Origin of the sequence: Brachybacterium paraconglomeratum, from assembly GCF_003994255.1 — a bacterium.
In the GTDB taxonomy this organism is placed as follows: Bacteria; Actinomycetota; Actinomycetes; order Actinomycetales; family Dermabacteraceae; genus Brachybacterium; species Brachybacterium conglomeratum.
Genome location: NZ_ML133859.1, coordinates 79,592 through 164,920, shown reverse-complemented (window position 1 = coordinate 164,920; position 85,329 = coordinate 79,592). Strand labels below are relative to the sequence as shown.

The 85,329-nt window shown below is 72.7% G+C and carries 77 protein-coding genes and 1 pseudogene; 55 read left to right on the top strand and 23 right to left on the bottom strand.

The annotated features are described in order from the left end of the window. The first annotated feature begins 284 nt into the window (after nucleotides 1-284). The 13 genes from DS079_RS13775 to DS079_RS13715 all read left to right on the top strand — a co-directional run bounded on the left by DS079_RS13775 (nucleotide 285) and on the right by DS079_RS13715 (nucleotide 15,187). A complete protein-coding gene (locus DS079_RS13775) occupies nucleotides 285-2,006 on the top strand; it encodes an LssY C-terminal domain-containing protein (RefSeq protein ID WP_126988423.1) in 1,722 nt (573 codons plus the stop codon). Nucleotides 2,007-2,134: 128 nt separating this feature from the next. After that, nucleotides 2,135-3,412: an APC family permease gene (locus tag DS079_RS13770; RefSeq protein WP_126988422.1), complete on the top strand. Its 1,278-nt coding sequence runs from the start codon at nucleotides 2,135-2,137 to the stop codon at nucleotides 3,410-3,412. Between the two features lie 61 nt (nucleotides 3,413-3,473). Then, nucleotides 3,474-3,887, top strand: a complete 414-nt coding sequence (locus tag DS079_RS13765; protein WP_126988421.1) for a universal stress protein — start codon at nucleotides 3,474-3,476, stop codon at nucleotides 3,885-3,887. A 263-nt stretch (nucleotides 3,888-4,150) separates the two neighbouring features. Next, nucleotides 4,151-6,202: a PhoX family protein gene (locus tag DS079_RS13760; protein ID WP_126988420.1), complete on the top strand. Its 2,052-nt coding sequence runs from the start codon at nucleotides 4,151-4,153 to the stop codon at nucleotides 6,200-6,202. Between the two features lie 458 nt (nucleotides 6,203-6,660). Next, nucleotides 6,661-9,723 carry a DUF4040 family protein gene (locus tag DS079_RS13755; RefSeq protein WP_126988419.1) on the top strand — a complete coding sequence of 1,021 codons (3,063 nt, stop codon included), beginning with the start codon at nucleotides 6,661-6,663 and terminating at the stop codon, nucleotides 9,721-9,723. After that, nucleotides 9,720-10,049: a sodium:proton antiporter gene (locus tag DS079_RS13750; protein ID WP_010552323.1), complete on the top strand. Its 330-nt coding sequence runs from the start codon at nucleotides 9,720-9,722 to the stop codon at nucleotides 10,047-10,049. The genes DS079_RS13755 and DS079_RS13750 overlap by 4 nt, the downstream gene beginning before the upstream one ends. Continuing rightward, a complete protein-coding gene (locus DS079_RS13745) occupies nucleotides 10,049-11,587 on the top strand; it encodes a proton-conducting transporter transmembrane domain-containing protein (protein WP_126988418.1) in 1,539 nt (512 codons plus the stop codon). Before DS079_RS13750 ends, DS079_RS13745 begins: the two co-directional genes overlap by 1 nt. Then, a complete protein-coding gene (locus DS079_RS13740) occupies nucleotides 11,587-12,105 on the top strand; it encodes a Na+/H+ antiporter subunit E (RefSeq protein ID WP_010552321.1) in 519 nt (172 codons plus the stop codon). Before DS079_RS13745 ends, DS079_RS13740 begins: the two co-directional genes overlap by 1 nt. Next, nucleotides 12,102-12,362: a monovalent cation/H+ antiporter complex subunit F gene (locus DS079_RS13735; protein ID WP_010552320.1), complete on the top strand. Its 261-nt coding sequence runs from the start codon at nucleotides 12,102-12,104 to the stop codon at nucleotides 12,360-12,362. Before DS079_RS13740 ends, DS079_RS13735 begins: the two co-directional genes overlap by 4 nt. Then, nucleotides 12,359-12,754, top strand: a complete 396-nt coding sequence (locus DS079_RS13730; RefSeq protein ID WP_010552319.1) for a cation:proton antiporter — start codon at nucleotides 12,359-12,361, stop codon at nucleotides 12,752-12,754. Before DS079_RS13735 ends, DS079_RS13730 begins: the two co-directional genes overlap by 4 nt. Before the next feature lie 101 nt (nucleotides 12,755-12,855). Continuing rightward, nucleotides 12,856-13,776 carry a hypothetical protein gene (locus DS079_RS13725; protein ID WP_126988417.1) on the top strand — a complete coding sequence of 307 codons (921 nt, stop codon included), beginning with the start codon at nucleotides 12,856-12,858 and terminating at the stop codon, nucleotides 13,774-13,776. Beyond that, nucleotides 13,773-14,120, top strand: coding sequence for a GntR family transcriptional regulator (locus DS079_RS13720; protein WP_126988416.1), 348 nt, complete (start codon nucleotides 13,773-13,775; stop codon nucleotides 14,118-14,120). The genes DS079_RS13725 and DS079_RS13720 overlap by 4 nt, the downstream gene beginning before the upstream one ends. An 89-nt stretch (nucleotides 14,121-14,209) precedes the next feature. Then, complete coding sequence (locus tag DS079_RS13715; RefSeq protein WP_126988415.1) at nucleotides 14,210-15,187, top strand: PhzF family phenazine biosynthesis protein; 978 nt, start codon at nucleotides 14,210-14,212, stop codon at nucleotides 15,185-15,187. Between the two features lie 53 nt (nucleotides 15,188-15,240). Here the strand turns inward: DS079_RS13715 and DS079_RS13710 are convergent, their stop codons facing one another. Continuing rightward, nucleotides 15,241-15,771 carry a VOC family protein gene (locus DS079_RS13710; RefSeq protein ID WP_206516173.1) on the bottom strand — a complete coding sequence of 177 codons (531 nt, stop codon included), beginning with the start codon at nucleotides 15,769-15,771 and terminating at the stop codon, nucleotides 15,241-15,243. An 84-nt stretch (nucleotides 15,772-15,855) separates the two neighbouring features. Here DS079_RS13710 and DS079_RS13705 point away from each other — a divergent pair, with 84 nt between their 5' ends. The 3 genes from DS079_RS13705 to DS079_RS13695 all read left to right on the top strand — a co-directional run bounded on the left by DS079_RS13705 (nucleotide 15,856) and on the right by DS079_RS13695 (nucleotide 20,993). Then, a complete protein-coding gene (locus DS079_RS13705) occupies nucleotides 15,856-18,117 on the top strand; it encodes a S9 family peptidase (protein ID WP_126988414.1) in 2,262 nt (753 codons plus the stop codon). Between the two features lie 324 nt (nucleotides 18,118-18,441). After that, the gene (locus tag DS079_RS13700) at nucleotides 18,442-18,900 is read left to right on the top strand and encodes a hypothetical protein (protein WP_126988413.1); all 459 of its coding nucleotides are present in this window, start codon (nucleotides 18,442-18,444) and stop codon (nucleotides 18,898-18,900) included. 212 nt (nucleotides 18,901-19,112) lie between these two features. Next, nucleotides 19,113-20,993 (top strand): serine hydrolase domain-containing protein, encoded by a 1,881-nt coding sequence (locus tag DS079_RS13695; RefSeq protein ID WP_126988412.1) that lies wholly within the window; start codon nucleotides 19,113-19,115, stop codon nucleotides 20,991-20,993. A 138-nt stretch (nucleotides 20,994-21,131) separates the two neighbouring features. On the opposite strand, the gene DS079_RS13690 is transcribed toward DS079_RS13695, so the two are convergent. Beyond that, nucleotides 21,132-21,629 carry a glutathione peroxidase gene (locus tag DS079_RS13690; RefSeq protein WP_126988411.1) on the bottom strand — a complete coding sequence of 166 codons (498 nt, stop codon included), beginning with the start codon at nucleotides 21,627-21,629 and terminating at the stop codon, nucleotides 21,132-21,134. Between the two features lie 189 nt (nucleotides 21,630-21,818). Here DS079_RS13690 and DS079_RS13685 point away from each other — a divergent pair, with 189 nt between their 5' ends. Then, nucleotides 21,819-23,519 (top strand): HNH endonuclease, encoded by a 1,701-nt coding sequence (locus DS079_RS13685; protein ID WP_126988410.1) that lies wholly within the window; start codon nucleotides 21,819-21,821, stop codon nucleotides 23,517-23,519. A gap of 76 nt (nucleotides 23,520-23,595) precedes the next feature. On the opposite strand, the gene DS079_RS13680 is transcribed toward DS079_RS13685, so the two are convergent. Then, entirely contained in the window at nucleotides 23,596-24,555 is a 960-nt protein-coding gene (locus DS079_RS13680) for an aminoglycoside phosphotransferase family protein (protein ID WP_126988409.1), read from the bottom strand. Nucleotides 24,556-24,875: 320 nt separating this feature from the next. On the opposite strand from DS079_RS13680, the gene DS079_RS13675 reads away from it, so the two are divergent. Both DS079_RS13675 and DS079_RS13670 read left to right on the top strand, forming a co-directional pair. Further along, on the top strand, nucleotides 24,876-25,613 hold the full coding sequence (locus DS079_RS13675; RefSeq protein ID WP_126988408.1) for a glutamine amidotransferase: 738 nt from the start codon (nucleotides 24,876-24,878) through the stop codon (nucleotides 25,611-25,613). Between the two features lie 177 nt (nucleotides 25,614-25,790). Further along, the gene (locus DS079_RS13670; protein ID WP_126988407.1) at nucleotides 25,791-26,675 is read left to right on the top strand and encodes a GH25 family lysozyme; all 885 of its coding nucleotides are present in this window, start codon (nucleotides 25,791-25,793) and stop codon (nucleotides 26,673-26,675) included. A 139-nt stretch (nucleotides 26,676-26,814) separates the two neighbouring features. On the opposite strand, the gene DS079_RS13665 is transcribed toward DS079_RS13670, so the two are convergent. Together DS079_RS13665 and DS079_RS13660 are read right to left on the bottom strand one after the other, a co-directional pair. Beyond that, the gene (locus tag DS079_RS13665) at nucleotides 26,815-27,279 is read right to left on the bottom strand and encodes an SRPBCC family protein (protein WP_126988406.1); all 465 of its coding nucleotides are present in this window, start codon (nucleotides 27,277-27,279) and stop codon (nucleotides 26,815-26,817) included. Between the two features lie 169 nt (nucleotides 27,280-27,448). Beyond that, nucleotides 27,449-28,198: a DsbA family protein gene (locus tag DS079_RS13660; protein WP_126988405.1), complete on the bottom strand. Its 750-nt coding sequence runs from the start codon at nucleotides 28,196-28,198 to the stop codon at nucleotides 27,449-27,451. A gap of 388 nt (nucleotides 28,199-28,586) precedes the next feature. Here DS079_RS13660 and DS079_RS13650 point away from each other — a divergent pair, with 388 nt between their 5' ends. Continuing rightward, nucleotides 28,587-29,351 (top strand): AAA family ATPase, encoded by a 765-nt coding sequence (locus tag DS079_RS13650; protein WP_126988404.1) that lies wholly within the window; start codon nucleotides 28,587-28,589, stop codon nucleotides 29,349-29,351. 84 nt (nucleotides 29,352-29,435) lie between these two features. On the opposite strand, the gene pdxH is transcribed toward DS079_RS13650, so the two are convergent. Continuing rightward, entirely contained in the window at nucleotides 29,436-30,125 is a 690-nt protein-coding gene (gene pdxH, locus DS079_RS13645; protein ID WP_126988403.1) for a pyridoxamine 5'-phosphate oxidase, read from the bottom strand. Nucleotides 30,126-30,233: 108 nt separating this feature from the next. Beyond that, complete coding sequence (locus DS079_RS17165; RefSeq protein ID WP_164736254.1) at nucleotides 30,234-30,569, bottom strand: hypothetical protein; 336 nt, start codon at nucleotides 30,567-30,569, stop codon at nucleotides 30,234-30,236. Between the two features lie 342 nt (nucleotides 30,570-30,911). On the opposite strand from DS079_RS17165, the pseudogene DS079_RS13635 reads away from it, so the two are divergent. Then, nucleotides 30,912-31,064: pseudogene (locus tag DS079_RS13635) on the top strand (mandelate racemase/muconate lactonizing enzyme family protein); the annotation flags it as partial. A gap of 140 nt (nucleotides 31,065-31,204) precedes the next feature. Here the strand turns inward: DS079_RS13635 and DS079_RS13630 are convergent. Continuing rightward, nucleotides 31,205-31,762 carry a GNAT family N-acetyltransferase gene (locus DS079_RS13630; protein WP_126988402.1) on the bottom strand — a complete coding sequence of 186 codons (558 nt, stop codon included), beginning with the start codon at nucleotides 31,760-31,762 and terminating at the stop codon, nucleotides 31,205-31,207. 151 nt (nucleotides 31,763-31,913) lie between these two features. On the opposite strand from DS079_RS13630, the gene DS079_RS13625 reads away from it, so the two are divergent. The 7 genes from DS079_RS13625 (at nucleotide 31,914) to DS079_RS13595 (ending at nucleotide 39,318) form a co-directional block, all read left to right on the top strand. Continuing rightward, the gene (locus tag DS079_RS13625; protein ID WP_126988401.1) at nucleotides 31,914-32,471 is read left to right on the top strand and encodes a DUF4242 domain-containing protein; all 558 of its coding nucleotides are present in this window, start codon (nucleotides 31,914-31,916) and stop codon (nucleotides 32,469-32,471) included. After that, nucleotides 32,471-33,709, top strand: a complete 1,239-nt coding sequence (locus DS079_RS17260) for an acyl-CoA dehydrogenase family protein (RefSeq protein WP_206516172.1) — start codon at nucleotides 32,471-32,473, stop codon at nucleotides 33,707-33,709. The genes DS079_RS13625 and DS079_RS17260 overlap by 1 nt, the downstream gene beginning before the upstream one ends. Then, nucleotides 33,706-34,419, top strand: coding sequence for an ABC transporter ATP-binding protein (locus DS079_RS13615; protein WP_126988400.1), 714 nt, complete (start codon nucleotides 33,706-33,708; stop codon nucleotides 34,417-34,419). The genes DS079_RS17260 and DS079_RS13615 overlap by 4 nt, the downstream gene beginning before the upstream one ends. Beyond that, nucleotides 34,416-35,654 (top strand): ABC transporter substrate-binding protein, encoded by a 1,239-nt coding sequence (locus tag DS079_RS13610; protein WP_164736259.1) that lies wholly within the window; start codon nucleotides 34,416-34,418, stop codon nucleotides 35,652-35,654. The genes DS079_RS13615 and DS079_RS13610 overlap by 4 nt, the downstream gene beginning before the upstream one ends. Continuing rightward, nucleotides 35,651-36,553 (top strand): ABC transporter permease, encoded by a 903-nt coding sequence (locus tag DS079_RS13605; RefSeq protein WP_126988399.1) that lies wholly within the window; start codon nucleotides 35,651-35,653, stop codon nucleotides 36,551-36,553. Before DS079_RS13610 ends, DS079_RS13605 begins: the two co-directional genes overlap by 4 nt. Before the next feature lie 183 nt (nucleotides 36,554-36,736). Further along, nucleotides 36,737-37,954, top strand: coding sequence for an acetyl-CoA C-acetyltransferase (locus DS079_RS13600; RefSeq protein ID WP_126988398.1), 1,218 nt, complete (start codon nucleotides 36,737-36,739; stop codon nucleotides 37,952-37,954). Continuing rightward, the gene (locus DS079_RS13595) at nucleotides 37,954-39,318 is read left to right on the top strand and encodes an acyl-CoA dehydrogenase family protein (protein ID WP_126988397.1); all 1,365 of its coding nucleotides are present in this window, start codon (nucleotides 37,954-37,956) and stop codon (nucleotides 39,316-39,318) included. Before DS079_RS13600 ends, DS079_RS13595 begins: the two co-directional genes overlap by 1 nt. A 218-nt stretch (nucleotides 39,319-39,536) precedes the next feature. Here DS079_RS13595 and DS079_RS13590 read toward each other — a convergent pair whose 3' ends face one another. The 5 genes from DS079_RS13590 to DS079_RS13570 form a co-directional block, all read right to left on the bottom strand. Next, on the bottom strand, nucleotides 39,537-40,274 hold the full coding sequence (locus DS079_RS13590) for an NYN domain-containing protein (RefSeq protein ID WP_126988396.1): 738 nt from the start codon (nucleotides 40,272-40,274) through the stop codon (nucleotides 39,537-39,539). Continuing rightward, nucleotides 40,274-43,378 carry a type I restriction endonuclease subunit R gene (locus DS079_RS13585; protein WP_126988395.1) on the bottom strand — a complete coding sequence of 1,035 codons (3,105 nt, stop codon included), beginning with the start codon at nucleotides 43,376-43,378 and terminating at the stop codon, nucleotides 40,274-40,276. Before DS079_RS13585 ends, DS079_RS13590 begins: the two co-directional genes overlap by 1 nt. Further along, nucleotides 43,375-44,649: a restriction endonuclease subunit S domain-containing protein gene (locus DS079_RS13580; protein ID WP_126988394.1), complete on the bottom strand. Its 1,275-nt coding sequence runs from the start codon at nucleotides 44,647-44,649 to the stop codon at nucleotides 43,375-43,377. Before DS079_RS13580 ends, DS079_RS13585 begins: the two co-directional genes overlap by 4 nt. Then, on the bottom strand, nucleotides 44,646-46,637 hold the full coding sequence (locus tag DS079_RS13575) for a type I restriction-modification system subunit M (protein ID WP_126988393.1): 1,992 nt from the start codon (nucleotides 46,635-46,637) through the stop codon (nucleotides 44,646-44,648). Before DS079_RS13575 ends, DS079_RS13580 begins: the two co-directional genes overlap by 4 nt. A gap of 346 nt (nucleotides 46,638-46,983) precedes the next feature. Continuing rightward, nucleotides 46,984-47,733 (bottom strand): CDP-alcohol phosphatidyltransferase family protein, encoded by a 750-nt coding sequence (locus DS079_RS13570; RefSeq protein WP_241237668.1) that lies wholly within the window; start codon nucleotides 47,731-47,733, stop codon nucleotides 46,984-46,986. Between the two features lie 170 nt (nucleotides 47,734-47,903). Here DS079_RS13570 and DS079_RS13565 point away from each other — a divergent pair, with 170 nt between their 5' ends. Next, nucleotides 47,904-48,830 (top strand): hypothetical protein, encoded by a 927-nt coding sequence (locus tag DS079_RS13565; protein WP_126988392.1) that lies wholly within the window; start codon nucleotides 47,904-47,906, stop codon nucleotides 48,828-48,830. A gap of 164 nt (nucleotides 48,831-48,994) precedes the next feature. Continuing rightward, nucleotides 48,995-49,378, top strand: a complete 384-nt coding sequence (locus DS079_RS13560; protein WP_010549161.1) for a hypothetical protein — start codon at nucleotides 48,995-48,997, stop codon at nucleotides 49,376-49,378. Between the two features lie 24 nt (nucleotides 49,379-49,402). On the opposite strand, the gene DS079_RS13555 is transcribed toward DS079_RS13560, so the two are convergent. The 4 genes from DS079_RS13555 to DS079_RS13540 form a co-directional block, all read right to left on the bottom strand. Then, nucleotides 49,403-50,887 (bottom strand): WXG100 family type VII secretion target, encoded by a 1,485-nt coding sequence (locus tag DS079_RS13555; protein ID WP_126988391.1) that lies wholly within the window; start codon nucleotides 50,885-50,887, stop codon nucleotides 49,403-49,405. Beyond that, nucleotides 50,884-51,660, bottom strand: coding sequence for a hypothetical protein (locus DS079_RS13550; protein ID WP_126988390.1), 777 nt, complete (start codon nucleotides 51,658-51,660; stop codon nucleotides 50,884-50,886). Before DS079_RS13550 ends, DS079_RS13555 begins: the two co-directional genes overlap by 4 nt. A 150-nt stretch (nucleotides 51,661-51,810) precedes the next feature. After that, entirely contained in the window at nucleotides 51,811-52,095 is a 285-nt protein-coding gene (locus tag DS079_RS13545) for an antibiotic biosynthesis monooxygenase family protein (RefSeq protein WP_126988389.1), read from the bottom strand. Between the two features lie 213 nt (nucleotides 52,096-52,308). Then, the gene (locus DS079_RS13540; protein ID WP_126988388.1) at nucleotides 52,309-53,217 is read right to left on the bottom strand and encodes an NAD(P)-dependent oxidoreductase; all 909 of its coding nucleotides are present in this window, start codon (nucleotides 53,215-53,217) and stop codon (nucleotides 52,309-52,311) included. A gap of 111 nt (nucleotides 53,218-53,328) precedes the next feature. Between DS079_RS13540 and DS079_RS13535 the strand changes: the two genes are divergently transcribed. The 9 genes from DS079_RS13535 to DS079_RS13495 all read left to right on the top strand — a co-directional run bounded on the left by DS079_RS13535 (nucleotide 53,329) and on the right by DS079_RS13495 (nucleotide 63,715). Beyond that, complete coding sequence (locus DS079_RS13535) at nucleotides 53,329-54,411, top strand: D-2-hydroxyacid dehydrogenase (RefSeq protein ID WP_126988387.1); 1,083 nt, start codon at nucleotides 53,329-53,331, stop codon at nucleotides 54,409-54,411. A gap of 19 nt (nucleotides 54,412-54,430) precedes the next feature. Beyond that, entirely contained in the window at nucleotides 54,431-55,189 is a 759-nt protein-coding gene (locus DS079_RS13530) for an IclR family transcriptional regulator (protein ID WP_126988386.1), read from the top strand. A 63-nt stretch (nucleotides 55,190-55,252) separates the two neighbouring features. After that, nucleotides 55,253-56,707 carry an MFS transporter gene (locus DS079_RS13525; protein WP_126988385.1) on the top strand — a complete coding sequence of 485 codons (1,455 nt, stop codon included), beginning with the start codon at nucleotides 55,253-55,255 and terminating at the stop codon, nucleotides 56,705-56,707. An 89-nt stretch (nucleotides 56,708-56,796) separates the two neighbouring features. Continuing rightward, a complete protein-coding gene (locus DS079_RS13520) occupies nucleotides 56,797-57,651 on the top strand; it encodes an SDR family oxidoreductase (protein WP_126988384.1) in 855 nt (284 codons plus the stop codon). Between the two features lie 98 nt (nucleotides 57,652-57,749). Next, nucleotides 57,750-58,811: a LacI family DNA-binding transcriptional regulator gene (locus DS079_RS13515; RefSeq protein ID WP_126988383.1), complete on the top strand. Its 1,062-nt coding sequence runs from the start codon at nucleotides 57,750-57,752 to the stop codon at nucleotides 58,809-58,811. Nucleotides 58,812-59,111: 300 nt separating this feature from the next. Further along, complete coding sequence (locus DS079_RS13510) at nucleotides 59,112-60,500, top strand: extracellular solute-binding protein (protein ID WP_126988382.1); 1,389 nt, start codon at nucleotides 59,112-59,114, stop codon at nucleotides 60,498-60,500. After that, nucleotides 60,497-61,378, top strand: a complete 882-nt coding sequence (locus DS079_RS13505) for a carbohydrate ABC transporter permease (RefSeq protein ID WP_053915932.1) — start codon at nucleotides 60,497-60,499, stop codon at nucleotides 61,376-61,378. The genes DS079_RS13510 and DS079_RS13505 overlap by 4 nt, the downstream gene beginning before the upstream one ends. A gap of 52 nt (nucleotides 61,379-61,430) precedes the next feature. Further along, nucleotides 61,431-62,252 (top strand): carbohydrate ABC transporter permease, encoded by an 822-nt coding sequence (locus DS079_RS13500; RefSeq protein ID WP_053915931.1) that lies wholly within the window; start codon nucleotides 61,431-61,433, stop codon nucleotides 62,250-62,252. A 47-nt stretch (nucleotides 62,253-62,299) separates the two neighbouring features. Further along, entirely contained in the window at nucleotides 62,300-63,715 is a 1,416-nt protein-coding gene (locus tag DS079_RS13495) for a glycoside hydrolase family 32 protein (RefSeq protein ID WP_126988381.1), read from the top strand. Between the two features lie 309 nt (nucleotides 63,716-64,024). Here the strand turns inward: DS079_RS13495 and DS079_RS13490 are convergent, their stop codons facing one another. From DS079_RS13490 to DS079_RS13480, 3 genes are all read right to left on the bottom strand, one after another. Continuing rightward, nucleotides 64,025-65,140 carry a PLP-dependent cysteine synthase family protein gene (locus DS079_RS13490; protein ID WP_126988380.1) on the bottom strand — a complete coding sequence of 372 codons (1,116 nt, stop codon included), beginning with the start codon at nucleotides 65,138-65,140 and terminating at the stop codon, nucleotides 64,025-64,027. Between the two features lie 116 nt (nucleotides 65,141-65,256). Then, nucleotides 65,257-65,649, bottom strand: coding sequence for a hypothetical protein (locus DS079_RS13485; RefSeq protein WP_126988379.1), 393 nt, complete (start codon nucleotides 65,647-65,649; stop codon nucleotides 65,257-65,259). 263 nt (nucleotides 65,650-65,912) lie between these two features. Further along, entirely contained in the window at nucleotides 65,913-66,644 is a 732-nt protein-coding gene (locus DS079_RS13480; RefSeq protein ID WP_164736258.1) for a GNAT family N-acetyltransferase, read from the bottom strand. 324 nt (nucleotides 66,645-66,968) lie between these two features. On the opposite strand from DS079_RS13480, the gene DS079_RS13475 reads away from it, so the two are divergent. Further along, nucleotides 66,969-67,958, top strand: coding sequence for a hypothetical protein (locus DS079_RS13475; protein WP_126988378.1), 990 nt, complete (start codon nucleotides 66,969-66,971; stop codon nucleotides 67,956-67,958). A 28-nt stretch (nucleotides 67,959-67,986) separates the two neighbouring features. Here DS079_RS13475 and DS079_RS13470 read toward each other — a convergent pair whose 3' ends face one another. After that, entirely contained in the window at nucleotides 67,987-68,952 is a 966-nt protein-coding gene (locus DS079_RS13470; protein WP_126988377.1) for an aldo/keto reductase, read from the bottom strand. Nucleotides 68,953-69,238: 286 nt separating this feature from the next. On the opposite strand from DS079_RS13470, the gene DS079_RS17160 reads away from it, so the two are divergent. The 5 genes from DS079_RS17160 (at nucleotide 69,239) to DS079_RS13450 (ending at nucleotide 74,606) form a co-directional block, all read left to right on the top strand. Continuing rightward, nucleotides 69,239-69,388, top strand: coding sequence for a hypothetical protein (locus tag DS079_RS17160; protein ID WP_156488549.1), 150 nt, complete (start codon nucleotides 69,239-69,241; stop codon nucleotides 69,386-69,388). 72 nt (nucleotides 69,389-69,460) lie between these two features. Then, nucleotides 69,461-70,462 carry a hypothetical protein gene (locus DS079_RS13465; protein ID WP_126988376.1) on the top strand — a complete coding sequence of 334 codons (1,002 nt, stop codon included), beginning with the start codon at nucleotides 69,461-69,463 and terminating at the stop codon, nucleotides 70,460-70,462. A 200-nt stretch (nucleotides 70,463-70,662) separates the two neighbouring features. Next, nucleotides 70,663-71,337 (top strand): hypothetical protein, encoded by a 675-nt coding sequence (locus DS079_RS13460; RefSeq protein WP_126988375.1) that lies wholly within the window; start codon nucleotides 70,663-70,665, stop codon nucleotides 71,335-71,337. A gap of 120 nt (nucleotides 71,338-71,457) precedes the next feature. Continuing rightward, nucleotides 71,458-73,659 (top strand): 3-hydroxyacyl-CoA dehydrogenase NAD-binding domain-containing protein, encoded by a 2,202-nt coding sequence (locus DS079_RS13455; protein WP_126988374.1) that lies wholly within the window; start codon nucleotides 71,458-71,460, stop codon nucleotides 73,657-73,659. A 41-nt stretch (nucleotides 73,660-73,700) separates the two neighbouring features. Beyond that, nucleotides 73,701-74,606, top strand: coding sequence for a hypothetical protein (locus DS079_RS13450; protein WP_164736257.1), 906 nt, complete (start codon nucleotides 73,701-73,703; stop codon nucleotides 74,604-74,606). Nucleotides 74,607-74,804: 198 nt separating this feature from the next. Here DS079_RS13450 and DS079_RS13445 read toward each other — a convergent pair whose 3' ends face one another. Both DS079_RS13445 and DS079_RS13440 read right to left on the bottom strand, forming a co-directional pair. Continuing rightward, a complete protein-coding gene (locus DS079_RS13445; protein WP_126988373.1) occupies nucleotides 74,805-76,055 on the bottom strand; it encodes an aminotransferase class I/II-fold pyridoxal phosphate-dependent enzyme in 1,251 nt (416 codons plus the stop codon). Between the two features lie 67 nt (nucleotides 76,056-76,122). Next, on the bottom strand, nucleotides 76,123-76,758 hold the full coding sequence (locus tag DS079_RS13440) for a GtrA family protein (protein ID WP_241237667.1): 636 nt from the start codon (nucleotides 76,756-76,758) through the stop codon (nucleotides 76,123-76,125). A gap of 271 nt (nucleotides 76,759-77,029) precedes the next feature. Between DS079_RS13440 and DS079_RS13435 the strand changes: the two genes are divergently transcribed. From DS079_RS13435 to DS079_RS13395, 10 genes are all read left to right on the top strand, one after another. Continuing rightward, complete coding sequence (locus DS079_RS13435; RefSeq protein WP_126988371.1) at nucleotides 77,030-77,830, top strand: hydroxymethylpyrimidine/phosphomethylpyrimidine kinase; 801 nt, start codon at nucleotides 77,030-77,032, stop codon at nucleotides 77,828-77,830. A 421-nt stretch (nucleotides 77,831-78,251) separates the two neighbouring features. Beyond that, complete coding sequence (locus DS079_RS13430; protein WP_271190703.1) at nucleotides 78,252-79,067, top strand: amino acid ABC transporter ATP-binding protein; 816 nt, start codon at nucleotides 78,252-78,254, stop codon at nucleotides 79,065-79,067. A gap of 97 nt (nucleotides 79,068-79,164) precedes the next feature. Then, nucleotides 79,165-79,635 carry a type 2 periplasmic-binding domain-containing protein gene (locus tag DS079_RS17495; RefSeq protein ID WP_241237666.1) on the top strand — a complete coding sequence of 157 codons (471 nt, stop codon included), beginning with the start codon at nucleotides 79,165-79,167 and terminating at the stop codon, nucleotides 79,633-79,635. After that, nucleotides 79,636-80,148, top strand: coding sequence for a transporter substrate-binding domain-containing protein (locus tag DS079_RS17490; protein ID WP_271190705.1), 513 nt, complete (start codon nucleotides 79,636-79,638; stop codon nucleotides 80,146-80,148). A 239-nt stretch (nucleotides 80,149-80,387) separates the two neighbouring features. Next, nucleotides 80,388-81,086, top strand: coding sequence for an amino acid ABC transporter permease (locus DS079_RS13420; RefSeq protein ID WP_126988370.1), 699 nt, complete (start codon nucleotides 80,388-80,390; stop codon nucleotides 81,084-81,086). After that, on the top strand, nucleotides 81,083-81,901 hold the full coding sequence (locus DS079_RS13415; RefSeq protein ID WP_010549190.1) for an amino acid ABC transporter permease: 819 nt from the start codon (nucleotides 81,083-81,085) through the stop codon (nucleotides 81,899-81,901). Before DS079_RS13420 ends, DS079_RS13415 begins: the two co-directional genes overlap by 4 nt. A 142-nt stretch (nucleotides 81,902-82,043) precedes the next feature. Beyond that, complete coding sequence (locus tag DS079_RS13410) at nucleotides 82,044-82,862, top strand: class II glutamine amidotransferase (protein ID WP_126988369.1); 819 nt, start codon at nucleotides 82,044-82,046, stop codon at nucleotides 82,860-82,862. 107 nt (nucleotides 82,863-82,969) lie between these two features. Further along, nucleotides 82,970-83,890, top strand: coding sequence for an ABC transporter ATP-binding protein (locus tag DS079_RS13405; protein WP_126988368.1), 921 nt, complete (start codon nucleotides 82,970-82,972; stop codon nucleotides 83,888-83,890). Continuing rightward, the gene (locus DS079_RS13400; protein ID WP_126988367.1) at nucleotides 83,887-84,537 is read left to right on the top strand and encodes an ABC transporter permease; all 651 of its coding nucleotides are present in this window, start codon (nucleotides 83,887-83,889) and stop codon (nucleotides 84,535-84,537) included. Before DS079_RS13405 ends, DS079_RS13400 begins: the two co-directional genes overlap by 4 nt. After that, nucleotides 84,534-85,205, top strand: coding sequence for an ABC transporter permease (locus DS079_RS13395; RefSeq protein WP_126988366.1), 672 nt, complete (start codon nucleotides 84,534-84,536; stop codon nucleotides 85,203-85,205). The genes DS079_RS13400 and DS079_RS13395 overlap by 4 nt, the downstream gene beginning before the upstream one ends. Nucleotides 85,206-85,329: the final 124 nt, after the last annotated feature.

Here is an 85,329-nt window from a genome sequence, read left to right as displayed (position 1 = left end):
GACGACGAACTCCGCACCGTTCAGGACATGCTCAACGCAAGACCCCGAGTCATCCTCGACGGCGCCACCCCCAGTGAGACACTCGACGAACTGATCACCACAGTCGCACTCACCGACTGAAGCGGCCGAGTTCATGGCGGTCCATACGCACCACTCGATGCGTAGTCGGACGTCCTGGGCCGCCCGGCCAGCCCGCGACCGGAGGCCGACGAACCGGCCCGCGGCCCTCCCAGCCCGTCCCTCTACGATGGCGGCATGACGTCGCCGAGCACGGGACGCCGGAGGTGACCCCGGCGCGGTCCGCCCGACTGGTGCCGCTGGGCCGTCCGGTGCCCGCGGAGCCGCCGGGCTACGACCACTCCCGCGGGCACACCCCGCGCGGCCGACGTTTCGAGCTCTACGCGCTGCTGGACAACCTCTTCATCGCCGCGGGCGTGGTCGTCGCGATCTGGCTCGCGCTGCTGTACCTGGTCGAGGGCTTCTCCCTGACGCCGGTGCGGCTGCTGTATCTGCTGGGCTTCTGGATCCTGCTCACCTACATCACGCTGCCGCGACTGCACCAGCTGATGACCTGGATCTACCTGCCGGACTACTTCTTCGGCCGCACCCGCACCACCGAGGGCGTGCTCTCGGACCCGATCAACATCGCCCTGGACGGCCCCGAGCGGGACCTCCACGTGGCGATGCGGCGGGCCGGCTGGGTGCTGGCGGAGGAGCGGACACTCTCCTCGGCCTGGTCGATGGTGCGCTCGACGCTGCTGCGACGCTCCTACCCGTCGGCCCCCGTCTCGGACCTGTACCTGATGGGGCGACGCCACGACTTCACCTATCAGCAGGAGGTCGGCGGCACCACGGACAAGCGCCATCACGTGCGCTTCTGGCGGATGCCGCCCGACTTCGTGCTGCCGGGCGGGTACCGCTCGGACTGGCTCGCGGCGGGCACCTACGATCGTGCCGTCGGCTTCTCCTTCTTCACCCTGCAGATCACCCACCGCATCGACGAGAACATCGACGTCGAGCGGGACTACCTCGTGGACACGGTCCGCTTCGCGGATCCGGAGGTGGAGGTCGAGGTCATCGAGGAGTTCTCCACCTCGTACCACGACCGCAACGGGCAGGGCGACCGGTTCCGCACCGACGGCGACCTGCCGGTCATCGACGTGACCGGCGCGGCCTCCCGCTCCGACGGGGCGAGCGCGATCATGCTGCCGCGTCATCGTCCCACCGGCAGCTCGGTGATGAAGTCCCGGGCCCGCGCGGCGACGCAGACGGCGCTGAGCGCGACCCGCTTCGGCGGGCGCCGCACCGAGGTGGCCGACGAGCTGACCGCGCAGTGGCACGGCACGGTCGGGGACTTCCACGAGGTGCTCGCCCGCGCCGCGGACCACCACCTCCCGCCGCCCTCGGTGATCTTCACCGGCTTCCTCGCGCTGCTGCAGGCGGCGATCGTGGCGATCCAGTGGTTCACGCTCGGCTCCGGTGTCGACCTCACCGAGCGCTTCCCCGACGCGTCGCTGATCCTGCCCGAGCAGGGCACGATCTGGGGCGCCACCGCGTTCGCCGTCGCGCTGCTGCTGCTCCAGATCGGGGTGCTGCGCCGCAGCCGCTGGGCTCGGATCGCGCTGATGGCGCTGTTCACGGCCGACGCCTTCGCCCGCCTGGCCGTGGCGACCTCGATGACCGGGGACGTCGCCCACTCGCTGCTGGTGGGCGCCGGCGCCTCCGCGCTCGGCGTGATGGCGATCAGCTCCGACGCCTCCCGCCAGTGGGTTCAGACCCTGCGCCTGGACCCCCGCGAGCGCACCGCGGAGGAGGACGACGACGGGGCGGTCGAGGGCGGGGAGGAGCGCGCGGCCGACGGCCGCGGCGACGGGACGATCGAGGGCGGGGGAGGGCCCGCGGCCGCCGGGTCCACGGACGGCACGGCCGACGACACGGACGACGACAGGGACGACGACCCCGGCCGGGGCGCCGAGGAGGGACGGGCGACGGCGCCGACGCTGTGAGGACGGTCACCGCGGAGTAGAGTGCGTGCACCGCCGTCCGGTCGACCGTTCCGCGTCGGGCGCCATGTCGCGCCCCGCACAGGCTCCGGCGACGGCTCCTGTCCCTGTCTTCCCCGGGAGGAATCCCCATGAGCGAGTCCCACGAGACCGCCCCGGCGAACGCCGGCGACCCCGGCTCCGTCGGCACCGATCACGGCGCTGACCAGCCCGAGCTCAAGAAGGCGATCACGCCCAAGCTCCTGCTGCTGTTCATCGTCGGCGACATCCTCGGCACCGGCGTCTACTCGCTGACCGGCAAGGTCGCCGGCGAGGTCGGCGGCGCCGGCTGGCTGCCGATCCTCATCGCCTTCGCCGTCGCGATGGTGTCGGCCCTGTCCTACGTCGAGATGGTCACGAAGTACCCGCAGGCCGCGGGCGCCGCCCTCTACGTCCACAAGGCCTTCGGCATCCACTTCCTGACCTTCATGGTCACCTTCGCGGTCCTCTCCTCCGGCATCACCTCGGCCTCCACCAGCGCGATCTTCCTCTCGGAGAACGTGCTGAAGGCCTTCGCGCTCGAGGAGCCGCTCGGCGACTCCGCCGGAGCCGTCGCCACCACCATCGCGCTGGTGTTCCTGGCCCTGGTGGCCCTGATCAACCTGCGCGGAGTCTCCGAGTCGGTCAAGGCGAACGTGGTCCTGACCTGCATCGAGCTGACCGGTCTGGCGCTCGTGATCGTCGTCGGCTTCTTCGCCGTCGGCCAGGGCGAGGCGGACCTCTCGCGCGTGGTCCTGTTCGAGACCCAGGACGACAAGAGCATCTTCATGGCCGTGATCGGCGCGACCGCGCTCGCGTTCTTCTCGATGGTCGGCTTCGAGGACTCGGTGAACATGGCCGAGGAGACCGTGGACCCGGTCAAGAACTTCCCCCGCGCCCTCATCGCGGGTCTGTCGGTCACGGGCGTGATCTACGTGCTGATCTCGATCCTCGCCGTCGCGGTGGTCCCGATCGGCCAGCTCACCGAGTCGACCACCCCGCTGCTCGAGGTGGTCAAGGAGGGCGCCCCGACGATCCCGATCGACACGATCTTCGCGTTCATCTCGATCTTCGCGGTCGCGAACACGGTGCTGATCAACATGATGATGGCCTCCCGCCTGCTCTACGGCATGGCGAAGCAGGGCGTGCTGCCGGGCTTCCTGCGCGGCGTGCTGCAGAAGCAGCGCACCCCGTGGGCCGGCATCGTCTTCTCCACCGTGCTGGCCTTCGCGCTGGTCTCGCCGATCGCGCAGCCGCGGGAGAACTACGTGATCGGCGGCGGGCTGCTCGTGGTCGGGCTCCTGCTGTACGTGATCACCTGGTTCTACAACAGCGCGGTGAGAGCCCGCCGCACCCGCTTCCGCCGCCCCGACGACCTCGGCAAGGACTGACCCCGCCGTCGGCCTGCCGTCCCGCCCCGTTCCCTGAGACCCGCACCCCGAGGGAGAACCCATGTCGAAGATCCTGCTGGCCTACGTCCCCAGCGCCACCAGCGAGGCCGCGTTCGACTTCGCGGTCGAGGAGGCCGAGCGCCGTGACGCCTCGCTGCTCGTGCTCGCCTCCGAGCGCGCCCCCGACCCGCGCAAGGCGCGCGGCGTCACCGACCAGCGCCCCCTCCAGGAGCGCCTGGAGGAGACCGGGCTCGGCTTCGAGCTGCGCACGGTCCCCAAGCGCGACGATCCGGCCGACGACATCCTCGACGCCGTCGAGCACGACGACGTCGACCTCGTGATCCTCGGCATCCGCAAGCGCACCCCGATCGGCAAGATCCTCCTGGGCTCGACCTCACAGCGGGTCGCGATCGAGTCGCCCGTGCCGGTGGTGATGGTCAAGCCCGAGGGCTTCGTCGCGCCGACGAGGTTCTGAGGAGACCCTGAGCGGGCCCGTCGGCCCTGCTCCTCGCCCGGGAGACGGCGGCGGTGCCCCGCGCGGCACCGCCGCTGTCGTGCGTCCGGGGCAGCCGCGCCGCGGCCGTCCGATTCCTCCGGGCTCGGTGGATTCCCTTCGCCCGGTGTTCATCTGCCCGTTCCCCGCATGCCGGGAGCGACTCACCTTCGTGACGCACCGTCATCTGGTCCTGCGCATCGTGATGCGCGGGGAGACGAGTACACCAGTGAAGGACGTCATCCATGGCTCTGATCGACCTGCCCCTGCTCATGAAGGACGCGGTGCGCGGCAAGCGCTCCGCGGTGACCTGCCAGCTCAAGTGCGCCAGCCAGTGCGCCTTCGGCCAATGCAACCACTCGGACAACCCGACCTTCCGCGACATCGCCTCCGGCGCGCTGTCCCGTCGTGCGGTGATCGGCGGCTCCACCGCGGCGCTCGCGATCGGCCTGGCCGGCACGCAGGGCGCGCTCGCCGATCCCGGGAACGGGAAGGGCAAGGGGCAGGGCAACGGCAAGGGCGGCGCCGGCCACCGTCCCCCGAACGGCACCAAGCTCACCTTCACGCCGATCGAGCCGGTCGACGCGGCCGTCGACGAGTTCACCGTGCCCCGGGGCTTCGCCTGGCACCCGATCATCCGCTGGGGCGACCCGCTGTTCGACGACGCGCCCGAGTTCGACTGGAACGCCCAGAGCGCCGAGGCGCAGAAGCGCCAGTTCGGCTACAACAACGACTACACCGAGATCCAGGAGATCCCGGGCACCGCCGGCAAGCGCGCGGTGATGTTCGTGAACCACGAGTACACCAACGAGAACATCATGCTGCCGGCCGACACCGACGCCGAGGAGGCGATCGAGATCGGCCGCGCCGCCCACGGCCTCACCGTCGTCGAGCTCGAGCGCAAGAACAAGAACTTCCCCTACCGGTACGTGCAGGGCGCGGAGCTGAACCGTCGCATCCTGCTGGACGACGAGTTCGCGCTGACCGGCCCCGCCGCCGGCTCCGACCTGGTCAGGACCGTCGAGGACCCCGAGGGCCGCACGGTCCTGGGCACCCTCGGCAACTGCGCCGGCGGCCTCACCCCGTGGGGCACCCTCGTCTCCGGTGAGGAGAACTTCCACGGCTACTTCCGCTCCGCCGGCACCTCCGACGCGGAGAAGCGATACGGCCTGCGCGATGCCGCCACCGCTCGGGGCTGGGAGAACGCCCACGACCGCTACGACGCCCGCAACGAGGGCTACGAGAACGAGGTCAACCGCTTCGGCTACATCGTCGAGGTCGACCCCTTCGACCCGACCTCCACCCCCCGCAAGCACACCTCGCTGGGCCGCTTCAAGCACGAGGGCGCGAACATCATCATCGCCGAGGACGGCCGCGCGGTCGCCTACTCCGGCGACGACGAGAAGTTCGACTACCTGTACAAGTTCGTCTCCCGCGACCGCTACGTCGAGGGCGATCGCGAGCACAACCTGACCCTGCTGGAGAACGGCGACCTCTACGTCGCGAGGTTCACCGGCAACTCGCCCGCCGCCGAGATCGACGGCTCCGGCGAGGTCCCCTCCGACGGCGCCTTCGACGGCACCGGCGAGTGGCTGCCGCTCGTGGTCGACGGCGAGTCCCAGGTCCCCGGCTTCACCGTCGAGGAGGTCCTCGTGCACACCCGCCTCGCGGCGGACGCCGTCGGCCCCACCAAGATGGACCGCTGCGAGGACGTCGAGCCCTCGCTGCACAGCCGCCGCGTGTACGTGGCCTGCACGAACAACTCCGATCGCGGCACCGCCGGCAAGGCCGCGGCCGACGAGGCCAACCCCCGCTCCCAGAACCGCGACGGCCACGTCGTGGAGATCGACGAGCAGGGCGACCAGACCTCCACCGCCTTCGCATGGAATCTGCTGCTGGTGGCCGGCGACCCCGCACAGGGCGATCAGACCTACTTCTCCGGCTTCCCGGTCGAGAAGGTCTCCCCGATCTCCTGCCCGGACAACCTCGCCTTCGACTCGGTGGGCAACCTCTGGATCTCCACCGACGGCGCCCCCTCCGGCATCGGCTACAACGACGGCCTGTTCCGCGTCACCCTGGAGGGCGAGGCCCGCGGCCGTGTCGAGCAGTTCCTCTCCGTCCCGATCGACGGCGAGACCTGCGGCCCGATCATCCGCGACGAGGACCGCTCGGCCTTCGTGTCCGTGCAGCACCCGGGCGAGGACGGCGAGTTCGGCGCCCAGCGCTCCTACTTCCCGGACTACGACGGCCAGGGCCCGAAGCCCACGGTCGTGCAGGTGCTGCCCCAGCGCGGCTGACCCCGTGCTGATCTGGCCCTGATCTCGCACTGATCTGCCGCTGATCCGGTGCTCCGCCGGGGCGGGGTCGGCGTCGCTGCGACGTCGGCCCCGCACCACGCCTGAACGGCCCCGCGCGCCCCGCGAGAACCCTCGCGTCGTGCGGGGCCCTCGTGGTGCCCGCGTGCGCTCGGGAACGGCGGCCGGCGGGGCCGCACCGGATCCGACGGCCCGCGCCCTGCCCGACAGCCCCGCGCCCGGCCCGTCGGCCGCCCTACCCCGCGGCCTCGCTGTGAGCCTGCTCACCGGATTCCGTCCTCGCCCGCGGCGCGCGGCCGGGGCGGAGACGAGTTTCTCTCGCACGCGCGCGCGAGGAGCCCGCCCGGCCGGAGAGGTGGCGGCGCGTTGGAGCCCTCAGTCCGCTTCGCTAGACTCCCCGCCATGACCCGCTGTGACGCCGCCGCCCACGCACGTCCGGGGTGCTGACGGTGTCAGTGCTGTGGACCCTGCTGCTCCTCGCCGCGACCGTCGCCGTCACCCCGGTGCTGGACCGGCTGATGGGCCGCGCGGCCTGCTGGGTTCTCGCCGCCCTCTACCTGGCCGCCGCCGCGGCGCTGCTGCCCGCCGCCGCCGCCGTGATGGCGGGCGGGGCCGGTGACCCGGCCACCACCTTCGCCGTCCCGTGGGCGCCGCAGTGGGGCGTGGAGCTCGCGCTGCGGGCCGACGGGATCGGCATCGTCTTCTCGATGATCGCGCTGGTGATCGGCGCGGTGGTGCTCGCCTACTCGGCGCGATACCTCCCAGTGGGCCGCAATCTCAGCTTCTCCCTGGTGATGGCGCTGTTCACCCTGTCGATGGTGACCCTGGTGCTCGCCGACGACCTGGTGCTGCTGTTCATCGCCTGGGAGCTCACCTCGATCGCGTCGTTCCTGCTGATCGCCCGCTCGGGCGCGGCTGGGCAGGCCGCCTCGATGCGCACCCTGCTGATCACCTTCCTGGGTGGCCTGGCCCTGCTCAGCGCCGTCACGCTGATGGTGCTGCGCCTGGGCACCACCTCCCTCAGCGAGGTGCTGGCCGACGGGATCTGGCAGCAGGACCCGGCGTTCACCACGCTGGTCGCCCTCCTGGTCGCGGTCGCGGCGTGCACGAAGTCCGCCCAGTTCCCGTTCCACGTGTGGCTGCCGGATGCGATGGCCGCGATCACGCCGGTCTCCGCCTACCTGCACGCCGCCGCCGTGGTGAAGGCCGGCATCTTCCTGCTGCTGCGCTTCAGCCCCGCCTTCCACGACGTGCCCGCCTGGAACGTGCTGCTGATCGTGGCGGGCCTGATCACCGCGTTCGTGGGTGGGTTCCTGGCCCTGCAGCAGGGCGATCTGAAGAAGCTGATGGCCTATTCGACGGTGAGCCAGCTGGGCCTGATCGTCGCCCTCATCGGCGTGGGCACCGAGTACGCGATCCTCGCCGCCGTGCTGCACACCATCGCGCACGCCCTGTTCAAGTCCGGGCTGTTCATGATGGTGGGCGTGGTGGACCACGCCGTGCACACCCGCGAGCTGCGGCGCATGCCGGCGCTGTGGCGCACGATGCCCGGCTCCTTCGCGGTGACCGTGCTGGGCTGCATGTCGATGGCGGGCCTGCCGCCGATGCTCGGCTTCGTCTCCAAGGAGTCGCTGCTCACCGGCGCGCTCGAGACCGGCGGCCCTGCCTGGGCTCCCTGGGCGGTGGCGCTCGGCATCGCCGGCGCCAGCGTGCTGACTTTCGCCTACTGCGCGAAGATCGTGCTGGGCGCCTTCGTGGACGGTCGTGACGAGGAGCTCCTGGCCCGCGTGGACGGGGAGCGGGCGCCGTCGGCCCCCGGCGCGCATGACGCCACCGGCGCGCTGGTGCGCGCCGAGGACGCCCACGCCCCCGGCCTGCTGTTCCTGGGCCCGGCCGCGCTGCCGATCCTGGTGGGCCTGCCGCTCGCGCTGGTGGTGGGGGTGCTGGACACCCCCGTCGGCCGCGCGATGGACGCCGCCCTGGGCGGCGAGTTCCACCCCCACCTGGCCTTCTGGCACGGGATCACCCCGGAGCTGGGCCTCACCGCCGCCATCATCGCGCTGGGCACCCTGATCGCGCTGGCGCGGGAGCGGGTGCTGCCCGCCCTGGAGGCGCGGCCCTTCCCCGTGGACGGCGCCCGCGTGCTCACGGCGGTGGACCGCCTTGCCGAGCGCGTCGCGGCGGTGCTGGTGCGCCCCATCGCCTCCGACGACCCGATGCGCCACCTGGGCGCGATCCTGCTGGCCTTCGCCGCGGTGGTGCTGGGCTCCCTCGCTGTGCTGTGGGGGGACCTCGCGCCGCTGCAGCAGGGCATGAACCGCGGCATCGACGTGATCCTGCTGGTGCTGGTCACCGTCGCCGTGATCGTGGTGTGCACGCGGCGGGACCGGCTGGGTGCGGCGGTGGCGCTCTCCGCGGTGGGCATCCTCGCCACCGTGCAGATCCTGGCGCTGGGCGCCCCGGACGTCGCCCTCACCCAGCTGCTGGTGGAGTCGCTGACGATCATCGTGATCATGCTGGTGCTGCAGCGGCTGCCGCAGCGCTTCGAGGCCCCGGAGCGGGACGGCGCCCCGCGCCGCTCCCGCCGGCTGGGCGCGCTGCTGGTCGCGGTCCCGGTGGGTCTGGCCGCCGGCGCCGGCGTGTTCGCGTTCATGGGCCGGCGCGGCCGCAGCGAGGTCGCCGAGTATTACATCGACAATGCCGAGGAGATCACCGGCGGCCACAACATCGTCAATGTGATCCTGGTGGAGTTCCGTGCGCTGGACACGCTCGGCGAGCTCTCCGTGCTGGGCATGGCGGGCGTGGCGATCGTGGCCGTGCTCTCCAGCGTGCGTCACATGTTCATCGACCCCGCCCGCGCCGACGAGCAGGTCGAGGCCCCGCACCTGCGCGAGGAGGGCACCTCCGCGCACCGGGCCATCTCCTCGGCCTGGGGCAACGCCGCCGCGCTGCAGCTGATGGTGCGCGTGGTGGGCCCGGTCCTCGCGCTGCTGTCGCTGATGCTGTTCCTGCGCGGCCACAACGCCCCCGGCGGCGGCTTCATCGCCGCCCTGGTGGGCTCCGCGATCGTGGCGCTGCTGTACCTGTCCACCTCGCGGGACCGCCAGATCGGCCCGCCGCGCCTGCCGCTGATGCTGATCGGCGGGGGCGTGCTGGTGGCGCTCGGCTCCGGCGTGCTGGGCTTCCTCCACGAGGGCTTCCTCGAGCCGCTGCACGGCTACCTGCTGGGCCAGCACGTCTCCACCTCGATGATCTTCGACCTGGGCGTGTACCTGGCGGTGCTGGGCCTGGTGATGGTGGCCGTGAACCTGCTGGGGGCCGGCGCCACCACGGGTGAGAAGTCCGGCGAGGGCACCCGTGAGCGCACCGACGAGGCGGTGGAGGGCGAGCTTCCCGGCCCGCTGGACACCACCCGCGGCGAGCCCGCGCGCCGCCGACGCGTCGGGGTGGGCACCGCGCACCTGACCGCCGGAACGAAGCCGAGGGAGGCCGGACGCCGATGATCCTCGCCCTGACCGTGGCCGTGCTCGTGACCGGCGGTGTGTACCTGCTGCTGCAGCGCAGCATGGTGCGCGCCGTGTTCGGGATGACCCTGATCAGCCACGCCGCGAACTTCGCCCTGCTGGCCACCGGCGTGCCCGGCTGGCGGGCCGAGCCGCTCACCGACCTCTCCTCCCGCGCCGAGATGGCCGATCCGCTGCCCCAGGCGTTCGTGCTCACCGCGATCGTGATCACGATGGCGGTCACGATCTTCATGCTCACCCTCGCGGTGATCGGCCGGGACGACGACATGACCGCCTATCCCGACACCGGGGAGACCCACGACTGATGATCCCCGCCGTGAACCCCGCCCTGCTGCCGCTGTTCGTGGTGGTGCCCCTGCTGGGCGCCGCCGCGCTGGTGGTGGTGCGTCGCCGCCCCGTGGAGGTCGCGGTGATGCTGGGCGCCCCGCTGCTGGTGGCGCTCGGCGCGCTGTGGCTGCTGGCCTTCCACCGCACCGTGCCTGTGCTCTCCCACGCCGTCGGCGGCTTCTCCGACGTGCTGGCGATCCCCTTCGTCTCCGACACCCTCAGCGCCGTGATGCTGCTGGTGACGGCGCTGTCCACGCTCGCCGCCAGCGTGTTCCTCGTGCTCACGGGGGAGGCGCGGTACCGTTTCGTGCCGCCGCTGGTGCTGCTGCTGAGCGCCGGCGTGAACGGCGCGCTGCTCACCGGCGACCTGTTCAACCTGTTCGTGTGGGTGGAGGTGATGCTGATGCCCTCCTACGCGCTGATCGCGCTGACGGGCACCTGGCGTCGCCTCGGCATCGGCCGACTGTTCGTGCTGGTCAACCTGCTCACCTCGACGGTGCTGCTGATCGGTGTGGGGTTCGTGTACGGCACCGCCGACACGGTGAACCTCGCCGCGCTGGCCGGTGCCGGCGGCGAGGACCAGGTCACCGCCGCGGCCCTGGTCGTCGTGCTGCTGGCCCTGGCCGTCAAGGGCGGCATGGTGCCGGTGCATTCCTGGCTTCCGCGCGCCTACCCCGCGACGTCGGCCGGGATCATGGCGCTGTTCTCCGCCCTGCACACCAAGGTGGCGCTGTACGCGATCTACCGCATCGTCGCGGTCGCCTTCGGCGACGAGCTCCCGTTCCTCACCGTGTTCGCGGTGCTGGTGCTGGCCACGATCCTGGTGGGAGCGTTCTCCACCGCCGCGGCCACCCGGGTGCGCACCGCGATGGGCCATCAGATGGTCACCGGCGTGGGCCACATCCTGCTGGGCCTGGTGCTGCTCACCCAGCTCTCGGTGACCGCGGGCATCCTCTACCTGGTCCACCACGTGATCTCGATGTCCTCCCTGCTGCTCACCACCGGCGCGCTCGAGCACACCTACGGCTCGGGCCGCCTGGACCGCCTCAGCGGCCTGGCCCGGCGTGAGCCGTGGGTGATGGCCGTGATGGCGCTGGGCATGTTCAGCCTGGTGGGCCTGCCGCCCACCTCCGGCCTGTGGGGCAAGGTGGGCCTGCTGCAGGCCTCCTCCCAGCAGATCACCGGCGGGGACGCCGTGCTGGGCTGGGCGGCGCTGTGTGCGGTGGTGGTCGCCTCCGTGGGCTCGCTGCTGGGCCTGCAGCGGGTGTGGCGCAGATTGGCCTGGGGTGAGGACATGATCACCTACCGGCCGGACGATCCGACCACGGGCCGCGGCGAGGAGCAGCCGCTGCCCGACGAGGTGCGGGTGCCGCGGCGGCTGCTGGCCCCGGGCGCGGCCATGATCGCGCTGTCGATGGCGCTGTTCGCGGGGATCGGCGTCGTGCTGCCCAGCATCGACGTGGCCGCCACGGACCTGCTGGATGTCGAGGCCTACGTCGAGGCGGTGATCGGCTGATGCGCGCCTGGTACACGTTCACCTACGTGCTGTGGATTCTCGGCGAGATCGTGAAGGGCTCCTTCGCGGTGGCCGCCGGGGTGTACAGCCCGCGCACCCGCAGCTCGCCCGCGATCGTGGAGTACCCGCTGCGGGCCACCACGGACCTGGAGATCATCGCGATGGCCTCCTCGATCACGATCACCCCGGGCACGCTGGTGGTGGGCACCGCCCACGGCACCCTCGAGGAGGGCCCGAGCCTGTTCGTGCACGTGCTGTTCGCCGCGTCGCGCGAGCAGGTGGTCGAGGACCTGCGCGAGATGGAGCAGCGCCTGCTGCGCGCCTCCCGCGGGCCGGGCGGGGCCGAGGCGGCGCTGCTCCCGCGCCGGTCGCGCAGTGCGGTCGACGAGCGCTTCGCGGACGGGCGCGCCGTGCGTCGGATCCGCGCCGCGGGCCACCGCACGGGTCCCGGCGGGCACGCCGGGCCGGGCGGGTCCTCGCACGAGCAGTCCCGCGAGCAGGAGGAGGACGAGCGATGACCATCATCCTGTGGACCGCCGTGGTGCTGCTGGGCGCCGCGATCCTGGTGGGCCTCTTCCGGGTGGCCACCGCCCCGGATCCGGCGAGCCGCGCCGTGGTGGGCGATCTGGTGTTCTTCTCCGGCATCGGGGTGCTGGTGCTGATCGGCCTGGTGAACTCCTCCGCCGCGGCGGTGGACGCCGCGCTGATCGCCTCCGTGCTGGGGATCCTCGCCACCGTGGCCCTGGCCCGCATCCTCACGAAGGGGCGCCGATGAACCCCGTGCTCGACCTCGCCCTCACCGTGCTGATCGGCGTGCTGCTGATCGGCGGCGCGTTCTGGATGCTCACCGCCGCGCTGTCGATGTTCCACGCCCGTGATTCGTTCAGCCGCATCAACGTGCTCTCCCCGGCCACCGGCCTGGGTCTGCCGATGATCGTGATCGGCGCCTTCCTGCAGCACACCCGCACCAGCGGCCTGGACCCCGTCGTGCTGGTGAAGACGCTGCTCACCGTGCTGGCGCTGATCATCGTCTCCTCCATCGCCTCGAACGTGCTGGCGCGCGCCGCCTACCTCTCCGGCTCGCCCGTGGACCCGCGCACCGCCCCGCAGGACCTCGCCCGGGCGCCGGGCGAGGGGGAGCAGGAGCCGCACAGCGAGGAGCGCTGAGCGAGCAGTCCGGGGACGGCAGCGGCGCGCGCGGCACCCCAGGTGTATCAAACGGCTGATACGGTGTGTGTCACTGCACTGGTACACCGCGGAGGTTTGGCATGACCTGGACGCTGTTGTGGATGCTGCTCTGGCGACACCTGGCCGGGATCGTGCTCGGTGCGCTCGCGTGGGCGGTGCGCCGTCGCGGGCTCCCTGCGCTGGAGGCAGGTCGTGCCATGACGGCGGCGGCGGCCGGCGGGGCCGTGGTGCTCCTGGCGGCCTGCTCCGTGCTCGGGGCGATGCCGCTGTGGGTCGAGGCGCCCCGGGAGGTCTGGTCAGCCGTCTTCGGGGCCCGCTACGCGCTGCCGCTGGTGCTCGGGCTGGCCGCCCTGATCGCGCTGGGCGCCGTCCGCCCGCACCGCGCGCCGTCCGCGGGGGCGACGCTCGCGCCCCGCACCTGGCGCTCCTTCCTCGAGGTCCGCTGGCTCTCCGCTCTCCTCCTCACCCTCGTGCTCGTTCTCGTGCTCACGCTCGCCGCAGGCACTGCCTCCCGGCCGGACGAGGACGGCGAGTACACCCGTTACGTGGTCCACGTCGGCTCGGGCACGCTCGGCACGGGCATCTACGGATGGCACCACTCCGCCCTCCCGCTGGTGCTGCTGATGCCGCTGGGTGCGGCCACCTGGTGGGCCCTGTCCAGGATCGCGCGCCCGCCGCTGGCCGAGGCGGAGCCCGCCGACACGGCGAAGCGTCGGCGGCGCAGCGCGAACGTGGCGCGGGTCGCGCTCGGGGCGCTGCTGCTGCACCTCGGCACGATCCTGACCTCGCTGGCGAACACCTCGCGGCTCTCCGGCACCTTCTCCGGCGGGGATCGTGGGCAGTTCTCGATCAGCACGCCGTTCGCCGCCCTCTCGGGCGCGCTCGACGTGCTCGGGGCGGTGGCCGCCTGCGCGGGCTGTGCGCTGTGGGTGTTCACGGCCCTGACCGCCGTGCCCGCGCCGTCCGTCTCCCGCTCGCGACGCAGCGCGGTCCCGTCGTGATCCTCGCCCTGAGCCCCGAGGGCGGGAGCCCCGCCCGGCAGATCCACGATCAGATCAGCGGCCTGATCACCACGGGCCGGCTGGGCCGGGGCGAGCGCCTGCCCTCGGTCCGTCAGCTCGCCGCCGACCTCGCCGTCGCCCCCGGCACCGTGGCGAAGGCCTACCACTCGCTGGAGGCGGACGGCCTCCTGGTGACCCGGGTGGGCTCGGGCACTCGGGTCAGCGACGACGCGGCCCCGGTCTCCTCGGCCGTCGCGCAGGCGGCGCGCCATCTGGCGACCGCCGCGCGCGACGAGGGCCTCTCGCTCGAAGACGTGCTGCGGGTGCTGCGCAGTTCGTGGTGAGGGAGACGCGCAGCCATGTCGTGCCGCCTCGGCAGGACAGGGCCCGTTCCGGCGGCGTGCAGAGGGTCGACCGGGGAAGGATGGGGCCCATGACCGTCGCGCCCGCCCCGCCTCGCCGCCGCCCGTTCCTCCAGCTCGACGTCTTCGCCGAGGCGCCCCAGCGCGGCAATCCCCTCGCCGTGGTGCTCGAGGCGGAGGACTTGGCCGACGAGGACATGCAGCGCATCGCGCAGTGGACGAACCTCTCCGAGACCACCTTCCTGCTGCCGCCCACCATGGCGGAGGCCGACTACCGGGTGCGGATCTGGACTCCCTCGGGCGAGCTGCCCTTCGCCGGCCACCCCACTCTCGGCACCGCCCGGGCCTGGCTGCACGCGGGCGGCGTCCCGTCGGGCGAGCGGATCGTGCAGGAGTGCGCGATCGGCCTGGTCGAGGTGCGGCGGAGCGAGGTGGGGCATGACGCGGGGCTGGACGACGTGCGGTGGCTCGACACGGCGGGGCCGTCCGACGTGCGGCGGAGCGAGGAGCCGGCGGGGGAGCGCCTCGCCTTCGCCGCCCCGCCGCTGCTTCGTGAGGGCCCGCTCGCCGAGGACGAGGTGGGCCGCATCGCCGCGGCCCTCGGCATCCCGCGCGCCGCCGTGCGCGGCCACACCTGGGCGGACAACGGCCCGGGCTGGCAGGTGCTCGAGCTCGAGGACGCCGAGCAGGTGCTCTCCCTCGAGCCCGACGTGGCCGCGCTCGGGAACCGGAAGGTCGGCGTGATCGGGCGCCGGGGGAGCGGGCAGCGGGACGCGCTGGGCGATGCGTCCCCCGATCCGGACGCCGCGCCGCTCTACGAGGTGCGGGCCTTCGCGCCCGTCGGCGTGGAGGACCCGGTCACCGGCAGCCTCAACGCCGGGATCGGCCAGTGGCTCGTCGCTCGCGGAGAGGCGCCCGAGCGCTGGACCGCCGCGCAGGGCACGGCGCTCGGCCGCGAGGGCCGGGTCCACCTCGAACAGGCGGGCGACGGGACGCTGTGGGTCGGTGGGTCGACGGTGCTCACCGTCGAGGGCACGATCCTGGCCTGAGCGCCTGAGCGCCTGAGCGCCTGAGCGCCTGAGCGCCTGAGCGCCCGACCCCGTCAGCTCTCCCCGGGAGCGACGAGCCCCTCCATCGCCCGGCAGATGCTCGCATGCACCTCGCTCTCGCCCTCCTCGGCCGCGACCTCCGGATCCCACTCGAGCTCCGGCGCGTCCTCGTCGGCCGGGCCGAACAGCCACCAGATGTTGTGCCACGGGTCCTGGAACCTCGCGATCGTCGAGCCGTAGAACGGCGAGACCTCGGTGATGACGCGAGCGCCCCGCTCCCGGGCGCGGCGCAGCACCTCCTCCGGGTCCTCGACGTTGACCTGCAGCATCGCGGGGGTGAAGGGCCAGTCCGGCTTCGAATCGACGACCATCAGGCAGGAGTCGCCGATCCGCGACTCGGAATGGATCAGGAGCCCGTCGGTGTCCACGGCATGCGCCTCGGGGGTCTCGACCGCGTCGAACACGGCGGCGAGGAAGGAGTGGAAGCCGCGGGCCCCGTCCGGGCCCTTCACGATCGCGAAGGAGTTGAGGCTGCCGTAGCCGCCGGTGAGGCGAGAGGTCGGGGTGAAGAGCGTGGTGTCCATGCCTCGATCCTTCGCCGTCGGGCGGACAGCTCCCGTCCGCGAAGTGTCGTCCTGTCGGAGCCGCGTTCTGCCTACGCTGGTCCCATGGTGACGACTCTCCCGTACGGCTCCTGGCCCTCGCCCCTGACCGCCGACCTCCTCGCGACCGGCGGCACCCGCCTGGGCTCGCCGCGCCTCGTCGGCCGGGAGGTGTGGTGGACCGAGGGGATCGCGACCGAGGGCGGCCGCCAGGCGATCGTCCGCACCGCGGGTCCCGTCGCGCTCCCGCCGGCCGGGGGTGCCGAGGGGCCGCCCGCCCCGTCCGTGCCGGCCGACCGTGTCACCGTCCTGCCCGCCCCCTTCAACGCCCGCTCGCGCGTGCACGAGTACGGCGGGTCGAGCTGGAGCGTCGTCCCCGCACCGGGCCCGGACGGGCAGGGGCCGCTGGTCGTCTTCGTGAACTTCGCCGACCAGCGCGTCCACGCGCTGCGCGAGGGGGAGCAGCCCCGTCCGCTCACCCCCGTCGGCCCCGAGGTCGAGTCCGCGCACGGGCCCTCGCTGCGCTGGGCGGACCCCACCGTCGTCACCCTCGCGGACGGCACGACCGAGGTGTGGTGGGTGTGCGAGGATCACGCCGGCCTCGTCGGCCGCACCGCCGGGGCCGACGGCTCGAGCCCTGACGGGGGCGCCCCGCACCCCGATGCCGAGGTCACCCTGCCCATCGACGTCGACGGCGCCCCGCACATCGAGCGCAGCATCGTCGCCGTGCCGCTGGACGGCTCCGCCGCGGAGGATCCCGCCGCCCTGCGCCGCATCACCCCCGCCTCCCGCTTCGTCGCCCACCCGCGCCTCAGCCCCGACGGCACGCACCTGGCCTGGATCAGCTGGGAGCACCCGCAGATGCCCTGGGACGGCACCGAGCTGCACGTCGCACCGCTGCTCGACGGCAGCGCCGGGGAGGGCGAGATCATCGCCGGCGGCACCGACGTCTCGGTGCTCCAGCCCGAATGGCTCGACGACGAGCGCCTCCTGTACCTCTCCGACGTGACCGGCTGGTGGAACCCCTGGACGTGGTCGTCGGCCGACGGCGCCCGCCAGGTCCTCGAGCGCGAGGAGGAGTTCGCGGGACCGATGTGGGCGCTCGGCACCACCTGGTACCAGGTGCTCGACGCCGACCGGGCCCTCGTCCAGCACGGCCGCGCCGCGACCTCGCTGTCCGTGCTGCGGATCAGCACCGGCGAGCTCGCCCCGCTGGACTGCCCGCTCACCGAGGTCGGCGGCATGCAGCGACGCGAGGACGGGCTGCTCGTCCTCGCCGGCGCCTCCCCGACGGCGTTCGGCGCGATCCACCTCGCCGAGCTGCGGCTCGAGGAAGAGATCGCGCAGGCCGATCCGTCGGCCGACCCGTCCGACGCCGCGCCCGCGGCCGCCTCGACCGGCGGTGCTCCGGCGGCCGGACGAGCTCCGTCGGCCGCGCCGTCCCTCTCCCCGCTCACCCTGCTGCGCTCCTCCCGCGACGACGCCCCCGACCCCGGTCTCCTGCCGGAGGCGGAGAGCATCGAGGTGCCGCTGGCGGACGGCGGAGTGGTCCACGCGATCGTGCACCGTCCTCGTCAGGAAGGCCTCGCCGGGCGCGAGGGCGAGCTGCCGCCGTTCATCGCGCAGGTCCACGGCGGTCCCACCGCGCACGTCCCGCCGGTGCTCTCGCTGCCCGTCGCCTACTACACCTCCCGCGGGCTCGGCGTGGTGGTCGTGAACTACGGCGGCTCCAGCGGCTACGGCCGTGCCTACCGCGACCGGCTCAAGGGCCAGTGGGGCGTGGTCGACGTCGCCGACACCGTCGCGGTGATGGAGCACCTGGTCGCCGAGGGGATCGCCGACGGGGAGCGGCTCGCGATCGAGGGCGGAAGCGCCGGCGGCTGGACCACGCTGGCGTGCCTGACCCGCACGGACGCCTTCGCGGCCGGGGTCTCCAGCTTCGGCGTCGCCGAGCTCGAGCAGTTCCGCCTGGACACCCACGACTTCGAGTCCCGCTACATCGACGGGCTCGTCGGCCCCTATCCCGAGCGGCGGGACCTGTACGTCGAGCGCGCCCCGCTCAGCCACGTCGACGAGCTCGAGGTGCCGGTGCTGCTGCTGCAGGGCGACGAGGACCGGATCGTCCCGCCCAGCCAGTCCGAGGCCTTCCGCGACGCGCTCGCCGCCAAGGGCATCCCGCACGCGTATCTGCTGTTCGAGGGCGAGCAGCACGGCTTCCGGAAGGCGGAGACGATCGTGACGGCGATCGAGTCGTCGCTGTCCTTCTACGGGCAGGTGCTGGGCTTCAGCCCCGCCTGCGTGCCCGTGCTCGCGCTGGAGAGGAACTGAGGGTTCGGTGACCGCGAACCGGGGGCGGGGGAGACGATGACGGATCCGAGCACGAGCGGCGACGGGCACCAGGCCTACGAGCCGGGAGCTCCCCCGCCAGGGCCGGGAGCGTCGGGCGCCCAGGGGCCGGGACCGGGCTGGCCGGGGCCGGTCGGCCCGGAAGCCCAAGGCCACCGGGCCTACGGGCCGGGAGCGGGCGGGTGGAGTCCGGGCGGTCCTGCACCGGTGCCTCCGCCCGGCAGCGAGTCGTGGCCGCCGCGCGGACCGGTCCCGCCCGCGCTGTCCGAACCTCCGGTCCGCACGGCGTACGCCCTGATCGCGGTGATGGCCGTGATGGTGCTCAGCGGCCTCGTGCGCCTGCTCCTGGAGCTGCTCATGGCGGGTCGGCCCCTCGAGACGTGGACCGGGCTGCTGGCCGACCCCGGCGGTCGGGCCACGTTCGGGGCCGTCGTTGCACTTCTGGCGCTCGGAAGCCTGGCCCTCTGGGTCGCGGCGCTGGTGCTGTCGATCATCGTGATCGTGCATGCCCGTCGCGGGAGCCGGCTCTGGATCGGCGGGGTGCTCGCCATCGCCCCGGTCCTGCTCGGTCTGCTCTTCGGCATCGACGTCTCCGGTGACCTGGACCGATTCCCCGACGGCGTCGTGCTCGTCGCCCGAATCCTCGAGATCCTCGGGGACCTGGTGGTGGCGGGGCTGAGGGCGGCTTCGATCGTCCTGCTGGCGCTCGGCCTGCGCGAGGTGCGGGCGGCCCAGCGGGGGAGCGACCCCGTCGGCGGTCGCTGACCTGCGGAGCCGACGACGAGCCCGTGCCCCCGCACCCGGCGTGTGGCGGTTGCCACACGCCAGGGCCGGGGATAGGTTGGTCGGCGGTGCGCCAGGCTCCCGACCAGGGGGAGCGGAGCCTGTGTGCCTCCCGGTCCGACCAGCGGAGACGGAGGTGCGGCGTCATCGAGGACGCCCCCGGCCGCGCGACGGACCCGATGCGAAGGAGCCCCATGGACCAGCCCGGCACCGACCAGAACGGCACCGATCAGCCCCGCACCGATCAGCCCGGCATCACCCGTCGCGTCGGCCTCACCGCCGGGGCGCTCGCCGCCTGCACCGGAGCCGTCGGCCTCACCACCGCCGCCCACGCCATGGGCGATCCCTCGCCGCGCAAGGAGCGCCCCGAGAAGCAGGCCGCCGCCTCCGCTCCCGGATGGCGGCCCGGCGGACCCCACCCCCACCCCTGGAACCGGCGCGGCTCCTCGAAGACGCTCGAGGAGGTCGAGCCCGCCGACGTCGGCCTGGACGCCGACGTGCTCGCCCAGCTGCCCGGCATCCTCCGCGCCGGCCTCGACAACGACCCGCCCCGCTTCTCCGGCGCCACGCTCCTGGTCGCCTCGCAGCGCGGCATCGCCTACGAGCACGCCGACGGGTACGCGCTGCGCTGGCAGGACGCGAGCACCGAGCTGCCCGAGGCGGAGCGGATCCCGACGCGCACCGACACGATCTACGACCTCGCCTCGATCTCGAAGATCTTCACCGCCACCGCCGTCATGCAGCACGTCGAGGCGGGGCTGCTGTCGCTCGAGGACCGCGTCGCCGACCACCTCCCGCGCTTCGCCGAGAACGGGAAGGGCGAGGTCACGGTCCAGCACCTGCTCACCCATGTCGGCGGACTGCCCGCCTTCATCAACCTCTACTCCGCCTTCCCGGACATCCCCTCGCGGATCGACGCGGTGCTCACCGTCGCGCCGAGCACCCCGCCCGGCACGAAGTACGTCTACTCCGACCTGGGCCTGATCACGCTCGCGCTCATCGTCGAGAAGCTCTCCGGGACGAGCCTCGACGCGTACGTGCGCGAGCACATCACCGGCCCGCTCGGGATGGACGAGACGATGTACAACCCGCCCGCGGAGCTGAAGGACCGCATCGCCGCGACCGAGTACGTGGAGTACTACGGCAGGCTCGTCCACGGGCACGTCCACGACGAGAACGCCTACTCCCTCGGCGGCGTCGCCGGGCATGCCGGGGTGTTCTCCACCGCCCGCGACCTCGCCGTGTTCGCGCAGATGTTCCTGCACGGCGGGATCTACGGCGGGGCCCGCATCCTCCAGCCCGACACCGTCGAGTCGATGTTCACCGACCGCATCGCCGGGATCACCGGCGTCGGCGGCGCGCGGCGCGGCCTCGGCCCCGAGCTCGAGGCCTGGTTCTACCACGCAGGCCTGACCAGCCCGTACAGCGGCGTGCACACCGGTTTCACCGGCACCTCGCTGGTCATCGACCCGCTCACGGCGACGGTCGTGGTGCTGCTGACGAACTCGGTGCACCCCACCCGCGAGTGGTCCACCACCTCGGTCACCCGTCGCGAGGTCTCCACCTGCGTGGCCCATGCGCTCGGGGTCGTCCCCGAGAGCGTGCGGTCAGGCTGGCGCGCCGGGGACCGTGACGCCGCCACGGCGACCCTGGAGATCTCCGCGGACCTGCCCGGCCGCGAGCCCGTGCTCGAGGCGGAGCTGTTCGCGCACCTCGAGACCGCCTACGACCTGCTGGTCCTCGAGGTCTCGGCCGACGCGGGAGAGAGCTGGACGCCCCTGCCGGGCCGCCTCACCGCCCGCCACCAGGAGCCGGTCGAGATCCCCGACGGGACGATCACCGGCTGGGGCCGGCGCGTGGCATGGACGGGGACGTTCCCGCTGGTGGACACGTCGGGTCCGCTCTCGGGCGAGGTGCAGGTGCGGCTCGCCCTGACCACCGACGGCTCCACACGCGGCCTCGGAGCCTGGGTGGGGCGGCTGCGGGTCCTGGACCGGAGACAGGTGCTCGTGGACACCGATCGGCCCGAGGACCGGGACGCCGTCGTCGCCGACGGGTGGTCGCTGCCCGGGTGAGCCCGGCGGCGCCGGGCCGACGGCCTCGGGGCGAGGCCGTCGGGTCCGCGCCCGAGGTCGTCACGCACTGAGTCGTCGCGCCCGGAGCCGTGGTGCCCGGAGCCCTCGGGGTCGGCACCCCGGCCGGCCGTCGGCCGCTCAGGCGCCGAGCGCGGCTTCGATGTCGGCCGCGATCTCCTCGGGAGTGGTCTGGGGCGTCCAGCGACGCAGGACCTGCCCGTCCCGGTCCAGCAGGAACTTGCCGAAGTTCCACTCGATGTCGCCGGCGGGGATCTTCAGCCCGCCCTCGAGCTCGTGCTCGGCGGTCAGCCACTGGTACAGCGGGTGCGCGCCCTCGCCGTTGACCTCGATCTTCGAGAACATCGGGAAGGTGACGCCGTAGTTGACCTGGCAGAACTCGGAGATCTCGTCGTCGGTGCCGGGCTCCTGGTTGTTGAACTGGTCGCAGGGGAAGCCCAGCACGGTGAGCCCGCGGTCGGCGAAGCGCTCGTGGAGGGCCTGCAGCCCCTCGTACTGCGGGGTGAGCCCGCACTTGCTGGCGGTGTTGACCACGAGCACGACCGAGCCGAGATGCTCGCCGAGGTCGTGCTCGGTGCCGGAGAGGGTGGTGGCGGTGAAGTCTGCGAGAGTCGTCATGCCTCCATTGTGGGACCCGGGGCTGGGCGGTGGGCGAGGCCGGCGTCGCCTGGGCGCTGGACCGTTGCTCCACTCCTCACCCCGCTCTCGTCTGCGCCCCTACCGCCGACCGTTCCTCCACACCGCCCCGCCGTCCCCATCTCCGGCCCCTGCCTGGCCCTCCGGCACCGGCGCCGGAAGCATGGAGGCATGACGAGCGCACCGTGGTTCCCGGGCTCCTCGGGGGAGGACGCCCCCGAGGAGACCCTCGCCGCGCTGCGCCGCACGGACCCCGTCGGCCTCGCCCAACACCTCGGTGACCTGGCGTTCCTCCTCCAGGGGCTCGCCGGCGACCCCGCAGAGCTGTTCACGACCGAGGGCCGGGCGCGCCGAGAGTTCTCCGACCTGCTCGGCGCGATCCAGGCCTCCCGCGGGGCGCTCGACTCCCTCGAGGCCCGCGCCGTGATCGCCCTGCAGGAGACCACGCGCCGCGAGCGCTGGGAGCAGGCGCGCGACGATGCCGCCCACGAGGATGCCGCCACCCCCTCGCGCAGCCGCATCGAGAAGGAGGCCGACGGCTCGACCGTCACCGACATCTCCCTGATCACCCGCCGATCCCCGCACATGGCCGGCCGCACCCTCGCCTCCGCCCGGCGTCTCGTCGCGACCCTCCCGCGGATCATGTCCGCGCTGGCCGCGGGGCAGATCGGAGGGGACGCCGCCTACGCCGTCGCCGACGCCTCCGCCGTGCTGGAGCCGGACCTCGCCCGCGAGGTCGATCGGATCCTCGGCGAGCGGCTCCCCGAGCTCGACGGCGCGGGCACCCGCAGGTGGCGGGACGCGGTCGCGACCGTCGCCGGGGAGCTCGACCCGGAGGGTGCGGCGCTGCGCCACCGCCGGGCGCGCAGGGACCGCCACGTCACGATGACCCCCGGCCAGCACGGGATGGCGACCCTCACGGCGCGGCTCTCCGCTCTCGACGCCCAGCAGATCCGCCGCCGCCTCAGCCGCGAGGCGGAGCGCCGACGCGCCGCGGGGGACCGCAGCGGCCACTCCGCCGTGATGGCGGACGCGCTGGTCGATGCGGTGCTGCGCCCCGAGGAGGGGGCGCCGCCGGTCACTCTCGAGGTCGGCGTGATCATCACCGACCGTTCCCTGTTCTCTCCGGACGCGGGCGACGTCGCCCACCTCGAGGGCTACGGCGCCGTGCCGGCCGAGGCGGTGCGCGAGCAGCTCCTGGCCTGCACGACTCCGCCCGCTGCGGGGGAGCGCGATCCCTTCGGCCCCGACGGCGAGGACGTGCGGGCGACGCTGCGACGCCTCTACTCCCATCCCACAGCCGACGAGCTCATCACGATGGACGCCGCCTCGCGGCCCTTCCCTCCCGCGATGCGACGCTTCCTCAGCCGGCGCGACACCACCTGCCGCGGACCGTTCTGCAACGCGCAGATCCGCCAGTACGACCACATCGTCCCCGTCTCCCGCGGAGGCCCCACCAGCCTCGACAACGGACAGGGCGCCTGCGCACACTGCAACAAGAAGGAGCAGCTCGCCGCCCGCGTCGAACGGGTCGAGAACCCCGCCCTGCCCGGGCACCGGGTGCGCTGGACCGGACACTCCGGCGCAGTGCGGGAGACCGGGCCGACGCCGCTGCGGGGGCCATCGGGCCGGAGCGGATCCTCGGGACGAGGCGGGGCGTCGGGCCGGGAGGGCTCGTCGGGGCCCGACGGCACCTCGGGGCTGGAGGGCCTGTCGGGGCCCGATGTCACATCGGGGTTGGAGGGCCTGTCAGGACGAGCTGAGTCGTCGGACCAGGGCGCAGCATCGGACAGGGGTGCGGCGTCAGGACGAGCCGATGAGCCGGGAGGCGCGCCCGACGACGGCCCGAGCGGTGAGGAGCGGCGGCTCTAGAGCGTCACTCGACCCCGCGGGCCGCAGGGACCCTGGAGCGTCACTCGACCCCGCGGGCCGCAGGGACCCTGGAGCGTCACTCGACCCCGTCGGCCGCGAGGCGGAGCGCCGCCGATGCGGCGTCACCGAACTCCCCGGCCTCCTGCACGCAGCGGGCCAGCAGCCACCGTCGGGTCCGCCGACGATCCAGCCCCGCGAGGTCAGCCATCCGATCGGCGAACGCCCCCGGATCCGCGACCAGGCGCTCCCCGTCGTTGAGCATGTGCTGCAGCACGTCGTAGTGCGGATCGCCGATGTACGGCTTCGGATCGATCATCAGCCACCGCTCCGGCCCGTCATGGGTGAGGATGTTGCCCGGGTTCAGGTCCGTGACCAGCAGGATCTGCTCCCCGTCCCAGTCCCGGGGCAGCGCGCGGAACAGACCGAGGCCGTGCTCGACGAGCCCCGACGGCAGCAGCGACGGGACGGCCTCGGCGTGCCGCCGGGCGGCGCTGTCGGCCCACCACGCGCACATGTCGGCGAGCGGCCGGAACGAGGACGGGGCGGGGGCGGTGGAGTCGGTGACCGGATCGTCGTCCGCACCGAGCAGCTCGTCGACCGGGACACGGAGCCGACGCAGCACCGCCGCGGCCACCTCGTCCCGCTCGGGCCAGGTCAGGCAGCGCACGAGCGGCACCCCGGGCCGCACGTGCTCCATCAGCAGAGCCGCCGTGTCACCCCGCCGCTCGCTGCGCAGCAGCTGCGCCGCCCCGAGCCCCTGCCACGCCCGCATCCCTGCCGCCTCGTCGCGGGACTCCTCATGCGCCCACGCCACCTTCAGCACCCGCTCGTCCCCGTCGGCGGTGCGCACGGGCGCGACCCAGGCGCTCGAACCGCCCGGTCGGAACGGCGGCAGCGCCCTCAGCTCCCACCGCTCCAGCACCTCGTCGACCAGCGCGGGAAGGCGGGCGAGCCACGCGCGCAGCGCCGGGTCCTGCGCCGCCCGAAGCCCTTCCGGGAGCGGATGTCCCGCGACCAGCGCAGCCGGTGAGCTCACGAGGAGAGCACCCGCTCGGCGCACAGCACGGCGGGCCGTTCGACGGCCGCGGGAGGCGGCGCGAGGACAAGAGCAGGGGAAGCGGTCACGGGATCTCCTCGATGAGCGTCGTCGACGCCGCGCAGACTACGGGAGAGGCCGGCCCGGCCGGCGGGACCGCGGTGCGCGCCGACAGGACCGCAGCGCGCAGACAGGACCGCAGCGCGCCGACGCGCCGCGGCACGGCCCGGCGGCACGTCCGCGGAGCCGTCGATCACCGGCGATGCAGGAGCCTGCACGGACGGCCGGGAGCACCGCGTGCCAGTGGATACGATGCGCTGGTGAAACCGTTCGTGCAGATCGCCACCCGTCCCGAGGACGACGTCGCCGCCACCGAGCGCGCCGCCGTGCTCGACTTCACCGGCCTCCAGGAGCAGGACCTGCTCTGGGCGCGCCTGGACCGCGACCCCTTCCCGGACCTCGCGATGGACGACATCTCCGGCATCATCCTGTGCGGCAGCCCCTTCACCGTCTCCGACCCCGTCGACTCCAAGAACGAGGCGCAGCTGCGGGCCGAGGCGGAGATCGACCGCGTCCTCGACCAGGTCATCGCCCACGACGTCCCCTTCCTCGGCGCCTGCTACGGCATCGGCACCCTCGGCACCCATCAGGGCGCCCTCATCGACCGCGCCCACGGCGAGCCGCTCGGCGCCGTCGAGGTCACCCTCACCGAGGCCGGTCGCGAGGACCCGCTGGTCCGCGCCGCGCAGCTGGAGGACACCTTCCTCGGGCTCGTCGGCCACAAGGAGGCCGTGCACACGCTGCCCCCGCACGCGACCGCGCTCGCGAGCGGACGCACCGCACCGGTGCAGATGTTCCGCGTCGGGACCAGGCAGTACGCCACCCAGTTCCACCCCGAGCTGGACGTCCCCTCGATCATCGAGCGGGCCCGCGCCTATCGCGACCACGGCTACTTCTCGCCCGACGAGATGGAGGAGATCTTCACCGAGCTGCGGCACGTCGAGGCCGACCAGCCGCCGCGGCTCCTGCGCGCCTTCGCGGAGCTGTTCGCGCGCTGACCCGACTCGCGCACTGTGCCGGCTCCCGTGCTGACCCGACTCGCACACTGACCCGACTCGCACACTGACCCGGCTCGCCCGCTGACCCCGCCGGGAGCCGGGAAGCGTTGTCCTTCCTCCGCTCCCGCCCGGCACGTCTCCCGCGACGGCCTGGCCTGCTCCGGTAGCGTCCGGTGCGTGCCACGATTCACGCCAGAGCAGGTCCGCCGACGTCAGATCGTCGCGGGCTCCCTCGCGCTGCTGCTCGTGCTGATCATCGGCGGATGCTCCGTCTCGGTGATCCGCGGCCTCGGCGGAGGCGGGCAGGAGGCGGCCAAGAGCGATCCGGCGCCCTTCACCGCCGACGACGCGGCGATGGAGGTCACGGCGACCTCGGCCGACGCCGCCGCGCTCGAGAACCTGCCCGCGGAGACGACGCTCGCGCCCGACGAGGTGATGGGCATCGACGTCTCCGCCCACCAGGAGGAGATCGACTGGGCCGCGGTCGCCTCCGACGGGTACGGCTTCGCGTACATCAAGGCGACCGAGGGCGCGGGCTTCGTCGACTCCCGCTTCCAGGAGAACTGGGACGGCGCGCAGGCGGCCGGGGTCGTCCCCGGCGCCTACCACTACTTCACGCTCTGCTCCTCCGGCGCGGACCAGGCAGAGGACTTCCTCGCCGCGGCCCCGCCCGACGACTCGGCGCTCCCGCCCGCTCTCGACCTCGAGTTCGACGGTGCCTGCGAGGAGCGGCCCGGCGCGGTCGACGCGCAGGCCGAGGTCGACGCGTTCACGGCGATCGTCGAGAAGGCCTGGGGCCGTCGTCTGCTGATCTACTCCTCCTCGGAGTGGCGCGATCACTACGGCCTGCCGGTCACGGACTCACGCCCCGACTGGCTGTTCTCCGCGGGCAGCCGCCCCGTGCAGGGCGACTGGGCCGTGTGGCAGCTGCGCTTCGACGGGACGGTCACCGGCATCTCCGGCGGTGTGGACATCGACGTGGCCCGCATCGAGGTGCTGCGCGAGCACGCCGAGATCCCCGACGGCGAGGGCGCGATCGGCCACGAGGTCGACGAGGGCTGACCGCGACGAGGGCTGACCGCGACGAGGGCTGACTGCGAGCGCAGCAGCGTGCGAGCGCAGCAGACCGCGAGCGCAGCAGACCGCGGGAGCGGCTGACTGCAGGAACGGCTGACCGCGACGAGGGCTGACTGCCGGGCTCTCAGCCCTGCAGGTCGAGGCGGCCTCCGGCGAGCTCGCGGCCGTGGGCGGCGACGACGTCGTCCAGGACGAGGTTCCAGTGGTCCAGCAGGCCCTGTCGCTCGGCGGCGCCGAGCAGGCGCTCCTGATGGATCTCGAGGATCGTGGCCCGGCCGAGGGACTCCGGGGCCTCCTGGAGCGTCACCTGGAACACCGTCTCGTGGTCCAGGGTGTCGGGGGTCCAGCGCAGGCGGACGCGTCGGCCGACATGGCAGCCGATCACCCGGCCGTGGACCCGGCCCCCGCGACGCACCGGGGCACCGACCATCTGGGGGACGGACTCGAGGCCCAGCCACTGCGGGAGCCACTCGGCGAGCAGTCGCTGCCAGATCTCGGAGGGCGGGGCGGGAAGGGTGCGTCGGACGTCGAGCTCCCACCCGGCGTCGTGGGTGAGGCCGACGGGGGAGTGCCAGGTCTCGGTCTGCATGCTTCCACGGTAGGACCGGCCACGGGGAGAACCCAGGGCGGGAGCTGGACTGTCCTCAGGTGTTCGCCCGGGCGTCGCCGGGGGGACACCGAACGGGGTGCGGGGAGTGACCGGGGACATCTCCGGCCGTGCTCGCGCGCTCCCGAGCGGTCGGTCGGGAGCACGGTGCTCAGGCCGCCTCGACGGCCTTCCGCACGGACCCCGAGCTCGTGAGGTCGCCGCTGAACTGCTCGCCGTCGATGAGCACGGCCGGCGTGCCCGGCACGGCCTGCTGGGCCTCCGGCTCGACGACCTGCTCCAGCCAGGGCAGATAGGTGCCCTCGGCCTGGCAGTCGGAGATGTCGACCGACGTCGCCTCCCCGACGATGCCGATGAGCTCCTCATCGGGAAGTCCCGCGGAGCCGGGCTGCTGCGCGAAGAGCGCGGCCGACGCCGGATACCAGTTCGCCGGGTCCTCCGCGGCGGCGCAGAGCGCGGCATTGGCGGCGCGGCCGGAGTAGCCGGCGGGGGAGGAGGTCGCATCGAGCATCGGGCGGGGGTGCATGCGCAGCGTGATCTCCCCGGCCTCGGCCATCTCCTGCAGGTCAGGTCCCTGGGTCGCCTCGAAGGTCTGGCAGTGCGGGCACAGGAAGTCCAGGTAGACGTCGACCACGGGGCCGTCGTCGCTGGTGCTGAGCTCGACATAGGGCTGGTCGGCCGCCGCCCCGGGCGGTGCCACGACCTCGCCGGAGCCCGTCGAGCCGCCCGTGCCCTCCGTCGGGCCTTCTTCGGTGGCGGCGCCGGCGCCGGGATCCGAGCCCTCGCGCAGGATCAGGAAGCCGGCGACACCGCCGATCACCAGCACCAGGACGAGGCCCAGGCATGCGACGCCGCCGATGATGCCGAGCACGAGCGGGGTGCGGGAGCGCGGCTGGGACATGGAGGACCTCGCGGGGATCGGGGGAGGGAGGGGCGTGCACGAGGGTAGCGGTCCTCGGGAGGGATGTCCGGACGACGGTGCATGCTGGCACCATGAGCTCTCACGACTCCGCCCGGGCGCCGGATGTCCCTGCCGCATGGCGCACCCGCGCGGAGCGGCGCGCCGCGCTCGAGGCGGCGCGCGAGCAGGGCGAGAACCTCGTCGTGGTGCTGGGCCACGCCGAGTACTACCCCCCGCTTCGGCTTCACCCCCGCCTCCGGGGTCGGGGTCACCGCCCCGTTCGACGTGCCCGACGAGGCCTTCCTCGCCCTCGCCCTGGACCCCGAACGTCCGACGCCGCGCGGGCAGATCGCCTACCCGCCCGCCTTCGGCGTGTGAACGGGACCTGATGGATTCGCTCTTCGGCGACGACTTCGACGAGCCCGGGCCCCCGCGCACGCCCTTCGACACCCCGGCCCTGCCGGTGCGGGAGCTGCGCGAGCACCCCCTCGCCCCCGCGGACCATGCGGCGTGGCCGGCGACCCTCGCCCCGATCCGCCAGGTGCTCCGCGACGGCCTCGAGCTCGGACCGATCACGGTGCTGACCGGCGACAACGGCGCCGGGAAGTCCACCCTCGTGGAGGCGCTCGCCGGCGCGTTCGGGCTGAATCCGGAGGGCGGCGGGACCGGCGCGATGCATGCGACCCGTCGGACCGAGTCCCCGCTGGTCGAGCATCTCCAGCTCGTGCGCGGCGCCGGCGCCCCGCGCTCGGGCTTCTTCCTGCGCGCCGAGACGATGCACTCCCTGTTCACGTACTACGAGGAGATCGGCGTCGGCGGGATGATGCACGAGCGCAGCCATGGCGAGTCCTTCCTCGCGCTCGTCGAGGAGCGTTCGAGGATCCGTGGGCTGTGGCTGCTGGACGAGCCCGAGTCGGCGCTGTCCCTCAGCGGCTGCCTCGCCCTGCTCGCCCTGCTGCAGGGCATCGCCGACGCCGGCTCGCAGATCGTGCTGTCCACCCACTCACCGGTCCTGGCCGCGCTGCCCGATGCCGATCTGTACGAGCTGGGCGAGTGGGGCCTGCGCCGGGCCGGGTACGACGACCTCGACCTGGTCCGCACCTGGCGCAGCTTCCTCGAGGCCCCGGAGCGGTTCCTGCGCCACCCGGGTTGAGCGGGCGCTCAGCGCGACGGCATCGCACGGCGGCGCCCGCGGCACCGACATCGCGTGCCGCCGTGCCGGCGTCGGGTCCGGGTCTCAGGGCTGCAGGCGGTGCCGCGTCCAGTCGCCGGCGCCCGCGCCGTCGGCCGACCGCTCGTAGACGATCCGGTCGTGGACCCGGTGCGCCCGGCCCTGCCAGAACTCGATACGCTCCGGACGGATCCGCAGCCCGCCCCAGAACTCCGGGCGCGGCACCTCGGAGCCCTCGAAACGCGCCTCGACCTCGGCGTACTGCGCCTCGAGAGACTCCCGCGAGTCGATCCGGCGGGATTGGTGCGAGGCCCAGGCGCCGAGCTGGGAGCCGCGCGGGCGCGAGGCCCAGTAGGCGTCGGACCCCGCTGAGGACATCTCCTCGACCGCGCCCTCGATCCGCACCTGCCGCTGCAGCGGGTACCAGGGCAGCAGCAGCGACGCCTGCGGCGTGGCGCGCAGCTCGCGGGCCTTGTCCGAGTCGAGGTTCGTGTAGATGCTCGCCCCGTGCTCGTCCAGGCCCTTCAGCAGCACGGTCCGCGAGCGCGGCCGGGGCGTGCCGTCGGCATCGAGCGCGACGGTGGAGAGCACCACGGCGGTCGGGTCGGTGATGTCGCCGTGCGAGTCGCGGCGGGCGAAGGCGTCCTGCAGCCAGACGTCGCACAGCGCGAGCGGGTCCGCGGGGGCGGCGTCCGCGAGGGAGCCGGCGAGGTAGTCGAGTCGTTCGCCGGCGAGACGGTCCGAGGCGCTGGTCATGGCACTGATCGTAGGCCGTCGCACGGCGCGGTGCGCGTGTCCCGTCCTCCTCGCGCCGACCATGGCGTGGGGACGCACGGGGAGCTGAGGGCGACGTCGACGGCCGGCTCAGGCGGCCGCGAGGTGCTGGCCTCCGCCGCGGACCTGGCGCGGGGTCCCGTCGCCGCCCAGCAGGCGGGCCCACAGGCCCCGACGCGGGGCGCGGTGAGCAGGGGCCCGGCGCGAAGCGGCCGCGAAGCCGTCGGCCGAATCCGGCGCCGTGGCGAGCAGGGCCGGGAGCTCCAGCGTGCTCGGGTCGAGCCCCTGGGCGGCGGCGAGCGCCCGGCGCTCGCGCACGGCGTGCAGCGCGTCGACGTCGCCCCAGGCGCGGGGGAGGGGGCGGTAGGCGATGAGGTGGTCGGAGGTGGCTCGGGTGCGGCTGGTGGCGATGGTCGCGTTCTTCATGCCTCTACGATCCGTCGACGGATGGGTCAGGCGCGTCCGTCCGGGTGGGCGGCGCCGTCCACCCGGGGGAGGATCTTCGAGCGGGCACGGTCCGACCCGCGGCGCGGGGGTGAGGTCCCGGCGGAGGGGAGGAGCGAGGCCGGAGGGACGGACCGCGGCATGGACCGCGGGCCGACGGCTCGGGCCGGGGCCGGCGCGGACTCCTCGATGCGGTCCCGCGCCGCGCGCAGGGCGGCGAGGATCTCCGCCTCGTGCGCGGGGCCGCACCCGCGGGTCCCGGTCCAGAAAGCTCGTGCCCGCCAGCAGTGCCCGGATCCCGATCGAGTAGAAGGTCCCCGACCGGTCGAGCACTCCGACTGGCTCGATCCGCTGTTCGAGGAGCGGCTGGTGACGCGCGAGGGCCAGATGCTGGTCCCGGACCGGCCGGGGCTCGGCATCACGCTGTCCGAGCGGTGCCGTGCGCTGACCTCGGACTCCGTCCTGCTCAGGGGCTGAGAGCAGGTATGGGTCGAGGTCGGTGCGGGCGGCGGAGCACCGGGGTGGCGCACAGGCCGAGGGCTCGTGGCTCGTGGGATGGGGTAGCCCGTCGCTCGGCCCCTACGTCTCCCGAGCCTCCGCTCTGACCGCTGTCCGGCTCAACGCACCATGCGGATGTCCGGCAGGGCCGGCCACCGCGGATCCACCTGCCGGGCCCCGTCGGGCGCGAAGCCGAGCTTCGCGTAGAAGCGCTGTGCGCGGGAGTTGTCCTCGGCGCCCCACAGGCTCGCCGGCTCCTCGCCGATCAGCGCTGTGACCAGGGCGCGTGCCATGCCCGTACCGTGCCACTCCGGCAGCACGTAGAGCACCGACAGCTCCCGATCGCGCACCGGCTGCGGATCGCGGGGCGGCCAGGAGGCGGCGAGGCCGACGGGAACGCCGTCCCCGTCGCGGCCCATCCGGAAGATGCCCTCGTCGGCCTCCGGAGCGCCCGGGGTCAGCCACCGGGTCCAGTGCTCGAGGCGCCGCGCGATCGCGGGCTCGCCGAACCACTCCTCGCCATGCAGCGCGTGCCCGTAGGCGACCTCCCAGCCTCTCACGTGGACGCGCGCGAGGCCCGGGACGTCGGCCAGGGCCGGGACGTCGATCGTGAAGCCGGCGGCCGGGTCGGGCGCGGGGTCGGGAGCGGCCGAGGGGGCGGGGCGGGGTGCGCACATGGGCGCGAGGCTACCTGCCGCCCGCGCGCCGCGGCCCGGGACGCCTGCGGGCCGGGGACGACAGGGCGCCCCACCCTGTGCGATGCTGATGGGCGCCATAAGCAATGCTTCGATCCGTCACGGCGTCGGAGCGGACGACGAAAGGTGCACCATGTCGCTCTTCCTCCTCGAGATCGAGCCCGCCGCCACCACTCGCGAGGGCAGCCAGGCCGTGCTCGACGCCCTGCGCGCCGCAGCGGGCGACTCGGCCCCGGCGGAGCTGATCGAGTCCCAGGTCGCCGCGGACCACTCCCGCCTGTTCACGATCCTCGAGGCGGACGACGCCGAAGGGGCCGGGACGGTCGTCGCCGAGCTGCGCGAGGTCGCCGGAGCCGTCCACGGTCCCGACGAGGTGCGCCTGGTCGGCGCCGAGCTCGACGAGATCAAGGCCCTGCGCCGCGGCGCCGGCTACCTCGTGGAGTGGGACATCCCCGCCGAGATCACGATGGACCAGTACCTCGCCCGCAAGAAGGCCAACGCCCCGAAGTACGCCGAGGTCCCCGAGACCAGCTTCCTGCGCACCTACGTGCGCGAGGACACCGCCAAGTGCCTCTGCTTCTACGACGCTCCCGACGAGGACGCCGTGGTGCGCGCTCGCGAGGCGGTCTCCACCCCCATCGACCGCATCTGGGCGCTCGGCGCGATCGAGCTCGACACCACCGGCGCCTGATGACCGCCACCTCTGAGCGTGCCCCCGAGCCTGCGGCCGGCACGGATCCCGCGACCCGTGACGGGCTCGGCCTCGCCGTGCTGCCCGCGGTGACGGAGCCCGTGCTCGCCCGCGTCGCCGAGCGGGCCGGGGAGGTCGACCGGGCCGAGGCGGACCTCTGGGACGAGCTCGCCGCGCTCGGGGAGCTCGACCTCCTCACCGCACCGCTGCCTCTGGCCGCGGAGCTCACCCATGCCCTCGCCCGCCGCTGCACCGCGAGCGCCTTCGCGCTGTGGGGCCACCGCTCCGCGATCGCGTACCACGAGGCGACCGGCACCCCGCTGCCGGACGGCGCCGCCTCCGGCGTCACGGCCCTCGCCTCCGGCATGGCCGCCGCCTTCAAGGAGGAGGCCGGCCTCGGCGAGATCCCGCTGCTCGCGACCGACTCCCCGGACGGCGGGGTCGCCGTCTCCGGCGTGCTGCCGTGGTGCTCGAACCTGCGTCCGGGCGGCTGGGTCGTCACCCCCGTGCGCTGGGAGGACGGCCGACGCGCCGTCGTGCGCCACCGGCGCGACGCCGACGGGGTGCGGGTCAAGGAACTCACCGGCCTCACCGCCCTGGACGCCACCGCCTCCGGCGTGCTGCTGCTGGACGAGGTGCGCATCCCTGCACAGGACGTCCTCACCCGCGATCTGCCCGCCTTCCGCGACGACGTCCGCGCCACGTTCCTGCAGATCCAGACCGCCATGTGCCTCGGCCTCGCCGGGGCGGCGCTGGACGCCGCCGAGGCGGGGGCCGACGACGTGGCCCGCGAGGTCCTCGCCGAGGAGCTCTCCGCGGCGGCCGAGGACTGGCAGCACCTGCGCGGAGCACTCGCCGCGGGCGTGCGCGCGGCCTCCGCGGTGCGCGCGGGCGGCGCGGGCGGCCCCTCGGACGCCGCGCCGTCGGGTGCGCCTCCGTCGGGGGCGTCTCCGTCGGGTCCGTCTGTAGCGGGCGGGTCTCCGGCGGGTGCCGCGCCGTCGGCCCCCGTGCGGCCGGCCGAGCTGGTGCGGGTGCGGCTCGAGGCCGCGCTGCTCACCGGCCGCGCCACCCGGCTCGAGCAGAAGATCGTCGGCGGTCGCGGCTACGCGCTCGCCTCCGACACCTCGCGCCGCGCCCGCGAGGCGGCGTTCCTGCCCGTCCAGTCACCGACCGAGACGCACCTGCGCCATCTGCTGGCCCGCGCCGGCGTCCCGGTCCCGACGGACGGGCACGCATGAGCAGCCTCGCGCTCCACGGGGTCACCCACCGCTATCCCGGCGGCGCCGGCCCCGTGCTGCAGGACCTGGACCTCGAGGTCGCCGAGCACGAGACCCTGTGCGTGCTCGGCGCCTCCGGGGCCGGGAAGTCGACCCTGGTGCGGCTGCTGGCCGACCTCGACCAACCGCAGTCCGGGCGCATCGACCGCGGCGCGGATCCGCGCCTGCCGGCGCTCGTCCCGCAGTCCCCGGACCTCTTCCCCTGGCTCACCGTCGCCGAGAACATCGCCCTCGGCGGCCGCTACTCCGCCAACGCCGGCCGGTTCCGCGCCGAGCGGGTCCCCGAATTGCTGGACGACCTCGGCATCGCCGAGCTCGCAGGCGCCCTGCCCGCCGAACTCTCCGGCGGGCAGGCCCAGCGCGTCGCCCTCGGCCGGGCGCTCGCCGTCGACCCCGCGGTGGTGCTGCTCGACGAGCCCTTCTCCGCCCTGGACCCCGCGATCCGCGCCGACCTGCAGACCTGGCTGCGCGACGTGCTCACCCGCGTGCGGATCTCGGCGGTGCTGGTCACCCACGACGTCGACGAGGCGCTCGTGGTCGCCGACCGCATCGTCTACCTCGACGGGCCCCGCGGGATCACCGCCGACTGGACCCCGCGGAAGGACGGCACCACCCGCGAGGAGGTGCTCGCCCACTACCGGCGCGGCGCCATCGCCGAGGCGGACGCGTGACCCCTCGGCGCTCCTCGCGCACGCCGTCGGGCGCGCGGGGTCCGAGCCGACGCGCCGTCCTCGGCGGCGGAGGAGCGCTCGCGCTGTCCGGCCTCGCCGGCGCCGGGCTCGGCCTCGCCGCCCGCGGCGAGGTCCCGGGGTCCCGCGGCGGGCAGGCCGGGAGCGGGTCGGGCGGCACGGGGCGGGACGGGACGGCCCCGCAGCGACCGCTGCGGATCGCCTACCTCCCCATCACCGACGCCGCCCCGCTGCTCATCGCCCACTCCCGCGGCCTCTTCGCCGAGGCCGGGGTCGAGGTGGCCGAACCCGTGCGGCTGCGCTCCTGGGCCACGATGGGCGAGGCCCTGCTGGCCGGGAGCGTCGACCTCGTCCACCTGCTGTTCCCGATGGCGCTGCAGATGCGTCTGGACCTCGGCGCCGACATCACCGTGCTCGGCGCGAACCACGTCGACGGCTCCGCCCTCACCCTCGGCCGGGACGTGCCCGAGCTCGGAGCGCTCGCCGGCTCCACCCTCGCCGTGCCCGGATGGTTCTCGATCCACAACATCATCGTCCAGCAGATGCTGCGCGCCGAGGGGCTCACCCCCGTCGTGCGACGCACCGCCTCCCGCGACCGTGGCGAGGTCACCCTGGTGCCGATGGCGCCGTCGGACATGATCCCGGCGCTGGACGCCGGCTCGATCAGCGGCTACACCGTCGCCGACCCGTTCAACGCGATGGGCGAGACGACGGGAGCCGGCGCCATCGGCCGCTTCCTCGGCGACGTGTGGCGCTCCCATCCCTGCTGCGTCACCGTCGCCTCCGGGACGCTCCTGCGCCGCTCGCCCGAGCAGATCGCCGGCGTCGCCGAGGCTCTCGTGAGGGCCCAGATCGCCTGCCGAGAGGATCGCGAGGGCGTCGCCGCCGAGCTCGCCGGGACCTACCTCCCCCAGCCCCTGCCCGCGATCGCCGCCGCGATGCACCGCGAAGGCGCCGGACACGCGCACGTCGCCCACCCCGACTGGCACGGCGAGACCATCGACTTCACCCCCGTGCTCAGGCCCGGCTTCACCGCGCAGCTCGTCCGCGAGATGCGCTCCACCGTGCTCGACGCCCCGCTCGGCGCGCTCGCCGAGATCGACCCCGAGGACGCCCACGACCTGGTCGTCGACGACACCGCGCTGCGTGACGCCGCCCGGCGGATCGACCCCGGCTCGCTCGTCGGCCTCGACGACCCCGAGGAGATCGCCCCATGAGCCTCGTCCCCGCAGATCTCGACTCCGAGGACCCCGACCGCCCCGAGCCGCGGGACGGCGCCGCTCTCGGGGCTCGTCCCCGCGATCCCGCGGGGCGCGGGGCCGACGGGACGTCGCGGCGCCCCGGCCGTCGGCGCAGCAGCGTGCGTGCGGAGCGCGGTCCTGCCCTGGCCTGGGGAGCGCTCGGCGTGCTCGCCGTGGGGCTCGCGTGGTGGGCCCTCACCGCGGTCGGCGGAGCGGGCAGTCCCATGCTCGCGGCGCTGACCCCCCTGGGCGTGCCCTCCGCCCTCGCCTCCCTGCTCGCCACCGGCGTGCTCGTCCAGGACCTCGTCACCAGCACGCTCCGTCTGCTGCTCGGCATGGGGATCGCCGCCGCCGTCGGCATCCCCGCCGGGGTGCTGATCGGCCTGCACCGGCCGACCCGCTGGGCCAGTGCGCTGCCCGTCCAGTTCGTGCGCATGATCTCCCCGCTGTCCTGGGCGCCGGTGGCCGTGGCGCTGCTGGGGGTCGGCTCGGCGCCGGTGGTCTTCCTCGTCGCGGCCGCGGCGATCTGGCCGATCCTGCTGGGCACCGCGGCGGCGGTCGCCGCGATCGATCCGCGCTACGTCGCCGTCGCCCACACCCTCGGCGCGAACCGGCGCGAGATGCTGCGCACGGTGCTCGTCCCCTCGGTGCGGCCGGCCGTGCTGCAGTCGATCCGGCTCGCCCTCGGCATCGCCTGGGTGGTGCTGGTGCCCGCCGAGATGCTGGGCGTGACCAGCGGGCTCGGCTACGAGATCCTCAACGCCCGCGACCGCCTCGCCTACGACGAGATGCTCGTGGTGATCCTCGTGATCGGCGTGCTCGGCGCCGCGATCGACCTGCTCGCGCGCCTTCTCCTGACCCCGCGCCGGGGATGATCCGGGCGGCGACCCGGGGGCGCCGAGCACGGGTCCGCTTCCCACCAGGTACCTGCAACCCGTAGTATCACTAACGCCGGCGTCCGGAGCCGACGTCGGCCGCAGGTCCCCGCTGACGCGGATCCCTGCGGCCGCACTGCGACTCCGGCCCGCCCGAAGACACCGCCGTCCCAGGAGGAACCCGTGCCCGAAGCCGTCATCGTCGCCGCCACCCGCTCACCGATCGGGCGCGCCCGCAAGGGCTCGCTGAAGGACGTCCGGCCCGACGATCTCGCCGCGCAGACCATCCGCGCCGCCCTCGACCAGGTCCCGCAGCTCGACCCCGCCACCATCGACGACCTGCAGCTGGGCTGCGCGATCCCCGAGGGCTACCAGGGCGGGAACCTCGCCCGCACCGTCGCCGTGAAGCTCGGCCTGGACACCGTGCCCGGCGCGACCGTCACCCGCTTCTGCGCCTCCTCCATCCAGACCACCCGCGCCGCCTTCCACGCGATCGCCTCCGGCGAGGCGCGCGCCGTGATCTCCGCCGGCGTGGAATCGATCTCGCTGAGCACCGGCAAGCTCATGGAGGAGGACGCCCGCGACCCGCAGTTCAAGGCCGCGTGGGAGCGCACCGACAAGCGCGCCTCCCGCGAGATCCCCGCCCCCTGGCACGACCCGCGCGAGGACGGCGAGCTGCCCGACGCGTACATCCAGATGGGCCAGACCGCCGAGAACGTCGCCGAGCTGCGCGGCGTGACCCGTCAGGCGCAGGACGAGTTCGCCACCCGCTCCCAGAACCGGGCCGAGGCCGCGCAGGCTTCCGGCTTCTTCGCCCGCGAGATCACCCCGATCACCCTGCCCGACGGCACCGTCGTCGACACCGACGACTCCCCGCGCGCGGGCGTCACCTACGAGGCCGTCGCCGGCCTCGACCCCGTCTTCCGTCCTGAGGGGACCGTCACCGCCGGCAACTGCTGCCCCCTGAACGACGGCGCCGCGGCGCTCGTGCTGATGGAAGCAACGTATGCGAAAGAGCTGGGCATCACCCCGCTCGCCCGCGTCGTCGCCACCGGCGTCTCCGGCCTCAGCCCCGAGATCATGGGCCTCGGCCCCGTCGAGGCGACGAAGAAGGCCCTCGACCTCGCGGGCCTCACCATCGAGGACATCGACCTCGTCGAGCTCAACGAGGCCTTCGCCGCCCAGGTGCTCCCCTCCGCGGAGGACCTCGGCATTCCCCACGACAAGCTCAACGTCCACGGCGGAGCGATCGCGCTCGGCCACCCCTGGGGCTCCACCGGCGCCCGGCTCACCACCACGCTCCTGAACGGCCTCGCCGAGCGCGACGGCCGCTACGGCCTCGCCACCCTCTGCGTCGGCGGCGGCCAGGGCATGGCCCTCATCGTCGAGAGGATCAAGTGATGACCAGCAACGACACCCGCACCACCACCGACACCAGCAGCTGGGATGCCCCAGCGCCCGGCCACATCTCCCTCGGCGGCAACCCCGGCACCGACGAGAACCGCGATCGCGTCGAGTCGGTGGTCACCGACCGCGCCGTCGTCTCCGCGCCCGACGCGTCGGCCGCCACCCCCGAGACGCTCCTGCCCGCGACCGCGGACCACTTCGCGCTCTTCCAGGACGTCGAGGGTGAGGACCTGAGGGCCTGGGCCGATGCCCGCTCGCTCGCCGACGAGGTCCTGCCGCGGATCAACGACTGGTGGGACCGCGGCGAGTACCCGATCGAGCTCGTCGCCCGCCTCGGCGAGCTCGACCTGCTCACCGACGGCCTGGACGTGCCCGGCCATCGCACCCTCTCCCCGCTCGCGACGGGCCTGGTGAACATGGAGCTCTCCCGGATCGACGGCAGCGTCGGCACCATGGTCGGCGTGCAGGGCGGGCTCGCGCTGCGCTCGATCATGCTGCTGGGCTCCGAGGAGCAGAAGCAGCGCTGGGGCGGCTCCCTCGCCACCGGTGTCGAGCACGCCGCCTTCGCCCTCACCGAGCCCGACCACGGCTCCGACTCCGTCTCCCTCGAGACCGTCGCGCGCCGCGACGGCGACGAGTGGGTGCTGACCGGTGAGAAGCGCTGGATCGGCAACGGCGCCGGCTGCCACCTCTCGGTGGTGTGGGCGCGGATTGATGACGCATCGGATCCCGCCCTTCACGGCCAGGTCAGCGGGTTCCTCGTGGATCAGTCCCTGCCCGGCTACGAGGCCGAGGTGATCCGGGGCAAGGTCGCGCTGCGCGCCATCCACCAGGCCCACATCACGCTGAACGAGGTGCGGGTGGGGCTGGATCAGCGCCTGCCCGGGGCGCGCACCTTCAAGGACACCTCGAAGGTCCTGTTCGCGACCCGCGCCGGGGTGGCCTGGGGCGCGCTCGGCCACGCGATCGCCTGCTACGAGGCGGCGCTCGAGCACGCCACCACCCGCATCCAGTTCGGGCGTCCGCTCGCCAAGGCCCAGCACGTCCAGGTGCGGCTCTCGGACATGCTGCAGACCCTCACCTCGATGCAGCTGTACTGCCGCCGCCTCGCCGACCTCGAGGCGGCCGGCACCATCCGGCCCGAGCAGGCCTCGCTCGCCAAGGTGCACAACACCCGCGCCGCCCGCGAGATCGCCTCGAACGCCCGCGACCTCCTCGGCGGCTCCGGGATCCTGCTCGAGAACCGCGTGATCCGCCACCGGAGCGACATCGAGGCGCTGCACACCTACGAGGGCACCGACACGATGCAGTCGCTCATCGTGGGTCGCTCGATCACCGGGACCAGCGCGTTCGCCTGATCCGGGCTCGAGAGGATGCGGCGGCGGAGCGGGGGCTCCGCCGCCGCTCTTCCGCTTCGGTCCGGTACGTCAGCTGGATGACCTCCGACAAAGAAAAACCCGACCCCAGAGGGGTCGGGTGGTGTCTACGTAGAGTAGACGCTATGTAGGAGTTTTGGCAATCGGACCAGGCCAGCGGAAGGTTCGGCGTGTGGTTGCTGGGCGTCGAGTCGTGACCGTCACCATGGCGGGGGTTTGCGGATCTTTGCGCCGATGGTGGGTGGTAGCTGGTGCTGTTGGAGATCTTGCGCCGTGAGCTGATACCACCAGTGGTTGCCCACGCCGTCGGCTGGTGTGCCTTGTAGATCCCCAGCCAGGTAGCCCGGAGTTGGGTTCACAAGCCCTACGGGGATCTGCTCACGCACGTGGCGGATCGGGAACGCGAGATCGCTGTCGTTCGAGATGACTACGGCCGCGTCTATCGCGCCGCTCAGGGCATCGATGAGCAGATGCGACGCGACGTTCACGTCCGACCCCTTCTCCTCCCGCCGAGCGACCGAGACCATGAACGTCGCGTCGGGGACGTCATTATCGTTGCCGTCCCGGACCATCACCGGCCAGCTTGAGGTGGTGAGCTCGGGACGACCGTTCCCGGCGGGGGTTGCGAGCGGCGCCTTCGCCACGCGATTGACGTATTTACCGTAGGCGATGAGGTCGACGCTGCCCGTACGCTCCAGCGCACGGAGATAGACGTCCTGTTCTCGCTGGCCTTCGGAGTTGCTCGCGCCGCTGATCCGCGCGGTGCAGTAGACGAGATGCTCGATGGTGGGCGATGTCCAGGTGGACTGCGAGGACACGATTGTCGTTGCCATGGCGCGCAGGTCCAGCCATCGCCAGCCGGGTGTCGACCGGCCGCACTGCCGCCGCGCGCCGTAATAGAGGTTGTAGCCGTCGACGTACACCCCGACTCTGGTCATCACATCGCCTCCGCTTCTCGCAGCCGCTCGTACAGACCGCACTCCAGCAGCATTGCCCGCAGTCTCTCCCAGGGCATGCCCTGCAGCTCCTTAAGTACGGCGTTGGAGGCGTCCTCCACCTGCCACACGGCGTCCTCGGTGACCATCTGCAGCCCCGGAGCGTGGGCGAAGTCCGCCCGGGAATTGGCGCCGGCGATGGCACGCAAATTGTCGTCGGCGGCGACCTCGGCCAGCAGGCTCTCGATCTTGTCGACCTTGTAGCGGTCGTCGACGTCGAGGTCGCCGAGGTACTTGTTGACCTTCTCGACGATCTCGGACTTCGCGGAGCGCTCGCGCTCGCGGACCTTGGCCATGCCCGCCTCGGTGAGTCCGTCGAGTCCCTGCGGCTCGCCGTCGCTGAGGGCGAGGTCCTCCGTGCGGAGCTTCTCGAGCTTGTAATGCGTCAGGACGATGTCGGAGACGTCCACCTCGCCGGGGTCGGTGACCTCGGTGGTGAACGCCCGCAGCTGGCGGGCGAGCAGATCGGCGTAGACGGAGAACTTCAGGTAGCGCGGGTTGCCGTAGTCGATGAGCTGCGCGAAGAAGGCGTACGCCTTCACGTACTGGGTGAGGGTGGAGCGGAAGTCGAGGAGGACCTCACGCTCCTCGGTGTCGCCCTCGAGCAGCGCGCGGCGCCAGCGGTCCCCGAAGCGGTCCAGAGCGGGCCGAAGACGCTCAGCGAGCGAGGAGTGCTTCGCTCCTCGCGCCGACCAGATCTCCCACACCAGATCGATCTCGGCGGGGGTGTAGATCCCGACGGCGTCGAGCTTGGCGAGCATGTCGACCACCAGGTACGGGTCGGACTCCTGCTGGATCTCGGCGTCCTCGTAGTACTCGCGGAACGCGGCGAGGATTTGCTCGGGATCGTTGACGAAGTCGAGCACGAAGGTGTCGATCTTGCCGGGCGCCCGACGATTCAGGCGCGACAGCGTCTGCACCGCGGCGATGCCGGAGAGCTGCTTGTCGACGTACATCCCCACGAGGAGCGGCTGGTCGAAGCCGGTCTGGTACTTGTTCGCGACGATCAGGGCGTGCTCATCCGGCAGGGCGAACACCTTGGCGAGGTCTCGGCCCTTCAGACGGGGGTTCATGGAGGCCTCGGTGACCGTCGGCGCCGCCGCCCCGGGAAGGGGCTTCACCTCGGGGTCGGGAACCTCGCCGGAGAACGCGACGAGGGCCTGCAGCCCGAGGCCCTCGGACTCGCTGATCCGCTCGAACTCCCGCGCGTACAGCACCGCGCTCGCGCGGGAGCTGGTGACGACCATGGCCTTCGCGCGCCCGCCGAGGTGGGGCTGCACCGCGGCCTGGAAGTGGCGGATGATCTCGCGGACCTTGGTCGAGATGTTCGTGGGGTGCATCTCGACGGCGTGGAGGTAGGCGGAGGTGCCGGTGCGGACGTCCACGTCGACGTCGTCGCTCTCCGCGGCGAGCTTGATCCGGGCGGCCTGCTCGTAGCTGGTGTAGTTCTTCAGCACGTCGAGGATGAAGCCCTCCTCGATCGCCTGTTTCATCGAGTACAGGTCGAAGGGGACGAGCTGCCCGGAGCTGTCGCGTCGGCCGAACTGCTCGAGGGTCTTCGCCTTCGGGGTGGCGGTGTAGGCGAAGAAGCTGATCCGCTGGTCCTGGTCCGCCTGCGCCGCCATCTCCACGAGCGCGTCCTGGTCGGCGCCGGGCTCCATCTCCTCCGTCCCGGCGGGTGGGACGTTGAGGTAGACGACCTTCCGCACTGCGGCGGAGGCCTGGCCGGACTGCGAGGAGTGCGCCTCGTCGGCGATGACGGCGAACCGCTTGGCCGCGAGGGTGCTGCCCTTCTGCTGCATCGCCTTGAGGGCGTAGGGGAAGGTCTGCAACGTGACGCCGATGATCGGCACGCCGGCGGTGAGCGCTTCGCGGAGCTGCTCGGTCTTCGAGGATCCTGACCCGCGGGTGACGGCCTGGAAGGTGCCGGTGGCGGTGACGAGCTGGTCGACGGCGTCCTGCAGCTGCCGGTCGAGCACCTGTCGGTCGGCGATCACGATGACGGTGTCGAACACCTTCTGCCCGTCGGCCCGGTGGAGGGAGGCGAGGCGGTGCGCCGTCCACGCGATCGAGTCGGTCTTCCCCGATCCGGCGGAGTGCTGGATCAGGTAGTGATGCCCGGATCCCTCCTCCCGGGCCGCGTCGACGAGCTTGGTGACGGCCCGCCACTGGTGGAAGCGGGGGAAGCGGATCTGGTGCTTCTCGGTGACCGCCCCGGTGAGCGGGTCCTCCTGCGTCTCGTGGTTGACGTAGACGAACTTCGCCAGGATCGTTAGCCACGCGTCGCGGTCCAGCACCTGCTCCCAGAAGAACCGTGCGCCGATCTCCGGCGGGTTCCCCGCGCCGTTGGCGTCGCCCATGTTGAACGGCAGGAACGTGGTGGCCGGCCCGTCGAGCTTGGTGGTCATCGCGACCTCGCGCGGGGTGACCACGAAGTGCACGAGCGCCCCACGGAACGCGGTCAGCAGCGGCTCGCCCTTCGTCGAGCGGTCGCGCTTGTACTGGGTCTTGCCCTCCTCGAGGCCCTGCGTGAACTCGGTCTTCAGCTCGATCGTCGCGACCGGCAGACCGTTGCAGAACAGCACGAGGTCGATGCGGTCGGCCTTCTTCTGTGAGTAGACGACTTCCTGCACCACGCGCAGTCGGTTGCGCCGGTATCGCTCGGTGAGGGCGGGGTTGCGGTCGTCCGCGGGCGGCATCTGCAGCAGCTTGAATGGCGCGCGGGCGCCGACGACGTCGAACCCCTTGCGCAGCACGTTCAGGGTCCCGCCGCCGTGCGCCTCATCGGCGCCCAGCACCTTCGCCACACGGTCCAGCAGACGGTCCACGTGCTTCTGCCTGGTCGCAGGATCGACGGCCGACGGGATCGCCCGCTCGAAGTCCTCCGGACTCGTCTCCTCGAGCCAGGCGAGGAGGTCCCCGGGGAACAGGGCCCGCTTCTTGTCGTACCCGGAGGAGTCCCGGGAACGCCACCAGCCGTTCCCTTCCAGATGCGAGGCGATCTCGTCCTGGAAGGCGAGCTCCTGGTGCGGGCCCGAGACGGTCATGACAGCTCCTTGATGTCGTCCTCGAGTTGCTCGGCCGCTGGTCGACGCTTGGCCGTGACGTCGATCTGACCGGTGACCGCGGCGGTGATCAGCGCGGCACGGCGCTCCTTGGCGAGGGCGATAGCGCGGTCGAGATCGGACACCGAAGCGTTGATCAAGCGCTGCTCATCTCGGAGGGTCGCGCAGATGGAACGCTGCCGCTCAACTGACGGAACCGGGAGCCGAATCGACAGAAACTCGTCGTAAGGAAGGTTCTGCATAGAGAGACTCGTGCCGACGGCTCGCTGGCTCGCTTGATCCTGGTACAGGCGGGTTTGCATTGCGAAGGCGAAATACTCGTTGACGCCTTGAAAATCGATCGACCAGAGCTTGTCGGAGAGAAACAGATCATCACTGCCGTGCTCGACGTACGCAGCGGCGCCGACGTTCGACGGCGTGTTGGCGCGATTGACGAGTACGCGGTCAGCCTCTACGGGCGTCGAGAGTCGTGCTTGCTCAATCGGGTCGATGACGGCTTTGTTCTCATGGGGTCGATATTCCCTCCGGGAGGCGGCCCCCGTCTTCAGCACGCCGGGCTCGCCTGGTTCAGCGGGCCAAGGGGCGCCGTTGACACTCGTTCCGGACTTTCGAATCGGGTGGTGGCGACGCAGTTCGGAAGGCATTGGTCCATCGGTAACGATGAGCCTCTCGAGCGCTGCACCGTGATGCTCGCGAGCTAGCTCTTCGGCGGTGGAAAGTTCGGCAACGAGGGTGTCAATCTCGGCGGTCTCGCGGTCGAGTCTATCGACGATTGAGTCGACACGATGCTTTCCCGGCCAGGGCACTCTGACTCGCGAAACCTGCTTTGAGGACAAATGCTTCACTGTGGTGGCATATGTCAGATCGTTGATTATTGAGAGCGTGTTGGGGGGGCAGTATTCGATCCACCTCAGGGTGCTCTCGGGGCCCTCTAGGGCGAGAACTCTTTGGTTGAGTAACCCTGGTTCATTCTGACCCCAACGCCCGACGTTGAAGTCGCCATCCATCCCTATGAGGAGCGATTTGGGCGTTACGCGATAATCTGTCAAATTCGGGCCGCTATAACGCGTAGTCTCTTCTGTGTTAAGTAGAGAGCGAATTCGGATTAGCGGCTCTCCGGTGTCACCGAAGTGTTCAGCTTCGTAGGGGAGGCCGTTGATGAGTAGGGCGATATCGCCAACTCGGAGTTCGCCATTTTTGTGTGCGTTGATCTGAGATTTCCCGATTGCGGAGCGCTGCCAGTCCCAACTCATCGCTGTACTTCCTCCAGCCTCTTCCGGATCCGTCCCAGCACCTCGTCGAGGTCGCGGTCGATCTCCTCGAGCGGCCTGGGCGGCACGTACTCGTAGAAGTGGCGGGTGAAGGGGATCTCGGCGCCCTCCTTGGTCTTGGCGTGGTCGATCCAGGCGTCGGGAACGAAGGGGATCACCTCGCGCTGCAGGTACTCGTCCACGTCCTCCTCCCACGGCACGTTCTCCGTGTCCCGCAGGGAGGCGTCCGACTCGGGCTTGCCCGCCTTCGTGACCAGCTCTCCCGCCTCGTCGTGCTCACCCAGCTCGGCGAGCACCACCTTGAGCAGAGCGGGGGAGAGGGACGAACCGTGCGCGGCGAGGTTCGTCTTCAGCGACTCGGTGAACTCGGCGCGGCTGGTCGATACCGTCCCGTCGGACTCCTCGGCGGCGGCCACCAGTGCGGAACGCAGCGCAGCCTGATCGGGCTCCTTCAGCTTCGCGACCTGGCGCGCCGCCATGACCCGCTCGATCCGCTCCGGTGTGACGGCGTAGCTCAGGCGTAGCGGCCGCTCGACCGTGATCGTGCGGTAGAAGAAGTCCGTCGTGGCGAAGATCTTCGACTGCTTCGACTCGGAGAAGCCGCTGTACAGCTCCGAGATCGTGCGGATGTTCTCCGCGGAGAGCATCCGACGCTTCGACCCGACGGACTTGCGCATCTTCACGAACATGTCGGTCGCGTCGATCAGCTGCACCTTGCCGCGACGCTCCGGCGCCTTGTCCTTCGACAGGATCCACACGTACGTCGCGATGCCGGTGTTGTAGAACATGTCGGTGGGCAGGCCGATGATCGCCTCGAGATAGTCGTTCTCCAGTACCCACTTTCGGATGTTCGACTCGCCGGAGCCCGCTCCGCCCGTGAACAGCGGCGAGCCGTTCAGGACGATGGCGCCCCGACCCGCCGAATGGTTGTCCTCCTCCGGCCGCGGATCCCGCAGCGAGGCGAGCAGGTGCATCAGGAACAGCAGCGACCCGTCGGAGACGCGCGGCAGACCCGGCCCGAACCGTCCCGCGAAGCCGCGCACGTCGTGCTCCTCCTTCACCACCTTCTGGGACTGCTTCCAGTCCACTCCGAAGGGCGGGTTCGACAGGCCGTAGTGGAAGGTCTGCCCGCGGAAGGCGGGCTGGGTGAGGGTGTTGCCGAGGACGATGTTCTCGATCGGCTGGCCCTTCACCACCATGTCGGCCTTGCAGATCGCGTAGGAGGCCGGGTTGATCTCCTGCCCCAGCAGGTTCACCTGCGCGGTGGTGTTGTGGGCCTTGATCTTGTCGTCGGCCACCGAGAGCATGCCGCCGGTGCCCGCCGTCGGGTCGTAGACGCTGCGCACCACATGGTCCTTGCCGAGGTCCTGGTCGCCCGCGACCAGGAGGGTCACCATCAGCTCGATGACCTCGCGCGGGGTGAAGTGCTCACCGGCGGTCTCGTTGCTCGCCTCGGCGAAGCGACGGATCAGCTCCTCGAAGATGTGCCCCATCTGCTCGTTCGAGACGACCTTGGGGTGGAGGTCCACCTTCGCGAAGTGCTGGAGGATCTGCAGCAGCAGATCGTGCCGCGCCAGATCCACGATCGTGTCCTCGATCTTGTACTGCTCGAAGATGTCTCGGACGTTCGGCGAGAAGGCGTTGACGTAGTCGCGGAGGTTCTCCTCGAGGTTGTCCGCATCGCCCTGCAAAGACTGCAGATCATGTCGGGACCGATTGAAGAAGGAGTACTCGTGGCCGGCCTTGCGGCGCAGGTACGCCTCGGGCACGCGCTCCCCGGCCTCGAACCCGTCGACCGCCGCGAGCACCGCCTGCTTCGTCGGGGCGAGCACGGCGTCCAGGCGCGCGAGCACCGTGAACGGCAGGATCACGTCCCCGTACTGGTGCTGCTTGAAGGTCCCGCGCAGGATGTCCGCGGCGGACCAGATGAACGAGGCGTGGTTGAACACGGGGGCGCGGCTCGCTTCCATCAAGGTGAATCTGTGCCAGTCACTCTAAGTGACCGACGCGGAGACGTGACCGAGACGTCACTTCAGCGGGCCGCTCTCCGCGCCCTGCCCGCCTCCACGACGAGGAGGAACACCAGGATCGCCTCGACCGCCTTCGTCAGCAGGCCGACCGCCATGAACGGCGGACCCATGACGAAGTACAGGACGATCGTGAGGACCGTGTAGCCGATCAGGACGTAGCGTACGGCGGGCCGGAACTGCTCCAGCGCTGCCAGCGGCGCGTACAGCAGTGCCAGCAGGCCCAGGCGGCCGAGGCCGTCGGGGGCGAACAGGGGGATGCCGAAGGAGAGGTGGGCCCGGCGCCCCCTCAGCGGGGTGCCGACCGCTGCGCACGCTCGAGGCGGATGACGTCCCGTCCGAAGGAGACCACGAGCAGGGCCAGGGCGAGGGCGACCACCGCGGCCGCCGCCGGGACGGGGACGGCGGGGACCAGCGCGCTCAGCAGCGCGACCCCCTGACCGCCGCCGACGAGCCGCCGGAACTGGTTGAAGCTCAGCGGCTCCCGCAGCGCGGGCCGCACCCGCGTGGCCGCCACGAAGGCATAGCGCATCAGCCCGATCGCGAGCGCCCACGGTCCCACCACCGTCGCCGCGAGCACCGACAGCACCATCACCAGCGCGGCGTCGGCCTCCATGCCGATCCGGGCACCGATCGGACCGGCGCTGCCGGTGCGCCGTGCGACAGGTCCGTCCATCGCGTCGGTGGCCAGGGTCGTCGCGATCAGCGCGGCGAGCGGCCACGACCGCGCGGCCAGCTCCCCGCCGAGGACCAGCACCGTCGCCGCCGCGAGCGCACCTGCCCCGAGATGGCGGAGCAGGGTCAGGGCGTCCGCCGCCGTCACCGCACCTGGGGCGCGCGGACGCAGCGTCGAGGCCGCCACGGGCCACGTCGCGAGAGCGACCAGCACCGCTGCGAGGGCGAGGAGCCTCGAGGCGGGAGAGGCGAGCAGCACCACGAGCACGCCGGCGAGCAGCTGCCCTCCGGCGAGCACCACGAGGACCGTCCCCACCCGGCGGAGCCTCACGGGAGGGGTCGGGACGGGCGATGTCGCGGCCATGTCGGCGAGCGTAGCGGGACGCCCCGCGCGGCCCGCCGGCCCCCACGGTCACGAGTCGGTGACGAGAATGCGGGAATCGCGGTGCGACCTGCTACATTCCGCTCACCGCTGCCGCACGGGCCACCGGAAGCGCGGGCTCCTGGTCCCTTCTGCACCCCTGGCGGTCACCGATGTCCGACGGCTCCTCGCCTCAGCCCCTGCCTGCCCTCGCCCCCGACGGCGCGGCAGACCCTGCTCCCGCTCCGTGGGTGCTGCTCGCGCCCACGCTGCGTGATGACCCGCAGGCCGACACCCCGCAGGCCGACACCCCGCAGGCCGACACCGCGCAGTCCGACACCGCGCAGGCCGACACCGCGCAGTCCGACACCGCGCAGGCAGAACCTGCGCAGTCGGACACCTGGTCCGACCCCTCGCTGCTCCCGCCCCCGTCGGCGCCGCCGGAGCGTGCCCGGAGCAGCGCGCTGCCGATCGTCGCGATCGTGCTGTCCTCCCTGGCGCTCGCCGTGTCGGGCCTCGTGCTCGTGCTGGTTCTCGTCCTCGGCGGGCTGGCGTACATCTACGGCGGTGCGCCGTACGTGATGAGCGATCCCGTCGGCGGGTACTCGAGCATGTACACGCCGGGCAGGGTCACCGATGCCTCCGGTGCGGTCGTCACGGACGCCGGCACCTACGACCGTCCCGCCACGCTCGGGGAGCACACCCTGTCCTGGCCGACGGTGAGCGGCGGGGTCGTCGAGGTGACCGTCACCGATGTGGACTGGGATGCGGACGCCGCCGTCGCCGCCGACCCCGCGAATCCCCCGCCCGACCCGAGCGCGGGATACGTGCTGGCCACGGTCGACGTCGCGTACACGGGGCCCGGCGGCACGGTCCCGACCGAGGACCTCTACCTCTGCCTCGAGTCGATGTCCTGGGCCAGCTGCCACATGGACCTCGACGTCGCGACCGCCGCCCCGCTCCGGGACATCGGCGCGCTCACCGACGGTGACCGGGCGACCGCGATCGTCGCCCTCGAGCTGGCCGAGGGGGAGCGGGGCTCTGCCCTGTTCTCCATCGAGACGATCGACGGCGAGCCGCTGTACCTCGCGGAGCGCTGAGCGCGCAGGACGCCGGGGCCCGGAGCTCAGCGGGCGGACCGGGGAGACGCGACGACGGTGAGGGAGCAGGCAGGATCTGCGATGCTGGAGCAATCGCAGCGGTGGGATCAGGAGAGGCGGAGCGGATGCGGAGGCGAGTGCTGATGGCCGGAGGACTTGCGGGCATGATCGCCGCGCTGGCGGGCTGCGGGCGTCTGCTGCCGTCGCGCACGGACTCGTTGAACGACCCGGTGGAGGAGTTCGAGCACGTGACCTCCTCCGAGATGGAGACCAGCGGCGGCGGGACCATGCGCACCAGCCTGCGCGGAGACATCCGCTTCGACGTGGACGAGGAGCAGCTCCTGGACGCCCTGGATCCGGTCTGGCGGAGCGTCGTCGAGTACATCTTCGAGAAGGACGAGGGCTTCGGGTCACGGACCGTCCTGGTCACGGCGCACGGCGCGGACGGTTCGACGGTGGAGCCCCGCGAGCTCCTCGGCAGCGAGGTCGCCGACCAGTTCGGTTCCCTCAGCTTCATCCACTTCTTCGAGCACTACGGACTGGCCTGAGCGCCCTCGCACGGGCGGCGCCGGTCAGATCCGGCGCGCGTCGATGACCACGTCGTCCACGAGCACGACGTCCTCCCCGATGTACTGGCCGTCCATGCGGTCGGCCTTGCCCGCGAGCGCGGGATGGTCCCCGTGCTCGCGCAGGGTGCCGTAGTACCCGGAAGTCTCCGAGTAGACGGACGGGTCGTGCGCGTCGCGGTGCACCGAATCGTGCGCATTGTGGGCCGCGTCCTGCTGCGGGAAGTCCGGGTTCTCGTGCGGAGTCTGCATGTGCACGTCCTGCACGTTCTCCGCCGGATTGCCACCGGGATGACGGAAGGAGCGCCCCTCAAGATCAAGCGTGGGGACGAAATCTCCGTCGGTCCCCTCGTTCTGGACATGCTGCACGTTCACCACATCGGTCGAGCCCTGCGCCGGGGTGTAGGTCTGCACCGGGGAGCCGACGGAGAAGATGTCGGTGACGTTGTAGGTCCCCGCTGCGCCGGTGGTGGAGTTGAACGCGGGATCGTCGGACAGCTGCGCGGCGACCAGACCGCCCTGGGAGTGCGCCACGAAGGCGACGTCCGAGCCCGGGGGGATCCCGGCCTCCTCCATAGCGGCCGTCACGGCGTTCGCCCCGGCATTCTCCCGTCCCGCCATCGCGTAGATGTTGTTGGCCCAGCCGAAGGGCTGGCCCTGCCCGTTCCATCCCTCGAGGGTTCCCGGGAGACCGCCCTCCTCCGACCACAGATCCGCGCCCTGGGTCGGTGGCACGTGCACGATGTACCGCTCGGTGCCGTCGGCGCCCTGGAGGGTCTGGATGCGGATCTGTGCGGAATCCAGATGGTCGTACCCCTCTCCCGGCGGGACCGTCCGGATGTCGCGGCGAGTCTCGTCGTTGTCGAAGATGAGATCGGCCAGGTCCTGCGGGGCCTCGCTGTCCTGCACGTGGCGGGGCTCCTCGCCGAGCTCGATCTCGGAGCGCTCGTCGAGGATCTCGATGTCCCCGTCGGGCAGGCCGTCGAAGAGGTCGCCGAGCGGTCCGGGCAGGCCCTTGAGGACGTCGCGGCCGCCCTCGAAGACGCCCTCGGTCCATTCAGCGAGGTCGACGACGCCGCCCGCGATCATCTCCGCCCAGGGGGTGTCGGGGAGCAGCCGCTGGAGCCCTTCGGGCAGTCCGCGGATCTCCTCGTCGAGCCGGTCCAGGAAGTCGGTGACGTTCTCGGGCAGCAGGCTCTCGGGGTCGCCGCCGCCGTCGCCGCCGGGCTCCGAGGCCGCATCCTGCTGGTCGGCCTCCGCCTCGAGATCGAATCCGAGCCCCTGGAGGCGCTCGCACAGCGAGCTGACCTGCGGACCGACCTGACCGGCCCATTCCTGGACGAAGCTCTCACGGTCCGGGCCCACCCAGTCGACGCCCTGCACGAACGCGTCGAGCTCGGCATGGATCTCGTCGACCCGCTGAGATCCTGTGCGCAGCCGCTCGGCGTGGCCGCGCGCCTGCTCCGGGGCCATCCCCTGGAAGCCGCTCATGCCGCACCTCCGGCCGGCGAGTGCGCCCGGGCGATCCTCGCGCCCTCCTGCAGCAGGGGGATCACGGTGCCGAAGAAGTCCCCGTCCTCGACCGGGTGCACCCCGGCGAGGGGCCCCGCCGGCCCGTCGGCGCTGTAGAGTCTCCGCTCCCCGCTGGTCCACCGGCGCAGGAGGGTCACGCTCTCCTCCGGAGCGGGCGGGATGAGGTGGATCGCGAGGCTCGCGCGATCACCCGTGCTGGTCAGCGCATCGCGCAGGTCGGGATCGAGATCCGGGAGCGCAGCGATGGCGCTGTCGGCGGTGTCGCCGTGCTCGACGGCGCTGCGGATCTGCTCGACCTGTGCCCTGCTCAACTGCAGACGCGTGGCCTTCGAGCGAGTGGTCATGGACGCCGGGGCCGCCAGGCGGGATCCCGGAGGGGCCATCGACACGACGATCTCCGGGAGCGACTCCGCGTCCACCGGCGACCAGCCGGCCGCTCCGTCGCCCCGCCGGGCGCAGACGACGGCTCCCTCGGCATCGACGGAGATCTGCAGCTCGATGCGCGTACCGTCGGCAGGGGTCACGCTGACCGCGGCCACGCACGGTGCGGTCAGGGCGCGCCGGATGAGCGTCTCGTGCTCGGGATCGTGCTCGGCCGCACCGGGGGACGGGTCATCGGGGACGGTGATCATGGTCCGCCACAGCGGATTGAGGTCCGCACCGGCGTCCCGTGCCCGTGCGGCGGCATCGCGCACGAGTGTGCTGTCCAGTGCAGCGGTGAACGCCGCCATCTGCTTCCCTCCGAGGCTCGTGTTCCGTGCTTCCGAAGACTAGAGACCCGGAGGTAAGGAGGCCATGGGGAGTTCTCCCCGCCCCCGCGTCGGCCGAGCGAGGCGGGAGGGTGGAGAGGCAGGGGCGGAACGGCGGGCCGAGCGCCCGAGTCACTCCAGGTCGACGACCTCGAACTCGAGCATCCCCTCGGCCCGGGAGACCGTGGTCGACGGATCCCGCGACTCGCGCTGCTCGACCCAGGCCCGGAAGCTCTCCTCATCCGCCCAGCGGGTCAGGACGAAGTAGTGCTCCTCGCCCGCGACCGGGCGCAGCAGCTCGAAGCCCTCGAAGCCGGGCGCCCCGTCCACGGAGTGCTTCCGGGCGGCGAAGCGCTTCTCGAGTTCGCCTGCCTGCGCGGCGGGGACGGCGAGACGGTTGATCTTCACGACGGTCACAGGGTCCTCCCGGTTGTCGGGTGTGGGGCGGGCGGGGCGGCCGCCCGATGCGGCCAGTATCGGCGTGCAGCGCGCCGCCGCGCAGGACGGAGGGACCGAGGCGGCGGCCGGCGATCGTGGTAGGGCGACGTTCGGGCGCCGAGCAATCAGTGCACCGAGTGCGTTCGGTTCGGGCGGTGCATGTGCAGCGCCGGGGCCCGGACCGTGCCCGGCTCAGGCGCCGCGCTCGGCGACGAAGCGCCGCGCCACCGAGAGGTCCTCCTCGCCGAGGCCCGCCGCGACCAGCTCGTCGTACGCGCCTCGCAGTGCACCGAGCAGGGCGGGCGAGGTGCCGGTGTCCTCGGCGACGTCGGCCGCGAAGCCGAGGTCCTTGGTCATGTACGCGGCGATGCCGCCGGGGGAGTAGTCGCCGGTGACGAGCTTGTCGCGCTTGTCCGCCAGCAGCGTCGAGCCCGCGTAGCCGCCCTCGAGCACCTCGAACAGGTCCGCCGGGGCGATGCCGCTGCGCTCGGCGAGGACGGTCGCCTCGGAGATCGCCATCATCGTCGCGCCGACGATCATCTGGTTGCACGCCTTCGCGACCTCGCCGGCGCCCAGCGGGCCGAGGTGGCGCACCGTCCCGCAGGGAGCGAGGAGCGTCGCCGCCCGTCGGACGTCCTCCTCGGCGCCGCCGGCCATGATCGACAGCGTCCCCGCCCGCGCCCCGGCCTCGCCCCCGGAGACCGGCACGTCCACGAGGCGCACCCGGCCGCCCGCCTCGCCGACCAGCCGCTCCGCGAGCTCGCGCACCCCGCGCGGGGAGCTCGTCGAGCCGATCATGAGCAGCAGCTCCCGGCCCGCGGCGAGCAGGCCGTCCGGGCCCTCGAGCATCGGGGTGAGCTGGGGCAGGTCCGGGAGCATCACGAGCACGGCATCGACCTGCTCGGCGAGCTCGCGAGGGGTGTCCGCCCAGGTCGAACCGGCCTCGAGCAGCGACTTCTTGCGGCTGCGGGAGTGGACCACGAGGGCGCCGTGCGCGGCGAGAAGATGTCCGGCCATCGGCTCTCCCATCGAGCCCAGGCCGATCACGCCCAGGCGCGCGCGGGCGGGGGAGGGCGTGGAGGAAGCGTCGTCGATTCGCATGGCGACAGACTACGTCAGTCCACTGGAGTGGACGCTGTTCACTCCACTGAATCTGGGGTACGCTCGCCCCGCAGTCACCGCAGACCGTCCCGTCCGAGCGAAGGAGCGTCGATGACGACCACCCCCGCACAGCCCGCCCCCGCCGATGCCGCCCGCCCCCGCGTCGTGATCGGCGTGGACCTCCCCGAGGAGCTCTGCGCCCGCATCGAGCAGGCCGAGCCGCGCGTCGAGGTGGTCCGCGACCACGAGCTCTACCGCCCCCGCCGCTTCCCCGCCGACTGGGACGGCGACCCCGCCCACCAGCGCACCGAGGAGCAGCAGCGCCGCTTCGAGGAAATGGTCGACAGCGCCGACGTCCTCTTCTCCCTCCCCGACGTCGACCCCTCCCAGTTCGCGCGCACCGCGAGCGCCAACCCGCGCCTGCGCTGGGTGATGACCATGGCCGCCGGCGGCGGCTCCCAGCTGCGCGCCGCCGGCCTCGCGCCCGAGCAGCTCGAGCGCATCGCCGTCACCACCAGCGCCGGCACCCACGGCGGCCCGCTCGCGGAGTTCGCCCTGCTCGGCGTGCTCGCCGGCGCGAAGACCCTGCCCCGCCTCCTCGACCAGCAGCGCGACCACGACTGGTCCCCACGCTGGGAGATGCGCCAGCTCGACACCATGCGGGTGCTGGTCGTCGGCCTCGGCGGCATCGGGAAGGCCTGCGCGGCGCTGTTCCACGCCGTCGGCGCGACCGTGCTGGGCACCACCCGCTCCGGCGCCCCCGTCGAGGGCGTCGACGAGCTCGTCCCGATCGAGGACCTCGCGAGCGCGGCCGCCGACGTCGATGCGATCGTCGTGACCCTCCCCGGCACCGACGCCACCGTCGGCCTCGTCGGCCAGGAGGTGCTCGGCGCCGTGCGGCCCGGGACGATCCTGGTCAACGTCGGCCGCGGCACCGTCGTCGACGAGCCGGCGCTGCTGGACGCCCTCGAGACCGGCCGCATCGGCTTCGCCGCCCTCGACGTCGTCTCCCGCGAGCCGCTCACCGCCGACAGCCCCCTCTGGGACCACCCGAACGTGCTGATCAGCCCGCACACCGCGGCGCTCGACCGGCGCGAGGAGGAGCGGATCGTCGCGCAGTTCATCGAGAACCTCCGCCACTTCCTGGACGGCGAGGAGCTCGCCAACCGGGTCGACACCGTCGAGTTCTACTGAGCCGGAAGGCCGAGCGACCATGCCCGAGACGACCCGCGACCCCGCCCCCGCCGTCACCCGCGCGCTGCGCGTGCTCGAGCTGCTCGAGCAGTCGGGCGGCGCCCCGCTGACCCTCTCCGACCTCGCCCGCGCCCTCGGTGCCGCGAAGTCCTCCACCTCCAACATCTGCGCCGTCCTCGAGGACGGCGGGATGATCCGCCGCGTCGAGGCCGGCTACCGCCTGGGCCGACGCACCGCCGAGCTCGGCGGCGCCTTCGCCCAGGAGTTCAACCAGATCCGTGAGTTCTACGGCGTCGTCGAGGCCGACCCGGTGCTGCGCGGGGAGGTGGTGCAGGTCGCGATGCTCGACGGGGAGTACTCCCTCTACCTCGCCCGGCACGAGGGACGCGCCCACCGGCTCGGCACCCCGCTGGGCTCGCGCCTGGCCGCCGTCACCACCGGCGCCGGGCTCGCGATGCTCTCGCGGCTGGACGACGACCGCATCGACGAGACCATCGCCCGCACCGAGGCGCCCGACCTGCCGTCGGCGGAGCAGATCCGCGCCCAGATCGCCGAGACCCGCGAGCGCGGCTGGTCCGTCGACCCCGGCCGCGGGCTGGAGGGGATCTGGGGCGTGGCCGTGCCGCTGGAGCCCTGGCGACCCACCGACCCGCCCCTCGCCCTCGGCGTCGCGCTCCCCGCCGCCGAGGCCGACGAACAGACCATCGAGCGCCTCGGCCGCGCCGCCCTCGGCGTCGCGACCCAGCTCACCAACCCGTTCCTCCGACCCGCCGGCTGACCCCGGCGCAGAACACCCCCGGGGCCCGTCGGCCCCTCTCTGAGCCATCGAAGGAGATGTCCCATGAGCTCCACCCCCAGCCCCACGACCCCGCCTGATGCGGTCGCCGCCGACGCGGACCGCGAGTACCAGGCGAACCTGCGCCGGGCCACGCTCTCCTCGAGCGTCGGCAGCGCGCTGGAGTACTTCGACTTCGCGATGTACGGCCTGATGACCGCCCTGGTCTTCAACCAGCTGTTCTTCGACCAGTCCAATCCCGCGATGGCCCTCATCGCCGCCTTCGGCGTCTACGGCGTCGGCTTCGCGGCCCGCCCCATCGGCGGCCTCGTCTTCGGCCTGCTCGGCGACAAGGTCGGCCGACGCTTCGTGCTGGTCACCACGATCGTGCTGATGGGCGGCTCGTCCATGCTGATCGGCGTGCTGCCCACCTACGAGTCCGTCGGCGCGCTCGCCCCCGCGCTGCTCGTGGTCCTGCGGCTCGCCCAGGGCTTCGGCGCGGGCGCCGAACAGGCCGGCTCCACCGTGCTGATGGCCGAGTACGCCCCCGTGAAACGGCGCGGCTTCTTCTCCGCCCTGCCCTTCGTCGGCATCCAGGCCGGCACCCTGCTGGCCGGCCTCGCCTTCTCCGCCCTGACGCTGCTGCCCGAGGAGCAGTTCCTCTCCTGGGGCTGGCGCCTGCCGTTCCTCGCCTCCGTGGTGCTGATCCTGGTGGCGCTGTGGATCCGGGCGAAGCTCGAGGAGACCCCCACCTTCGTGCACCTCGAGAAGCGCGAGCAGACCGCCGAGCGGCCGCTGCGCGACATCTTCACCAAGGGCCTGCCGGGCGTGGTCACCGGCATCGGCCTGCGCATGGCCGAGAACGGCGGCTCCTACCTCTTCCAGTCCGTCTCCCTCGCCTTCGTCACCTCCGCCGCGATCGGCCTGGACCGCGGCTCCGTCGCCTGGGGCGTGACCCTCGGCAGCCTCATCGGCGTGTTCTCCGTGCCGCTGACCGGCGCGATCTCCGACAAGGTGGGGCGCGTGCCCGTCTACCGCTTCGGCGCCGTGTTCATGCTGGTCTACAGCTTCCCGGCCTGGTGGATGCTGTCGCTGGGCAGCACCGGACTCTCGATCGCCGTGGTCGCGATCGGCATCGGCGTGGCCGTGAACTCCATGCTCGGCCCGCAGTGCGCGATGCTCCCCGAGCTCTTCGGCAACCGTCACCGCTATCTCGGCGTGGCCATGGCCCGCGAGCTCTCCGCGGTGCTGGCCGGCGGCCTCGCCGGCGTGCTCGGCGCCTCCCTGATGGCCTGGACCGACGGCAACTGGATCGTGCTGGGCCTGTACATGGCGACACTCGCCGCGATCACCACCGCCTCCACCTTCCTGGTCCCCGAGACCCGCGGCCGCGACCTGCTGCGCACCGAGGACGCGATCCGGCTGTCCACCACCGAGAAGGACTCCGCCTACGAGGCCGAGGCCGCCGTCGTCCCCGGCTCCGGCGCCGCGGACGAGACGTCGAGCCCCGCACGGGCCTGAGATCCTCCAAGCAGGCCCGGGCCCGTTCCACGGCCCGGGCCTCCTCGTCCGACCACGCCCCCGCACATTCCTCACGAAGGAGAGACATCGTGTCCGACCTGTTCGACCTCACCGGCCGCACCGCCCTGGTCACCGGCTCCACCCGCGGCATCGGCCGTGCGCTCGCCACCGGCCTCGTCCGGGCAGGGGCGCGGGTGATCGTCCATGGCCGGGACGCGGGACGCGCTGCTGCCGCGGCCGAGGAGATCGCCGCCGCCGTCGCCGCGGAGCGCGCGGGCGCGGCCGACGGGACCACCGCCGCCGACGGGACCGGCGTCGGCGCCGAGGCGACGGGCGGGGCCGGCGAGGTGCCGGAGGTCCTCTCGGCCGGCTTCGACGTCACCGACCCCGCCGCCGTCGACGCGGCGCTGACCGCCATCGAGGCCGCGCACGGCACCCCGGACGTGCTGGTCAACAACGCCGGCATCCAGCGTCGGGCGCCGATCGCGGAGTTCGCCGACGAGGACTGGGATGCGCTGCTGGCCACGAACCTCTCCGCCGCCTTCTACTGCGCCCGCCGCGTCGCCCGCGGCATGATCGCGCGCGGCAGCGGGAAGATCGTGCAGATCGGCTCGGTCCAGTCCCAGCTCGCCCGCCCCTCGATCGCCGCCTACAGCGCGACCAAGGGCGGGATCGCGATGTTCACCAAGGGCCTCGCGGCGGACCTCGCCCCTCACGGCATCCAGGTCAACACCCTCGCCCCCGGCTACTTCGCCACCGAGCTCACGAAGGCCCTGGTCGAGGACGAGGAGTTCTCCGCCTGGGTCGCCCGACGCACTCCCGACGGGCACTGGGGCGACGTCGAGGACCTCGTCGGCCCGCTGGTGTTCCTCGCCTCCGACGCGAGCCGCTTCGTCAACGGCCAGACCCTCCACGTCGACGGCGGGATGACCGCGGTGGTGTGAGCCGCCGGGCGGGCACAGGACGACTAGCCGGGAACGCGGGGAAGGGGCCACGGATCCCGGCCCGCCGCCGGTCGGAGGAGCCGCGTACCCTACGAGCTGTGAGCTCCCCGTCCCGCCGCCCCACCTCCGCCGACGTCGCGGCGCGTGCCGGTGTCTCGCGGGCCACCGTCTCGATGGTGCTCAACGGACGTGTGGAGGGGACGGTCGCCGTGGCCACCCAGCAGCGCGTGCTCGCCGCCGCCGCCGAGCTCGGCTACACCCGCTCGGCCCTCGCGATCTCCCTCAAGGAGCGTCGCTCGCGCACGATCGGTCTCATCACCGACGAGATCGCGACCTCGCCCTTCGCCGGCCGTATGGCGCGCGCCGCCTCGATGGTCGCCGCCCGGCACGATCACCTCGTGATCACCGTGGACCTCTCGCTGCGCGACCACACCGTCGAGGATGCCGCCCGCCTCCTTGCCGAGCGCCAGGTCGACGGACTGCTCTACGCGACCATGGGCCGCATGAGGGGCCCCCTCCCCGTCGTGCCCCCGGGGATCCCGCTGGTGCTGGCGAACCACGAACCGGTGCCGCCCGGGGCGGACGAGCGCGGCGAGGGTGCCGAGCTGCCGCCCACCTTCGTGCCCGACGACTACGGCGGCGCCCGACGTGCTGCTCGTCGCCTGATCGAGACCGGTCATCGGCGGATCGCCATGCTCTCCGGCGACGATCGCTCCGTGGCCGTTCTCGAGCGGGAGGCCGGCTTTCGTGACGAGCTGGCGGACGCAGGCCTCGAACCGCGGATGGTGAAGGCCGGGTGGCAGATCGACGACGGCTACCGGGCCGCCGCCCGGCTGTTCGCGGGGGAGGACCCGCCGACGGGTGTGTTCTGCATCCGTGACCGGGTCGCTGCCGGGGTGCTCCAGGCCGCGGCCGCGGCGGGAATCTCCGTTCCGGGGGATCTCTCGGTGATCGGCTTCGATGACGAGGACTTCTTCGCCGAGCGGCTCGTTCCGAAGCTCACGACGATCGCCCTGCCCCACGAGGAGATGGGACGCCGGGCGATGGCTGCGCTGTTCGCGCGACTGGAGGGCGAGGCGGCGGGCGACGACGCGGGTCTCGTGGTCGTCGACTGCCCGCTCGTCGAGCGGGAGTCGGTGGGGATGGCTCGGGGGCGCTGACCTCGCTCGACGTCCGCTGCGAGGGCTGGTCGAGGTGGGACCGGTGGTGCTCCGCCCGGGTCTGGGCCGGCTCCGGGACCGGGCTGGTCTCGGGCTGGGCGAACCGGCCCGCGTCATGGGTTCCGGGCGCTGCCGCGGAATCAGGGTTGACACGTGTGAAAGCTGCGCTGCATACTGGTCCCGAGCGACTTCGACACGTGTGCAAGCGGTGAGTCGGCGAGGACGCCGGACAGCCGCATCGACGCGCACCTCCTCCCTCGACCCGCTTCGACCGTCCCGACTCTCGACGAAGAGGACCGCATGGCCAGCCCCTCCACCCTCACCCGCCGCGCCCTCCTCGGCGCCGGCGGCGCGGCAGCCCTCGCCGGCACCGTCGCCGCCTGGCCCCGCCTCACCGGCGCCGACATCCCCGGCCGCGGCCAGGACGCCCTGACGATCCTGATCCTCGGCACCTCGCAGGACGCGGCCGGCCGTCAGGCGATCGCGGACGCCTTCATGGAGACCCATCCCGACATCCCCGTGCTGATCCAGTCGGTGCAGGCCACCGACTGGGGCGACTTCTTCGCGAAGATCCTCACGATGGTCGCCTCCGGCACCCAGCCCGACATCGTCTACACGGCGACCGAGGGGGCGCAGCTCTTCGCCGAACGCCTCGCGCTGCCGCTGGACGACTACCTCCTGCGCGACGCGGAGGAGATGAAGGACTACTTCGAGGACGTCCACCCCAGCCTCATCGAGGCCTTCATGTACAAGGGCTCCCTCTACCAGCTCCCGCTCGACTTCAACGCCGCGAACATGTACCTCAACCTCGACGTCCTCGAGCGCAACGGCCTCGAGATGCCGGGGGAGGACTGGACGAAGGACGACTTCACCGAGCTGCTGCGCGGGATGAAGGGCGACGCCACCCCGTACTACTGGACCAACCGCCTCTTCGGCGGGATCGTCCCCTGGCTCTACGTCAACGACACCTCCTTCCTGATCGAGGAGCGGGCGAGCGGCGGCGAGGACTTCTGGTCCACCTTCTATCCCGGCGAGCAGCGCTCCGGCGGTTATCTCTGGACCGGCTCCAACGCGACCGACGACCGCGTCCACGAGAGCTTCGAGCACCTGCGCGGCCTCGTCAGCGAGGGCCTCGCCGTGCGTCCCGAGGAGGGCGGCGGCAACACCCTCGTCGGCCTGTTCGCCTCCGGTCGCATCGGCACCACCCCCGCGGGCGGCTACTGGGTGCAGGGACTCGCCGAGGGCGGCATGCGCCCCGAGCAGTACGACGTGCAGTTCTTCCCGCGCTGGAAGACCCAGCGTCACCAGTTCGGAGGTGCCGGATACGCGGTCATGAAGACCACCGACAAGCCGGACCAGGCCTGGGAGTGGATCAAGTACACCGCCTCGAAGGAGGCGATGGAGCTCGCCTTCCCGACCCCGTCGACGACTCCCACCCGGCGCTCGATGGTGAACGACTCCCTGTACACCGGCATCGGTCCGGAGCACTGGTCACGTTTCTACGAGACCCTCGACCGCTTCCCGTCCACCGGCCCGATCCCCGCCCCGCCGCAGCAGGCCGCCGTCGAGACGGCGCTCATCCGCAATGTCTCCACCGCGCTGTCCGGCGGTCCTGACCAGGTCGCGCGGTCGCTCGCGGATCTGGACGCCGATCTGCGCGCCGTCTTCTCCGAGGAGGACCCCTCATGACCGCCGATCGCGACAGCGCCCTGCTGCGCTGGCTCTTCCTCGCCCCGACGATGCTCGGCATCGGCATCTTCGTGGTGCTGCCGATCGTCGGCTCGCTCGCTCTCGCCTTCTTCCGCTGGGACATCATCACCTCCCCGCAGTTCGTGGGGCTGGAGAACTTCGCCGACCTCGCCACCGACCGGACCGTCGGCATCTCCTTCCTGAACACCGCCGTGTTCGTGGTCGTCGCGGTCGCCGCCCAGCTCGTCATCGCGATGCTGCTCGCCGTGCTGGTCAGCTCCCGGATGCCTCCGTGGCTGCGAGTGTTCTTCCGCTCGACCTTCTTCTTCCCCCTCGTGCTGTCCGCCGCGAGCGTCTCGATCCTCATGAAGTACCTGTTCAACGAGAGCTACGGCGTCATCAACTGGCTGCTCTCGCTGGTGGGGATCCCGGCCGTGCCCTGGCTGACCAGCCCGCAGTGGGCCATGGTCGTGGTGATCGCGGTGTACGTGTGGCAGAACTTCGGCTTCTCGTTCCTGCTCTTCATCGGCGGCCTGAGCTCGATCCCCACCGAGATCTACGAGGCAGGCTCCATCGACGGGGCGACCGGCTGGCGCCAGTTCCGCCATCTCACCCTGCCGCTGGTGAGTCCCACCGTGCTGGTCGCCTCGGTGATGGCGATCATCTCCGCGCTGCAGGTCTTCGACCAGCCCTACGTGCTCACGCGCGGCGGGCCGGGTGACTCCACCCGCACGGTCGTGATGGTCATCTACGAGAGCGCCTTCCGCGAGCTCGAGTTCGGGCGTGCCAGCGCGATCGGCCTGGTCCTCATGGTCCTGATCATGCTCGTCACCGCCGCCCAGTTCCGCCTCGCCCGACGCTTCGTCTTCTATCAGTGAGCCGCGCTCCCGCCGTCGCGAGCGCCCCTGTCCCCGTCCGGAAGGACCCCCGATGACACGCCGCCTGCCCGCCCTCGCCAAGTACTCCGCCCTGCTCGTCGCCGCCGTGCTCACGCTCGGTCCGGTGTGGTGGACGTTCACCACCTCGCTCCGGCCCGCCGCCGAGTCCTTCAGCCTCCCCCCGAGCTTCTTCCCCACGTCACCGGACTTCTCGAGCTACACCGCGGTGTTCGAGCAGATCGCGGTGCCGCTGCTGGTGCTCAACAGCGCCCTGGTCACCGGGGTCGTCGCGATCGGCCAGATGCTCACCGCCGCGATGGCGGGGTACGTCTTCGCCCGCATGGAGTTCCGCGGCAAGAACGCCCTGTTCGCGATCGTGCTCTCGACGATGATGGTTCCGGTGCAGGTCACGATCGTGCCGGTGTTCATGATCATCCGCGGGATGGGGCTCTCCGACACGCTGCTCGCGCTGATCCTCCCCGCGATCCCCACCGCCTTCGGGACCTTCCTGATGCGTCAGTACTTCCTGGGTCTGCCGCTCGAGCTGGGGGAGGCCGCGGCGCTCGACGGCGCGAGCCCCTGGCGCACCTTCTTCTCCATCTACGCACCGTTGGCGCTGTCCGGCATGGCGATCGTGGGGGTCCTCGCCTTCAACTACCACTGGAACGAGTTCTTCCGCCCGCTGATCTTCATGATCTCCGAGCAGAACTACACCCTGCCGCTCGGCCTCGTGACCCTCCAGGGCAACCTCGGCACGGGTTCGATCTCGGTCGTGCTGGCAGGCGTGATTCTCTCGATGGTGCCCGCCGTGGTGGTGTTCCTCTTCGGCCAGCGCTACCTGCGCGAGGGCCTCACCGCCGGGTCCTCGAAATGACCCCTGCCCACCGTCCCCGCCCCCACGTCACCAGGAGCAGCATCACGATGACCGACACCCTCGACCTCGGCTTCCCGGCCCTCCACCGCGTCCACCCGCTCGGCTGGATCAACGACCCCAACGGCATCCACCGCACCGCCGACGGCCGTTGGCACGTGTTCTTCCAGTACAACCCTGCGTCCACCCGCCACGAGCACATCCACTGGGGGCACATGTCCTCCTCGGATCTGGTGAGCTGGCGCGAGGAGCCGCTGGGCCCCGTGCCCCGCCCGGGAGAGGCCGACCAGGACGGCTGCTGGAGCGGCGTCGGACTCCTCGACCACGCGCCCGACGGGAGCGCCGCCGAGGATGCCGAACTGTCCGCCGGACCCGTCGCCGGCGGGCCCGGTGCTCCCGCCGTCCCCACTCTCGTCTACTCCGGGGTCGACGGGATCGAGAACCAGCTCGCCCGCGTGCTCGTCACCCGCCTCGATGAGAGCGGCACCGAGCTGGTCCGCACCGGCGTGGTCGCCGCCGAGGTGCCCGAGGTGCCCGGACTGATCGGGATCCGCGACCCCTTCGTGTTCACCTACGGCGGGAAGCGCTGGGGGATCCAAGGCGCCGGGGTGCGCGAGGGCGGTCGCTTCGTGCCGACGCTGCTGCTGTTTTCGTGCGAGGACCTCGAGAACTGGGAGCTCGTCGGCACGCTGCTGCACGGCGACGACCCTGTCGCCGCCGAGCACTCGCCCGCCGACCTCTGGGAGTGCCCGCAGCTCGTGCCCGTCGGCGGGCGCTGGGTGCTGCTGCTGTCCCGCTGGGGGCACCCTTCCACCCACGAGCGCTCCACTCTCCAGGTCGACTACCTGGTGGGGGACCTCGTCGACGGCCCGGACGGCGCGCCGCGCTTCGCTCCGACCGCCGGGGGGCAGGTCGACATCGGTCCCGACTTCTACGCACCCCAGGCCGTTGTCGACGCCGAGGGCGGCCGGGTGCTGCTGTGGGGCTGGTCATGGGAGGGGCAGCAGCGCAGCCAGGAGCAGACCGACGCCCAGGGCTGGGCCGGAGCGCTGACCTTCCCGCGGGAGCTGCGGCTCGACGGGGAGGAGCTGCGCAGCGCGCCGGTCCCGGAGCTGCGCGCGCTGCGGGCCGAGGCGCTGCCCCTGGAGGCGGCGGACGACGTCGACGTGCCCGGGGCCACCGGGGCGGGCGGCACTGTCGAGCTCCTGCTCGAGACTCCCGCGCGGGCCGAGGTGCGCACTCGCGGGGCCGTCACGGTCGAGATCCTCGGAGCCGACGGCACTGCGCGCGAGGTTCTCTCGGTCGACGACGGACCCGCGACGCTGTTCCTCGACGCGAGCCTCCTCGAGCACCTCCCGGACGCGGTTTCCCCGTGCACTCTGCGCTTCTACCCGGCAGACGGCGATCGGGTCCGCGTGCGCGGGGCGCTCGCCGAGGCGTGGGCGCTCGAGCTGCCCGGGCGCTGAGCCTCCCGCCGCGGCATCCCGAGCGCTGCCGGGTCCGGTTCCCCCGATCCGAGGCCCGGGACCGCCGGTGGCATGGTCGGTCACGGGCGTCTGGCGTCCTTCTATGCCTATATAGGCATAGAGGTACGCCCTCCGCCAGTAGTCGACCATGCTCTGCGGGCTGCGGGCTGCGGGCTGCGGGCTGCGGGCTGCGGGCTGCGGGCTGCGGGCTGTGGGCTGTGGGCTGCGGGCTTGGGGCTGGGGGCGGTGGCTGCAGGGTGCCTGGAGCTGAGTGCGCCCTGGCCCTCCGCGGGCGGGGTGGGCCGGGTGTCAGCGCACCCCGAGCGGCAGCATCTCCGCGAGCGCCGTGCGCCAGGGCGCGAGGTCCCAGCCCTGCGCGGCGACCCAGTCGTCGTCGAAGTAGGTGTCGGTGTAGCGGTCGCCCGGATCGCACAGCAGCGTCAGCACCGAGCCGCTCTCGCCCGCCTCGCGCATCTGCGTGATCAGCTGCGCCGCGGCGATGAGGTTCGTGCCGGTCGAGGCGCCGACGCGCCTGCCGAGCACCTCCGACAGATGCCGCGCCGCGGCGACCGAGGCGGCATCCGGCACCCGGATCATCCGGTCCACGACGCCGGGCACGAAGCTCGGCTCGACCTGCGGGCGGCCGATGCCCTCGATCCGCGAGCCGGACCCAGTGGTGAGATGCCGATCCTCCTGCACCCATCCGGGGAAGAACGCGGAGTTCTCCACGTCCGCGACGCAGAGCGAAGTGGGCAGGGATCGGTAGCGCAGCAGGCGGCCGAAGGTCGCGCTGGTCCCGCCGGTGCCGGCGCCGACCACGATCCAGCGAGGCACCGGATGCGGCTCGAGCTCGAGCTGGGCGAGGGCGCTGACGGCGATGGAGTTGTTGCCCCGCCAGTCGGTGGCGCGCTCGGCATGGGTGAACTGGTCCAGGAAGAGCCCGCCGAGCTCGTCGGCCAGGCGCTGCGCCTCCCGGCTCATGTCCGCCGCGCCGTCCACGACATGGCACTGCCCGCCGGCGAACTCGATCAGCGCGATCTTTCGCGCGCTCGTGCCGCGCGGGACCACCGCGACGAAGGGGATGTCGAGCATCCGCGCCACGTGAGCCTCGCTCACCGCGGTCGAGCCCGACGACGCCTCGACCACCGGCATCCCCGGCCGTAACTGTCCGTTGACCAGGGCGAACAGGAACAGCGAGCGGGCCAGGCGGTGCTTGAGGCTGCCGGAGGAGTGGGTCGTCTCGTCCTTGAGGTAGAGCTGGATGTCCCAGTCCTCGGGCAGATCCAGGCGCACCAGGTGGGTGTCGGCGCTGCGGCGCCCGTCGGCGTCCAGGCGGTGGATCCGCTCGGCGACCCAGGCCCGCAGGTCCTCGTCGCTGCGGTCGACGTCCTGCAGGGGCTCGGGCCATGTCGCGTTCACGGTCATGGGGAGACCGTACCGAGTCGTGCGTCGGGGTGGACCGGAGCGGTGGAGCATCGTCCGGGGTGTCCGGCGAGCCGGATGCGGCCGACGACTGCGGGGCAGGAGACCCGCCCGACGGCTCAGACGCGGCCGGAGGCCGTCCCATCGCCGCGGGTCGGCTTTTCCCACCCTTCGCGCAGCTTCGCGACCGTGTCGGCGTCGTCCCAGGCCAGCAGGGCCACCATGAGCAGCGGCGCCACCAGCACCACTCCGATCCGCGCGGAGAGGCCGACGGACTCGGGGAAGTTCGCCAGGAGGAACGTCATCGAGACGCCGGCGATCACGACGGCGAATCGGGACGGGGCGAACGACGGCGCGACGAGCGTCCCCCAGAAACGCAGCTGCGACCAGGTGCCCAGGGCGATGACCAAGACGAGGACGCCGAAGGCCATTAGGAGGCGACTCGTCTCTGACAGCGGGACCACGTCCAGCAGCGCTGCGGTCGCCAGTGCGAGCAGGACTCCCCAGGCCACGAGCACTGCCGGGGGCTGCCGACGTGGAGTGCGACGGCTTGCGCGAGACGCTCGGGCGGTATCTGCAGACGCGTGCACAGCGTCGGCGGCGGTGTTCGTCATCGTGGCCTCCTCGGCTCCGACCCTACGACCGGGGTCACACCCCGTCCAGGGGTGGCGGGGCCGTCCGGGAGGACAGGACCGCCCCGAGGGAGGAGCCCGTCCGGGGCGTGCGGGCCGTCCGGGACCCGCGCGAGACGACCGGGCGGAGGGGGCGTCGCCGCTCAGGGCGTGCGCAGCGCCCCGAAGGTGAGGCGGCGCCGCAGTTCGAAGCCGAGCTTCTCGTAGCCCGCGATCGCGGCGGTGTTCGCGGCGGAGGCGTGCAGCAGTGCCCGGTCCCCGCGGCGCTGGATGTGGTGGGCGACGTCGAGCACGAGGCGGGAGGCGAGGCCCTGCCGGCGGTGCTCGGGATGGACCGCGACCGCGCTGATCTCGGTCCAGCCGTCGGGGTGGAGGCGCTCGCCGGCCATCGCGATCAGCTGCCCGTCCCGCCGGATCCCTATGTACCTTCCCATCTCGTGGGTGCGCGCCTCGAAGGGCCCGGGCCTGGTCTGCGCGATCAGGGCGAGCATCTCGTCGGTGTCGGCCGCTCCGAGCTCGACCGCCTCCGGCTCGGGGCGCGGGGCGAGGCGGTCGGTCTGGACGAGCTGCACGCCCGGGATCTGGAACTCCGGCGCCCAGCCGGCCGGCAGCAGCGGATCGGCGTGGGAGACGGAGACCACGGCATCGTGCCCGAACACGTCGAGGATCGCGTCCCATACGTCGGGGTGCTCCCAGTCGCGCACGCCCACGAAGGGGGAGACGTCCTCCGGATAGCGAAGCACGTGCTCGTTGCCGATCGCGAGCTCGCGGTGGGCGCCGGTGAGCGAGGACCAGGCGGGGTTGTCGAGCACCGGATGCTCCGCGCCCGAGGGGGCGTCGGCGCTCCCGACGTGGGGCTGTTCGTCCAGTGGCATGCGGTGTCCTCGTGCGGCGGAGCGGGCGTGACCGGGCCACGCTACTCCCGACGGGGCATCGGCGCGCAGCTCTGTCACTCCGCGTGAACGGCGGGGGCCGGCGGGGCTCGGGGGTGATGGGGGCGCGGCCGACGAGGACGATGCCCACCGCTTCGTGAGAAAAGGCGAGTTGTCATTGAGGTAAAGAGATCGTAAAGTCAACGCCGAGCGGTCCTCGCGACCGCGACCCGGACGGCCGCTGCGGAGCGCGCGGCGACGGGGAACCCCAGGGAGGTCGGGATGTCGAGGACAGTGACGTCGAGGACAGCAGGGGTGGGTGCGGCGGTGTCGAGGGACGCCGGGGCACGAGGGGCTCGCCGCGGCACGAGGCTGCGCGGAGGGGCGTCCCTCGCGGCGCTGCTCGCCGCCGGCGCGCTGCTGGCGGGCTGCGGGACGGCCGTGCCCGAGGCGGCCGACGCCGAGGGTCCGGGGCCGGCCGCGGTCGCGATCCCGGCCCCGGCCGAGCCGGAGCAGGACGGCGCGGCGGCGGACGATGCGGCGGGGAACGCCTCCGGCATCGTGACGACCGCGGACGACCGGGGCGAGGGCGACCAGGGAACCGCCGGCGAGAGCCGGGGGGAGAAGAGCGACGGCCGGGGTGAGGACGACGGTCAGGGCCAGGTCGGCGACGACCAGGGCGAGGACGCCCCGGGCCCGTCCGCGGCGGACCTGCCCGCCTCGTGGGCCGGCACCTACTCGGCCGAGAGCCTTCCCCTCGGCGGCGGGTATCTCGTCGTGCAGAACCTCTACGGCGAGCACCGCGGGGCCACGTCCCTGGAGGCCTCCGACATCGCCGGCCAGGAGTACTTCGCGAGCAGCGGAGCGACCTGCGAGGGCGCGGCGACCCTCGCCGGCGACACCGCCGACTGCGTCCTGCCCGACGACGGCCGGGGCATGGGCGAGCAGACCGCTGTCGTCCACCTCGTCCCCGCGGCGTTCGGCGCGACCTCGCTGCTCGTCGAGGTCGGCGTCACGGACGGCCTCGCCGTCGCCGAGGCCCCGCAGGGCATCGGCGGCCTGAGCGCGGCGGTGCCGAGCGAGGTCACGCTGGAGGAGATCGAGGGCGCCATGGTCACCGCGGTGATGATGGCCGACAGTCCCGAGGGCCCGCTGCCCGAGGAGCTCGACGTGCGATGCGAGCTGCGCGACGGCGGCCGGCACGCGCTGTGCGAGATCGTCGGCACCCCCGACGGCGGCGGCGACGGCAGCTGGTACGGCACGCTGCAGCCCGGCTACGGCAACTACGTCGTGCTCGCCACGAAGCTGCCCGCCTGACCTGACTCCGCCGGGCTCCCGGCGCTGCTCAGGCGAAGGGTGCCGAGGCCTCGTCCAGGGCGGCGACGTCCTGAGCGGAGAGCTCGAGAGCCGTGCCTGCGAGGAGGGCCGGCAGCTGCTCGGGCGTGCTCGCCGAGGCGATCGGGGCGGTCGTGCCCTTGGCCAGCAGCCAGGCGATCGCGACGGACGCCGGCTCCGCGTCGTGCGTCGCGGCGACCTCGGTGAGCACGTCCACCACGGCCAGGGCGTCCTCGGTGAGATTGTCCTCGACCATGCCCTTGCGGGCGCGGCCCTCGAGGTCCTCCTTCGTGCGGTACTTGCCGGTCAGCAGGCCGGAGGCGAGGGAGAAGTAGGGCATGACGGCCGCGTCGAACTCGCGCGCGATCGGAGCGTAGTCCTTCTCGTACGCGGCGCGGGCCAGCAGGTTGTAGTGCGGCTGGATCGCGACCGGCACGGTGAGGCCCTCGCGGGTCGCGACCTCGAACCACTCCCGCATGCGCTCCGGCGAGAAGTTCGACAGGCCCAGGTGGCGCACCCTGCCGGAGCGGACCAGGCCGTCGGCGATCCGCACCTGCTCCTCGATCGAGACCTCCTCGTCGTCGTAGTGGGCGTAGTAGAGGTCGATGCGGTCGGTGCGCAGCCGCTCGAGCGACTCGTCCAGCGCCGCCTCGACGTTCGCGGCCGACAGGCCCGTGCGCGACGGCTTCGCGCCGACCTTGGTGGCCAGCACGATCTCCTCGCGATTCCCGCGCGCCTCGAACCATTCGCCGAGCACCGTCTCGGAGTCGCCGCCCTCGCTGCCCTCGGCCCAGGCGGCGTAGGCGTCGGCAGTGTCGATGAAGCTGCCGCCGGCGGCGACGAAGGCGTCCAGCACGGCGAAGGACGTCTCGCGGTCCGAGGTCCAGCCGAAGGTGTTCCCGCCGAGGTTCAGCGGGAGCACCTCGAGGTCGGTGCGGGGCAGACGGGTCAGGGATGCGGTCGGAGCAGAGGTCATGGAGCACTCCTCGTGACGTTGCGGGGCCGGGTGCGTCCGCGCCCGTCGGCTCTCGGGCCGCGGGCGCGGCGGTGACCGGCCGGTAAGCCCACGACGCTAGCGCGCCTCCCTGACCGGCGGCCGATGCCGTCCGGGGGCGGGGCGAGTGGCGTGGCAGCTCGGGCGCCGCGCGGCGCAGTCGGCGGTCGGCGCGAGGTTCGCCGTCCAGCCCGGTCCCGGACAGGTCGACTACCGTGGCCGTGCCCGCCCCGCCGGGCCCCGACCAGCCCCGGAAGGAGCACGGCACGTGCCGAACGCCCAGGACCCGAGCAGCCCGGACCCAGACCGCCGCGCTTCCCGTCGCCCCGCCCCGAGGGCCGTCGCGCTGGTGCTGCTCGGGATCATCCTGCTCCTCTCGATCGGTGCGTACGCGCTGGTCACCGCCTGGCTCGGCTGAGCCCGCCGCGCCGTCGTCGGCAAGGGTCTGCGACCCCGCCGCTCCGTCGTGCCCGTCCTCTAGGCTCGAGGCATGAGAACGGGACGGGGGACGCCCTCCGACTACGACTGGGAGGACGGCGCCGACGCGCCGGACGCCTCCGACCCGTCCGCGCGCACCCCCGCCGACCCCGCCGCCCTGCCCGCGCTTCCCCGCCGGGGCGCACGCGCCGTCCCGTCGCGCGACCTCACGGCCGACGTCTCCGCCTGGTCCGGGACGGGGGTCGGGCCCGATGCGACCGGCGCGGCCTCCGAGGAGCCCCCCGGCGTGCCCGACGGCCTCTTCGACGCCCCCGCCGAGGGCCCCTACGGCGCGCCGTCCTTCACCTACGACGCCCCGGAGGAGACGCCCGACGAGGAGCGCCGCGACGGCCGCCTGCCCGCCTGGGCCATCCTCGCCATGGTCGCCGTGCAGGGCGCGGCCGCCGTCGCGATCGTCGCCCTCGTGCTCGGCGCCGGGCAGAACCTGCTCGGCGGCGGTGCGGCGGACCCGTCGGCCGCGCCGCCCTCCGCGCCCGCCACCCGCTCCGCCCCGCCCGCGCAGACCGAGCAGCCGCGCGAGCCCGGCACCGTCCTCGACGCGCAGGGGCGCGAGGTCACCGACGGCACCGGCGGCTACGACCGGCCCGCGACCGTCGGCGAGCACACCGTCGCCTGGAGCGTCTGGACCGGCGGGACGCTCAGCGTCACCCCGCTGGCGGTCGACCTCGACGCGACCCTGCCCGGCGCGAGCGGCGAGGGCGCCATCCAGGAGGGCTATCGCCTGGTCCTGGTCGAGTACGAGGTGCGCTACGACGGGACCGGGCACCTCGCGCCCGCCGAGGAGCTGTGGCTGACCGGCGAGTCCTCGCGCACCTACTTCCCGGACGTCGGCGAAGGCCTCGTCCCGGACCCGATGAAGCGCATCACCCCGCTCGCCGACGGGGCCAGTGCCCGCTTCCACAGCGCCTTCGTGGTGCCCGAGGCGGAGGTGGAGAGCTTCCGGCTCGGGGTCGAGACGTTCAGCGGAGAGGTCCTCTACTTCGCGACCACCTGAGCGCGCCGTCGGCTGGTGGTCGCCGGCGCCCGGGCGCCGGCGCGTCGGCCGCGAGCCGGGGGCTTGCGGACCGGAGGGGCGCGGGACGGAGGAAGCAGGCCGCGTGCGCTAGCGTGAGGGTGCCCCGCGCAGGGGCAGCGCACCGCACCGGGGGAGGGGCGGCGACGACCGCGGAGCGGCGCGCCGCAGGAGGAGTCGACATGCAGCCCACGCCGCCCACCCAGCCGCTGCCCGAACACCGCCCCCGCACCTCCTTCTACGTCGCGGTCGCCGCCGTCTCGGTGATCGCGGGACTGCTGCTCGGCGTCGGCGGCTTCTTCGGGATCCGGGCGCTGCAGGGGCCGCCCTCCCCGGGCGAGGAGGAGGTCGCGACGGAGCAGACCGTCCCCGAGGGCGGCGAGGTCCTCGCCGAGGCCCCCGTCGGCCCCGACGAGGCGGTGGCGCACGACGCCGTCGTCCCCTTCGAGCCGACCGAGGACAGCGGCCACGTCGACGTGCGGATCACCGCCGTGGACTGGGACGCGACCGAGGAGATCCGGGAGACGAACTCCCTGAACGACGAGCCCGCCGAGGGGATGAAGAACATCATGGTCACCTTCGAGGGGGTCCATCGCGGGGAGAAGCCCTTCGCCACCTACGGAGGCCACTGGATCGACGTCACCTACGTGGCCGCCGACGGCACCGAGCACAAGAACGGCGCCCAGGTCACCCCGCTCTACGACGAGATCTCGCAGAAGGAGACCGCCGTGCCGACGGACGAGATCCTCTCCCAGCAGGCCTTCGTGGTCCCCGAGGGGATCCGGGGGGAGGGGCACTTCGTGCTCACCCCGCGCGCGGGCGATGTCCAGGAGGGCATCTGGATCCGCGCGAGCTGAGGCGGTCGGACGGAGCGGCCCCGGTGGACACCCGGCCCCGACCTGGGGCATGATCTACCTGAAACCCGCAGTATCAGACAACTGTGCGGCACTCGACGACGAGAACGCGAAAGGCCCCTGATGAGCAGCTACACCGAGCACGTCACCCGAGTCCTCACGGAGGATCGCGAGCATCCCGGACTCGGCACCGTGGCCGTTCTGACCTTCGCCCCGCCGGAGGGCGAGGAGCGCCGCCCCGCGACCCTCGGCCCCCGTTCCATCGACGCCGTCACCGGCGCGATCGCCGCCGCGCTCGACCGCGCCGAGGCCGGGGAGATCCGCGCGATCGCCCTGACCGGCACCGGCCGCACCTTCCTCGCCGGCGCCGACCTGTCGATGTTCGCCGACCCCACCGCCGCCGAGAACGTCCGCGCGATGACCCGCGCCGCCCACGACCTGCAGGTCCGCGTGCGCACCAGCCCCGTCCCGATCCTCGCCCACCTGAACGGCGTCGCCCTCGGCGGCGGCCTCGAAGTCGCGCTCATGGCCGACGTGCGCACCGCCGCCCCCGGCGTGCGCGGCATCGGCCTGCCCGAGACCAGCCTCGGCATCCTCCCCGGCTGGGGCGGCACCACGCTGCTGCAGTCCGTCGTCGGCGCGGAGACCGCCGTGCGGATGATCCTCGAGGACCCCGCCCGCGACCGCCAGCTCACCGCCGAGAAGGCCCAGGAGGCCGGGCTCGTCGACGAGATCGCCGCCGACCTCGACGAGGCCCTCGAGCAGTTCGCCGCCCTGGTCGCCGCCCACGTCGACGTCGACGAGACCGACACCGACGTGGTCGACCCCGCCGTCGTCGGCGAGACCGCCCCGGCCGGAGCCTCGGGCGCCTGGGGCGGCCGCGCCCCGGCCCTGCCCGCCGCCGACTCGCCCGAGGCCGAGGAGCTGCTGGACGCGCTCGACGCCCCGCACAGCCCCGCCGAGACCCGCCGCGCCTGGGCGCAGCGCCTCGAGGCGCAGGGCGCCCCCGCCGTCGGCCGAGCCCTGATCCTGCTACAGCAGCTGCCCGGCTCCACCCTCGAGGACGCCCTGACCCGCGAGGGTGACGCGCTCGCCGAGCTCGTCCGCAGCGATGCCGCCTCCGCGTCCCTCTACTCCGCCGAGCTGCTGCGCCGCGGCAAGCCCGGCCGCACCCCGGTCGAGGGCGCGCGGGAGATCACGCGCGTCGGCGTCGCCGGCGCCGGGCTGATGGCCTCCCAGATCGCGGCGCAGCTCGCGCTCGGCCTGCAGGTCCCCGTCGTGATGCGCGACCTCGACGAGACCATCGCCGAGAAGGGCCTGGCCGCCGCCCGCGACGTGATCGCCCAGACCGCCGCCCGCGGTCATCTCGACGAGCAGACCGCGACCGCGATCGCCGAGAACCTCTCCGCCACCACCGACCTGCAGGAGCTCGCCGGCTGCGACCTCGTGATCGAGGCGGTGCCGGAGGTGCTGACGATCAAGAAGTCCGTCTTCGCCGAGCTCGAGGGCGTCCTCGCCGAGGACGCGCTGCTGGTCACCAACACCTCCTCGCTCTCCGTGTCGAAGATGGCCGAGGACCTCGCCCGCCCCGAGCGGGTCGTCGGCCTGCACTTCTTCAACCCCGTCGCGAAGATGCCGCTGGTCGAGGTGATCCACACCGAGAAGACCGATGAGCAGACCCTCGCCACCGGTCTCGAGGTGGTGCGCCGCCTGCGGAAGTTCGCGGTGCGCAGCGCCGACGCGCCCGGCTTCATCGTCAACCGACTGCTCTTCCGCGTGCTCGGCGGCGTGCTCGCCTCCCTCGACGCCGGCGCGGACCCGGTGGAGGTCGACGCCTCCCTCGACGCGCTCGGCATGCCGATGCGCCCCTTCGAGCTGCTGGACCTGGTGGGGCTCGGCGTCGCCGACCACGTGGGCCAGGTGCTGCTCGAGGAGCTCGGCGACCGCTTCCACGCCTCGCCCGGACTCGGCGTCATGGCGCAGGGCGGCGTCCACTTCACCGAGCGCAGCCGCACCTCCGTGCACCCGCCTGTCTCCCCGACGGTCGCGCAGGTCTTCGGCGAGGGCGAGCGTCCCGCCGGCATCGAGCCGCTGGTCGGCGAGGCGCTGCTGGAGAAGGTGCGGGCGGGCCTGGCCGAGGAGATCCAGCTGATGATCGAGGAGGGCGTGGTCGAGCAGCCCGAGCAGGTGGACCTCGCGCTGATCCTCGGCGCGGGCTTCCCCCGCCACCGCGGCGGGATCACCCCCTATCTCGACGCCTCCGGCGCCTCCGAGCGCACCACCGGCAGCGCCTTCCACAGGGAGCGGTTCACCGCGGGGCGCTGAGCCCGGTCCCGACGGGGGCGGCCATCGCGCGGAGACGCGCGGTGCCGCCCCCGTTCTCGTGCGCGGAGCATCGTGACCGGACCGCGACATGGGGAGGGCTGGGCTCGCCGAGCGGTGCTTACGGGCAGGCCTCGGCGAACTCCGGCTACGGCCAGGACCCGCAGGGCTGGGGCCAGGCGCCGTCCTCCGCGCCCGCCTTCGGGGCCCACGGCCAGCAGCCCTACGCCCAGCACGCCGAACCGCCGAAGAAGTCCTCGAAGACGCCGCTGCTCATCTGCGCGGGCTGTGCGGTGCTGGCCCTGATCGTGCTCCTCGTCGGCGGCGGCATCTTCCTCTTCACCCGCGACGGCGGGGAGCCCACGGACGACCGGACCACCTCGGAGCAGGCCACCACCGAGGACGGCGAGGAGACCTCCGAGGAGCCGACGGAGGAGGAGAGCTCCGAGGAGGCGACGACCGAGGACGGCACCTCGGAAGAGCCGACCGAGGCCGCCGCCGACGGCAAGGGCACCAAGGACGCCCCCTACGCGATCGGCGAGCAGTTCACCGTCGAGGACGGTGAGGGCGGGGCCCTCGACGTCACCATCGGTGACGTGAACTGGGACGCGACCGACGAGGTCATGGGTGCCAACGAGTTCAACGAGGAGTCCGGGGAGGGCGAGACCTACATCCTCGTGCCGGTGTCGATGACTTACCACGGAGACGGCACGTCGGAGCCCGGCTTCTCCCTCATGGTCGACTACGTGACCGAGGGAGGGAACTCCTACAACGACGCCGGCTCCGTGACGCCGAAGAGCTGGCTCGACGTCGGCACCCTCCATGACGGCGGCACCGGGGAGTGGGAGATCGGCATCCTGATTCCGGCCGACCAGGCGAAGAACGGCCACTTCGCCGTCTCCCCGCTGCTGAACTTCAGCGCTGAGGACGTCTGGGTCAAGGCCGCCTGAGGCCGAGCCCGCCACCATGACGGCCCGCCGGCTTCCGGAGCGCACCGGAAGCCGGCGGGCCGTCGTCCGTGAGGGGCCGCGCACACTGCGCTGCGGGGCGAGCCGCGGGCGCTGATGCCTGTGGGGCGGGGACCGGCCCTCCGGTCGTCCGAGGGAGTCGGCTGCAGCGTCCGTCGGCAGTCCAGCGACGGGACCCGCTCAGCGGCGGGGCGCCGCCCAGCTCTCGAGCCGCTCCAGCGCCTGCTCGATCGTCGCGCGCGACTTGCAGAAGGCGAGCCGCAGGTGCGAGGAGGCGTCGCCCGCCTCGCCGTCGCGGTAGAAGGCCGACAGCGGGATCGCGACCACCCCGGCCTCCTCGGGGAGGCGCTCGGCCAGGGCGTGGGCGTCGCTCTCGCCGAGTGGGCCCGCGTCGGCGACGGTGAAGTATCCGGCCTCCGGCACGCTCACCCGGAAGCCGATCCGGCGCAGACCGTCGGTGAGCAGGTCGCGCCGAGCGCGCAGGTCGGCGGCGAGGTCGTGGAAGACCGTCGGATCCATCCGCAGCCCGGCGGCGACCGCGGGCTGGAAGGGAGCGCCCGAGGCGTAGGTCAGCCACTGTTTGACCCCGGTGATCGCCGTGATCAGCTCGGGCCGCGCCGTGATCCAGCCGATCTTCCACCCGGTCACGGCGAAGGTCTTGCCCGCCGAGGAGATCGAGATCGTGCGGTCCTGCGCCCCGGGCAGCGTCGCCGGCGGCAGATGGGCGGGGCCGAAGGTGAGGTGCTCATAGACCTCGTCGGTGACGATCAGCGCATCGTGCCGCACCGCCTCCTCGACGATCGCCTGCAGCGCCTCCACCCACAGCATCAGCCCCGTGGGGTTGTGCGGGGTGTTCACCAGCACCAGGCGGGTGCGCTCGGAGAACGCCGCGCGCAGCGCGTCCCGGTCCACGTCCAGCACCAGGTCCCCGTCGTCGGCCGCGGAGCCGGTGCCTGTGGCGGAGCCCGGCCGGGAGGTGATCGGGACGGTGCGGTGCACGCCGCCCGCGAGCGCGATCAGCGCCGCGTACTGGTCGTAGAACGGCTCGAGCGTGATCACCTCGTCGCCCGGCTCGACCAGCGCCAGGATCGTCGCGGCCAGCGCCTCCGTCGCCCCGGTCGTGACCAGCACCTCCGTGGCGGGGTCCCAGCGCAGTCCGTACCAGCCGGCCTGATGCTCGGCCACGGCCTCGCGCAGCTCCGCCTCGCCCGCACCCGGCGGGTACTGGTTGCGGCCGCGCCGGATCGCGTCGATCGCCGCCTCGGCGACCAGGGCGGGCGGGTCGTCGTCGGGATAGCCCTGCCCGAGGTTCAGCGCGTCGTGGGCGGCGGCCTTCGCCGACATCTGCGCGAACACGGTGGGACGGGCCTGCCCGCCCACGAGCAGGCCGGCAGCGGCGGCGGCACGGGTCCAGGGACCGGAGGAGTTCATGCGCCCGAGTCTCTCAGAGCCGCGGAGCGGTGCGGCAGCGATCGCCGGGGGACGAGCGGCCCGGTGCTCAGCGGCGGGGGAAGACCAGCCGCCCGTAGGTGACATAGCGGAACGAGGTCGAGACGATCTGGCCGACGAAGGTGCCGGAGATGTTGTCCGCGAGCGGGGAGTCCAGTCCCAGCACGTACCGCGAGAACGCCAGGCAGGCGAGCTGCAGCCCCGTCGCGATCACGTTGACCAGGATGAACAGCATGATCGAGCGGGCCGTGTCCGGGCGGGGCCGGTCCCCGAAGGTCCACAGCCGGTTGCCCAGATAGGTCAGGCACGAGGCGACCGCGATGGTGAGCACCTTCGCCGTGAGCGGGCTTCCGTGCATGATGCCCTCGCCCCAGCCCTGCGTGGGATGCCAGAACACCAGCAGGTTGTACATCGCGGCGTCCAGCAGGAACACCAGCCCGCCGACGACCAGGAACTTCAGGGTCGAGCGGAGGTGTTCGTCCACCAGCGCGCCCGCCCGGTCGCGGAGGGAGTGTCGGGAGCCGGCCGACGGATCGGAGGTCGTGCCCTGGGCCGGGCCGCCGTCGGCCGACGGTCCGGCCTCGTGCGCTGCGCTCGCGGGGGCCGTGCCGCCCTCGGACAGGGGGGTGCCGCGGAGCGTGGTGGACGGAGCGCTGCGCCCCGTCGTCTCGTCCGGCGACAGCACGCCCGGCACTGTACCGGACCCGGTACCATCGTGGACCTGCCGCAGCGACGGGTCGGCGGCGCCGTACGTGGCGCCCGGCCCTGGGAGCGCGCGGCACCGACCGCTGCGACGGGAGGCGCCCCCGAGAGGCGCGCCGGCCCTGGGAGCGCGCGGTCACGTCGCCCGACGGCGCCCGTCCCCGGACGGCACCCGTCACGAGGCGGAGCTCGTCGGCCCCCGCGCTGCAGACCGCCTCGGCGACACCGACGCACACACTCCGAGAAAGGCCCCCATGACTCACGTCGCCCTGACCATCGCCGGCTCCGAGGCCTCCGGAGGTGCCGGCGCCCAGGCGGACATCAAGACCTTCCACCAGCTGGGCACCTTCGGTGCTGCGGCGCTGACCTGCATCGTCTCCTTCGACCCCAAGAACGACTGGAGCCACCGCTTCGTGCCGCTGGAGCCGCAGCTGATCCTCGATCAGATCGAGGCGAGCACCGCGGTGCACGACATCGACACCACGAAGATCGGCATGCTCGGCACTCCCGCCACGATCGAGACCGTCGCCGGCGCGCTCGCCGAGCGGTCCTTCACCAACGTCGTGCTCGACCCGGTGCTGATCTGCAAGGGCAACGAGGGCGGCTTCGCCCAGGACACCGACGACGCGCTCAAGGCGCAGATCCTGCCGCTGGCCACCTTCGTCACCCCCAACCACTTCGAGACCCTGGCGCTCTCCGGCATGGAGAGCGTCGAGACGGTCGAGGAGCTGGCCGAGGCCGCGAAGCGCATCCACGAGGCCTTCGACGTGATCGTGCTGGCCAAGGGCGGGGTCGTGCTCGAGGGCGAGGACGCGGTGGACGTGTTCTACGACGGCGAGCAGACCGTTGAGCTGCGCAGCCCCAAGATCGGCCAGGAGCGCGTCAACGGCGCCGGCTGCACCCTCGCCGCCGCCGTCACCGCCGAGCTCGCCAAGGGCGCCACCCCGCTCGAGGCCGCCCGGACCGCGAAGGCCGTGGTCACCAGCTCCATCGAGAACCGCCAGAAGGGCCACACCCCGTTCGACTCCGTCTACCAGGGCAAGTACCAGGGCTGACGGGTCCCGGGGCGGCCCGGGGTCGGCGACGCCGGGCCGCCCGGCCTCCCGGGGCCGGCCCGTCGGCCATCGACTGGCAGGTTTCGACCGGTATTCCGGCGCCGAACCGATCGAAACCTGCCACTCGATGTGTCGGTGAGGGCCGGACGCCTGTCGGGGAGGGGCCGGTAGCCGCGGGGCGGGAAGCCGCCGCCGGCGACCGACAGGGCGGTCAGGCAGAGCGCGTGCGGGAAGCCGGTGCCGGGTGGTGCAGACGGGTGGCTGGGACGGAGACAGGAGCGGGGCAACCGGCCGGCGGACGACTGAGCAGGGCGGGGGAGCGCGGCTGACCGCCCCCGGCCACGGTCACGAATACATCCCGACATCCGATCAGCGCCCCCCTCATGTGGACAGATGTCGCTGAGGCAAGCATTCTCGGAACATGAACGAGCGCACCACGCCGCCCGACGCCGACGTCGCGGGGCAGGACCCGACCCGCCCCGAGGGGGCTCCCCGCACCGGCGAGCCCCTGATCTCCGTGCGCGGCGTCGACAAGTTCTTCGGCGACTTCCAGGCGCTGAAGGGCATCGACCTCGACATCCACCGCGGCGAGGTCGTGGCCCTGATCGGCGCCTCCGGCTCCGGGAAGTCGACCCTGTGCCGCTGCCTGAACCGGCTGGAGACGATCACCGCCGGGGAGATCACCATCGACGGGGAGCGGCTGCCCGAGGAGGGCCGGGAACTCACCCGCCTGCGCGCCGACGTCGGCATGGTGTTCCAGAGCTTCAACCTCTTCCCGCACCTCAAGGCGATCGACAACGTGACCCTCGGCCCCCGCAAGGTGCGCGGCGTGCCCAAGGCCGAGGCGGACCGTCAGGCGATGGAGCTGCTCGAGCGCGTGGGCCTCGCCGACAAGGCGAACTCCCTGCCCACGGCGCTGTCCGGCGGTCAGCAGCAGCGGGTGGCGATCGCGAGGGCGCTGGCGATGAAGCCGAAGGCGCTGCTCTTCGACGAGCCGACCTCGGCCCTGGACCCCGAGGTGATCAACGAGGTCCTGGACGTCATGGCCGAACTCGCGAAGGCCGGGATGACGATGCTCGTGGTCACCCACGAGATGGGCTTCGCCCGCCACGTCTGCGACCGCGTGGTCTACATGGACGCCGGCGAGATCGTCGAGGAGGGCGAGCCCGAGCAGTTCTTCACCGCTCCGCGCAGCGACCGCGCCAAGGCCTTCCTGTCCAAGATCCTCGCGCACTGACCCCGGCGCAGCCCGACGCTCGCGCCCCCGCCCCCCCGCCCCCCGCACACCCCGACCCCCGCTCCGCCCGGAGCGCACGCAGAAACCGGAGAGACCCATGAACCCCACGAGCTTCCGCCCCCGCCGCCGGGCCGTCGTCGCCGCGGCGGCCGCCCTGCCCCTGGTGGGCCTGGCCGCCTGCGCTTCCGACACCGGTGACGGACCCGACCTCGGCGGCGGCGCGGACGGCGGCTCCGACGGCGGCGGCGAGGGCTCGGCCTTCGCCGACGTGATCGCCTCCGGCCCCGTCGCTGCCGACGACGCGATCGCCGGCAGTGCCTGGGCCGCCGCGATCAAGGAGAAGGGCCAGCTGATTCGCGGCGGCACCGTCGCCAACCAGGTCTTCTCCCTCGCCTCGACCACCGGCGGGCAGCCCACCGGCTTCGATGCCGGCATCACCCAGCTGCTGGCCAAGTACATCCTCGGCGAGGGCGGCGAGGAGAAGGTCGAGTACATCGACACCACCGTCGAAACCCGCGAGACCCTCGTCCAGAACGGGACCGTGGACTGTGTGATCGCGACCTACTAGATCACCCCCGAGCGTCTCGAGGTCATCGACTTCGCCGGCCCGTACTACCTCTCCGGCACCGCCATCCAGGTGCGCACCGAGGACGCGGAGTCGATCTCCGGGCCCGAGGACCTCACCGGCAAGAACCTGGTCACCCAGGCGAACTCCACCGGCATCCAGGCGATCGAGGAGTTCGTGACCGATCCCGGCGATGTCCAGACCCTCCCGGACAACGAGTCCTGCGTCGCCGCGCTCAAGCAGGGCCGGGCCGACGCCTACGTGCTCGACCAGGGCGTCCTGCTGGGCAACTCCGCCGCGGACCCCGAGGTCACCGTCGTCGGGGAGCCCTTCGTGGACGACCCCTACGGCGTCGGCCTGTCCAAGGACGCCGAGGGCGCGGTCGACTTCGTCAACGCCTTCCTGCAGGAGATCATCGACTCCGGCGCCTGGGAGCAGCTGTGGACCGCCACGATCGGCGAGGTCATGGACACCGAGGCCCCCGAGCCGCCTGTCCCCGGCGAGCTGCCCGCCTGACCGGCTGAACCGCCCGGCCGACGGGCGGGCCGACGGCCCGCAGTCCGCGCACCGGCCGATCGGCCGGGCGGCGGCTCGCAGGGTGGGCGCCGTCCCGTCGGCCAGGAGTCGACTCGGCGGCCGGGCGTCGGCCCACCGGCCGGGCGCCGACCGCTCAGGCAGGAGCCGCGCCTCGGCCCCGGCACCGGCCCGTCGGCCGTCCCTGATCCCCTTCCCCCGATCGCACCGAGAGGCCCCAGATGGACGCCATCCGCGAGAACATCCCGCTGCTGTTGCAGGGCATCGGGACGACCGTCGCACTGACCGTGCTCGGCTACGTGTTCGCGCTCGTCGTCGGCACCGTGATGGCGGTGGCGCGGGTCAGCCCGATCCCGCCGCTGCGCTGGGCGGCGACCGTGTACGTCGAGATCTTCCGCAACATACCGCTGCTGAGCCTGCTGATCCTCATCTCCTTCGGCCTGCCGGACGTCGGGCTGCGCCTGCCCTACTTCTGGTGCGGCGTGCTGGGGCTGACCCTCTCGTCGGCCGCGTTCGTGTGCGAGAACGTGCGCTCGGGCATCAACACCGTGCCCGTCGGCCATGCCGAGGCGGCCCGCTCGATCGGGCTCGGGTTCTTCGGCACGCTCCGCTTCGTGGTGCTGCCGCAGGCGTTCCGCTCGATGGTGCAGCCGCTGGTCAACGTGTTCATCGGCACCGTGATCGGCTCGGCGCTGTGCTCGGCGATCGCGGTGCAGGAGGTCACCTGGGTGACGCAGACGCTGAACATCCGCTACGCCCAGGCGGTGCTGATGTTCCTCATCGCCGGCGCCGTCTATCTCGTCCTCTCCCTCGGCGGCGCGGCGCTCGGCGGGGCGATCGAGCGGGCCGTCTCCCCGGGCGGTCGCGACCGCTCGCGAGCGAGCAAGGCGCTCGACGTGACGGCAGGAGCCCAGGCATGAGCTCAACCGCCACCCAGGTCCTCTTCGACGCGCCCGGTCCGAAGGGCCGTCGGCGCATCCTGCTGCTGTCGGTCCTCAGCGTGGTCGCGATCCTCGCGCTGCTCGCGGGGGCGCTGTGGCAGTTCCGGTCCAACGGCCAGCTCGACCCGGGCAAGTGGATCGTCTACCTGCGGGTCGACTACCTCGCCTTCCTCGGCCAGGGCCTGTGGGGAACCCTCAAGGTCACGGCGCTCGCCGCCGTGGTCGCCTTCCCGCTCGGCCTGCTGCTGGCGCTGGCGCGCCTGTCCCGCTTCCGGGTGCTGAGCACGCTCGCGGCGGTGTGGATCGAGTTCTACCGCGGCATCCCGATGCTGCTGGTGGTCTACGCGTTCCTGCTGGCCCTGCCCGCCTTCGGCGTGACCTTCCCGCGGTTCTGGATGCTGGTGATCCCGATGATCCTGGTCTCCTCCGCCACTACGGCCGAGGTGTTCCGCGCCGGGATCAACGCCGTGGACCGCGGCCAGCACGAGGCGGCCGCCGCGATCGGGCTCTCGCGGCGCGATGCGATGGCCTCGGTGATCCTGCCGCAGGCGGTGCGCCTGGTGCTGCCGAGCCTCATCCTCGCCCTGGTCACGCTGCTGAAGGACTCGACCCTCGGCTACGTGGTCAGCTACAACGAGCTGCAGTTCCAGGGCAAGACGCTCGTGTCGATCACCCGCTACCTGGTGCAGACGTACCTGGTGGTCTCGGTGATCTACATCGTCATCAACTTCCTGCTCACCCGGATCGCGCTCGCGCTGGACGCGCGGATGAAGGCCCGCGCCGCCGCGGGCTGAGCGCGGCGGGGCGGGCTCCGGCCGCACCGGCTCGTCCCGTCGGCCGTCTCGTCCCTTCCCTCGATCCGTCCCGTCGGCCGACCGGCGCGACCGCTGTCCCGTCGGCCGCCCCGCCCTCGCCCCCTCCAGGAAGGCCTCTCCCATGTGCCGTCTGCTCGGCGTCGTCTCCCGCGGCGCGCTCCCGCTGCCCGAGGTGGTGCCCGGCGAGCTGCCGCTGTTCACGGCGCTCTCCGAGCGGCACAAAGACGGCTGGGGCGTGGCCTCGTATCCTGCGGGCACGGGGGCCGACGGGGGCGACGACCCCGCCCCGATGCTCCCGCTGCTGCGCCGCGGCACCGACACCGCTCTCGCCTCGAACGACTACGGGGAGGCGGTCGCGGAGGCGCGCGGCGAGGTGATCGTGGTGCACCTGCGTCGGGCGAGCGTGGGCCTCGCGCTGACCCCCGAGAACACCCACCCCTTCGTCGAGGGGGAGATGACCTTCAGCCACAACGGTCAGTTCGACCTCTCCGACGAGCTGCGCGAGCGGATCCTCGCGCGCGGCGGCCGCGCCCCGCTCGGCACCACCGACTCCGAGCTGTTCCTCTCGCTGGTCACCGCCAGGGCGGGCGAGCTTTCGCCGCGGGAGGGGCAGACGGACTGGGCGCTCGCGATCCAGCACGCGGCCGCCGAGCTCACCGCACTGACCATGGAGCTCTTCGGCCGCCCGCCCGAGTCGCTGAACTGCCTGCTCACCACGCCCGGCACGCTCGTCGCCTTCGCCCAGCACGACCCGCCCCAGGCCCCGGCCGATCAGCCGGCGGAGGTGTACGACCTGCGCTGGCGCGCCGACCACGACCGGGTGCTCGTCTCCTCGACCGGCTACCCGCAGGCGGGTTTCGCGACCCTCGCACAGGGGGCGGCGCTGACCGTGCACCGCGGCAGCCTCCGCATCGAGGAGCATCCGCCGCTGGGTCGGTGAACGCGGCGGACCGAACGGCCTGGCGCGACCCCGCGCGTCGGGCCACTCGATAGGGTTGGTCCCTCCGGCAGTGACAGCTCGTCGGCCCGACCGCCCTGGGAGGCCCCGTGATCGGTTTCGAGAACGTCCGCAAGGAGTATCCGGGCGGCACGCTCGCGGTCGAGGACTTCACCCTCGAGATCGCCTCCCGCGAGGCGGTCGCGCTCGTGGGCACCTCCGGCTCCGGCAAGACCACCCTGATGCGGATGATCAACCGCATGGTCGACCCCACCTCCGGGCGGGTCACCATCGACGGCGAGGACGTCGCCGCGATGGACCCGGTGCGACTGCGCCGCTCCATCGGCTACGTCATGCAGGCCTCGGGCCTGCTGCCCCACCGCACCGTGCTGGACAACATCACCACCGTCCCCGTGCTGCGCGGCACCGCGAAGGGCGAGGCGCGCGAGCGGGCCCGCGAGCTCATGGACACCGTGGGCCTGGACCCGGAGCTCGCCTCCCGCTATCCCGCCCAGCTCTCCGGCGGCCAGCAGCAGCGCGTCGGCGTCGCCCGCGGCCTCGCCGCCGACCCGAACATCCTGCTCATGGACGAGCCCTTCGGCGCCGTCGACCCGATCGTGCGCGAGGAGCTGCAGAGCGAGCTGCAGCGCCTCCAGCGCGATCTGCGCAAGACGATCGTCTTCGTCACCCACGACATCGACGAGGCCTTCCGCATCGGCGACTGCGTCGTGATCCTCCGCCCCGGCGGCCGGATCGCCCAGGTCGGCACCCCGCAGGAGATCCTCGCCGGCCCGGCCGACGACTTCGTGGCCAGCTTCGTCGGCGCGGACCGCGGCGCCCGCACCCTGCACGTCGAGCGCGTCGACGGCCGCGACGTCGTCGTCGACGCGGACGGGCGCGCCGCCGGGGTGCTCGCCGGCGCCCCCGCAGGTGGCGGGAATGGCTCGAGCGGGGCCGGCTCGCGCGGGACCGGCTCGCATCGGGCCGACGGGGGCCATGAGGGCGGCCGCGGGCAGGAGCCGCCCCGGTGAGCTGGGTCCTCGAGAACCTCGACGTGATCGCGGGATACACCGGCGCTCACCTGGTCCAGGCGCTGCCGCCGATCCTGCTCGCCTTCGCGCTCTCCCTCCCGCTGGCGAAGCTCGCGAACTCCCGCGGCTGGCTGCGCACCGGCGTGACCACCACCTCCGGCCTGATGTACGCGATCCCGTCCCTGCCGCTGTTCGTGCTGCTGCCCGGGCTGATCGGGACCGGCGTGCGCAGCCCGCTGAACATCGTGATCGCCCTGACCCTCTACGGCCTCGCGCTCATGGTCCCCACCGCCTCCGACGGCTTCCGCTCCGTCTCCCGCGACGTGCTCGGCTCCGCGACCGCGCAGGGCTACGCCCCGGCCGCCCGCTTCTGGCAGGTCGAGCTGCCGCTGGCCGGGCCGGTGCTGCTGGGCGGGGTGCGGGTCGTCGCGGTCAGCACGATCTCGCTGGTCACCGTCGGCGGCGTGCTCGGCGTGCCGAGCCTGGGGATGCTGTTCGTGGACGGGGTGCGGCGTGGGATCGTCGCCGAGATCGCCGCTGGCGTCGTCGCGACCGCCGCCCTCGCGCTGCTCACCGATGCGCTGCTGGTGCTGCTGGGCCGCCTGCTGATGCCCTGGCACCGCGGACGGGAGGGGAGCAGGCCGTGAACGAGAACCCCTTCCTCGGAGCCCTCGAGTGGCTCTCCGACCCGGCGCGCTGGACCGGGCCGTCCGGGATCCCCCTGCGCACCGCCGAGCACCTCGGCTACACAGCGCTCGGCGTGCTGGTCGCGGCGCTGATCGCCGTCCCCGTCGGGCTGTACGTCGGCCACACCGGCCGGTTCAAGGGCCTCGCCGTCGGCGCCGCGGGCGTGGCCCGCGCCCTGCCCACCCTGGGGCTGGTGACCCTGTTCGCGCTGCTGGTCGGGATCGGACTCACCGCGCCGCTGCTCTCCTTCGTGATCCTCGCGATCCCGTCGCTGCTGGCCGGGGCCTACTCCGCCGTCGAATCGGCGGACCCCGCCACCGTCGACGCCGCCCGCGCCCAGGGCATGACCGAATGGCAGATCCTCACCCGGGTCGAGCTACCGCTGGGGATGCCGCTGCTGGTGGGAGGGGTGCGCGGCGCGACCGTGCAGGTCGTCGCCACCGCCATGCTCGCCGCCTATGTGGGCAGCGGCGGCCTGGGCCGGTACATCTTCCAGGGCCTCGGCTCCCAGGACTATCCGCAGATGATCGCCGGGTCACTGCTGGTCATCGTGCTCGCCCTCGTGCTCGACCTCGCCCTGCTGCTGCTCCAGCGCGCCACCGCGCCGCGCGGGACGGCCGCCGCATGAGTCCCGTCTGCCTGACCCGTACCGTCGGCGGCGGGTCCGGTCAGGTGCCGGGGGGGGGGGGGGGGGGGGGGGGGGGGGGGGAGGGGGGGGGGGGGGGACAACCACCCACGCGGGCCACCACCCC

Coding starts and splice junctions, on each gene's coding strand:
- DS079_RS13770 (WP_126988422.1), top strand. CDS start 2,135: ATGAGCGAGTCCCACGAGACCGCCCCGGCGAACGCCGGCGACCCCGGC.
- DS079_RS13765 (WP_126988421.1), top strand. CDS start 3,474: ATGTCGAAGATCCTGCTGGCCTACGTCCCCAGCGCCACCAGCGAGGCC.
- DS079_RS13760 (WP_126988420.1), top strand. CDS start 4,151: ATGGCTCTGATCGACCTGCCCCTGCTCATGAAGGACGCGGTGCGCGGC.
- DS079_RS13750 (WP_010552323.1), top strand. CDS start 9,720: ATGATCCTCGCCCTGACCGTGGCCGTGCTCGTGACCGGCGGTGTGTAC.
- DS079_RS13745 (WP_126988418.1), top strand. CDS start 10,049: ATGATCCCCGCCGTGAACCCCGCCCTGCTGCCGCTGTTCGTGGTGGTG.
- DS079_RS13740 (WP_010552321.1), top strand. CDS start 11,587: ATGCGCGCCTGGTACACGTTCACCTACGTGCTGTGGATTCTCGGCGAG.
- DS079_RS13735 (WP_010552320.1), top strand. CDS start 12,102: ATGACCATCATCCTGTGGACCGCCGTGGTGCTGCTGGGCGCCGCGATC.
- DS079_RS13730 (WP_010552319.1), top strand. CDS start 12,359: ATGAACCCCGTGCTCGACCTCGCCCTCACCGTGCTGATCGGCGTGCTG.
- DS079_RS13725 (WP_126988417.1), top strand. CDS start 12,856: ATGACCTGGACGCTGTTGTGGATGCTGCTCTGGCGACACCTGGCCGGG.
- DS079_RS13715 (WP_126988415.1), top strand. CDS start 14,210: ATGACCGTCGCGCCCGCCCCGCCTCGCCGCCGCCCGTTCCTCCAGCTC.
- DS079_RS13710 (WP_206516173.1), bottom strand. CDS start 15,771: ATGGACACCACGCTCTTCACCCCGACCTCTCGCCTCACCGGCGGCTAC.
- DS079_RS13705 (WP_126988414.1), top strand. CDS start 15,856: ATGGTGACGACTCTCCCGTACGGCTCCTGGCCCTCGCCCCTGACCGCC.
- DS079_RS13700 (WP_126988413.1), top strand. CDS start 18,442: ATGGCCGTGATGGTGCTCAGCGGCCTCGTGCGCCTGCTCCTGGAGCTG.
- DS079_RS13695 (WP_126988412.1), top strand. CDS start 19,113: ATGGACCAGCCCGGCACCGACCAGAACGGCACCGATCAGCCCCGCACC.
- DS079_RS13690 (WP_126988411.1), bottom strand. CDS start 21,629: ATGACGACTCTCGCAGACTTCACCGCCACCACCCTCTCCGGCACCGAG.
- DS079_RS13685 (WP_126988410.1), top strand. CDS start 21,819: ATGACGAGCGCACCGTGGTTCCCGGGCTCCTCGGGGGAGGACGCCCCC.
- DS079_RS13665 (WP_126988406.1), bottom strand. CDS start 27,279: ATGCAGACCGAGACCTGGCACTCCCCCGTCGGCCTCACCCACGACGCC.
- DS079_RS13660 (WP_126988405.1), bottom strand. CDS start 28,198: ATGTCCCAGCCGCGCTCCCGCACCCCGCTCGTGCTCGGCATCATCGGC.
- DS079_RS13650 (WP_126988404.1), top strand. CDS start 28,587: ATGGATTCGCTCTTCGGCGACGACTTCGACGAGCCCGGGCCCCCGCGC.
- pdxH (WP_126988403.1), bottom strand. CDS start 30,125: ATGACCAGCGCCTCGGACCGTCTCGCCGGCGAACGACTCGACTACCTC.
- DS079_RS17165 (WP_164736254.1), bottom strand. CDS start 30,569: ATGAAGAACGCGACCATCGCCACCAGCCGCACCCGAGCCACCTCCGAC.
- DS079_RS13630 (WP_126988402.1), bottom strand. CDS start 31,762: ATGTGCGCACCCCGCCCCGCCCCCTCGGCCGCTCCCGACCCCGCGCCC.
- DS079_RS13625 (WP_126988401.1), top strand. CDS start 31,914: ATGTCGCTCTTCCTCCTCGAGATCGAGCCCGCCGCCACCACTCGCGAG.
- DS079_RS17260 (WP_206516172.1), top strand. CDS start 32,471: ATGACCGCCACCTCTGAGCGTGCCCCCGAGCCTGCGGCCGGCACGGAT.
- DS079_RS13615 (WP_126988400.1), top strand. CDS start 33,706: ATGAGCAGCCTCGCGCTCCACGGGGTCACCCACCGCTATCCCGGCGGC.
- DS079_RS13605 (WP_126988399.1), top strand. CDS start 35,651: ATGAGCCTCGTCCCCGCAGATCTCGACTCCGAGGACCCCGACCGCCCC.
- DS079_RS13595 (WP_126988397.1), top strand. CDS start 37,954: ATGACCAGCAACGACACCCGCACCACCACCGACACCAGCAGCTGGGAT.
- DS079_RS13590 (WP_126988396.1), bottom strand. CDS start 40,274: ATGACCAGAGTCGGGGTGTACGTCGACGGCTACAACCTCTATTACGGC.
- DS079_RS13585 (WP_126988395.1), bottom strand. CDS start 43,378: ATGACCGTCTCGGGCCCGCACCAGGAGCTCGCCTTCCAGGACGAGATC.
- DS079_RS13580 (WP_126988394.1), bottom strand. CDS start 44,649: ATGAGTTGGGACTGGCAGCGCTCCGCAATCGGGAAATCTCAGATCAAC.
- DS079_RS13575 (WP_126988393.1), bottom strand. CDS start 46,637: ATGGAAGCGAGCCGCGCCCCCGTGTTCAACCACGCCTCGTTCATCTGG.
- DS079_RS13570 (WP_241237668.1), bottom strand. CDS start 47,733: ATGGCCGCGACATCGCCCGTCCCGACCCCTCCCGTGAGGCTCCGCCGG.
- DS079_RS13565 (WP_126988392.1), top strand. CDS start 47,904: ATGTCCGACGGCTCCTCGCCTCAGCCCCTGCCTGCCCTCGCCCCCGAC.
- DS079_RS13560 (WP_010549161.1), top strand. CDS start 48,995: ATGATCGCCGCGCTGGCGGGCTGCGGGCGTCTGCTGCCGTCGCGCACG.
- DS079_RS13555 (WP_126988391.1), bottom strand. CDS start 50,887: ATGAGCGGCTTCCAGGGGATGGCCCCGGAGCAGGCGCGCGGCCACGCC.
- DS079_RS13550 (WP_126988390.1), bottom strand. CDS start 51,660: ATGGCGGCGTTCACCGCTGCACTGGACAGCACACTCGTGCGCGATGCC.
- DS079_RS13540 (WP_126988388.1), bottom strand. CDS start 53,217: ATGCGAATCGACGACGCTTCCTCCACGCCCTCCCCCGCCCGCGCGCGC.
- DS079_RS13535 (WP_126988387.1), top strand. CDS start 53,329: ATGACGACCACCCCCGCACAGCCCGCCCCCGCCGATGCCGCCCGCCCC.
- DS079_RS13530 (WP_126988386.1), top strand. CDS start 54,431: ATGCCCGAGACGACCCGCGACCCCGCCCCCGCCGTCACCCGCGCGCTG.
- DS079_RS13525 (WP_126988385.1), top strand. CDS start 55,253: ATGAGCTCCACCCCCAGCCCCACGACCCCGCCTGATGCGGTCGCCGCC.
- DS079_RS13510 (WP_126988382.1), top strand. CDS start 59,112: ATGGCCAGCCCCTCCACCCTCACCCGCCGCGCCCTCCTCGGCGCCGGC.
- DS079_RS13505 (WP_053915932.1), top strand. CDS start 60,497: ATGACCGCCGATCGCGACAGCGCCCTGCTGCGCTGGCTCTTCCTCGCC.
- DS079_RS13500 (WP_053915931.1), top strand. CDS start 61,431: ATGACACGCCGCCTGCCCGCCCTCGCCAAGTACTCCGCCCTGCTCGTC.
- DS079_RS13495 (WP_126988381.1), top strand. CDS start 62,300: ATGACCGACACCCTCGACCTCGGCTTCCCGGCCCTCCACCGCGTCCAC.
- DS079_RS13490 (WP_126988380.1), bottom strand. CDS start 65,140: ATGACCGTGAACGCGACATGGCCCGAGCCCCTGCAGGACGTCGACCGC.
- DS079_RS13480 (WP_164736258.1), bottom strand. CDS start 66,644: ATGCCACTGGACGAACAGCCCCACGTCGGGAGCGCCGACGCCCCCTCG.
- DS079_RS13470 (WP_126988377.1), bottom strand. CDS start 68,952: ATGACCTCTGCTCCGACCGCATCCCTGACCCGTCTGCCCCGCACCGAC.
- DS079_RS13465 (WP_126988376.1), top strand. CDS start 69,461: ATGAGAACGGGACGGGGGACGCCCTCCGACTACGACTGGGAGGACGGC.
- DS079_RS13460 (WP_126988375.1), top strand. CDS start 70,663: ATGCAGCCCACGCCGCCCACCCAGCCGCTGCCCGAACACCGCCCCCGC.
- DS079_RS13455 (WP_126988374.1), top strand. CDS start 71,458: ATGAGCAGCTACACCGAGCACGTCACCCGAGTCCTCACGGAGGATCGC.
- DS079_RS13445 (WP_126988373.1), bottom strand. CDS start 76,055: ATGAACTCCTCCGGTCCCTGGACCCGTGCCGCCGCCGCTGCCGGCCTG.
- DS079_RS13435 (WP_126988371.1), top strand. CDS start 77,030: ATGACTCACGTCGCCCTGACCATCGCCGGCTCCGAGGCCTCCGGAGGT.
- DS079_RS13430 (WP_271190703.1), top strand. CDS start 78,252: ATGAACGAGCGCACCACGCCGCCCGACGCCGACGTCGCGGGGCAGGAC.
- DS079_RS17495 (WP_241237666.1), top strand. CDS start 79,165: ATGAACCCCACGAGCTTCCGCCCCCGCCGCCGGGCCGTCGTCGCCGCG.
- DS079_RS13420 (WP_126988370.1), top strand. CDS start 80,388: ATGGACGCCATCCGCGAGAACATCCCGCTGCTGTTGCAGGGCATCGGG.
- DS079_RS13415 (WP_010549190.1), top strand. CDS start 81,083: ATGAGCTCAACCGCCACCCAGGTCCTCTTCGACGCGCCCGGTCCGAAG.
- DS079_RS13410 (WP_126988369.1), top strand. CDS start 82,044: ATGTGCCGTCTGCTCGGCGTCGTCTCCCGCGGCGCGCTCCCGCTGCCC.